The sequence below is a fragment of the Melaminivora sp. genome, assembly GCF_032059615.1.
Taxonomy (GTDB): Bacteria; Pseudomonadota; Gammaproteobacteria; order Burkholderiales; family Burkholderiaceae_C; genus Melaminivora.
The window spans coordinates 1-102,845 of record NZ_DAMCAM010000002.1 but is presented as its reverse complement, the minus strand read 5'-3'; the positions used below and the strand labels follow the sequence as shown (position 1 = coordinate 102,845).

Below are 102,845 nucleotides of genomic sequence, written 5' to 3'. Positions count from 1 at the left end.
TGCTTTCGGCCCATTGCACCAGTTCGTGCAGTTCCCTGACCTTTGGGTGATCGTGCGGCGCATCGTCCACCAACGGCAGACCCGAGGGGTTGAACATCCGTGTCTCACCGCCGAGCGCGCGTAGGATGCGCGCCGATTCTTCGGCAGCCAGGCGGCTGAACGAGCGTTCGCGCAGCGAGCCATAGAGCAGCAGGAAGCGCGGCGCGTGCGTGACGCGCTCGGGCGGCATCAACCGCTGGGCATCGGGTTGATGGAACAGCGCGGTGTCGATATTGGGCAGGTCGATTCTGGATTCAGACACGGCGGCCTTCCGCATTCACGACGGCTTCGCCGTCTTCCTTGCTGAATGCACCGCGCTGCGGCTGGGGCAGGATGCCCAGCACCGCTTCCGAAGGTCTGCACAGCAGTGTGCCCAGCGGCGTGACCACGATGGGGCGGTTGATGAGGATGGGGTGCTGGAGCATGAAGTCGATTAAATGTTCGTCGCTCCATTTGGAGTCATCCAGGCCCAATTCCGCATAAGGTGTGCCTTTCTCGCGCAGCACCGCACGCACTGGCACGCCCATCGCGGCGATCAGCGTTTTCAGCGTCTCGCGGTCGGGCGGTGTTTTCAAGTATTCGATGATGGTCGGCTCTTCGCCGCTGTTGCGAATCAAGCCCAGCACGTTGCGCGACGTACCGCAGTCGGGGTTGTGATAGATGGTGATCTGGCTCATGCCATTGCCTCGGTTCAGGGATTCGTGGGGTTGGCGGAATACATGCTGGCGCCCTTGAGCCGCCACCGGCGGCCCAACCGCAAGGCGACATGCACCAATAGGATGAGCACCGGCACTTCCACCAGCGGCCCGATCACCGTGGTGAAGGCGACAGGCGAAGCCAGGCCGAACGACGCGATAGCCACGGCGATGGCCAGCTCGAAGTTGTTGCCTGCGGCAGTGAAGGCGATGGCGGTGGTGCGTGGGTAGTCGGCCTGGATCAGCCGGCCCATGAAGAAACTGATGAGGAACTGGATCACGAAGTAGAGTGTCAGCGGCACGGCAATCTTTAGCGCGTCCATCGGCAGGCGCACCACGTCGGCACCTTTGAGGCTAAACATGGCCACGATGGTGAACAGTAGCGCCGCCAGCGTGATGGGGCTGATCCGCGGCAGGAATGCACGCTCGTACCAGTCCTGGCCCTTGCGTCGAATCAGCGAGCGCCGGGTCAGGTAGCCGGCCAGGAACGGGATGCCCAGGTAAATCAGTACCGCCTCGGTGATCGTCCAAAAGCCCACGTCGATGACGCTGCCTTGCAGGCCGAACACAGGCGGCAGCACCGACAGGAAGAACCAGGCGTAGGTCGAGAAGAACAGGATCTGGAAGATCGAATTGAAGGCGACCAGGCCCGCGACGTACTGGTTATCACCACGCGCCAACTGGTTCCACACAAGCACCATAGCGATGCAGCGTGCCAGTCCAATCAGGATCAGGCCGGTCATGTATTCCGGCTGGTCGCGTAGGAAAATCACCGCCAGCACGAACATCAGCACCGGCCCGATGATCCAGTTCTGCACCAGTGACAGCAGCAGCACGCGCCGGTCGGCGAAGACCTCGTGTAGCGTCTCGTAGCGCACCTTGGCCAGCGGCGGGTACATCATCAGGATCAGGCCGATGGCGATCGGGACGTTGGTCGTGCCGATCGAGAGCGCATTGAGCGCATCGGGCAAGCCGTCGAAGAACGTGCCCAATGCAACACCCAGCGCCATCGCGGCGAAAATCCAGACGGTGAGATAGCGATCCAGGAAGGACAGGCGCGATGGCGTGTTCAGCATCGAATGCCCGCTTTGGGGACTGTCGTGATTCATGAGGTTTTCCTGTTTGCCAAAGCCCGCAGACGCTCCACTCCCACCGGCTCTTCGGTCAGAAGCGGCACGACAGCATGGCGTCGGGCATGTTGTGTGGCCACGGCGTCGATTTCCCGCAACTCGTTGCGTGCGCGCTGGCGCAGCAGCGGGGAATGCGGATGTGCGGCCGCCACGCTGTTGTTAACGATCCAGGCCCACGGCTCGATGCCCGCGCGGCGCAGGTCGTCTTGCAGGTTGGCCGCTTCCAGCACGGGCGTGGTTTCGGCCAGGGTGACAATGAGCACCTTGGTCTGCTTCGGGTCTTGCAACTGCATCATCGGCGTCGTGAAGTGAACGCCCGTCTCACCCATCTGCCGGGCGATGTCGCGGTGGTATGCGCCGGTGGCGTCGAGCAACAGCAAAGTGTGGCCCGTGGGCGCGGTGTCCATCACCACGAACTTCCTGCCCCCTTCGCGGATGGCGCGGGAGAACGCCTGGAACACCGCGATTTCCTCGGTGCAGGGTGAGCGCAGATCTTCTTCCAACAGCGCGCGGCCTTCGGCATCGAGTTGCGCGCCCTTGGTGTCCATCACATGCTGGCGGTAGCGCGCCGTGGCTTCTTGGGGGTCGATGCGGCTGAGTACCAGATTGGGTAGCGAGCCTTCCAGGGTATCGGCCAGATGCGCAGCCGGGTCAGAGGTGGTCAGGTGGACGGGCAGCCCCCGGCCCGCCAGCTCCACGGCGATGGCGGCGGCCAGCGTGGTCTTGCCCACGCCGCCCTTGCCCATCACCATGACCAGCCCGTGTCCATCGACGGCGATCTCATCGACCAGGGTGGACAAGTCTGGCGCATTGATCCGGGTAGGCAGCTCGATGGCATCGGCGCCATGCGTGGCGTCGGTATCAACCAGCAGGTGGCGCAGGGCATCAAGGCCCACGAGGTTGAACGGCTTGAGCGCGATCTGATCCCGAGGCAACGCCTGGAGGACAGACGGAATGGCGGCCAGCGTAGCCTGCTCTTTTTCGTAGATGGCAGCGGCAAGCGTATCGGTTTCGGCCTCACCGGCAGGGAATACGCCGTTGATGACCAGGTGTTGCTGCGACAGGCCGATAGCGGCCAGTTCTTCATGGGTGCGGGCCGCCTCGCGCAGCGTGGGGCGCTGCGCACGGGCAACCAGCACTAGACGAGTGCGTAAGGGATCGGCCAACGCCTCTACCGCAGCCTTGTACTGACTGCGCTGTTTTTCCAGGCCCGCCAGCGGTCCCAAGCACGACGCATCGCCTTTGCCTGCTTCCAGAAAGCCACTCCATGCGCCCGGCAGTTGCAGCAGGCGGATGGTGTGGCCGGTAGGGGCTGTGTCGAAAATGATGTGCGCGTAATCCTGCGTCAGCGCCGCATCGGTCAGCAGGGCCGTGAACTCATCGAAGGCGGCGATTTCCGTGGTGCAGGCACCCGACAGGGATTCTTCGATGCCATCCACTACCGCATCGGGCAACACGCCTCGCACTGGGCCGACTATGCGGTCACGGTACGCTTGCGCGGCTGCCTGCGGGTCGATTTCCAGTGCCCATAGATTCGGCACGGCGGCAATCGTCGTGATGTGGTTTCCGATGCGTTCGCCGAAAACCTGCCCCACGTTGGAAGCCGGGTCGGTACTGACGAGCAGGACACGCTTGCCCTGGGTCGCCAGTTGCACGGCCGTTGCGCAGGCGATGGAGGTTTTGCCGACGCCCCCTTTGCCGGTGAAAAACAGGAAGCGAGGCGGCTGGGTCAGGAAGTGCATGGGATCTCCTTGTTCAGCAGCAGCGGCCGCCAGAGCAGCAGGCGTTTTGGGCTGGCGAGGCTTCGGGCGCCTCGATGCCTGCCAAGCGGGTCAATTCGCTTCGGCTGGGGTAGCGGCCGGCCAAGGCCACCTCACCATCAACCAGAACCAGGGGCAGCGCCTCTTGGCCCGAGCGTTGTAAAAAGCCTTTCACTGTCGGGTTTTCGGCGAAAGCGAGGGGTTGCTGTGCCAGGTTGAAGCGTTCGACCTGAGCACCGTTTTGCTTGGCCCAATCCACATCGGCGGCGAAGTTCACCAAGTTTTGATCCACTTCAACGCCACATACGCCGGTGCTGCAACATAGCGCCGGGTCGAAAATCTGGATGTTTGGCATGGGGTGTCCTTTCAAATTGGTTGTTGATGAAGTGACGCTCTTCACTCTTGGCCGATGTTTCGCAACTCGCGTTGCAGCGACATGGCGTCCAGGCGTTGCAGTGGCAGCGAGAGAAACAGCTCGATGCGGCGGCGCAAGATCAGCGCGGCATCCTTGAACGCTTTGAGTCGTTGTTCTTCGCTGCCTTCGACGGCTGCCGGATCGGGCACGCCCCAGTGAGCCGATACCGGCTTGCCCGGCCAAAACGGGCACGCCTCGCCGGCGGCGTTGTCGCAGACGGTAAAAATGAAGTCGAACACCGGCGCCCCCGGCGCTACGAACTCATCCCAGCTTTTGCTGCGGTAGCCAGTCGTTGGCATGTGCAGCCTCTCCAGCGTGGCGAGCGCCAGCGGATGCACTTCGCCCTTGGGCTGGCTACCTGCCGAGTACGCCCGAAAGCGCCCTTGGCCCAGTTCGTTGAGGATGCCTTCGGCGAGGATGGAGCGTGCGGAATTGCCCGTGCAGATGAACAGTGCGTTGTATGTGGCCTTTGTGGTCATGGTGTGCTTTCTCAACAGCAGGAAGAACGGGGGCTTGCTGTGCAGCAAGCCGGTGCGGTGATCGGTGTCGTGACTGAGGCCGCCTCATGGAAGACCGGGATGCTGCCTAACGTGTGGAAGTGCTCCCAGGCAATACCCTGCGGATCGGTGACCCAATGCTTCTCGCTGCGTGCGTAGCAGCAGGTGGTCGTGCCTTCGTCGAGCAACTCCATGTCGGCGGCTTGTGCGCGGAGTTTCAAGGCGGCCAGTTCCTCGGCGTCGTCAGTCTGGATGCCCAGGTGGTCGATGCCCGGCTTGTTGCCGCGCGTGGAGATGGCGAAGTTGACCGGCGGGTCTTCGAGCATCCACTTCGCGTAGTCGCCTTCGACGCGCGCAGGCTGCGCCGCGAATAGTTGGGAATAGAAGCCGATGCTGCGGTTCAAGTCATCGACGTGCAGGTGGACGTGGAAGCGCTTCATGGAGAGTTCCTTTCAGCAGGAGGCACAGGTGGAGGGAGATTCAGTGACTTCGCATACGCCGCCCTGGCAGCAGTGCTCGGTCATGTAGCCAAGCAGACTGTTCATCTGCGCGAAGTCGGCGCGATAGATCAGGTTGCGCCCTTGCTGTTCGATGGTGACGAGGCCAGCGTGAGCCAGCTCCTTCAGATGGAAGGACAGAGAGTTGCGGGCCACGTCGAGCTGGTCTGCCAAGACGCTGGGCGTCAGCCCCTCGGGGCCTGCGACGACCAGGGCGCGGAACACGCGCAGGCGTTGGGTGTGGGCCAGGGCACCGAGGGCGGAAACAGCTTGATCTTCGTTCATGGTTCGATAATACAACATTTATTGAATCATTGCGCAAGAAACCAGCAAACAGAACCTCGTGGCGCCCCGGCGTGCCGCCGTCGGGTTCGCGGGCTGTGTCCCGCGCTTCGTGTCGAATCACGGCCATCCGGCTATGCCCCCTGGCGCCTCCGACCTGGGTGCTCTGCTCGCCTAAAACCGACGCATATGGAGGTGCAAGGGAGGCGGTCTTGCTGTTCCCTTCATCGTGCCACGGCGTGCTCGCCGTCAAGGGCTGCGCGCCGATGGCGCTTGCGTCCTGGCGGCCGTCGTTGACCCCTGACTGCTTGCGCTGCGCCGTGCCCCGGAAGGGTCGGGCAATTCCGCCCGGCAACCCTTCAGGAGTTCACCATGAACAACGCACTCATCACTGACGAGCAGCGCATCGTGCTGCTGGCCAACGGCCGCGAATCCTTGGAGAACCCGGACTTCGATCCGGCCCCCGTGGTCAAGCTGTTCACGCCGGACGCAGGCGCGACCTGGCTGCTGACCGAAATTGATCCCGATGACCACGACCACGCCTTTGGTCTTTGCGACCTGGGCCTGGGGACACCGGAAATCGGCTGGGTCAGCATGGCGGAGATTGCGGCCTTGCGCGGCCGACTGGGCCTGCCGATCGAGCGTGACCTGTCTTTCCGGGCCGAAAAGCGGTTGAGCGCCTATGCGCGCGATGCGCGGCTGGCCGGGCGGATCGTTGTCTGACCCGGCCCTGGGAGCGCCGCAAGGCGCTCCTTGCGCTTCTCAACCATCAATGGAGATCAATGCCATGAGCAGCCATCACGACTACATCATCGAAATCACCGCGCAGCACGATGCGCTCAAGCCGTTCGCGCCGGAGAACAGCCAGCCCCTGCGCTTCAAGGTCGGCGACGCGGCGATCTACACCAACGAGTTTGGCGCGCAGTTCCGACGTCGCGTCACCGGGTTCTACCAGCCCACCGAGCCTTCGGGGCTGTATGCGCGTGGCAGGCGCTACTACCTGAACTCGACTTCGCCGTGGATGCCGGTTGCGGAATCCAGCCTGCGCCCTGACGGGGCGCTGCGCGCTACGCTTGCCTCCAGGGGAAAGCCCTGCTGGCTATCCCCGCCGCGCGATGCTTGGCGCCCCTCAAAGACCGCCGAACCGGCTGAGCCGGATCGGCCAGACCGCAGTAGCCACCGGCACAACTGACACTGCTTCCCGATGCTTGGCGAATGAGCTTGTGCATCGAGCCTTGAAGTCCGGGCGTCCCCGGCCAAGAAACATGGCCGGTCGCGCTCTCGTGCTGCGCATCGAGCCTCGCTGCGCGAGTCTCGCCCCATTCGGGCTTCCATCGTTCCCTCGCGCTGCTCGGCTGACGCCTCCGGCCCGGCTTCCAGCTTCGGGCCTGCGCGCTTGCGCTTGCCGTGCGGTCGGCGTTGGAAGTGGCCGTTGCCTGTCCAGCCGTCTTTCCTGACTCCATCACCTTGCTCGCGACTGTAGCCCGCGGCCGTGTGCCGTCAAGGCGCGCAGGGCCGAGTCCTCGGCTGTGCCTGCGGGCCGCACCAACCCTGCGCTTGTCTCCTTGACGGCCCCCGTCCACGGGCTCCCTTTCGTCGCGGGCGATGAACTCAGGAAAGACGGTGGCAACGAGGCCAACCGGGTTCTTCGTGCCGACCGCACCGAACAGCCACAAAGGCTGGGCTTCGAATCTAGGAATCCGGTGTGCGGTTTTCTTCAACAGCCAACTTTGTCAGGAGAAAGATCATGCAACTCGCATCCCGTTTCGCAAACCATTCCCCCGCGCTGCGCAGCGATCACCCGCTGTCCGATGACCAGATTCGCAGGGTGGCCCCGTCCATCTTCGCGGACGCCCCGCACCAAAGCCGTTCCGAGCGGTACGCCTATATCCCCACGGCCACGGTTTTGACCGAGCTTCGGAAAGAAGGATTCCAGCCCTTCATGGTGTGCCAGACCCGTGTGCGCAACGAGGGGCGGCGCGAGCACACGAAACACCTGCTGCGCCTGAGGCACGCCAGCCAGATCAACGGCGCGGAAGCTAACGAAATCGTGTTGCTGAACTCGCACGATGGCACCAGCAGTTACCAGATGCTGGCTGGTCAGTTCCGCTTTATCTGTACCAATGGGCTGGTGTGTGGCGACACCTTTGCAGATGTGCGCGTGCCCCTCAAAGGCAATGTGGCCGGGCACGTCATCGAGGGCGCTTATCAGGTATTGAGCGGCTTCGAGCGGGTCAAGGAATCCCGCGACCTGATGCGCGGCATCACCTTGGACGATGGCGAAGCCGAAGTGTTCGCCCGCGCGGCGCTGGCGTTGAAGTACGACGACCCCGACAAGCCAGCCCCCATCACGGAATCGCAAATCCTGATGCCGCGCCGCTTCGAGGATCGCCGCCCGGACTTGTGGAGCGTGTTCAACCGCGCGCAAGAGAACCTGACCAAGGGTGGATTGCATGGCCGCGCCGCCAATGGCCGCAGGCAGCAAACCCGCCCCGTGCAGGGCATTGATTCCGACATTCGCCTGAACCGCGCCCTGTGGCTGCTGGCCGATGGCATGCGCCAGCTCAAGGTCTGACCCCTTCTCGACATGTTCCCGCCGGAGGGACGGTTTCCCCTCCATTCCCTGTCTGTTTCATTTGATTGGAGATACACCATGAACGCCGTTACCCAAACCGAAGCCCGCGCCGTCAATACCGCCGCCGCTGTCCCGCTGGAAGCCGCCGACCCGAGCAAGAACATGATTCTGGTTCCGCTGTCGCGGTTGGTGCTGCGCCCCACGGGCCGCAACGTGCGCAAGGCCCAGCGCATGTCCATCCCCGAACTGGCCGCTTCCATCCAGCGCGTGGGCCTGCTGCAAAACCTGATCGTGATTCCCGCCGCAGATGGCCTGCATTACGAGGTGGTCGCCGGTGGCCGCAGGCTGGTCGCCCTCAAGCTGCTGGCAAAGAAACACCGCATCGCCAAGGATTGGGAGGTGCCTTGCTTGCGCGTGGTCGATGGCACGGCCCGCACCGCCAGCCTCACCGAGAACGTGCAGCGCGAAGCCATGCACCCGGCAGACCAGTTTGAAGCCTTCGCCGCACTGGTGGCCGAAGGCCGACCGATTGAAGACATTGCAGCGGATTTCAGCGTTACGCCGCTGGTGGTGCAGCGGCGCTTGAAGCTGGCGAATGTTTCGCCCCGGCTGATGGCCGACTACCGGGCCGATACCGTGGCGCTCGATCAGTTGATGGCGCTTTCCATCACCGATGACCACGCCGCGCAGGAAAGCGCGTTCTACGATGCGCTGCAGTGGCAACGCAGTCCGTCCGCATTGCGCGAACGCCTCACCGAGCGCGAGATTGATGCTTACCGGCATCCGCTGGTGCGATTCGTCGGGCTGGACGCCTACGAGGCCGCAGGCGGTGGCGTGCGCCGCGACCTGTTCGCGGAGGGCGATGCGGGCGTGTACCTAACCGATGCCGCGCTGCTGGAACGGCTGGCGCAAGACAAGCTGGTGGGCATCGCCGCCGAGGTGAAAGCCGAAGGATGGGCCTGGGTGGATGCAGCACCCGCCGCCACCTATGCCGACCTGCAAGCCTTCCAGCGTGCCCCGAGGGAACGGCGTGTGCCGGGCAAGCGCGAAGCGCAGCGCATCGAGAAGCTGCAAGCCAAGCTGCACGAACTGGCCGAAGCCATGGATGCCGTGCTGGACGCCGAGGACGAGGACAAGGCCGACGCGTTGCAAGAGGAAGGCGAAGCCCTGGGCGAGCAGTTGCAGGCGCTGGAAGATGGCTTGCAAGATTACAGCCCGAACGTGAAGGCCGCAGCCGGCGCCATCGTCACCATCGACCGCAACGGCGAGGTCGTGATTCATCGCGGGCTGCTGCGCGAGGCCGAAGCGAAGGCACTGCGCACGCTGGAAAAGCTGCGGCAGGGTTTCGGCAGCGTGGAAGGCGGGGCCGAGAACGACGACGAACGCGAGAACGATGAAGCCCCCAAGGCCGCTATCTCCGACCGGCTGGCCCAGCGCTTGAGCGCGCACCGCACCGCCGCGCTGCAAATCGAAGTCGCACGGCATCCGCAAGTGGCGCTGGCCGCGCTGGTGCATGGCATGGTGCAAGCCGTCTTGCAGGAACGCCCCTACGGGCACGACCTGCCGCTGGGCGTGCGCCTGACCGTGCAAGACCGGCTGGAAGGCATGGCCCCGGACTGGCCGGAATCGCCTGCCGCCGTGGCGCTGCGCGAATTGCAACAGGTGACCGGTAAAGCCCTGCCGGAGGACAGCGCCGAACTGCTCGCCGCGCTGCTGGCGAAATCGCAAGACGAACTGGTGCGGCTGCTGGCGGTATGCGTGGCTGTCACGGTGGACGTGGTGACGCCGCGTGCGACGCAGCACCAACCCGGCGCGGAACTGGCGCAGGCCGTGCGGCTGGATATGGCCGCGTGGTGGAAGCCGACCGCCGAGGGGTATTTCCGGCATGTGCCGAAGGCTGCGATTCTCCAAGCCGTGGGCGAGTACGCACCGGAGCACGTCGCCCGGCTGGCGAAACTCAAGAAGGCCGACATTACCAACGCAGCCGAGCGGCTGGCCGATGGTACAGGCTGGATGCCTGCCATCTTCAAGGCGGAAGCGCAGGAGGACGCGCCCGAGGAAGGCCCGCAGGATGCGGAGCAGGACGGCGCTGAAGAAGCCGCCGAGGCGTTGGCCGCTTGATCTGCACCGAAGGCAAGCGCCCCGGCTTCGACCGGGGCGCTTCGCTTTCAAGGAGAACCACCCATGATCCGCACCACCACACCCCGCCCGCGCATGGCGGCGATCTATGCACCTGGAACAGTGCGCGCCCGCCGCTGGGACGGCGATGGCGACGTGCGCAGCTACCGTCCGCCCTCGGGCTGGACGGCCCACGCCGACCTCACGGACATTCACCCCATCACGGGCCGCGCCTTGCCGCGTGCCGTGTGGTGGCTCATCGAAACGAAAGAATAGCCGCGATCCGCACCGGCCCCAGTTCATTCGACCTGGGGCCGGTGGGGTCAAAAATCCGGGCGCGGCGGTGGCCGCGCCCGGTGTTGAAGCCGAACAGCCAGGACATCGCGCCGCCGCCTTCGGTGGCTTAGGCAACGGCGTTAAAGGCATCCCCACATATGCGCTGCGTGGAAAGATCATCGCAGGCGGCACAATCCAGTCATGCCTGCAGAACAGCCAATCCCAATCGACGTTATTCGCGAATCCCTCGAACGCTCGGGATACCTGATGAAGTCTCGTGTTGTGCGCGCGCTCACGGCGGCAGACTTCTTCGTGGAGCCGAACGTCACGCACAAAGACATTCACGGCAAGGCGCGGGGAATCGATCTTACGGCGGAAACCGCTGGTGGACTGAATCGACGCGGCGTTTGCGTCAAGACGACGTTCGTGATCCAAACCATCAACAACGCTTTTCCCATTGTTCTCCTGACGGAGCGGCCCTCGACGCCCAACGCAGACTTCGAGAGCTACATCAAGTTCGGCACAAGCCCGGTTCCTTGCCCCTTCCTCGATCAGATTCAGCCCTACGAGGAGAGGGCAGCGGACTGGCACAACCTGTTCTCGGAGATTTGCGCGTTAAGCAAGCTGCATGGTCAGGACGAGTTCACGGCATGTCAACCCGATGACATCTACTCGTCGCTGCTCAAGGCCAGCCAGTACACGGAAGACGAAGTAGGTGCGTTCAGCGCGTGGATCACAGAGGAGACAGGGCGGTATTGGCGTTTGTTCTTCTGGCACCCGATGGTGGTCGTGAGCGGCCAGCTTCTCACCGCGAAGGTGACCGCAGACGGGGCGGTGCAACTGCAAGAAGTGCCACTTGCCAGACTGGAATTCAATTGGCACGACGGCGAAGATCGGAAAACGACGGTCGTGGAGGTCATTCGCGAGGATTTCCTGCTGGAACGCCTCGACTCAATACGCGTGCAGGACGACGCCATCGAAGCGCGTATTCACGCGATCAAGCTGGGGCACGAACCAGAAGCTGACTGACGGGAAGGCGAAGCAGTACCGACGTCACTTCAGGCCAGCATCTGCATCTGTTTCCTTCCAACATATAGAACGACCCGGGCGTGTCGGCGCAATGCGCCGCCGGGCTTTGCGGGCTTCGCCCCGTGCCGCTTTTGTCGTCACGGCCATTCGGCTCCAATCCCTCACGCCTTCGCGCCTGCGGCGCTGCGCGCTGACGCTTGCCTCCAGGGGATCGGCCTTGCGGCCCATCCCCGCCGCGCGATGCTTGGCGCCCCTGTAACCCGCCGAACCGGCTTGTGCCGGATCGGCCAAGCCAGCGCCCCGCCGCAACGGCCAGGGCGCGGTGCATACGCCGTAGCTTGCTGCTGCAGGTTGTGCGAATGTGTGCCGCCCTCGACGCTGGTGGTTCTCGTCCATCGCATCACGAAGGATGGTTCACGGACACACCGCTCGACCTCGCTATGCAGCTTCCACGCCACGCTTCAAGATCGGCATCGCAAGGTGCGGCAGGGGCGCCCTCGCCTGTCGTCGGAACGTTGCCTTGGCCCGCATCAGGGAGCGAGCCAGTGAAGCCTTCATGCGGGGATGCCGAGCCGGCCATAACTCCTTTCGGGGCGGATCGGCCCAGGGCGTCCTTGTCTTGTTGTGAATCCTGGCGGTGGCGCGGCTGCGCCTCGGGCTTCATGGCTGCAACCAGGAGGCGCAAACAATTTCCCCTGCTTTGTCACTGCGTTCGGCGCATTCCTCGCGGGACAAATTCTTTGCGCCTCCCGGTTCTCCACTGCGTTTCGACCGCAAGCGGTGCAGCCCGCCCGTCCCCCGCCGGCCGGATCACAACAAGGACGCGATGGGCGCGAACCTTGTTCAACCGAAAGGAGAAACACCATGGCCAACATCGGCACCTTCACCGCAGACAAAGACGGCTACACCGGCTCACTTCGCACTCTGACGCTCAGCGTCAAGGCCAAGTTCGTGCCCAATGACAAGAGCGGCAACGAGAACGCCCCCGACTTCCGCATCCAAGCGACGGGTTATGACGTGGGCGCGGGGTGGAAGAAGACCAGCGAGGCCGGACGGGCCTACGTGTCCGTGACCCTCGACGATCCTTCGTTCCCGGCAACGGTCTATGCCCGCCTGATCGAGGAAGAAGACGGCACGCACAACCTGATCTGGTCGCGCAGCAAGCCGCAGGTGGCCTGACGGCCACCCAGCACCCCGTCCATGGCGGCGGGGCGCAGTGCTGCTGTGCCATATCGACAGCCAGGAAGGTGTGACCTTCAAATAGCTGTTTCGGGATGATTCGACCTTTCGGAAAGACCATGGCTTGCGTTCGCAGAGGCAAATGCATGGCGTGTCGGCGCGATGCGCCGTCAGGCTTTCGGGCTGCGCCCCGTGCCGCCTTTGTCGTCACGGCCATTCGGCATCAATCCCTCACGCCTTCGCGCCTGCGGCGCTGCGCGCTGGCGCTTGCCTCCAGGGGAAAGCCCAAGGGGCTATCCCCGCCGCGCAGAGCTTGGCACCCCTGAATGCCCCGAACCGGCTGCGCCGGATCGGCCAGGTCAGCGCCTTGTCACAAGGGCGGGTTCCTATCGCTACGACCGGGCCGCAGCAAGCTGGCCTTCGGTCTTGCTCATCAGCACTGTCGTGCTGCATTCAAGCGCGCCAGCGATCTTGAAGATGATCGCCAACGTGGGCATGTGCTCGCCGCGCTCGACCTTGCCCATGTGCGAACGCTCAATGCCGGCGAGGTGCGCCAGCGATTCTTGCGCGACCCCACGCTCCAACCGCAGCGCACGCACCGCCGCGCCGAAGGCCAGGGCCAACTCGGCGTCGAAGGTGGTGGCGCCGGCCGGTCGGCCACGCTGGACAGTTCGCTTCTGCATAGACAGAAGCGTCAAGTCACAGCACAATTAAAACCACGTTATCTTTAACTCATAAATGAATCTGATCCTTTTCGTGCTTCTGCGTTTTTACGCAAATCCGCGTTTGTAGATTCCGACAGAACCGCAAAACCGCATCCGTGCTTTTTCTCAAATCCATCGATACAGCTTTACGCTTTCACACTTTGGCGGATTTGTGTCAATGATGAAGGGGCCATCCATGAACCGACTCATCACCGAGAACGAGCGCAGGCAGTTGCTGACCCACGGCCAGACCCGCGCCGCTGGCCGGGCCATCGACCCGCTGCCCGTGGTGCGGCTGTTCACTCCCGACGCGCACGCCACCTGGCTGCTGGCCGCGCTTGATCCCGCCGATGGGGACACGGCCTACGGCCTGATCGACCTGGGAATCAGCATGCCCGAGCTGGGCCAGGTGAAGCTGTCCGATCTGGGCTCCATCGTCGGGCCGCGCCAGCAGCCCGTGATGCGCGATCGGTATTTCCAGGCGGCGCGCTCGCTGTCGGAATATCTGCGGCTGGCGCAGGAGAACGGTTCCATCGTCGATTGAACCGTTCGCGCCCCGGCCAAGCCGGGCGCATTGAGACTATTTCAGTCTGGCATCAGACCTGGCCGGTCTGAATCCGAACTCTTGCTTCAAACCTGTGCCTCCGTGACTAAAACAGTCACGATCTTTCATGCGGGCTGCGGCACGGTGTCCTGTAACGCGCGGCAATTTGGAGCCGTGCGGGCGTCGCATTCGGACGAATTTCGCAATTGCCCGGAGCCAATCGGTCTTGACTACCAATGGTTACAGCTTACCCCGATTCCGATGATGTTTTGGTGTTGATACGGTAGCTCCCGGACTTTCGTCATGGCGACGTTCCTGATCTTCGACAGGAGCCTTCGCCATGGCCGAGCATCACACCGAACCCTGGTATCCCACGGCAGCCTATCTCTACACACTGCACCTCGATGGCCTGGCGCTGGCCTGGGAGTACCTGCGCCGCAATCCTGATTACCGGCTCGACTGGCTGCGCCGTCGTCGCCGATCCGATACGGCGCATCGCTGGGGCTTGCGTCTGCTGGAAGACCCAAAACTGGATGCGCGTGACGCGCACCCAGCCTGGTTCCCCGACCACGATGGCGTGCTCCAGCTCTACCCGGACGCTGATCCGCCAATGGACGCCATCGTCTTCTCGTTCTGGAGTCTGCCCGGCAGCAAGTGCCTGATCCATGACGGCAAGCGGCTGATGCTGGTGCTGCGTTGGCCGGGCTACAGCCTGCGGCTGGCCATCGCGCCTGGCCTGGCCGATGGCATGGCCTTCGCCTATGCCATCCGCGCCTGCGCGCAGTTGCAGGGGCTGGCCGCCATGCTGCAACAGCTCGCGACTGCCGCTGATGCCACGCCTGCGGCGGCGGCATCGGTGCGGCCATCGCTGTCGGCGCTACAGGAACTGCACACCTTGCAGGCGCTCGATGCGGCCCTGGCGGGCGCGTCCTTGCGCGAAATCGCCGAAGGACTATTCGGCGAGGACGCGGCCGCCGACTGGTACAGCGACGGCGGCCTGCGCTCCAAGGTGCGCCGCCTGGTGCAGCGCGGCGATGCGTTGATGCGCGGCGGCTATCGCCGCTTAGCACAACTTCCGCCGCTTGAGAAGGGTCGTTCTGCATCCAGCGCAGATCGACCCTGAGCAGAACAGCCGCGTTTTCTGAGACTGCCTCCATCCGGCTGCGCTGTGTGGCCGGAGCTTTGCAACCGATGGAGGTTCTCACCATGCGTCCTGCTCCCTTGCGGCCTGCCGCCGCTCCCGCAACCAACACCACTCCCGCTGCGCAACCCCAGCGCTATCTAACCAACGACGAAGCCGCCGACTACCTGCGCCTGTCGCCGCGCACGCTGGAAAAGCAGCGCGTGATCGGCGGTGGCCCGCGCTTTCGCAAGTTCGGCCGCCGCGTCATGTACGCCGTGGCTGACCTTGATGCCTGGGCCTCCGACCGCAGCTTCGAGACGACTTCCGATCCCGAGTACGCCGAGCAACACTCGGCGGACAGCCGTGCGCGCTGATCGCTGGCGCGCGGGTGGCCTTCGCCATGTCCAGTCCATCGCTGCCACCACGGCAGCGACCGTCGCAGGAGCGAGAACAGCTCGACCTGTTCCGCGCCTTGCCGGGCGAGATGGCGCCGCGCGACAGCCAGGACCTGATGGCCTTTCCTTTCTTCTCGCTGGCGAAGTCGCGGCGCACGGCGCCGATCGACTTCCGCACCAGCGGCGTGACGATCCGCGTGGAAGGCACGGCCGAGCACGGCATTGCCACGATCTGGGATGCGGACGTGCTGATCTGGGCCGCCAGCCAGATCGTGGAGGCGCGCGATGCGGGCTTGCGCCCCTCGCGCCTGATGCAGGCCACGCCCTACGAGATCCTGCGCTTCATCGGGCGCGGTACGTCGCTGCGCGACTACCAGCGCTTCAAAGCGGCCCTGGATCGCTTGCAGTCCACCACGGTGGCCACCTCCATCCGCGAGACGACCGGGCGGCGCCTGCACCGCTTCTCGTGGATCAACGAATGGAAGGAACTGGCCGATGCTCACGGCACACCCTTGGGTATCGAGCTGATCCTGCCGGACTGGTTCTATGCCGGCGTGCTGGATGCGGCCCTGGTGCTGACCATCGACCCGGCGTATTTCCGGCTGACGGGCGGCATCGAGCGGTGGCTGTACCGGCTGGTACGCAAGCATGGCGGACGCCAGCCCGGTGGCTGGCAGTTCGACTTTCGGCACCTGCACCGCAAATCGGGAAGCACGGCCAAACCCTACGACTTCGCCTGCGACCTGCGCGCGCTGGTGGCGCGGCAGTCGCTGCCCGGTTATGTCCTGGGCATCGAGCGGTTGGATGGCATCGAACTGTTGACCTTCCGGCCCGTGCCGTACACGGCACGGGGATAACCGAGGCAAAGCCTGTGGACGGGCTCGTGCTATCAGGCGTGCCAGGTATCGTGCTATCAGGCGTGGGACTATCGTGCTATCAGGCGTGCCAATCCGTCGCAAAGCCAATAACGGCGCGGGTTTTGGCCTCCCTTAACTTTCCTAACTTAAATTCTCTAACTTTTAGTAGAAGCGCGCCGTTTCGGTGGACAACTGCCGAAAGGCAGAGAGCGCAGCAAGCCAGAAGCCCGAAACAACCCCGTTTTGCAAGGCAGGCGCAAGCCAGCTTTCCAGCTTGGAGGGCCGCGCCATGATCGTCGCCTTACTCAACCAGAAAGGCGGCGTGGGCAAGACCACGCTCGCCACCCACATCGCGGGCGAGCTTGCGATGCGGGGGCAATCGGTCATCCTGCTGGATGCCGATCCGCAGGGTTCATCCCTGGACTGGACGCAACGCCGCAGCCAACAAGGTCTTCCAAGGCTGTTCAGCGCAGTGGGCCTCGCACGCGAGACTCTGCATCAGGAGGTGCCAGAACTCGCCAGGCGGGCCGATCACGTCGTCATTGATGGCCCGCCCCGAATCGCCGCCTTGGCGCGCTCCGCGCTGCTGGCGGCTGAGCGGGTGCTGATTCCGGTGCAACCCAGCCCCTACGACCTGTGGGCCAGCGCCGAGATGGTGGCGCTGATCCGTGAAGCGCAGGTGTTCCGGCCGCAACTGCATGCAGCCTTCGTCATTAACCGGCGCGTCAGCACCACCGTGATCGGGCGCGAAGCACGCAGAGCATTGGCTGAACAGCCGTTGCCCGCGCTGCGCTCGGAAGTACGCCAGCGCATCGTGTTCGCCGACAGCGTGGCCGCTGGCCGGCTCGCCCGCGAAACGGCACCCGATAGCGCCGCCGCGCGCGAAATCACCGCACTGGTGGATGAACTGCTGCGGTGGCCGACATGACAGCAAAGCCCGCATCCAACGGCAAACGCTCTGGCAAGCGCGTCGGCATCGGCGCGCGCCCGCCTGCCAATCCGCACGCCGAGGCGTGGATTCGCCAAGGCAGCGCCGAAGACCTCCAGAAAGGCGATCTCTACACCGCTCGCCTGACCCTCGACATCACGCCCGCCATGCGCTCGCGCATCAAGGTGTCGGCCTTCACGCAAGGCGTGACCGTGGCCGACCTGCTGCGCGGCTTGCTGGAGCGGGAGTTTCCAGAACACCGCAGGGAGAACGCACCATGAACCCATCCGCTTTGCCTGCCATCCCACCTGTTGCCATCGCGACCACGGCGGCACCGTTGCCGTCCTTCGCCGCGCTCACTGGCCGGCCTGCCTCCACACCGCTGACGCGCGTTTCGCTGGCCTACGTGGAGCACCGGATCAAGCTCTACCTGCGCTTTGGCGAGCCGGCGCGCACGCTGCGGCTCGACCGCTGGCGCAGCGTTGCGGTGTTCCTACCGAACGCGGTGTTCTGTCGCATCCGCTGGCAGGCCAACGACTACGGCACGATCCGCTGGCAGCTCATGGTGATGCAGGCTTGCACGCCTTTGGATGACGCGCAGCGCATTCCCGGCGTGCAGCCGGGCGCACGCCTGCTGCTGCACGCCGAGGGCGACAACACCGTGCGCGCCGTGCTGGAACGCATCGACGCCATCGAGGCGCTGGGCATCGCGCCCGCCGCCGTGTCGCCCGCGTACTGGCGCACGCTGGGCAACCGGCTCGCGGCGCGCTTGCCGCTGCCCGACTACAGCGCCGAGCGGCACGCCGCCTGGCTGACCGGGAGGACTCTGCCATGACGGCTCATTCCACCGCCGTACATTCCGCCGAAGCCGCACCGCATCCTCGCTCGCGCCTGCGCGCTCGACTCGTGCTGGCTGCACTGTCCGCCTGCGGCCTCGCTGCGCTGGCCTGGGCGGCTTTCGTATCACCGCTGCCGCGCCTGATTTACAACCCGTCCGACAGCGTGGCGGTCGGTTGGTATCGCATCGATCCGCTCGACCATCGCACCGCCTCGCTGCCACGTCCGTTGTCCGTGGGCAGCATCGTGCTGGTTCCGCTGCCGGCCGAGGCCGCCGCGCTGGCTGCGCAGCGCGGCTACCTGCCGACACGCGTGCCGCTTCTCAAACGTGTGGGCGCGGTCGCGCCGCAACACGTCTGCATCGTCGATGCACTGGTCTGGATCGACGGCGTGCCGGTGGCCGTCGCCCTGGCTGCCGACCGGCTGGGCCGGCCGCTGCCATCCTGGCCGCAATGCCGATGGCTTCGGCCTGGCGAATTGTTCCTGCTCAGCGTGACCAACCCGGCCTCGTTCGACAGCCGGTATTTTGGGCCGGTCAGCGCGTCCGCCGTGATCGGTGTGGCTCATCCGGTCTGGCTGGAGCCATGTCCATGATGGCCGCCGATTCGCTTCACGTTGCCACGCATCTTGTCGTGCCATCGGGCGTGTCGTTCCGACTGCTGTTGTTATGTCGTCGCGCGTGCAGTGCGGGTGCGTTCGCACCGCACTTCGCGCTGCATCCGGCGCAGCCGTCCACTGTGCAGGCGTCTTGCCTTGAACACGCCCGGCCTGTGGCCCTGGCCGCGTTCACCGGCGGGCTGGCTGCCAGCAGCGCAGCGCCACCGGGCCGCCGCTGCCGGGAGCGACAGCGAGGGGCAAAGGCGGAAGGCAAGACAAAAGGGGGCGGCACCCAGCCGCCCGCCAAGCCAGTCTGCACGTAGGGGTGGCGCGGCACACAGCGGCTTCGCCGCCGTGCCGATTGGGGCGCGAGGCCCGCGCCGATACAGGCATGTCCGCGTGCTTCGCACGACCGGACACGCCACGACTTCCCAGGGAGACAGCGATGAGCAACCGCCGCGACGACGATTTCCGCATCCGTCCAAACCCTCCAAAGGCCCCGAAGAACCGCGGCCAGAGCTTTGTCTCCAAGGTGCTCAAGCAGGTTGGCAAAACCAGCGGCGGCAAGTCCTCGGTGCGCCGCCCGGCGTCGGCTGGCGGCACCGGAAAGCGCCCCGGCTCGCGCCTGGGGCGTGGGCATACGGCGGCGCGCTTCGCCGGTGCGAAACTCACGCAGCTGTCCCGGCGCGTCACCATCAAGACGCTGCTGGTCAACCAGCGCCAGGCCAGCCCGCAATCGCTTGCCAAGCACCTGCGCTACATCGAGCGCGATGGCGCGGGCCGCGATGGTGAGCCGGGCCGCGCCTATGGGCCGCAGACGGACGAAGCCGATCTGGATGCGTTCAAGGAACGCAGCCAGGATGACCGGCACCACTTCCGCTTCATCATTTCACCCGAGGATGGCGCTGAACTGGACGATCTTCGGACGTACACGCGCCACCTGATGGGCCGCATGGAGGCCGACCTGGGCACGCGGCTGGAATGGGTGGCAGTCAATCACTGGAACACCGACAACCCGCACACCCACCTGATCGTGTGGGGGCGCGACGACACCGGCAAAGACCTCATCATCGCGGGCGACTACATCGCCGATGGCTTCCGCCATCGGGCCGCCGAACTGGCGACCGAATGGCTGGGGCCGCGCACCGAACTGGAGATCCAGCAGAGCCTGCAGCGCGAGGTGGAACAGGAACGGTGGACGAGCCTGGATCGCACACTGAAACGTGAGACTGGCGACGATGGCCGGGTGCAGATCGAACGTTTCAACGAACCCAAATTGCGACGCCAGCGCCTGCTGCTGATCGGCCGCCTGCAACACTTGCAGCGGCTGGGCCTGGCCGACGAGACGCAGCCTGGCACCTGGGTCATCCATGCCGACGCCGAGAAGACCTTGCGCGCCCTGGGCGAGCGCGGCGACATCATCCGCACCATGCAGCGGGCGATGAGCGGGCAGCCGCGCGAACTGGCGGTGTTCGAGCCCGGCGACGATGGGCGCAGCATCATTGGCCGCGTGACCGCCAAGGGGTTGGCCGACGAGTTGCGCGACCGGGGCTATCTGGTCATCGACGGCACGGACGGCAAGGCGCACTACGTCGCGCTCAATGCCCGCGACGAACCCGGCAACTATCCGACCGGCGCGGTGGTGGAAGTACGCGGTTCCGCCGAGGTGCGGGCGGCGGATCGCAACATCGCCGCGCTGGCCAGCGATGGCCTGTACCGCACCGACCATCATCTGGCGATTACGCAAGGCCAGGCGCAGGTCGGCCGCGATCCGCAAGAGGTGGTCGCAGCCCATGTTCGCCGGCTGGAAGCCCTGCGCCGGGCTGGCATCGTGGAGCGCGTGGCCGAAGGGCTATGGAAGGTGCCGAGCGACCTGCCCGAGCGTGGTCACCAGTACGACGCGCAGCGCCTGGGCGGCGTGGCCGTGGAGCTGAAATCGCACCTACCCATTGAGCGGCAGGCCCGCGTGATTGGGGTCACCTGGCTGGATCAGCAGTTGATCGGCGGCGACAAGGGGCTGGGCGATTTGGGCTTTGGCAGCGAGGTCAAGGAGGCACTACAGAAGCGTGCCGACTTCCTGACCGAACAGGGGCTGGCCGAGCGGCGTGGCCAGCGCGTGGTCCTGGCGCGCAACCTGCTGAGCACGCTGCGCAACCGGGAACTGGCGCAAGCCGCCAAGGACATTGCCGCCGAAACCGGGCTGGAGCATCGGCCCCTGGTCGACGGCCAGCGCGTGGCTGGGATCTATCGGCGCTCCGTCATGCTCGTCAGCGGACGCTACGCCATGCTGGACGACGGCAAGGGCTTCAGTCTGGTGCCGTGGAAGCCAGTGATAGAGCAACGGCTGGGACAACAGCTTTCCGCCATCGTGCGCGGCGGCGGGATGTCATGGGAAATTGGACGGCGGCCTGGGCTGTCCCGAGGTTAGTCAGGCCGACGCCAGCGATCCCACAGAATGGATTCAACGTGCTCTGCTGGAGCACCAACTGGGGGCTATCAACCCCGGGAGTAGAGACGCAGACGCGCGGAGCGTTCGGCAGGTGACTCGCTCAGCAGTTCGTTGATTACTTGCTCACGCGTCTTGCCAGAACTTACATCAGGTGTGCGGATGGGGTAGTTGCTCTCGCCATAAGACAGGCGTCCTTGCTGCATAGCAGCCTTGGTTTCCGCGATAACCTGCTCTCGTGTCTTTTCACTCTTGAAGTGTTCCGGGTGAACGATGATGCCCTTTTCATTGTTGGCAGGATGCTCGTATGCTGCCGAAGCCATCCCCGGTAGACCCAGAGTGACCACTGCGGCCACTGCTGCAATCATGGAAGAAAGGGAGAGGCGATGTTGAGTCATGGCTAAGGTCCTTATAGAAGTCAATAAAACTTGCATCTCCCATGCCTTTGCCAGGCGATGAGAAGATGTGTTCATCGTAGAAACCCCGACCCAACAGAACGAGGACAGCACGGTGACTTTTCTGTCATCTTTTGCGGACCTTGACCTTATCGCGGTGACAAGGTCCAACCATGAAGACATGGGCAAATATCCTGCATTGGAGTAAGTGCGATGGAGTCGCTTCGGCCAATTGCAGAAAAGCCAGTCGGAAAACACGAACTCATAAATCAGAAAATCGATCCAGGCCCCCCTAAGAAGCACAGTTCGGGCTCATGGATGCGTAAGTGGGATCACCGGCACCAGAGCCCGTTACAGAGCGCGGATTTCCATCCCGACAATCGTCACCCCGTTCTCTGACCATGCAACCGGCTCACCCTGGTGCATGCGAGCGATCGCGCCAACGATGGCCAAGCCGAGGCCATGGTTGCTTTGCCCATGGCTGCGAGCGGGATCGCCGCGGAAGAATCGATCAAACAGGTGCGGAAGTATCTCTGGATCGATGGTATCTCCGCAGTTAGCGACACTGATCAGCACGCGGTCCTCATCAGAGGGCTTGAAGGTGATCTGGACGATTGAGTCATTTTTTGCGTATCGGGTGGCGTTGCCTAGCAGGTTTGACAGGGCCCGGCGCAACAGCGGCGCGTCAAAGGCGCCATGGGCATCGCCCACCACTTTGGCGGTGAGACCGGCCTCGGCCAGCGCCGCCTCGTGGTAGTCCAGCACGTCTGCAGCCACCGCTGCAAGGCTCGCTACGGGAGCGCGGCGTGCGCTCACGCCCCGATCCGCCTGGGATAGGAACAGCATGTCGTTGACGATGCCGGTCAGGCGATGCAGTTCCTCCAGGTTGGAGGCGAGGACCTCCCGCATGTCCGTCTGTTCAGGGCGCCTTAGCGCCAGTTCATTGTTGGTAATGAGCGTGGCCAGTGGCGTGCACAACTCGTGCGCTACATCTGCATTGAAGCCCTCCATCTGTGAGTAGGCCTTCTCGATGCGTGCCAGGAGTGCATTGAACTGGTCAATCAGCGGCACAAGCTCAAGAGGTTGCTCACCCCCATCGAGCCGGTGATGCAGGTTGTCGGCCGACAGTGCGCGCGTTTGGCTGGCCAGCCTTCGCACGGGCGCAAGCCCGAGGTTGACCAGAGAGAAGCCGCCCAGCGAAACTACGACGGCTCCCCCGATAGCCGCCACCAGCAGGGTGACTGCGAGCCGGTGAAGCAACTGATTGTCGGTTTGGATGTCCAGCGACAGCCGGACGCGCAAACTCTTCGAGGCCGAGCCCGCGACCTGCTCCACCTCGAACTGCCGTTGGCGCCATACCGTCTTCGCATTCTGGTTGCGCGCGTGCGCGTAGAGCACGACCCCATCGGCCTGGGTCACTTCAAGCGATAGATCTCCATGCCCCACCAGGAAATCGTCGAGCTTGTGAGCGAGGTCTTCCGAATCCCTGTGCTCTTTACCATCCGCCAGCAGATGCCGAATGACGTTTTCCTTTTGTGCCAATGTATCTTCTTGCCGATCGCGAAAATTGAACTCGGTCACCAGATACACGGCTAGGCAGACCAGGCCCAAGCCTGCAAAGCTTTGCAACGCCAGCCACCACGACAGCCTCTGGCGCAGTGAGCGATGTTGGGTCAGTGCCTTCATTCGTTGCGCACTTCGATGATGTAACCCATACCCCGAACGGTGTGAAGCAGTGCCTTCTCGAAGGGCGTGTCGATCTTGCTGCGCAAGCGCCGGATGGCGACCTCCACCACGTTGGTGTTGCTGTCGAAATTCATGTCCCACACCTGCTCGGCAATCTCGGTGCGAGACAGCACCTCGCCTTTCCGTCGCAGGAAGAGAGTCAGAAGCAGAAACTCCTTGGCGGTCAGCTCCAGCCGCTGACCACCCCGGGACGCTTTGCGCCGCACTAGGTCCACCTCGAGATCGGCAAGGCGCAGTTGCGAGGGCTCTGCCGCATCCCGTGCGCCATGGGTGCGCCTCAGGAGCACCTGGATGCGTGCGTTCAGTTCGGAAAACGCGAAGGGCTTGACCAGATAGTCGTCAGCACCTGTCTGCAGTCCCAGAACCCGGTCCTCGACGCTTACCCTCGCTGTCAACATCAAAACGGGTGTCTGCCTGGATTTGCGAAAAGCGGTGAGTAGGCTGAAACCGTCGATCCCTGGGAGCATTGCGTCCAGCACCAGCAGGTCGTGCCCGCCTTCGAGGGCCATGTGGAGGCCATCCACGCCGTTGTGGGCCACGTCCACCACGTAGCCGACCTCGCCGAGACCCTTGCGCAGGTACTCGGCAAGCTTGACTTCGTCTTCAATGAGCAAGATTTTCATGACGCCATTCTCGAAGCATGCGGGGCATTCGAATATTACGAATTTGTCATCTGACTGTTGGCTCCTTGTCGTTGGCCGCTTTCTAAAGTTCACCCCGTGTCGCAAGGCATAGCCCAGGCAAGCCGCCAAGGGCTCCCCTGAACCCTGAGACAAAACCATGACTGTTCGCAAACCCCTCACGCTTTCCCTGATCGCCCTTGCCATCGCGGCTCCAGGCCTGGCATCTGCATCTTCGCTGTATCACCCCGCAGGTGGCGAAGTGGGATTTACCACCCATCCCGACCACGTCCTGAGCTCGATGTCCCGTGGCGACGTGCTTGAGTCGGTGGCCGTCGCCCGTAAGGACGGCACGCTGGCGATCCTCGCGCGCGGCGGTGCTCTGCCTGTCAAGGCAACGGGCCCCTCCAAGACCCGTGAGCAGGTGCAACAGGAATACCTGAACATGTCTGCCGCTGAAAAACAGCGTATCCAGGAACTGTACGGCTCGGGCGGCTGATTCTCCAACGCATAGCCTCTATCCAGAGTCCATCCGTACCCCACACGAAGACTTCATGGTCGCGTGCTAGACTCAAATAATGCGCCGCTTGATAGCTGTTTTTATGCTTGCATTGCTACCATTCCAGTTCAGCTGGTCTGCGGTTGCTACCTATTGCATGCATGAACGCGCTACGGCTCAGACACAACACGTGGGGCATCATGAGCACAAGCATGAGGCCAAGAGCGTGATCGACCAAGCAGATAAGAATGGGCAAAACGCCGACCAGTTTGATGTCGATTGCTGGGTTTGCCATGGCGCCGGCATCGGCGCCCTCAACTTTTCCTATGCCAAGCAAGGCGTCTCTCACGACAGTAGTGTGGGTGCCCAGCCGAACGAGCGGTTGGCTGCTGTAACGCCCACTCCTCCTGACCGCCCTCAGTGGTCCGTCCTCGCCTAATCGGCGGGGCATCTCTCCTTCCTTCAGTCATTCGTGTCCGCCCCTCCGGCGGATGTAGTTGCGCGTGTCGCGGCTGTGATGAGTGACGAGTTGCCAGGCAGCTGCACGGTTGCCACTCCGCCGATTCCTTCGTGTTTTGAAATCACTGGAGAATCGGATGTTCAAGGGTATTTACCTTCAAGGAAAGCCGCACGCATGGCGCGGCCACAAGAAAGTCAGGCTCGCAGCTAGCGCGGCGGCCATATTGCTGGCCGCTTCCAGTAGCGCCTTTTCGCAGGGCGTGTCACAGCGGCCCATCAGTGGCGAGGACGCACTTCAGACTGCCGCAACAGCATCCGCTATGCCGCTGTCGCTAACCAAGGCAATTGAATTGGCTTTGGAGGGAAATCCCGAGGTGGCAGCGGCGACGCGCCAGTTGGAGGCAACCGAGGGGCAAGTTCTGCAAGGGCGCGCACGCCCCAATCCAGAGCTCGCCTACTCGCTGGAAGACGCGCGCTCCAAAACGCGCACGCAAAGTTGGCAGCTCAACCTTCCGGTGGAATTGGGAGGGAAGCGTGCCGCGCGCACCAAGGCAGCCGAAAAATCGCGCGAGCAGGCGCAAGCCCAGCTCAACGAGCTGAAGGCAACCTTGCGAGCCAACGTGGCTGCCGCCTATTTCGACGTGTTGACTGCGCAAGAACGCCTGGTGCTCGCCAGGGACAGCGTGGCGCTGGCCAAGTCTTCAACTGACACTGTCGCCAAGCGGGTGGCCGCCGGCAAAGTGTCGCCTGTCGAAGAGTCCAAGGCCCGGGTTGCGGAAGCGGGTATTCGCGTCGAGCTCGCCCAGGCCGCGAGCGAACAGCGCAATGCCCTGTCTCGTCTGTTCGCGCTACTGGGAAAGATCGAAGCGCCTTTCACGGTCCTGGAGGGCAAGGCCGAAAACCTCCCCCCTGTACCGAAACTCGCCGATCTTCAGTCCCTTATTTCTTCTTCGCCAGCGGTTGTCCTGGCAAGGATCGAGGTGGATCGGCGCAAGGCCTTGACTGACTTGGAGCAAAGCAAGCGGGTGCCGGATGTCACCGTCAGCGTTGGCATGCAGCGCAGCAACGAGACGCAGCGAAACGTCCTTCTTTTTGGGGTGTCAGTCCCCATCCCCGTGTTTGACCGCAACCAGGGCAATCTCCTTGAAGCACTGAAGCTGGAGGACAAGGCCCGAGACGAGCTGCAGGGGGCCACCGTGCGCCTGCATAGCGAAGTGGTGCAGGCCCGGGAGCGACTTGCGATGATCGCAGCAGAGATCCAATCTCTGCTGCAGGACGTGCTTCCGGGGGCGAAGTCCGCTTATGACGCAGCCACCATTGGCTTTGAGAACGGCAAGTTCAATTTCCTGGAGGTGCTCGATGCGCAGCGCACCTACTTCACCGCCAAATCCCAATATCTCAAAGCACTTGGCGAGGCACATCGTGCAGCAGCCGATGTTGATCGCCTGCTCGGCGGCCCCCACGACCCCCGCCTGACCGCACCGCAGAACTGAGAATGACCATGAACACCATCAAATCCACCATCAGCAAAAAGCACTTGATCGCCATTGCCGTCGTCCTGGCATTGGGAGTCGGGGCAGGAGCTTTCATCTTGCAGGGCGGAGGCAAGCCGAAAGCGGCGGCCGCCGAGGGCGATGGCCACGGTCACGGAGGCCACACCGAGGCCAAGGGGCATGGTGACGGAGAGCACCATGGCAAAGGCGGTGAAAAAGGCCACGACGATGACAAGGGCCATGCTGACGGTGAACACCACGAAAAGAGCGAAGCCAAGGGCCCCCACGGCGGCACCATGTTCAAGGAAGGCGACTTCAGCCTGGAAGCACTGCTGTCGGAAGATGGTGGCGAGCCTCGGCTGCGGATCTGGCTGTTCGACAAAGACAAGGCGCTACCCCTGAACGCGGCAACGGTCACGGCAACAGTGACCCGCCCGACGGACGAAAAGCAAAAGCTGACATTTGCCGCGGAAAAAGACAACCTGGTCAGTCGCGAGATCGTTGCCGAACCCCATGCGTTCGACATCGAGATCATTGCGCAGACTGCCACTGAGCCCTTCATGTTCGTGATGAGCAAGGAAGAAGGAAAGATCGAACTGACCGATGCCCAGATAAAGGCGGCATCGATCAGTGTGGACACCGCGTCGGCAGCCAACATCAAGACGGCACTGCTTTTGCCCGGCGAGATCCGGCTGAACGAAGACCGCACTTCGCACGTTGTCCCCCGTCTTGCGGGAGTGGTGGAAAGTGTCAGCGCCAACCTTGGCCAAGTCGTCAAGAAAGGGCAGGTGCTGGCCGCCATTGCAAGCCCGACCGCCTCGGAGCAGCGCAGCGAGTTGCAGACCGCTCAAAAGCGATTGGCGCTGGCCAAGACCACTTACGAGCGGGAGAGGAAGCTGTGGGAGCAGAAGGTCTCGGCTGAGCAGGACTATCTGCAGGCCAAGCAGGCCTTAAGCGAAGCGGAGGTAGCTGTGGCCAACGCCAATCAGAAATTGAGTGCGCTGGGCCTGTCCACCTCGTCGATGTCCGGTTTGAATCGCATCGAACTGCGGGCACCCTTTAACGGCATCGTCATCGAGAAGCATCTGAGCCTCGGCGAAGCCGTGAAGGAAGATGCAGCGGTGTTCACCATCTCGGACCTCACCCAGGTGTGGGCGGAGATCAATGTTCCGGCAAAAGACCTGCCGTCGGTGCGGGTGGGCGAGAAGGTCACCATCAAGGCCACGGCGTTTGACGCCTCCGCCACTGGCATCGTCGCATTTGTAGGGGCGCTGATCGGCGAGCAGACCCGCACAGCGAAGGCCCGCGTGGTTCTTGAAAATCCCAAGGGCGCCTGGCGTCCCGGCCTGTTCGTGAACGTTGAAGTTGTGTCCGAAGAAACGGCGGCGCCTGTGACGATCTCGGCTGACGCCGTCCAGAACGTTGGAGAAAAGCCCGTTGTCTTCCTTAAGGTCAACGGTGGTTTCATTGTCCAGCCAGTGAAGCTGGGCCGAAGCGATGGCAAGCGGGTCGAGGTCCTTCAGGGCCTCAAGGCCGGCATGCCCTACGCCTCATCGGGGAGCTTCGTCGTGAAATCCGAGCTCGGCAAGGGATCTGCCGAACACACGCACTGATCACGGAGCCCATACATGTTTGAAAAACTCATTCGATTTTCAATCGAACAACGATGGTTGGTGCTACTTGCGGCCCTTGCCATGGCTGCGCTCGGCGTTTTCAGCTATCAAAAGCTGCCCATAGACGCTGTCCCCGACATCACGAACGTACAGGTTCAGATCAACACGCAGGCATCGGGTTACTCGCCGCTGGAGACGGAGCAGCGGGTCACGTACCCCATCGAGACGGTCATGGCCGGCTTGCCGAACCTGGAACAAACCAGGTCGCTTTCACGGTATGGACTGTCGCAGGTAACCGTAATTTTCAAGGACGGCACCGACATCTATTTCGCACGCCAGCTTGTGAACGAGCGTATCCAGGAGGCTCGGGACAAATTGCCTGCAGGCATCACACCGGCCCTGGGGCCCATCTCGACCGGGCTGGGAGAAATCTATCTCTGGACAGTAGAAACAAAAGACGGCGCGAAGAAACCTGATGGGAGTCCCTACACCGCTACGGACCTGCGAGAGATCCAGGATTGGATCATCAAGCCGCAACTGCGAAATGTTCCTGGCGTGACGGAAATCAACTCCATTGGTGGCTTCGCCAAGGAGTATCAGATAGCGCCAATCCCCGAGCGCCTGGCTTCACTAGGCCTGACGCTGCAGGATGTGGTCACCGCTCTGGACCGCAACAACGGAAACGTGGGCGCGGGCTACATCGAAAAGCGCGGTGAACAGTACCTCATTCGAGCACCAGGACAGGTGAAGTCCTTGGAAGACATTGGCGACGTGATCCTTAGTAGTGCCAACGGCGTGCCCGTGCGCATCCGGGACGTGGCTGAAGTGGGTATTGGCCGGGAGCTGCGAACGGGCGCCGCAACGGACAACGGGCGAGAAGTGGTTCTCGGTACCGTGTTCATGCTGATCGGCGAAAACAGCCGGACCGTCTCGCAGGCCGTGAGCAAGAAGATGGTCGAAGTCAACAAGAGCCTTCCTGAGGGAGTGCATGCGGTGACGGTCTACGACCGTACAGTGCTCGTCGACAAGGCCATCAGTACGGTGAAGAAGAACTTGCTCGAAGGTGCGGTTCTCGTGATCGTCATCCTGTTCCTTTTTCTGGGGAACATCCGTGCAGCGATCATCACGGCAATGGTCATCCCCTTGTCGATGCTCTTCACGTTCACAGGCATGGTCCAGTACAAGGTGAGCGCCAACCTGATGAGCCTAGGGGCCCTGGACTTCGGGATCATCATTGACGGTGCTGTCGTGATCGTGGAGAACTGCGTGCGGCGCCTTGCCCATGCGCAGGCGCATCACGGCCGACCGTTGACGCGCGCAGAGCGCTTCCATGAAGTGTTCCTGGCATCCCAGGAGTCGCGCCGTCCCTTGCTGTTCGGGCAGCTGATCATCATGGTGGTGTACCTGCCCATCTTTGCGCTCACGGGCGTTGAGGGAAAGATGTTTCACCCGATGGCATTCACCGTTGTCGCCGCCCTGGTGGGCGCGATGATTTTGTCCGTGACGTTCATCCCTGCAGCCGTAGCGCTCTTCATCGGCAATCGGGTTAGCGAAAAGGAGAATTTTTTCCTGGGCCATGCCAAGCGCCTCTATGCGCCCATGCTTGATCGCGTAATGTCCGCCAAAGCGCTCGTTCTCACCATCGCCGCCGTCGCGGTGATCTTGTGTGGAGTGATCGCGACCCGCATGGGCAGCGAGTTTGTTCCCAATCTCAATGAAGGTGACTTTGCAATTCAGGCACTGCGCATTCCGGGCACGAGCCTATCCCAGTCGGTTGCGATGCAGCAGCAGATCGAAAAAACCCTGAAAGCGAAGTTCCCCGAGATCGAACGCATCTTCGCCAGAACCGGCACCGCGGAGATCGCGTCCGACCCCATGCCGCCGAACATCTCGGACGGATACATCATGCTCAAGCCAATGGACGAATGGCCCGAGCCTCGCAAAACCCGTGACGAACTGCTCGCGGCGATCCAGGAGGTTCTTGGGAAAATTCCCGGCAACAACTATGAATTTTCTCAACCCATTCAGCTGCGCTTCAACGAGCTGATCTCGGGTGTGCGCAGTGACGTGGCAGTAAAAATCTTCGGTGACGACATGGAAGTGTTGAACAAGTCTGCTGAAGAAGTGTCTGCAATGCTGCAGAAGATCCAGGGCTCATCCGAGGTGAAGGTCGAGCAGACGACGGGCCTGCCGATGCTCACTGTGAACATAGACCGGCAGAAGGCCGCGCGCTATGGATTGAACGTTGCTGACATCCAGGACACCGTGGCTACTGCCATTGGCGGGCGCGAGGCCGGCACCATGTTCGAGGGAGACCGTCGATTTGACATCCTTGTTCGCCTCCCTGAGGCCCTGCGCAATGACCTGGAAGGGATGAAGCGGCTGCCCATACCGCTGCCACGTTCTGCGAGCGGGACGGAAGTCAGGACGAATTTCATCCCACTGGGTGAAGTCGCCACATTCGAACTTGCGCCCGGCCCCAACCAGGTCAGCCGCGAGAACGGCAAACGACGTATCGTGGTGAGCACCAACGTGCGGGGACGCGATGTGGGTTCCTTTGTAGCGGAGGCCGAGCAAGGCTTGGCTCAGATCAAGATTCCTACGGGTTACTGGACGAGCTGGGGCGGAACCTTTGAGAACCTGCAATCGGCCACTAAGCGCCTGCAGATCGTTGTGCCAGTGTCCCTGCTGCTGGTCTTTGTACTGCTGTTCGCGATGTTCGGAAACGCCAAGGACGGATTGCTGGTCTTCACCGGCATCCCATTCGCTTTGACGGGGGGCATCCTGGCGCTTTGGCTTCGCGACATTCCGATGTCCATCTCAGCTGCCGTTGGGTTCATCGCGCTTTCAGGGGTCGCCGTGCTCAACGGGCTGGTGATGATTTCCTACATTCGCAGCTTGAGGGAAGAAGGTGTTGGGCTTGACGATGCAATCCGCGAAGGCGCTCTGACACGATTGCGCCCCGTTCTCATGACGGCGCTCGTGGCCTCCCTGGGCTTCATTCCCATGGCAATCGCTACTGGCACCGGCGCTGAAGTCCAGCGTCCTTTGGCAACCGTCGTGATCGGTGGAATTCTTTCTTCCACACTGCTCACGTTGCTCGTTCTGCCGATTCTTTACCGTCTGGCCCACAGGCCCGATGAGGAAGAGGAGGATGTTTCGGCCGAACCTTCTCACCCGGTCGCTTCCACTCCCGTGTAGCTGTAGAAGGTCCCGCTGATCGCGGGACCTTTCCTTCCCTGAAACCTCTTTCCAAAGGTAATCCCATGAAACTCTCCCAACTCATTCTCACCCTGGCGGTGTCGATCTCGGGCATGGCCTTCGCGGCTGACAATCATGGTCACGATGCAAAGCCCATGCACGGAGGCGCTGTTGCTGAAGCAAAGGATGTCGAATACGAATTTGTCGCCACAGCGGACAAGTTGCAGCTCTATATGCGCGACCACGGCAAGCCCGTTGCCGTCGCGGGGATGACCGCAAAGGTCACGCTTTTGTCTGGTAGCGACAAGCAGGACATCCAACTTCAGGCTGGTGACGGCAAACTGGAAAGCTCGGGCAGTTTCAAAGTCCCAGCGGGTACCAAAGCTGTTATCGCAGTCTCAAAGGCGGGTAAGTCCGTTGCGTCTGTCCGCTTCATCCTGAAGTAGCGCAAAGGAGGCCCGGACTCGCTGCTGCGGGGTGGGCAACGAGCAGGCGTGAGCCGGAACTCCCCAAAATGCTCCGCTCGAGACGCGCCCATGGAGCTCACCTCGTTTTTAGAGTCCACGCCCCCGTCCGAGCAACTCAGGCGCCCCAGACTGGCCAATTCGAGATTGCTGCGTCAACTCGTTGAGAATTCCACATTCGCTGACAACGTGCCCCGCTTGGCAGCGTTGCTGAAGCGATTTGAGTTGGATTTCCAGCAGATGCAGCTCCTTGACGCGCGCAGCCACATGGCCAAGATGTGCGTCAATCAGAGCATTCACCGCAGAGCAGTTCTCGGTGGGGGCGTCCAAGAAACGCAGCAGCACCCGGATCTCGTCCAGCGTCATGTCCAAGGCACGGCAATGGCGAATGAACAAGAGACGATCCAGATGCGTCTGATCGTAGATGCGGTAGTTCCCCGCCGTGCGCTTCGGCTCTGCCAAGAGTCCTTCGCGCTCGTAGAAACGGATTGTCTCGACCTGCGTACGCGCGACTTCCGACAACTGACCAATCTTCATGACAACCTCCGTGGGTGGACCGAGAGCAATAATTTCATTGTAGGGGCTTGACTCTGAAGCAGGTGCAGGGTTTCAAATATCCTCCATGAAACCTAATGCCAAGCCCACACCTGAAATCGCATCGTGCGGCGGATCCGCCTGTTCGCATTGCGCTGACGATGTCGCCGTCGCGGCACCGACACCTCCTGCGGCGCAAGCGGCTGGGGTTACGACTTTTCGGATCGCGACCATGGACTGTGCCTCCGAGGAGGGTGAGATCCGCCGGGCCCTTGAGCCCTTGGGGGGCATCCGCAGCCTGAGCTTCCAACTTGGCGCTCGCACCCTGACTATCGACGCCGATCCGAAAGACTTGCCTCAAGCGCTGGAAGCGATCCGGAAGGCCGGTTTCGATCCCAAGCCTTTGACCTCGACGGCTGAGCACCAGGATGCAAGCGAAGGCGCTCATGACCACGACCATGGATTCGAAGCAGGCATTGGGCGGATGGGCGCAGCGCTGGGAATGGCCATCGCAGCGGAAACTGTGTCTTTCTTCGCGCCGGACCTACTGATCTGGAAACTGGCCGGCATGGCCGTCGCTGCGGTCGCCATCTGGCTGGCGGGGTTGGACACTTACACGAAGGGCCTCAAGGCGTTGCGCCAGGGCCGGCTCAACATCAACGCGCTGATGACCGTGGCTGTCACCGGTGCCTTCGTCATCGGGCAGTGGCCGGAAGCCGCCATGGTGATGGCGCTTTATGCCATCGCGGAGTTGATCGAAGCGCGTGCGGTGGATCGGGCACGTAACGCCATCAAGGGCCTGATGGCGCTTGCACCGGCTGAAGCCGAGGTGAAGCAGCCCGACGGCAGTTGGCAGGCCCAGGCCTCGAAGTCGATTGCGATCGACGCCACCGTACGCATCAAACCGGGCGAGCGGGTGCCCCTGGATGGCTTGGTGACATCAGGCAACAGTGCCGTGGACCAAGCCAGCGTCACTGGCGAGAGCATTCCCGTTGACAAGGCCGTGGGTGACTCGGTGTTCGCTGGCACCATCAACCAGACTGGTGCGTTGGAGATCCGCGTGACCGCCGCAGCGAACGACTCTACGCTGGCTCGCATCATCCACGCGGTGGAGCAGGCTCAAGGGACCCGAGCCCCAACGCAGCGCTTTGTCGACCGTTTCGCGGCAATTTATACGCCGGCCGTGTTCGGGATTGCGTTGGCCGTGGCGGTGCTGATGCCTTTGCTGGCCGATCTGACCTGGATGCAGGCGGTTTACAAGGCCCTGGTGCTGCTGGTCATTGCCTGCCCGTGCGCCTTGGTGATTTCGACGCCGGTCACGGTGGTCAGTGGGCTTGCCGCCGCCGTGCGCAAAGGCATCTTGATCAAGGGCGGCATCTATCTGGAGCAAGCCCGGCAGATCAAGGCCGTGGCGCTGGACAAGACCGGCACGATCACGCAAGGCAAGCCGCGTCTGGTGCACTGGGAAGCCCTGCCTTGGTCCGCCGGGGATCTCGACCCTGCGGTAGTCGGCGCAAGCTTGGCAGCACGCTCCGACCATCCGGTATCGAAAGCCATAGCGGAATCGCTGGCTGGCGAGCGGCTGGATGTGGAAGCCTTCGAGGCCTTGGTCGGCAAAGGCGTGCAAGGCAGCCTGCAAGGCCAGCGTTTCGTGCTGGGCAACCACCGCCTAATTCATGACCAGGGCCTGTGCAGCGCCGAGCTCGAAGCCAAACTGGCAGAGCATGAGGCTCTCGGTCGCACGATCACGCTGCTCGCCGCCGAAGATCGGGTGCTGGCATTGTTCGCCGTGGCGGATACCTTGAAGGACTCTTCAACCCAAGCGGTTGCTGAACTCAACGCGATGGGCGTCAAGACCGTCATGTTGACCGGCGACAACCCTGCAACGGCGAGTGCCATCGCCGCTCAGGCCGGTATTGCCGACGCCCGAGGCGACCTGCTGCCACAGGACAAACAAGCCGCCATCGGCGAATTGCAGCGCGCGCATGGCATGACCGCCATGGTGGGCGACGGCATCAATGACGCGCCGTCATTGGCGCAGGCCGACATCGGATTTGCGATGGGCGGCGCTGGCACCGACATCGCCATGGAGGCTGCCGATGTCATCATCATGAATGACGATCTGCGGCGTCTGGCGAGCACCATTCGCCTCTCGCGCAAGACCCATGCGGTGCTGTGGCAGAACATTGCGCTGGCCTTGGGTATCAAGGCTGTGTTCCTGGTGTTGGCCGTATTCGGCAGCGCGACGATGTGGATGGCGGTGTTTGCCGACATGGGGGCCAGTTTACTGGTGGTCGGCAACGGTTTGAGGCTCCTGCGCCGATGAGCTGGAAGTCGGTTTTCTACGATTGGGGTGGCTTGAATGGCGCCTTGTTTCAGTTCATCAACGAGGCCACGCCGCCGATTTTGATGCCACTGGCCTGGCTTTTCAGCAACGTCCTGGGCAACTACTGGACTGCGCCTTTGATCCTGCTCACACTGTGGGCATGGTCAAGATCAACGGCGGTGACGGGGCGCGCCTTGGCGATTCGGCGGCAGCTTCTTCAATTCGTGATCAGCTTCGGCATCGCATTTGCGATCACTTCCATCTTGAAGCTCTGGCTCGATTTTCCGCGACCGGCTGCGGTATTTAGCCAGTTGGATCACGTCCTTGGCACGCTGGAGGAGCACTACAGCCTACCGAGCGGTCATTCCACCTACGCCGCACTCGTTGCCGGGGCGCTGTGGCCGCTGGCCGGTGTTCGACAGCGGATGGCATTAGTTGCTTATGTCGTTCTGGTTGGCTGGTCGCGCATTGCAGCAGGCATGCACTTTCCCTCTGATGTGCTGGCCGGCTGGGGGATTGCCTCCGGTAGCCTGGTGTTGGCTGGCTCGCTGCTGACGATGCTGCCGGTTGCGGGGAGGTTGACGGATCTGCGAGCGGCCGGCATCTGGTATGGCTTGGCTGCCGCAGTGTTACTTGGCGATCAATTCGCAAAGGCCGTCGTCTCGCTCCTTTTCAGTTATGGCGACCAAGTCGCTGTAACCTCCTTCTTCAATCTCGCCCATTTCAGGAACAACGGTGCAGCTTTCAGCCTGCTGGCTGGTGCAGGCGACTGGGCACGCTTCGGTTTTGCCGCGCTTGCGCTGGGAGTCTTGCTCTGGCTGATCCGCCTGTTGCATCAGGGAGTTTCGAAATGGGAAGGCGTTGGTTACTGCCTGATCTTGGGTGGGGCGTTGGGTAATGCAGTGGACCGACTGTTGCGAGGGGCTGTAGTCGACTTCCTAGACTTCCATTGGCGGGGAGCGCATTGGCCGGCTTTCAATTTGGCTGACGTTGCTATCTCATTTGGCGTGGCCTGCTTGTTTGCTGCTGTGATGCATCAAGGCAAGGTTGTTGCGTCAGACGCTGGATACCAATGAGGGTTGGATTTTTCGGAGGGTATAGTTGTATCGGCGAAAAGTGGGATCGCGGCACGCATGTGTCTGCCTGAATTGATGAAATCGAGGTGACCTATAAACGCCGCACGACCCTTGGTGGTTGCTGAAATACTCCCCGCCGCGCCCAACTGACATCTTGCCCGGACAATCGAGGCAATCTAACCGATCAGATTAGGCACGCGCGGAGCCGACACTTTTACCGAGAGCCGAGGAGCATTGGCCTGCAAGCGTTTGGGAATGAACTGTTTGGTTCTATCAGTCAGGCCGACGCCAGCGATCTCACAGAAGGGATTCAACATGATCCGCTGCAATCCCAACTGAGGGAGATCAACCCGGGTAGTAGAGACGCTGACGCGCGTCGCGTTCTGCAGGTGACTCGTTCAGCATTTCGTTGATCACTTGTTCACGCGTTTTGCCAGGACCTGCATCGGGCGTGCGGATCGGGTAGTTGCTCTCGCCGTAGGAAAGACGGCCTTGCCGCATGGCAGCCTCGGCTTCCGCTTTGACTTGGGCACGGGTTTTTTCGCTCTTGAAGTGTTCCGGGTGAACGATTACGCCCTTTTCATTGTTGACAGGATGCTCATATGCTGCCGAAGCCATCCCTGGAAGGCCCAGAGCAACCACTGCGGTTGCGGCTGCGATCATGGAAGAAAGGGAGAGGCGTTGTTGGGTCATGGTTGAAGCTCCTAAGGAAGGTGGATGAAACTTGCATCTCTCATGCCTTGGTCGGGCGTTGAGGAGATGTGTTCATCGTAGGGAGCGCACCCCAACAGAATCCGGACAGCCAGATGAGATTGTTGTCAGCTTGATGGCTGTGAGCCACGGTGAGGAAACATCAAGGTGAAGCAGGTTCGCCCGTCGCCCGACGTCGCCGTGACGCTACCGCCGTGGGCCTCAGCGATGGCACGTGTGATGGCCAGGCCCAGCCCGGAGCCATCGGAGTCCGGATGGGCCCTGGAAGCATCGGCTCGGTAGAAGCGGTCGAACAGCCGGGGCAGGATCTTGGCATCGATGTCGGTTCCAGTGTTCTCCACGGCCACTGTCGTGGTTTGTGCCGTGCTGGTGATACGGATGGTGATGTCGCCGGCCTCGGGCGTGTAACGCAGGGCATTGGACAGCAGGTTGCTCACCGCACGGCGGAACATCAGGCGATCGCCTTCGACCTCGCCGTCTCCTTTCAACTGGAGCCGGATGCGTTTTTCCTCGGCCACGGCCTCGTAGAACTCCAGCAGCGCCAGCGCGTCCTGGCGGGCGGAAAACCGCTCCTTGTGCGGCAGATCCACGCCGCGCTCGGTCTTGGCCAGGAACAGCATGTCGGACACCATGCGCGCCAGCCGCTCGAATTCTTCGGCGTTCGATGCCAGGATGTCGCGGTACGTTGCGGCATCGCGCTTGGTCGCCAGCGCCACCTGTGTCTGCGTCAGCAGATTGCTAATGGGCGTGCGCAGCTCGTGCGCGAGGTCTGACGCGAAATCGGTCAGGCGCTGGAAGTCCTCCTGCAGCCGATCCAGCATGCGGTTCAGCTCCTGCGCCAGGTCGGCCATTTCCACCGGCACGGCCTGCACGGGCATGCGCTCGCCGAGCTTCTGGCCCGTCACCTTGGCGGCCCGTGACTTCATGTCGCGCAACGGCGCCAGCCCTTGGCGCGCGGCGAGCCACGAGAGCAGGCCGCAGATGGCGATGGCGACGAGCACATAAAGGGCCAAGCTGCGCCGCAGGCCGTCGAGAAACTGCGTGTGGTGATCCGTATCCGCAGCGATCCAGACCATCAGGGGAGTGCTGGAGTAGGCAGGGTAGGCCTTGAAGACCAGTGTATGGAACCGGGCATCACCGTGCCGCCACACCCCAAACACTTTGTTTTCACCGGCGCGCAGGGGCTTATCGCCGCGCATGGCGGGGATGAACCCTTGGGATTGAAAGACCACCGCTCCTTGTCCCTCCTGAACCTGGGCGTAGAGGTCATGGTGATAGCTCAGCGCCTCACCCAATCGTCGGCGAGCATCGTCGGCCGAGATGGCATTACGCAGAATTTCCTCGATCAGGTGTTGCTTGTCTTGCAGCGCCATCCGATCAAGCTCGACGAAATGCCGCTCAGTCTCCACCAGAAACAAAGCGCCCAGCCCCAGCACCACCGAGGCCGCCACCGCGGTGAAGAGCAGGGTCAGGCGATGCGTCAGCGGCAACTGACCCCAACGAACCCGAAACAACACCTACTCCTCCTGCGGAACGTCGAGCACGTAGCCCATGCCGCGCACGGTCTGGATCAGCTTGACCGCGTGGCCCTCGTCGATCTTCACGCGCAGGCGGCGCATCGCCACCTCGATGACGTTGGTGTCGCTGTCGAAGTTCATGTCCCACACCTGTGAAGCGATCAGGGAACGCGGCAGCACCTCGCCGTGCCGGCGCATTAGCAGTTCCAGCAGGCCGAATTCCTTGGCCGTCAGATCGACACGCCTGCCGTTTCGGGATACCCGGCGGCGCAGCAAATCCAGTTCCAGGTCGGCCACTCGCAGCACGGTGCTCTCGTTGCCTGCGTGGCCGCGCCGCAGAATGATCCGAACCCTCGCCAGCAATTCTGCAAAGGAGAATGGCTTGACAAGGTAGTCATCGGCCCCGAGTTCCAGTCCTTTGACACGATCCTCCACTTGATCGCGTGCGGTCAGGAACAGCACTGGCATTTGCAGGCCGCGCTCGCGCAGCGATTGCAACACCTGCCAGCCGTTCAGCCCGGGCAGCATGACGTCCAGGATCACCAAGTCATATTCGCCCTGCAAGGCCAAATGCAGCCCATCTGCGCCATTGGGCACAAGGTCGGAAATGTATCCAGCCTCAGTTAACCCTTGACGTAGGTATTCACCCGTCTTGGGCTCGTCTTCAACGATCAATATTTTCACGTGTGCGCTCCGTTCAATGCCTTGGCGAGAGTTTGCCGAGTTTGAGGCGTCCTGACATGAAGATAACAACAATGTAATGTTCAGAACATCCGGATGAAAGGCTGGCCTCTCCAGAATCTCCCCATCGTGAGATCAAAGATTTTTCTAGAGGAGACCATGGCCACTTCCAATCACCTGCCGCCTTTCAGGGCTCTGTTGCCTTGGACCCTGGCGTTGTTCGCGGGGGCAGCTTTTGCGCAAGCTCCAGCAGATACCGAGGCCCCCAAGCCTGCACCATTGACGAAGCTGCAGTATTCGTCCGCCATCGGTGCCTACCAAGCCTATACGGATCAACAGGTGCAATCCTGGCGCGAGGCGAATGATCGGGTTGGGCAAATCGGCGGCTGGCGCGCCTATGCCAAGGAAATCAAGACGGGCGAGCCCGCATCCGCCAAGGACGTTGCTCCCGGCAGCGATCCGCATGCGGGCCATCATGGGGGAGACAAGCCATGATGCGTTTGCGTGCAACTCACGCCAAATGGGCCCTGTCTGCACTCGGACTGGCGGTGCTGACCGGCTGTGCCAGCGTCAGCCTGGATCAGAACATCAATCGTGTCAACGTCGAAGCGGGCAGCTTTACCGAAGGCAAACTCGCCTTGGCTCGTACCCAGGAGGAAAGCGACCAGCGAGCACAGGCCGCTCAAGCCTTGCTTGCGCAGCCTCTGGGTCAGAAAGAAACCGTTCAGTTAGCTTTGGTTAACAGCCCGTCTTTGCAGGCCCTGCTGGCGCAAGGCTGGGCGGAGTCTGCCGATGCCGCGCAGGTGGGGCGGATTGCCAACCCCATCTTCAGTTTTGAGCGCATGACGGCCGGCACTGAGCTGGACTTGGGGCGTGCGCTCTCCTTTGGCCTGTTGGATCTACTGACCCTGCCGACCCGGTACGGTGTCGCCACCCGGCGTATCGAGCAATCTCAATTGCGCCTGACCGGCAACGTGGTGGACCAGGTCACTGGGGTGCGCCAGGCCTGGGTACGGGCCGTGGCCGCACAGCAGGAGTTCCAGTATGCCAAGCAGGTCTATGACAGCGCCGAAGCGGGCGCCGAATTGGCCCGGCGCATGCAGGGCGTGGGCAACTTCAACCGCATTACCCGCGCACGCGAGCAGGCTTTTTATGCCGATGCCGCCACCCGACTGAGCACGGCCCAGCACCAGGTCACGGCCAGCCGGGAAGAACTGGTACGTTTGCTGGGGCTGGATGAAAGCCAGGCGCAGGCGCTCAAGCTTCCGGAACGTCTACCCGATCTCCCCAAGCAAGCACTGGATCCGCAGGCGGTTGGCTCGCTCGCTACCAAGGCACGCCTGGACATCCGCCTGGCGCAGACCGCGCTGGATGGCGCGGCCAAGGCCCAAGGCCTGAACATGGTGACCAGCTTCACCGATATCGAGCTCACCGGGCGTCGCAACACGACATTTGACAATGCCGAGGGCACCCGCTCCACCGCACGCGGCTGGGAAATCGATGTGCGCCTACCCCTCTTTGACTGGGGCGGAATGCAGCGCGATGCGATGAACGCCCGAACGCTGGCGGCCGCCAACCAGCTTGAAGGCACGGTGCGTTCCGCGGGCTCCAGCCTGCGTGAAAGCTATTCGGCCTATCGGACGGCCTACGACGTGGCGCGGCACTACCGCGACGAAGTGGTTCCGGTGCGCAAGGTGATCGCGGAGGAGAACCAGCTTCGCTACAACGGCATGCTGATCAGCGCCTTCGAACTGCTGGCCGACGCGCGCGACCAGGTCGGTGCCGTCACGGCGGCCCTGGACGCGCAGCAGCAATTCTGGCTGGCCGACGCCGCCCTCCAGGCATCCGTGATCGGACGCCCCACCAACACTACCTTGTCGGTCACCACCAGCGCCCCCAGCGACGCGGGTGCTGGTCACTGATGCAGAGACGATTGCCATGACATCCAGAAGAGATTTTTTCAAGTTCGCCGGTATTGCTGGCGGCGCCGTTGCGGCCGGCGCGGTCAGCCGTGTCGCCATGGCGGCCTTGCCCGAGCCCGTCATTCAGACCAGCCCGAACACCATGGCCCCGCTGATGCCCAATTCGGGACGGCCGTACAACCCAGTGGTGACGCTCAACGGCTGGACCCTGCCGTGGCGCATGAACCAGGGCATCAAGGAGTTCCACCTGGTGGCCGAACCGGTGGTGCGCGAAGTGGCCCCAGGTATGAAGGCCCACCTGTGGGGTTACAACGGACAGAGCCCCGGCCCGACCATCGAGGTCGTCGAGGGCGACCGTGTGCGCATCTTCGTGACCAATAGGCTGCCCGAGCACACCAGTGTTCACTGGCACGGCCAGCGCCTGCCCAACGGCATGGATGGCGTGACCGGTCTGACGCAGCCGGCCATTCCGTCCGGCAAGACCTTTGTCTACGAGTTCGTGGCGCGCCGCCCGGGCACCTTCATGTACCACCCGCACGGCGACGAGATGGTGCAGATGGCCATGGGCATGATGGGCTTCTGGGTCACGCACCCGAAAGCCAGGCACCCGTTGATCGATGAGGTGCAACGGGACTTTTGCTTCCTGCTCAGTGCATATGACATTGAACCAGGCGCCGCAACGCCGAAGGTCGCGGAGATGACGGACTTCAACCTGTGGACATGGAACAGCCGTGTCTTTCCCGGCATCGACTCTCTGAACGTGCGTCTCAACGACAAGGTGCGCATCCGCATGGGCAACCTCACCATGACCAATCACCCGATGCACTTGCATGGCCACGAATTCGTGGTCACGGGCACCGATGGCGGCCCGACGCCCAAAAGCACGCGCTGGCATGAAGTAACCACCGACGTAGCCGTGGGGCAGATGCGCCAGATCGAGTTCGTGGCTGACGAGGAAGGCGACTGGGCCTTCCACTGCCACAAGAGCCACCACACCATGAACGCAATGGGTCACGACATTCCCACCATGATTGGCGTAGACCACCGGGGCGTGGCCAAGAAGATCAACAACCTGATTCCCGACTACATGGTCATGGGCGAACGGGGCATGGCGGACATGACCGAGATGGAGATGCCCATTCCGGACAACACCGTCCCCATGATGACCGGGGAAGGCCCCTTCGGCTCGGTGGAGATGGGTGGCATGTTCAGCGTGCTCAAGGTGCGCCGCGACCAGAAGCCGGGCGACTACAAGGATCCGGGCTGGTACAAGCATCCCGCAGGCACGGTGGCGCATGAGTACACCGGCCCCATGGCTGAGCCCGCGCGCTTCAGCGCCGAGGGCGGCCAGTCCATGCCGCGCGCTCGCAAGCCTGCAACGCCGACCGAAGTCAAGGTGCGCAAGCCCACTTCGCATGGCGAGCATTGAGTTTTCCCTGCAATCTTCAATATTCAACTGGAAACTACCCATGAAATTCACGCGATCCACTATTTCTCAACTCTTCGCCATGGTTGTGCTGGCCGCATCGGGGGCAGCCTTCGCCAGCGGCAACCATGCAGGTGGTCACGGCCATGATGAGGGTGGCGAGACGGCCATTGGCAAGCCCGGCATCGCCGCCAAGGCTAGCCGCACCATCACCATCGAAATGAGCGACAACATGCGGTACACGCCGTCGAACATTCAGGTCAAACAAGGCGAGACCGTGCGCTTCATCGTCAAGAACACAGGACAGGTCAAGCACGAACTCAGCCTGGGCACCGAGAAGGAATTGCTGGAGCACCTGGAACAGATGAAGAAATTCCCCGACATGGAGCACGACGAGCCCAGCAAGATCACCTTGGGGCCGGGCAAGCAAGGCGACATCGTCTGGCAGTTCACCAAGGCGGGAGCCGTGAACTTCGCCTGCCTGATGCCTGGCCACTATGAGGCTGGCATGAAGGGCGCCATCAAGGTGGGCCGCAAATGATGGCCTGAAACGCACACCACAGCTGGCCCGGCCATGGTCTGGTCAGCCTATAGATCCATCCATTCACCCAGAGGTCACCATGAACACCATCCAACGTCTGCTCACCATTTCCGCCCTGGCCATGGGCGTTGCCCTGCCGATGGCGGGCCATGCCCAGGTCAGTCCCAATTCAGGCCAGACTGCGGCGACCGCACCCGCATCCATGACCGACGGCGAGGTCAAGAAGGTCGATTCGGACAACGGCAAGATCACCCTCAAGCATGGGGACATCAAGAACCTGGACATGCCCGGAATGACCATGGTCTTCACCGTCCGCGACAAGGGGCAGCTCACCAACCTCAAGCCCGGCGACAAGGTGCAATTCATGGTCATCCAGGAAGGCGGGAAGATGATCGTCACCGACATCCAGCCCGCGCGCTGAGCAGAGTCACAACCGCGCCATGCCACCGGACGCGGCATTCCGGGCCCCCTCCACCGCAAGAAGGAAGCATCATGATTCACATTCGCCATCCCCTGATCGGTCTCTGTGTCGCCGCCGCCTCCATGGGTGCGCTGGCGCAAGGTTCCGACGAGCACAAGGAACATCATCCAGCGGAAACGACCGCGCCCGCGGCCGCTTCGGCGCAGACTGCAGTACCACCAGCGCAGGCCATGAACCCGGACATGATGGCTGCGATGGAACAACACATGCGCGCCATGCACGAGAAGATGGCTGCAGCCAAGACGCCCCAGGAGCGCCAGGCATTGATGGCCGAGCATATGAAGACCATGCAAGACGGCATGCGCATGATGGAGTCGATGCGCGGGCAGATGGCATCGGGCAACCCGTCCGCCGGCATGGCTGGCATGCAGCACGACCCGCAGATGATGGAAAGGCGCATGGCCATGATGGAGTCGATGATGCAGATGATGATGGACCGTCTGCCCATGCCGCCGGCCTCCACTCCTTCCAAGCCCTCCGCAAAGTGAGGAGTCCATCATGACCCATGACCATGCATCTCATCCGCAGGGTGTGCAGACCGGCGGGTTCTGGCGCTCGCGCTATGCCCTTGGCCTGCTCGTGTTCGGCGCCGTCGTCGGGTACTTCCTATGGACCGAACACCGTGCCCACCTGGAGCAATGGTGGCCTTATGCCCTGCTGCTGGTTTGCCCGCTGATGCATGTTTTTATGCACAAGGGCCATGGTGGTCATGGCGGGCACGGTGGTGGTTCCGGAGCCACTGGCCAGGGCACTGGACAAAACTCCGACAGGAGCTGAGGCCATGGAGCACACGGGATCGTCGTATGGCCCCTGGGGATCCTGGTGGGACTCGGGAGCATGCGCACCGTGTGTCGCGCTGTATTCCGCGGTGAGGCGGCAAGGCACAGCCTTGGGCGATGCATCCGATGACCAGAACGTGGCCGCAAGAACGAGAACAGGGTGCATGCTATGGCATTGAAACCGCTGGTCCTGGGGGCCGCAGGATTGTTGGCCTTGCTGTTGGTCGCAGGGGCGGGTTACTTTTCCCTGCGCGCCGGTGGCCGGCAGGCGACGCCGCCGCTGCACAGCCTGCGCCCCGATGATCCCCAGGTCCTGCGTGTCGGCGCCCGCATCTACGCGCAACAGTGTGCGGCCTGCCACGGCGCCAAGGGCGAGGGCCAGGCCCACTGGCGTGATCGCGGGCCCGACGGCCTGCTGCCGGCGCCGCCGCACGACGCGAGCGGCCACACCTGGCACCACCCGGACGAGCAGTTGTTCGCCATCACCAAGCAGGGACTGGCCAAGCTGATCAATCAGCCCGACTACCGCACGGCCATGCCCATTTACGGCGGCGTGCTGAGCGACGACGAGATCGTTGCCGTGCTGTCATGGATCAAGGCGCAATGGCCGTCCGAGATACGGCGCCGCCATGATGAAATCAACGACCAGTACCGCAAGTCGTTGGCGCGATAGCCATCCGGGCATGGGCCGGTGCGGGCCGGATGCGTCCACCAGGAAAAGGGCTTGACCTTGCCGCCATGGCAAGGTCAAGAATCGAGTCAACTCCACAAAGGCATGGGCATGAACCATCACCTGCATCACCACGGCCATTCCGGGGGCGAACAGGCTCCGGCGGGCACCATCTATACCTGCCCCATGCACCCCGAGGTGCGGCAAGACCATCCAGGCAACTGCCCCAAGTGCCAGATGCATCTGATTCCTGAGGGACAAGCGGCTTCAGGCCATCATCACCACGGCCATTCTGCGGACGAACAGGCCCCGGCGGCTTTTGCCGCGGCGCCCAAGGAGGCTCCGGCGGGCACCATCTACACCTGCCCCATGCACCCCGAGGTGCGGCAGGACCATCCGGGCAATTGCCCCAAGTGCGGCATGACGCTGGAGCCCCTGATCCCCTTGGACGAGGAGGACAACAGCGAGCTGATCGACTTTCAGCGCCGCTTCTGGTGGACGCTGCCGCTGACCATTGTCGTCACGGTGCTGGCCATGTTCGGCCATCGCCTGGGCTGGTTCGCCATGGCGACCCAGAGCTGGATCGAACTGGTGCTGTCGCTGCCCGTGGTGCTGTGGGCCGGCTGGCCCTTCTTCGTGCGCGGCTGGCAGTCCGTCGTGCAGCGCAGCCCGAACATGTGGACGCTGATCGGTCTCGGCACGGCGGCGGGCTTTGTCTACAGCGTGGTCGCGACCGTGGCGCCGGGCGTGTTCCCAGCCTCGTTCGTGGCCATGGGACGCGTGGCCGTGTACTTCGAGGCGGCCGTGGTCATCATCTCCCTGACCATGCTCGGCCAGATCCTGGAGCTGAAGGCGCGCTCGCAGACCTCGGCTGCCATCAAGTCCCTGCTGGGCCTGGCACCCAAGACGGCGCGGCGCATCAACGCCGATGGCAGCGAGGAGGACGTGCCGCTGAACCATGTCCATGTCGGCGACCTGCTGCGCGTGCGCCCCGGCGAGAAGGTGCCCGTCGACGGCGTGGTGACGGAAGGCCGCAGCGCGGTCGATGAATCCATGCTGACCGGCGAGCCCATTCCCGTGACCAAGCGCGCGGGCGACAAGCTGATCGGTGCCACGCTCAACACCAGCGGCGCGCTGGTCATGCGTTCCGAGAAGGTCGGAGCGGCCACCATGCTGGCGCAGATCGTGCAGATGGTGGCCAATGCCCAGCGCTCCAAGGCGCCCATGCAACGCATGGCCGACGTGGTAGCGGGCAAGTTCGTCATGGTCGTCGTGGCGATCGCCATCGCCACCTTCTTCGTCTGGGGCCTGTTCGGCCCCGAGCCCAGCTGGGTGTTCGGACTGATCAATGCCGTCGCCGTGCTGATCATCGCCTGCCCTTGCGCGCTGGGGCTGGCCACACCCATGTCGGTGATGGTGGCCACGGGCCGCGCAGCCACGCAGGGCGTGCTGTTCCGCGATGCCGGCGCGATCGAGAAAATGCGCGAGGTGGACACCCTGATCGTGGACAAGACCGGCACGCTCACGGAAGGCAGGCCCGCGTTCGACACGGCGATTGCAGTCCCGGGCTTCACACCTGATGAAGTGCTGCGGCTGGCGGCCAGCCTGGACCAGGGCAGCGAGCACCCGCTGGCCGATGCCATCGTCGGCGCGGCGCGCGCGCAGGGCCTGGTGCTGGCCAAGCCGGTCGACTTCGAGTCGGGCAGCGGCATCGGAGTGCGCGGCAGCGTCGAGGGTCGGCGCCTGGCGCTGGGCAACACCGCGCTCATGGAGCAGGAGGGCATAGACGTGGCCGCCTTGAAGACCGATGGCGAGCGCCTGCGCGGCGAAGGGGCCAGCGTCATGCACCTGGCCGTCGATGGCCGCCTGGCCGGCCTGCTGGCCGTGACCGACCCCATCAAGTCCAGCACGCCCGAGGCCATCCGCACCCTGCACGCCGGCGGCCTGCGCATCGTCATGGCCACAGGCGATGGCCTCACCACGGCCAGGGCCGTAGGCACCCGACTGGCCATCGATGAGGTTCACGGCGAGGTTAAGCCCGCCGACAAGCTGGCCCTGGTGGAAAAATTGCAGAGTGAGGGCCATGTGGTCGCCATGGCCGGCGACGGCATCAACGATGCGCCGGCGCTGGCCAAGGCCGACGTGGGCGTGGCCATGGGGACGGGCACCGACGTGGCAATGAACAGTGGCCAGATCACCCTGGTCAAGGGGGATCTGCGGGGCATCGTGGCAGCGCGCGAGATCTCGATCGATACGGTGCACAACATGCGGCAGAACCTGCTGTTCGCCTTCGTCTACAACGGTATCGGCGTGCCGATCGCCGCTGGCGTGCTCTATCCACTCACCGGCTGGCTGCTGTCACCCATGATTGCGGCCCTGGCCATGAGCCTGAGTTCGGCGTCGGTGATCTTCAATGCGCTGCGGCTGCGGCGCGCGCGAGCCTAACCCGCATCGAGATAATCAAAGAGAGGTTGCCGATCATGATGAACGGAATGTATATGAACGACATGGCGTGGTGGTTTGGCGTCCACTGGCTGACGATGCTGCTGGGTGCGGTGGTGATCGTGCTGCCGTTCTGGAAGATCTTTGCCAAGGCGGGTTTTTCCGGCTGGCTTGGCCTGCTGATGATCGTCCCCATGGTCAACCTGATCGCGCTGTACGTGCTTGCGTTCTCGGACTGGCCGAGATCGAGACGCGCCGATAAGTTGGATTCCGGTGAAATTAATCCAGGGTCTCGGTGACCGCTCCATACGCGGTGGCTGGGCAGTTGCGGGTAGATGCTACGGCACTCCTTTCCCTTGACTGTGCTTTGATCCGCGTCAAGTTGCTACACATCCAGCGCAGCGAACATCCCACCATGGTTTCCATCCGACGCATCGTCACGCAATGGGGCCGCCGGATTGTCGGCGGCCTCATCGTGGCCTTGCTGTTCTCGCAGATGGCGCTGGCGATGTATGCCTGCCCCAGGCTGGATGCACAAGCGCACGTGGCATCGATGCAAATGGCGGGCATGGCCATGGAGGAAGCCTCCGGCATGTCCTCCATGCCGGATTGCCACGCCATGCCAGGGACGATGGACGACGAAGCACCCCAGTTGTGCCGCGCCCATTGCAGCAGCGATGGCCAGCCCGCGCCTTCGCTTCATGGACTGGATATCCAATCCCTTGCAACCCATGCGATCTGGATCTCCTACCTACTTCCGGTAGTGCTCGATACCCAGCCAACGGCTGGACCTAGGGCTGCCTATGCGCAGCTCGACCATCGAGCGGGCACCCCACCCATTTATCTCACGCTTCAAGTCCTGCGGAATTGATACGCCAATCCGTGCACGCCGTGCATTGACACGCGGCGGATCACGTGATTTCGTAAGTATCAATTTTAAGGACCACCATGTTTGCTTCCTCCTCTGGCGCTCCACGCGGGCGCCATCCCGCGCTTGGCCGTAGCGTATTGCGCGCGAGCGCATGCTGTGCGCGCGCTCATCGGTTGAGCATTTTGAGCATCGCCTTGGCTGGCAGCGCTCTTATTTCTAACCAAGCTCACGCGCTCGACTTCGCTGAAGCACGAGAAATCGCTGAACAGCAAAGCCCGCGCGTTTCCGCGCAGCGATTGCAGATCGATGCGGTCGAGTCCGCGCAGAAGGCCGCAGGCACGCTGCCCGACCCCAAGCTCTCGGTCGGCATGGAAAACTTTCCCATCAGCGGCATGGACCGCTGGAGCCTGACGCGCGAGCCCATGACCATGCAGCGCCTGGCCCTCATGCAGGAGGTGCCGAACCAGGCCAAGCGCGATGCCAAAGTGGCCAGCGCGCAGGCCCGCGTGGAACGCGAACGCGCGGCGCTGGTTTTGCAGCGCCTGCAGATACGGCAGGAGCTCGGTCTGGCCTGGATTGCCGCGCAGGCCGTGGAGCAACGGGATCAAATGCTTGCGGAATTGCTGGCGGAGAACCGGCGCTTGCAGGACAGCCTGCCCGCAAGGGTGGCGGGCGGGTCGGCCCAGGCGGGCGATCTGCTGGCCGCGCAGCAGGAGGCGCTGGCGCTGGCGGATCGGCGTGACGACCTGCAGCGCGACCGTGCCAAGGCCCGGGCCATGTTGCGGCGCTGGGTAGGGCCGCGTGCCGACGAGGCGCTGCAGGGCGATACCGGCACGCTCATCCGTCCCGTGGCACAACTGCGCACCGAGCTCTCCAGCCACGCGGAGTTGGCGCTGTACCCGGCCATGCAAAGCATGGCCCGTGCAGAGTCCCACGAGGCCCAGTCGGAGTCGCGCGGCGATTGGTCCTGGGAGGTCGCCTACAGCCGACGTGATCGCCGATGGGGCGACATGGTGTCATTCCAGGTGACCTTCGATCTGCCATGGCAAAAGAATCGACGCCAGACGCCGATGATCCAGGCCAAGCAGCGCGAGCTGGAGCGTCTCGAAGCTGAGCAGGAAGACGTGGCGCGGCGGCACCTGCAGGAGTTGGATGACAGCGCGGCCGAACTGAAGGCGCTGGACAGCCAGATCGAGCGCCTCAAGTCCGCAGGCCTGCAGCTGGCGCAGGGGCGCGCCGAGCTTGCGCTGAGCAACTACCGGGCCGCCAAGGGCGACCTGGGCGCCGTGCTTAGCGCGCGCGCCCAGGTGCTGGAGACGCGCCTGCGCCTGATCGACCTGCAAGCCCAGCGCGACGGCGTGACGACGCGCCTGAACAGCCTGATCGCCGATTAACGGATCTCACAACCATGAACAACTCTCTGAAAAAAACCCTCGCTGGCCTGACGCTAATTGCCATGGGCATCGCCGCGGGCTGGGGCCTTTCCCAATGGCGCGCTAGCAGCACGCACGCTGCGGACGGTGCAGTTCCCCAACCCGGTGCGGCCGCCGAGCGCAAGGTGCTGTATTGGTACGACCCCATGTCGCCGATGCAGAAATTCGACAAGCCTGGCAAGTCCCCCTTTATGGACATGGATCTGGTGCCCAAGTACGCGGACGAGGACGCCCAGGACAGCACAGGCATCAGCGTATCCGCTCAGACCGTGCAAGCGCTGGGCCTGCGCACGGCCGAGGTGGTGCAGCGCGCCATCGGTACCGACGTGGACGTCGTGGGCGCGGTGCTGCTCAACGACCGCGATGTCAGCATCGTGCAGGCGCGCTCCGCGGGTTTCGTGGAGCGGGTCTATGCGCATGCGCCGGGCGACGTGATTGCGCCAGGGGCGCCACTGGCGGACCTCCTGCTGCCCGAGTGGGTGGCGGCGCAGCGTGAATTCCTGGCGGTGCGTGCGCTTAAGGACGAATCGCTGACGACGGCCGCCCGGCAAAGGCTGCTGCTGCTGGGCATGCCGCAGGCCCTGGTGGCTCAGGTGGAGCGCACGGGCGAACCCAGGGGCATCTACACCGTGACCACGCCCCAGGGCGGGCTGGTGGCCGAGCTCATGGTGCGCCAGGGCATGACTGTCTCTGCGGGCGCCAGCCTGGCGCGCGTGAATGGCCTGGCCACCGTCTGGATCGAGGCCGCCGTGCCCGAGGCGCAAAGCGGCCCGCTGCAACTGGGGCATGAAGCCCAGGTGCGCCTGGCGGCGTTTCCCGGCGAGGTTCTGAAGGCGCGCATCGTGAGCATCCTGCCGCAGGCCAACAGCGACACCCGCACGGTGCGCGTGCGGCTGGAGCTGGCCAATCCCGGCCAGCGCCTGAAGGCCGGCATGTCCGGCCAGATCACGCTCAAGGGCCGCGAGCAGCCCGCGCTGCTGGTTCCCAGCGAGGCCATCATCCGCACCGGCAAGCGCGCACTGGCCTATGTGGTTGAGGGCCCGGGCAAGTTCCACCCCGTGGAGGTGCAGCTGGGGGCGGAGATCGGCGACCAACTGGTGGTGCAAAGCGGGCTGGAGACGGGGCAGCAGGTGGTGGCCTCGGCGCAGTTCCTGATCGACTCGGAGGCCAGCCTGCGCGGGGTGCTGCCCGCACCGTCCGGCGCTTCTAGCCCGGTGCAGGGACATGACGAGCATGGCGCTTCCGCGCCCCCGGCCGCTGCGGCCAACACCTTCACGGTACGCGGCGTGATCGAGGAGATTTCTCCCACTGAGCTGACGCTGGCACACGACGCCGTGCCGGCCCTCAAGTGGCCCGCCATGACCATGGGCTTCAAGCTGGCCGATCCCCGCCTCGCCGCGGGCCTGGCGCCCAAGCAACAGGTGCGCTTCACCTTCTCCAAGCAGGGCGAGGACTACGTGATCACCGCCGTCGAAGGAACCAAGCCATGATTGCCAAACTGATCCGCTGGTCGGTGGCGAACCGCTTTCTGGTACTGCTGGCCACGGCCATGCTCACCGCCTGGGGGGTGTGGGGCGTGCGTAGCACGCCCGTGGACGCCCTGCCGGACCTGTCCGACGTGCAGGTCATCATCCGCACCAGCTACCCCGGCCAGGCACCGCAGATCGTCGAAAACCAGGTGACCTATCCACTGGCCACCACCATGCTGTCGGTGCCGGGGGCCAAGACGGTGCGCGCTTTCTCGTTCTTTGGGGACTCGTTCGTCTATGTGCTGTTCGAGGACGGCACCGACCTGTACTGGGCGCGTTCGCGCGTGCTGGAGTACCTGAACCAGGTCCAGGGCCGCCTGCCGGCCACGGCAAAGCCGGCCCTGGGACCAGATGCCACTGGGGTGGGGTGGATCTTTCAGTACGCGCTGGTGGATCGCACGGGCAAGAACGACCTGGCGCAGCTGCGCGCACTGCAGGACTGGTTCCTGAAGTTCGAGCTCAAGAGCCTGCCCAATGTTGCGGAGGTGGCCTCGGTGGGCGGCATGGTCAAGCAGTACCAGGTCGTGCTCGATCCGATCAAGCTGGCATCCCATGGGCTCAGCCAGGAGCAGGTGCGCGCGGCGCTGGTGGCCGCCAATCAGGAAACCGGCGGCTCAGTGCTGGAGCTGTCGGGGGCCGAATACATGGTGCGCGCCAGCGGCTACCTGAAAAGCCTGGACGATTTCCGCGCCGTGCCGCTGGTGGCGCGCGGCGGCGTGCCGGTGCGCCTGGGCGACGTGGCCACGCTGCAGATCGGACCGGAGATGCGGCGCGGCATCGCCGAACTCGATGGCGAGGGCGAGGTCGCCGGCGGCGTGGTCATCCTGCGTTCGGGCAAGAATGCCCAGGAGACGATTGCCGCCGTCAAGGCCAAGCTGAGTGAGCTGCAATCCAGCCTGCCCCAGGGGGTCGAGATCGTCACCACCTACGACCGGAGCGCACTGATCGAGCGCGCCATCCGCAACCTCACGACCAAGCTGGGCGAGGAGTTCCTCGTGGTGGCGCTGGTCTGCGTGCTGTTCCTGTGGCATCTGCGCTCCGCGCTGGTGGCCATCATTTCCCTGCCGCTGGGCGTGATGACGGCGTTCCTCGTCATGCGCTACCAGGGGATCAATGCCAACATCATGTCGCTGGGCGGCATTGCCATCGCCGTGGGCGCGATGGTGGATGCGGCCGTGGTGATGATAGAGAACGCGCACAAGAAGCTGGAGGCCTGGCAACACGCGCATCCCGACAAGCGACTACAAGGCAAGGAGCGCTGGGAGGTGATCACGCAGGCCGCGGAAGAAGTCGGCCCAGCGCTGTTCTTCTCGCTGCTCATCATCACGCTGTCCTTCATTCCCGTCTTTACCCTCGAAGCCCAGGAGGGGCGTCTGTTCGGACCGCTGGCGTTCACCAAGACCTATGCCATGGCGGCGGCGGCGGGCCTGTCCGTGACGCTGATTCCGGTGCTCATGGGCTACTGGATTCGCGGCCGCATTCCCGACGAGCAGAAGAACCCCATCACCCGCATGCTGATCGCGGTGTACCGCCCCAGCCTGGAATGGGTGCTGCGCTGGCCCAAAGCGACCTTGCTGATCGCGGTGCTGGCCCTGGCGACCACGGCTTGGCCACTGGCCCGGCTTGGAGGCGAATTCCTGCCCCGGCTGGATGAGGGCGATTTGCTCTACATGCCATCGGCCTTGCCGGGGCTGTCGGCGCAACGCGCCACGGAGTTGCTGCAGATCAGCAACCGCATGATCAAGACCGTGCCTGAGGTCGAACGTGTGTTCGGCAAGGCGGGACGCGCGGAAACGGCCACCGATCCCGCGCCGCTGGAAATGTTCGAGACCACGGTGAAACTCAAGCCCAGGGAGCAATGGCGTGCCGGCATGACGCCCGAGAAGCTCGTCGAGGAACTGGATCGGGCCGTGAAGATTCCCGGACTGTCGAACATCTGGATTCCGCCCATCCGCAACCGCATCGACATGCTGGCCACGGGCATCAAGAGTCCGATAGGGGTCAAGGTGACGGGCAACGACCTGCACGTGATCGATCGCATCGCGGCAGAGGTGGAGCAGGTCGCCAAGGGCATTCCAGGCGTATCGTCATCGTTGGCGGAACGGCTGACCGGCGGCCGCTATGTGGACGTGCAGATCGACCGCGTGGCGGCGGGCCGCTATGGGCTGAACGTGGCCGATGTCCAGGCAGTCGTCGCCAGTGCCGTTGGTGGCGAAAACGTGTCGGAAACCGTCGAAGGTCTGGCGCGCTTCCCAATCAATCTGCGATATGCGCGTGAATGGAGGGATTCACCGGAAAGGCTGAAGCAACTGCCTATTTTCACTCCCATGGGGCAGCAGATCACGCTGGGCACGGTGGCACGCATCGCCATCACCGATGGCCCGCCCATGCTCAAGAGCGAGAACGCTCGCCCGTCCGGATGGGTATATGTCGATGTGCGTGGGCGTGATCTCGCTTCAGTAGCCAACGAGTTGCGCGATGCGGTCGGGAAACAGGTCAAGCTGGAGCCGGGGGTGAGCATTGCCTACTCAGGGCAGTTCGAGTACATGGAGAGGGCCAATGCGCGCCTGAAGGTCGTGGTTCCAGCCACCTTGTTGATCATCTTCGTGCTGCTGTACCTGACCTTTGGGCGCGTCGACGAGGCCGGCCTGATCATGGCCACCTTGCCGTTCGCCCTCACGGGCGGTATCTGGTTCCTGTATCTGATGAACTACAACCTCTCCATCGCGACGGGGGTGGGCTTTATTGCCCTGGCGGGCGTTGCGGCAGAATTCGGCGTGGTCATGCTCATCTATCTGAAGCAAGCCCTGGGTGAGCGCTGCCCAGGCGGACGCAGGCCGACGCGGGAAGAACTGCTGGATGCGATCCGGGAAGGCGCCGTGCTGCGCGTGCGACCCAAGGCCATGACGGTAGCGGTCATCTTGGCCGGCTTGGTGCCCATCGTCTGGAGCAGTGGCACGGGTTCGGAGGTCATGAGCCGCATCGCGGCGCCGATGCTCGGGGGCATGGTGACGGCGCCGTTGTTGTCGCTATTTGTGATTCCGGCTGCCTATGTATTGATGCGAAAGCCGCGCTAGCCTAAATGATCGGCAAGGTTTTTTTTATGAAACCCTGCTCCATTTCGAAATTTAAGGAAGGTCTGCAAAGCCCTGTTCGCAGCACCCTCTGGTTCTCCGTGCGGGTTTGTCATTTCGTGATGCAGGTTTGATCGGTGGCTGCGGGCCAGTTGGACGCCAGATCGACTCAATTCCGAACCAAGCAGCCCCGCTGGTGCCTTGCAGGCGCACTAATCCCTGATGCTCCTAGCAGGCTGTGAATGAGAGTACTTCAGTAGCCTGCTAGATGACGCTGCGTCTACTATTGGAAACCATGCTTCATGGACTGCAGGTGGCGCGAGCGCTATGGATAACTGACTGATTGGGATCAATTTTTTTGTGCTGACTTCCTTACGAAGGGTTTCTGACAAAAATGTAACCGACTGCTCATCACTTGGTCAGGAATGAACTGAATAATGAATACGCAATTCATGCAATCGACTTTCTACAGAGGCATCGCCCCATGGAATTGCGTCATCTCCGCTGCTTTTTGGCGGTCGCGGAAGAACTTCATTTTGCACGCGCGGCCGAAAAACTTCATATAGAACAGTCGCCTCTTTCACGTACCGTCAAGGAACTGGAGGAAGAGTTGGGGGTGCAGTTGTTCATCCGCACCAGTCGCAGCACGCGGCTGACACTTGCGGGTAGGCTATTCCTGAAGCATGTACCGCGTGTCTTTACCGCGTTGGAGCAAGCCCGCGAAAGCGTGAAATCGGCCGCCAATGGTTTCCATGGGCAGTTGCGCCTTGCCTTGTCCGATGGCATTACGCCGTCGCGCCTGCCTGCTCTGCTGGCGCACTGCCGCGAGGAAGACCCGGAAATAGAAATACGGCTGTTCGAGGTTCCGTTAGCCCAACAACTCAAGGGCTTGCATGATGACCTGTATGACGCGGGTTTCTCGATGGCCGACGAAGTGGGCGACGGCATCATCGTCGAGTCGGCCTGGGAAGACGAGTTGATGGTGGCCGTGCCCGCACGCCATCCGGCTCTGGCCTATAAGCGAATCCCTCTGGAGGAAGTGCTACGTTACCCCCTTGTGCTGGGCGATCCCGCCGTCTGCGAAGGCCATGCCCGCCAAATCGACCGAATCCTGCGCAAGCAGGAAAAGGAGCCATTGGTGGTTCAGCACGTCGCCACATTTGATGTAATGATGGCGCTTGTGTCGGCCGGTTTGGCGTTAGGGCTTGCGGGCGCAGCGCATATTGCTGCCAGCCGCGAACACGGCGTAGTGGGCCGCCCGCTCGCAGGGCACTCCCCTATGCTGACCACCTATCTGCTGCGCCGGGATACCGAACCGTCGCAGGCACTGGCTCGTTTTATTGAGCGGCTGGCATCCCAGGGATCGGATGACGCCTAGCGTCCAAACCAACCTCTCAAGTGCCACACTTTCGAGGAATCATGTCATGAGCCCCTTCAACATATTCGCCTCATTGTCGTTAGCCACGCTATTAGCTTCTTGCGGCCAGTCTTCTGCTCCAGGCGAGACGGTGGAATCCTTGGCAGCAGATCCCGAGCGGCTGAAAGAATTGCGCCAGCAGTGCAAGCTGGACCGTGCCAAGTTGGGCGACGAACTGTGCAATCGCGTGGCTGAAGCGACGAATCGCCGCTTCTTCGGCGATGGCAAGGTGCCTTATACACCGCCCAAGGAGCCGCCGAAATTCTAACTGTGGCCGGATAGGCCATCCATCGCTCGTTTTTTGCTTGCCACGCCGCAACGCGCCTTTGCTTGCGGCGTTTTTACTGTCTTCGTCCTTGCCTGAATCGATGCTTTTTTGCATCATCTTCGTTCTGATAACGGTCTTTGACCGTTACTCCCCACGGCACTGATCCTGATGCCTGCGGCACGTCTGTGTGCCGTGATCGGAGGCTGGGAATGCAAGGGACGAACGTGCTGTTCGGTCAGATCGCCGTGGTGTTCGGCATCGTGATCGCCGGAGTGTGGAGCGCCACACAATGGACAGCAGCGGCCCTGGGCTACCAGCTACGCTTGGGCTCGCCTTGGTTTGATCTGCTGGGCACGCCGATCTACCACCCGTGGCGGCTGTTCGAGTGGTGGTTCTTCTTCGATGCCTACGCGCCACGCATCTTCGACACGGGCGGCGTCATCGCCGGCGGCAGCGGCCTGGTGGCCGTGGTGGTTGCCATCGGCATGTCTATCTGGCGTTCGCGCCAATCGCGCCTGGTTACGACCTACGGTTCGGCCCGCTGGGCCGACGCCAGCGACATTCGCAAGGCCGGCCTGACCCAGCCCGCTGGTGTGTTCCTCGGTCGGCATGGCGATGAGTACCTGCGCCACGAAGGGCCGGAACATGTCCTGACCTTCGCGCCCACGCGCTCGGGCAAGGGTGTCGGCCTGGTGGTGCCTACGTTGCTGTCATGGCCCGCATCCACCGTCGTTCATGACATCAAAGGTGAGAACTGGCAGATCACCGCAGGCTGGCGTAGTCGTTTCAGTCACTGCCTGCTGTTCAACCCCACTGATGCCAAGTCGGCGGCCTACAACCCGTTGCTGGAAGTGCGGCGCGGCGCGCATGAGGTGCGCGACGTGCAGAACATCGCGGACATTCTGGTCGATCCCGAAGGTGCGCTGGAGAAGCGCAACCACTGGGAGAAGACTTCGCACGCGCTGCTGGTGGGAGCCATCCTGCATGTGCTCTATGCAGGCAAGGACAAGACGCTGCGGGGCGTTGCCAATTTTCTCAGTGATCCGGCGTGCCCCTTCGAGCTGACGCTGCACCGAATGATGACCACGCCGCACCTGGGTGACGGACCTCATCCGGTGGTGGCATCAGCAGCGCGCGAGGTCCTAAACAAGTCAGACAACGAACGCTCGGGCGTGCTGTCCACGGCCATGTCGTTCCTCGGCCTGTACCGCGATCCCACGGTGGCCGAAGTCACTTCGCGTTGCGACTGGCGCATCGCCGATCTGATTGCTGCCGAGCATCCCGTCTCGCTGTACCTCGTGGTGCCGCCTTCGGACATCAGCCGCACCAAGCCGCTGATCCGGTTGATCCTCAACCAAATTGGGCGGAGGCTTACCGAATCGCTCGATGGCTCCGATGGCATCGCGCGCCGCCACAAGCTGCTGCTGATGCTCGATGAGTTCCCGGCGCTCGGGCGCCTGGACTTCTTCGAGACGGCGTTGGCCTTCATGGCGGGCTATGGCATCCGCAGTTTCCTGATCGCGCAGAGTCTGAACCAGATCGACAAGGCGTATGGACAGAACCATTCTATTCTCGACAACTGCCACGTCCGAGTGACGTTCGCCACCAACGACGAACGCACGGCCAAGCGCATCTCCGAAACCCTGGGCACGGCCACCGAGCTGAAGTCTCAGCGCAACTACGCGGGCCACCGGCTCGCGCCGTGGCTGGGCCATCTGATGGTGTCGCGCCAGGAAACGGCCCGCCCGCTGCTCACGCCCGGAGAGGTGATGCAGCTCCCGCCCGACGAGGCGGTGGTGATGGTCTCCAGCCTCGCACCGATCAAAGCCAAGAAGCTGCGCTACTACGCAGACAGCAATTTCAAGTACCGCGTGCTGCCGCCGCCCGTGCTTGCTGCGGGGCGCTATGCCGACGTGCCACCAGCCCGTGCTGATGACTGGAGCGGGCTGGCGATTCCTGCTGTATCAGCGGCATCGACCTTCGAAGCCGTCAATGGCCTGGGCAGTGCCGACGATGGCGGCCCGCGCCGCCAGCCCGAGCTGTCCGAAGTCTCCGAGTACCAACCCGAACAGGCATTCGCAGCCAACGACCTTGCGCTGCTCGATGACGACGACACGCCGCTTCCCCTCCCGCGCCAGCTTGACCCGGCGCTGCAGCGCACGGCCCGGCTGGCATCCCTCAACCCAGATGACGGAATTGACCTATGACCCAGCACCGCCTCAATGTATTCATCCAGCCCGAGCACAGCAAACGGCTGGATGAGCTGGCCGCCAAGAAAGGCGTATCCAAGTCCTCCATCGTCGCTGCCGCTTTGGCATCCTGGCTGTCGCCGGATGCGGCCGACCAGCGCGAGGCGGCGATTGCCAAGCGGCTCGATCGCCTGTCGCGCCAGGCCGAACGCATGGAGCGTGACCAGAACATCCAGATCGAGACGCTGGCGCTGTTCATCCGCTATTTTCTGACCGTGAGCACTCCCGTGCCCGAGGCCCATCAGGACGCAGCCCGCGCGCAGGGCAAGGTGCGCTTCGAGCAGTTTGTGGAGCAGTTGGGCCGCCACCTGTTGCGCGGGCGCAGCCTGGTGCGCGACGTGGTGGAGGAACTGCATCCCGATCCAGTGCGAATGGAGGCCGTGGCGGCCACGGCCGCTACGGCCGAAGCGCAGGAGCGTGCCTCATGAGCGCGGTTCCCCAACCCATGCCAGAACCACGTTCATCGGCCGCTAAGTCACTGGATCGCCGCATCCAGATGCTGCGTACTGCGATGGGGCCGCTGATCGCCGCCGCGCTTGAAGACCCTGACGTGGTCGAGATCATGCTCAACCCGGATCGCACCTTGTGGATCGACCGGCTTTCATCGGGGCGCGCGCCGATGGGTACGGAGCTGTCCGAAACGGACGGCGAACGCATCATCCGGCTGGTGGCCGCTCACGTCGGCGCGGAAGTCCATCGCGGCCAGCCGCTCCTGTCGGCCGAGCTGCCGGAGACTGGCGAGCGCTTCGAGGGCATCCTGCCGCCCGCCGCGCCGGGGCCGGCCTTCGCGCTGCGCAAGCGCGCCATCGGCGTGATTCCGCTGGAGCGGTACGTCATCGACGGAATGATGACCAGCGACCAGGCGGACTTTCTCATCCGCGCGGTGCACGAGCGGCAGAACCTCCTGATCGCGGGGGCCACGAGCAGCGGCAAGACGACGCTGGCCAATGCGTTGCTGGCGGAGATCGCCGCCACGGGCGACCGCGTGCTGGTGCTCGAAGACACGGTGGAGCTGCAATGCGCGGCCCGTGACCACGTGCCGCTGCGCACGCGCCAAGGCGTGGTGTCCATGCAGGAGCTGGTGCGCTCGTCCATGCGACTGCGGCCTGACCGCGTGGTGGTCGGCGAGGTGCGCGGCGCCGAGGCGCTGGATCTCATCAAGGTGTGGGGCACCGGCCATCCGGGCGGCATCGCCACGATCCATGCCGGCTCTGCCCTGGGCGCGCTGCTGCGCCTGGAGCAACTGATCCTCGAAGTGGCGGTAAATCCGCCCCGTGCGCTGATCGCCGAGGCGGTCAACGTGGTGATCTACATCGCCGGACGCGGGCGCAAGCGCCGCATCGAGAGCATCGCCCGCATCGTCGGCTTCGACGGTGTGGGTTACCAACTGGCGGATGCGATGGAGACGCCGTTTCCCGAACTGCCGCCTGTTTCCTCCGCAGCGCCTGCCGCTGCACCTTCCCTGTCCCTTGACCCACCTGGAGAATTTCCATGACGCACGTTGCTGCTTTCCGTTTTTCTGTAGATCCGGCTTTGCGCCTTGCGCGGCTGCACAGCCTGTCCCGCTCTGCGGGGCAAGGGCTGCTGCTGGCGGCGCTACTGCTGTTCCTTGCCGGCACAGCGCAGGCCGCCGGTTCCTCCATGCCCTGGGAAGGGCCGCTGCAATCCATCCTCGAATCCATCCAGGGGCCGGTGGCGCGCATCGTCGCCGTCATCATCATCATCGCCACGGGCCTCGCACTCGCCTTCGGCGATACCTCGGGAGGCTTTCGCAAGCTGATTCAGATCGTTTTCGGCCTGTCCATCGCGTTCGCCGCGTCCTCGTTCTTCCTGTCGTTCTTCAGCTTCTCGGGCGGAGCCATCGTATGAGCGCCCCGGACACCTTCGCAGTCGGCTTCGAGGTGCCGCTGCATCGCTCGCTCACCGAGCCGATCCTGCTAGGCGGTGCGCCACGTACCGTGGCCATTGCCAACGGTACGCTGGCCGCCGCCGTGGGGCTGGGCCTGCAACTGTGGATTCCAGGCGTGGTGCTGTGGATCGCCGGCCACTCGCTGGCCGTCTGGGGTGCCCGCGTCGATCCACAGTTCATGCAGGTGTTCGCGCGGCACATCAAGCACCGGCCGATGCTGGACGTGTGAGGGGAATGCCATGCTGAACCTTGCCGAATACCGTCAACGGCCCGCGCTGCTGGCCGACTGGCTGCCTTGGGCCGGGCTGGTCGCACCGGGCGTGGTGCTGAACAAGGACGGCTCCTTCCAGCGCACGGCGCGGTTCCGTGGGCCGGATCTCGACAGCGCCACGCAGGGTGAGCTGATCGCCACCTCGGCGCGTTTGAACAACGCGCTGCGCCGGCTGGGTTCTGGCTGGGCCTTATTCATCGAGGCCGAGCGCCAGTCGGCGGCGGATTACCCACACTCGGATTTCCCGGAGCCGCTGTCGTGGCTGGTGGACGAGGAACGCCGCGCTGCCTTCGAGGAATCGGGCAACCACTTCGAGAGCGGCTACCACCTGACACTGGTGTACCTGCCGCCCGAGGAATCCCGTGCCCGCGCGGCCGGGCTGCTGTACGAGAACCGGCCCGCCGAAGGCGTGGACTGGCGCGAACGGCTGCAAGCCTTCATCGCGGAAACGGATCGCATCTTCGACCTGCTCGATGGCGTGATGCCGGAGATCGCGTGGCTGGACGACGCGCAGATGCTGACCTATCTGCATTCGACCATTTCCACACGGTGCTACCGCGTGGCCGTTCCGGAAGTGCCATTCCACCTTGATGCGCTACTGGCCGATTCCGCGCTCATTGGTGGGCTGGCTCCGATGCTGGGCGACCAGCACCTGCGCGTGGCGACGGTGCGCGGCTTTCCGACCTCGACCTGGCCGGGGATTCTGGACGACCTCAACCGCCTCGGCTTTGCCTACCGCTGGTCAACGCGATTCCTCTGCATGGATAAAGCCGACGCGGAAAAAGAACTCACCCGCCTGCGCCGCCAATGGTTTGCCAAGCGCAAGAACGTGGTGGCTCTGCTGCGTGAAACCATCTTCCAGCAGGAATCGCTGCTGGTCGATACCGACGCCAGCAACAAGGCGGCGGACGCCGATGCCGCCTTGCAGGAGCTGGGCGCCGATCAAGTGGCCTTTGGCTACGTCACCGCCACGGTGACGGTGCTCGATGCCGATCCCGCCGTGGCCGATGAGAAGCTGCGTAGGGTGGAGCGTGTCATTCAGGGCCGAGGCTTCGTCACCATCCCCGAAACCTTGAACGCGGTCGATGCGTGGCTGTCCTCGATTCCTGGCCACGCCTACGCGAACGTGCGCCAGCCCATCGTCTCGACGCTGAACCTGGCACACATGATGCCGGTGTCCGCCGTCTGGGCTGGACCGGAGAAGAACACGCACCTCGATGGGCCGCCGCTGATCGTCACGCGCACCGAAGGGGCGACGCCGTTCCGGCTGGTCACGCACATCGGCGACGTGGGGCACACACTGGTGGCCGGGCCGACTGGCATGGGCAAGTCCGTTCTACTCGCCACGCTGGCGATGCAGTTCCGCCGTTACCCCGGCTCGCGCATCTTCGCTTTCGACATGGGGCGCTCAATGCGCGCCACCATCCTGGGCCTGGGCGGCGAGCATTACGACCTGGGCATGGATGGCGAGATCGCGTTCCAGCCCTTGGCCCGCATCGACCGCGAGGGCTACCGCACCTGGGCCGCCGAATGGATCGAAGGCCGGTTGCTGCACGAAGGCGTAGCAGTCGGCCCCGACGAGAAGGCGGCCATCTGGTCGGCGCTGGGAAGCCTCGCCGGTGCGCCGGTGGAGCAGCGCACCATGACCGGCCTGTCAGTGCTGCTGCAATCGAACGCACTGCGCCAAGCGCTCGCACCCTATGTGCTGGGCGGCGCGCACGGCAAGCTGCTGGATGCAGATTCGGATCGCCTGGGTTTCGACTCCGTGCAGTGCTTCGAGATGGAAGAGCTGATGCACAGCAAGGCCGCCGTCATGGCCGTGCTGCATTACCTCTTTGCGCGCTTTGATGACCGCTTTGACGGTGCGCCCACGCTGCTGATCCTCGATGAAGCCTGGCTGTTCCTCGACGACCCGGTGTTTGCGGCTCGCATCCGCCAGTGGCTCAAGACGCTGCGCAAGAAGAACGTCAGCGTCATCTTCGCCACGCAGTCGCTCGCGGACATCAAGGATTCGAGCATCGCGCCCGCGATCATCGAAAGCTGCGCCAGCCGCATCTTTCTGCCGAATCCGCAGGCGACCGAGCCGCAGATCAAGACGATCTACCAGAGCTTCGGCCTCAACAACCGGCAGATCGAGATCGTCGCTACCGCGCAGCCTAAGCGCGACTACTACTACCAGTCCCGTCTCGGCAACCGTCTGTTCGACCTCGACCTGGGGCCGGCCACACTGGCCTTCGCGGGCGCTTCCACGCCGCAAGACCAGCGTGACATGGATGTGGTGCTCATTGCGGCTTCGTCCGCGTCCCCTCCGTTCGCAGCCGCGTGGCTGCGCCATCGAGGCCTGCATTGGGCTGCAGACCTGCTGTCCTCGTTCCAGTCCACCCACCTCCAGGAGAACCCATCATGAAAAAGCGTCTTCTCGCCGCCGCCGTCGCGGCCATGCTTTGCACCGCCACTGCCCATGCGCAATGGGTCGTAATCGACCCCACGAACCTGGTGCAGAACACGCTGACCGCGATCCGCACGCTGGAGCAGATCAACAACCAGATCCAGCAACTTCAGAACGAGGCGCGGATGCTGACGAACCAGGCGCGCAACTTGGCCAGCCTGCCGTTCAACGTGGTGAGCCGGCTGCGGGCCAACCTGGCGCTGACCCAGCGGCTGATCGCTCAGGCCAAGGGCCTGGCCTATGACGTGACGAATCTGGATCGGGAGTTTCAGCGTCTATACCCCGAGCAATACGCCGCCACGGTGAGCGGCGACCAGATGTACCGCGATACGCAGGAACGCTGGAAGAACGCGCTCAACGGCCTACAGACCACCATGCAGATGCAGGCCCAGGCATCGCAGAACCTGAGCGACGACGAAGGGGTGCTGGCCGACCTCGTGGGCAAGAGCCAGTCGGCGGTTGGGGCTCTGCAGGCGATGCAGGCCATGAATCAGCTGCTGGCCCTGCAGGCCAAGCAGTCGATCCAGACGCAGCGGCTGCAGATCACCCAAGACCGGGCGGCCTCGCTGGAACTGGCACGGCAGGCGGCAGCGGTGGAGCGCGGGCGTGAGGTGACGCGGCGTTTCCTGGGTACCGGCACGCCGTACACGCCGCAGACCGTCCATTTCTATGGCAATTGACGGGGCGGCCATGAACGACGTTTCGGTCATCGACCGTTTCCTCGATGTTTTCTCGCGCTACATCGACTCAGGGTTCGGGCTGCTGCACGGCGAGGTCGCATTCCTCACGGCTACGCTGATCGTCATCGACATGACGCTCGCCGGGCTCTTCTGGGCGATGGGCCACGCCACAGGCCAGGGCGAGGACGTGATCGCCAAGCTGATCCGCAAGGTGCTGTACGTGGGCGCCTTCGCCTACATCATCGGCAACTTCAACACACTGGCCAGCGTGGTGTTCCGCTCGTTCGCGGGTCTGGGCCTGACCGCCAGCGGCTCCAGCCTGAGCATGGCGAACTTCTTGCAGCCGGGGCGGCTTGCCAAGGTGGGCATCGACGCGGGGGCGCCCATCCTGGATCAGATCAAGCAGATGGCGGGCTTCCCGGAGGTGTTCATCAACATCATGCCCATCGTCGTGCTGTTTTTCGCATGGCTGGTGGTCATCGTCAGCTTCTTCGTGCTGGCGGTGCAGCTCTTCGTCACGCTGATCGAGTTCAAGCTGACCACGCTGGCGGGCTTCGTGCTGGTGCCGTTCGCCCTCTGGAACAAGACGGCGTTCTTGGCCGAGAAGGTGTTGGGCAACGTGGTGTCCTCGGGCATCAAGGTGCTGGTGCTGGCCGTCATCGTGGGCATCGGCTCGGGCTTGTTCTCCGAGTTCAACATACCGGCTGGCTCGGAGCCGTCGATTGACCGGGCACTGGTCATCATGCTGGCCTCGCTGTCCATGCTGGCTTTGGGCATCTTCGGGCCGGGCATTGCGGCGGGGCTGGTATCCGGCGGACCGCAGCTCGGCGCGGGCGCGATGGCGGGTGCAGCCATCGGCGCGGCCGGAACCGCTGTCGCGGTTGGCGCTGCGGCCACAGGCGTCGGCAGCGCCGTGGCGGCTGGAGCACACATGGCGCCCGCAGCCGCCAAGATGGCCGGAGACGGTGCCCGCTCGATGGCATCGACCGCCAGCAGTGCCAGGTCGGCGTACCAGGCGGGCTCCGCTTCGGCAGGCGGTGGCCTCAAGGGTGCTGCCGCTGGCGTGGGCAATGTCGCCAAGACTGGCGCGCAGGCGGCTGGGCAGAAAGTGGCCGATGGCGCGCGCTCGATGACAAAGCATGCCGCAGCCGCGTTCCGGGAAGGCGGTGACCCCAGCTCTGGAGTGGGAGCGGCTGGAGCCGGCAATGCCACCGCTTCATCACCACCCGCCGAACAACCCGCTTGGGCCAAGCGTCTGCATCGCAGGCAGCAACTCAGCCATGCAGCAACCACGGCCGCCCACACGCTACGCGGTGGCGATGGCGGCAGCTCCAGCCAAGGCCCGAGCCTTCGTGATTCTGATTCATAAGGAGAGCTCCCATGCGATTCAAACGACCGCAGGTGCGCTACGCCGATACGCCGCAGCCTGCCACCCCGTACCAATCCGCGGCCCAAGTCTGGGACGAGCGTATCGGCTCGGCCCGCGTGCAGGCCAGGAACTGGCGCTTCATGGCTTTTGGCTGCCTCACGCTGGCCGTGCTGATGGCGGGCGGCCTGGTCTGGCGCTCGGCGCAGTCCATCGTCACGCCCTATGTCATCGAGGTGGACAACGCGGGCCAAGTGCGTGCTGTCGGCGAAGCCGCCACCCCGTACCAGCCCAGCGATGCGCAGGTGGCTTACCACTTGGGCCGCTTCATCTCTCTGGTGCGCGCACTGTCCATCGACCCCATCGTGGTGCGGCAGAACTGGCTGGATGCCTACGACTACACCACCGACAAGGGGGCCGTGGTGCTCAACGAGTACGCCCGAACCCATGACCCGTTCTCGCGCATTGGCAAGGAATCCGTGACGGTACAGATCAGCAGTGTCACTCGCGCCAGTGACCAGTCTTTCAACGTGCGCTGGACGGAAACGCGCTTCGTCAACGGCGCACTGGATCGTACCGAACGCTGGAACGCGGTGGTTTCCACCGTGCTGCAAACCCCACGCACCGAGCAGCGTGTGCGCAAGAACCCTCTGGGCATCTACGTCAACGGCCTGTCGTGGAGCCGTGAACTGGAAGCGAACGAAGGAGCAAAACCATGAATGCACTTTTCTGTAAATCTGCCTTGTCGGCGATCCTGTTGGCCCTCACGGGCTGTGCCACGCAGGGCAAGCCGCCGCCGTCCATTTCGCTCGACGAGCCAGTGCAGGCCCAGCGTTTGCCCGAGGCACCGAAGCAGATTGAAATCGTCACGATGCCCGAACCGTTGGCACTGCCATCACAGTTGAAGTCTCTGCCCGAAGCCGAGGAAGCCAAACCGTCGCCGGAATCAGCCGACGAAAAGGTGCGGGTATCGCGTGCCAATGCCGAGGCGCGTATCGCGCCCACACGCGAGGGCTATGTCAACGCAATCCAGGTCTGGCCATTCACCGATGGTGCGCTGTACCAGGTCTATGCGGCTGTGGGCCGCGTGACGGTGGTTGCCTTGCAACCCGGCGAAGAACTGGTGACAGTGGCTGCGGGCGATACCGTTCGCTGGATCGTGGGCGACACGTCCAGCGGTTCCGGTGCGAACTTGCGGGTGAGCGTGATGGTCAAGCCGATCCGCTCGGGCCTGAAAACCAATCTTGTCGTCACCACCAGCCGCCGCACCTACCTGCTGGAGCTGACTTCGACCGAGAAGACGTGGATGGCGTCGGTGTCCTGGGAGTACCCGAAGGACAAGATGCTGGCCTTGCAGCGCCAGGCGCAGGCGGCGAGCGCCGCCGCGCCGGTCGATAGCGGCTTATCGCTGGAGAAGATCCGCTTCCGCTACGCGGTCAGCGGCAGCAATCCGCCGTGGAAGCCGCTGCGCGCCTTTGACGATGGCGAGAAGGTCTACATCCAGTTCCCACCGGGCATCGCCCAGGGCGAGCTTCCGCCGCTGTTCGTCATTGGCGCGCAGGGCGACGGGCAACTGGTGAACTACCGCTTTCGTTCGCCGTACTACATCGTGGATCGTTTGTTCGGTGCGGCCGAGCTGCGGCTGGGCGGTGGAAACGGAAGTGGTGGGGGCGAGGTGGTGCGGATCGAGCGCACGGATGGCGTTGCGCGGAGGAACTGACCATGAACCAAGATGACACTCCCGACCTCGCCACGCCACAGGCGGGCAAGGTGGCGCCCGAGGCGGTGGCGCTGCGCGCTCAACCGCGCCCGGTCACGCGCCTGAACCGGCGCACCTTGGCCATCCTCACTGGCGGCCTGTCGGTCGCCGTGCTCGGCGCCACGATCTGGTCGCTGCAACCGCACCGACGCGGTGCCAACGACCAGACAGAGCTTTACAACGTCGATCGCGTGTCCAAGTCCGAAGGGCTGGATGGCTTGCCTTCGGACTACTCCAAGCTGCCGAAGGTACCGGAGTTGGGGCCGCCGCTGCCGGGCGATCTCGGCCCGGCGATCGTGGCCTCGCAGCAGCCGATGACGCCCACCTATGCGCCGCCGGGCCATGATCCCGAAGATGCCTTGCGCAAGGAGGCGGAAGCAGCGGCGGCTTCGTCGGTGTTCTTCCGCTCGGGCAAGCCGGGACAAACCGCTGGCGCTGCCGCGCAAGAGGCACCCGGTGCACCCAGCGCCATGGCGGCCTTCGACCCGCTGGCCGCCGGGCCAGCCTCGACCGCGACCCAGCCAGCCGATCCGACCACGGTGCAGAACCGGCAGGAGCAAAAAGAAGCCTTCCTGAAAGGCGGTACTACGGAAACCCGCAATTCCGGCAATCTCCAGATGCCGGCCTCGCCGTACCAGGTCATGGCGGGGACGGTGATTGCGGCAGCGCTGGTGACGGGCATCAAGTCCGACCTGCCGGGCGATGTGATCGCCACGGTGACGGAGCCGGTTTATGACACGGCCACCGGCAAGTTCCTGCTGATCCCACAGGGCTCGCGCATCCTGGGCCGATACAACAGCCAGGTCAGCTACGGCCAGAGCCGGGTGCAGATGGTGTGGAACCGGATCATCCTGCCAGATACGTCTTCCCTAACGCTGGACAACCTCGTGGGCACTGATCCGGCAGGCTATGCCGGCGTGGAAGACGAGATTGACCGGCACTGGGGCCGCATCCTTGCCGGCGCGGCGCTGACCACGTTGCTGGGCGTGGGCGCCGAGCTGGCCGCGCCGGAGAACCGGCAGGATGGCAACCGCATCATCATCGCTGGGCGCGATGGCTTGCAGGACAGCGTGAACCAGGTGGGCCAGGAGCTGACCCGGCGCAACATGAACATCCAGCCGACGCTGACGGCGCGGCCGGGGTTGTCGGTGCGGATCGTCGCCAACCGCGATTTGCAGCTCCGTCCTTACCAGCCCTTGTTCTACCAGAGGGGGACTACGCGATGAGTACGACGAAAAAGCTCCGCCTCGGGCCGTTGCCGAAACTTGAATCCACCAAGCTGACCTTTGCATGCCCGGTCAGCTTGAAAGCCGACCTCGACCAGTACGCTGCGCTTCACGCACAAGCGTATGGCGAGGCTGTGGATGCGGCGACGCTGATTCCGCACATGCTGGAAGCGTTCATGGCGGGGGATCGGGGATTCCGGAAGGGAGCGATGACCAGGGCCTCACCACCGAAACCGAAACAGCTCTGACGACGCGGATACCCTTGTCATCGCGCCACCAACGAAAGCGCAGCCCACGGGCTGCGCTTCGCTTTGGGAGCTGGGCGGCGACAAGCCGAGGCTATGATGGCAATGCGACCTTGCCCGCTGCGATGCCCCTGCGCTCACCACCACGAAGCGCCTATGCGGCACCTAGCTCGAAAAGCGGCGAGCGCACGCGAAAGGTCGAATCTGGCCTAACCCATTGCCCCGTAAGACCTTTCGCACCGCTGCATATCCGCATTAGAGACTTGACAGCGGACATTTTTTATTTGCAAGTCTCTCGATCAGCTCAGATCGCGGCAGATCGTGTAGACGTTATCTTCGTTGTAGCCATTGGCTACCACGGCTGCTGTCGGGGCCGTATTGGCACCAGCCACCGCCTGGGTGGCCCGGAGGGTGCCAGTGTCAGGCTTTCCATCGTCCAGCTGCGAGTCCAGGGCGGCAGCGGCCTTTCCAGGAACCCTGGACATGCAAACCAGATTCTTGATGGCCGGACGCCCCTGCACTGCCGTGCCACCCATCACACCGGTCAGGCCGCCCCAGGGATTGGTAGGCAAAGCAGCCGCTCCCACACCGCTCGCATCACCGGTGAGAAAGCCGGCTGCGCGCAGATGGCGAAAAAACAGATCATTCTCGGCTGCCCCGGTGAACACCTGAGCGTTTGTGGCATTGATACGGCCATTGCCATCACCAAGAGGCATGCCAGTCCAAGCGCTGCCTCGCTGGGCCAAGGTGGGCGTGTTGTCATCACCAGGGGACTTGCGGTAACGATCAAGATAGCTCGTGGATGCGGCGGTAACGCCATTGAACTCAGCCGCCGCGCTCTTGACCCGCCCGTTCTCAATCAGCTCCTGCCCCTTGAGCACACCGCCCAGCAGCAGGCCGATGATGACCAGAACGATGGCGATTTCCACCAGCGTGAAACCCGACTGCGTCTTGCGGCCCAGGCGGTGGATGGACATCTTTTTCATAAAAAACCCTCCTTGGTTGATCAACCTTGTGGGCTGCCCCCATGGCAACCCCTGCAGACCATTCTGCCCCTGCCCGCAGGGCCGCAAAAGTCAAATTTCCTGACACCGTCCGTCCGACAGCGGCACGCGTAGCGTAAAAGTCACGCCCTGCGGGCTGGCGCTGGCCTGCAGGTCGCCCCCCGCGTCGCGCAGGCCGCGCCGTGCCTGGTACAGCCCCATGCCCGAGCCGCTGGGCGACTGCAGCGGCTCGAAAGGCCGCTCGGGCCAGGGCGTGGACAGGCGCGGCGTGCGCAGCCGGACCTGCAGCTGCCCGCCGTCCACGACTTCACATGCGCAGTCCAACGCCCCCGCCCCCCGGCGCACGCTGCCATCGCGCGCGACGTTGGAGAACACGTTGTCCAGCGCCCGCTCCAGCGCTTCGACCTGCGCTGGCGCCAGCGGAAAGGGCGGCAGGTCGCCCTCTTGCGCCACGCCCTGCATCACGATGCCCAGGCCCGCCAGCTCGGCGGCATTGGTGATCACGCGGTGGGCGTCGTGCAGGCCGTCCGGCGGGGCACCGCGCCCGGCCGGGGCCTGCGTCGCGGCCAGCAGTTTTTGCGCCCGGGCCTGCAGCAGCGGGGCCTGGCGCTGCAGGCGCTGGGCCAGTCGGGGCAGCTGCTCGGGCGTGGCGCCGGAAAACTCTTCGGCCAGCAGCCCCACCCACTGCGCCAAATTGCGCATGTCGTGCTGCCAGTACAGCTGCACCTGCGCGCGCTGCGCCAGCGCCACGGCGACTGCCTGCGTGCGCTCGCGCATGCTGGCCAGCCAGGCCTGGGCAAAAACGTCCACCACCGCCAGCGCCAGGGCGCGCGCCTCGTTGGTGTGGCCCACGTCGGCCCAGTACAGGGTGATCTCGCAGTCGGGGCCGGCCACCAGCGTCTGGCGCGGCCAGTGCGCCGCCCGGGGACGGCCCTGGCTGCCGCCGACGTCGTCGCCAAACCACTGCCCCTGCCAGTGGATGCCGGCAATGCCCGAGCGCTCCAGCGCCGGCCAGGCGTGCGCGGGCCACTGCAGCGGGTGCATGCCTGCGGGCAGGGCCAGCAGCTCGGCCATGCTGCGGCGCAGACGCCGGCCGCGGTGCCACACGGCCCAGGCCGCCAGCAGCAACACCAGGCCCAGGGCCACCAGCAGCCAGGGCAGCAGGTCCACCAGTCAGCCCTCGCCCGGCCCGCCGGCCAGCGGCGCTTGGCGCTGAATGCCGAATTTCTTCATGTGATAGTAGAGCTGCTCGCGCTCCAGCCCCAGGCTGCGCGCGGCGGCCGCCACGTTGAAGCCATTGCAGCCCAGCACGTGGCGAATGATCTGCTCGGCCACCTGATCGCTGGCCTCGCGCAGGCCCTCGGACAGCTGGGCCGCTACGGTCAACTGCAGATGCCCCTGCGCCAGCAGCTCCTGCTGGCGCAGCGCGAACCAGGCCGCGCGCTGCAGCGCCTGGCGCAGCACGCCCGAGGCTACAGGCTTGGTAAGAAAGTCGAAGGCCCCCGCCTGCACCGCCTGCTGGCCCACCGCCGCCTCGCCCTGCCCGGTGAGCACGACGGCATGCAGAAGCGGCCACTGGCGCACCAGCTGCGCCAGCAGCTGCAGGCCTTCGTCGGGGCGGCCCGGGTGCGGGGGCAGACCCATGTCGAGCAGCGCCACGCAGGGCTGCGCCTTGGGCACTTCGCGCTCGATCAGCGCCAGCGCCCCGGGCCGGTCGTGCGCCACAAGCACCTGCCAGCCCGCATCCTGCAGCGCCTCGGCCACCCAGTCGGACAGCACCGGGTCGTCCTCAACCCACAGCACGGGGCAGGCGGGCGCGGACGCTGGTTCAGTCATGGTCCCCGAGCAGGGCGGAGATGGTCGGGCCGATGGCGACGCCAAAGCCGGCAAAGATGAGCAAAAAGCCCCCCGCCACCCTCAGCAGCAGCCACTGGCTGCTGGTGTCCGCCGAAACCGCCAGGCAGACGTAACCCGCCAGCAGCAGCAACACGCCCACCACCTGCTGCGTGCGCCGGCGCTGCTTGCGCAGGCGCAGCACGCGGCGCATGTGCGCCTGGGTGTTGAGGGGGTCGTCGAAGTCCATGGCAGTCGGTCAGGTGCAGGATTCGTTTTCGCGGCAGAAACGGATGGCGGAGATGAAGAAGCGGGAGCTGCCTGTGGGCTGGATGGTGACCTCGCTGAATTCCTGAGGCGGGTGGGCAAACGTGGGCTTTATTTCCCCCTTCCCTGCAAAATCGGGGAATTTCGGAATTGGCAAATTGAGAGAAACCTTTGAATCAAGCGTCTGCGCATCCTGCGGACGCTTGAAAGTCAACACCATCTCCGCCCTTGGTTCCAGACTGAAAATCCGCAAACCAAAACCAGCTGCCATCTTCCCCGCGGGCAAGGAGAATTTCAAAAACTTGTTTTTATCCAGCACGGAGGCCGTATCGGAACCACAATTTCTCGCGCTTGCGCAGACACCGAGGGCGCTGCCCTCGCCGTTGGTCGCCAGGAGCGCGCCAGGATGGGCGGAAACTGCAACATTTCCCCAGTGCAGCCCGCCGTCGAAGATGATCTTGTTTTTATCGGAAACACGGCCGTTGAACACAACTTCGTCGCCTTTCGGGTTGCCGCTTTGCAGCCTGCCTTTGGTCAAGTCAATGATATTCAAAAAGCCACTCCCCACTGGAAAACCGCTTATTTTCTGCAACTCGTCAACCGACTCGAAAAGCAGCATGTCATCAAAATGACTGGGAGACTGCGCCGGATCGAGGTCCAGAACCTCTTCCGCTCTTCTGACGAATTTTGTCGTACCCGGTACATTCAAATTTGCCTGCTCATCGGGGCTTGCCGGCGAAGGCTGGGGTCGGCAGTTTCCCGGAAGACACTCTGCCGGCCAGGCGCCCACTCCGCTGGGCCCATGGCTGATGAGCACCCACGCAACCTGCTTTTTTTCAGTGCCGAAATTTTTCACCGAGAAGCCGAAGCAGCTGTTCCTGGGGTCATAGGGATCGATATGGCGATCAGCATTACTTACGGTAGCTCCAGGCCCGGAAATGTCCCCGCACACCTGGTAGGAAATTTTTCTACCCCAACCATCGAGGGATTCCTCGAAGGGGATTCCCAGTGTGCGCCAAGGCAGAGCGGCGTGCTGGCTCGTAATGGAACAAGCGCCTGTGCCAACCGGCTGCCGCAGCTCCAGCGCAAAATTAACCCCATCTTTTTTCGTTGCGCCATCTGCTGGGCACGGCAGGCGGTCATGCGTAGCGGCAAAAGAATGCAACGCTTTTTGAATACGCTCCATGCGCTTTTGCGTGACTGCATACAGTTCCTGCTGACCCCCCGTCTGCTGCGCCATCCGAACGCCCAACGTCACTCCTGCGACAACCAAGAGTGTTGTCATGACGGTCAGCAAGGCGCCGCCTCCTTGGAAGGCAACGCTATATGCACGTAGAGGACGGGGCAACATCGCTCACCTGCCAAAATTTAAGGCTGCGGGCGCGGGCCGAGGCCAGCAGCGATGGCGATGGAAATCACGGTTGGGCGGACGACAATGTCATCAAAATAATCATTTTTGTTCTCTTCGTAGGGCGCGTCGACATAGAAGGTACTATCTACGTCTGCAGCACGAATAGCATTTCCATTGGAATTAATAATTTCTCTGAAATTACCCATAACCGCTATTTTCGACTCACCCACATATCTTCCATCCCTTTTATAAGCACCGAATTCGTTCTCGCCATGGCTTATGAGAAAAAAGGCAGCTCCATTTCCATCCACCCGCCTGGATAGTTCTCCAGGGGAAAACGGCTGACCCCCCCCCGAAGCAACACATGACGCTTTGTCGCACACACGAAAACCCCTGGTTTGGCTCCCATCTGTCTTAACCAGATAATCCATTGCGCTGGGCCCAGCATTTAATGAACTCATGTCCAACTCATTGTTCTTTACCAAAGATGTTGTTATTGAGTTTCCCACGCCTGTATTTGTTTTTCCCCATACTCTGTAAGTAACCAAATTTCCCCAGGAATCGATTGCCTGATCGACAGGTACACCTAATGTCCTCCACGGCACCACTCCACGAGTCATGGCTGTGCAGGCCTCAGTGGTGTCATTCCTAGCCTCCACTCCAGAGCCCGGCTTGTCGGTTCCCAAACTTCCATCCGCCGGGCAAGGCAGTCGCCGGTTCACCATCACATACCGCACAAACGCCTGCTCCAGCGCCTCCAGCTTGGCGCGGGTTTCCTTGCGGCGGCTCTGGTCGATCATCGTGTTGGTGGCAGGCAGAAACATGACAGCCACCGCAGCGGCAGCGGCCATGACCAGGGCCAGCTCCACCAGCGAGAACCCCCGCACCGCGCGCTGCGGCCCACACCCCCGGCGCCGCATGCTCGGGCCGCCCACCCGTCTTGCTTCATTTTTCATAGCTATCTCCCATTGCCAGGCAACGCTTTACGGGCGTTTTGACCCCTGTCCCGCACCCGCACCGCATCCGGTGGCACGACGTCCCCTTCCAGCGCGCCCTCCGCGTCCACCTGCTGGCCCGGTCGCAGCACGATGTCCGCATGCCCCGCCTGGCGCAGGCGCACCACGCCATTGTCGATATGAACCCGGCGCTGGCCATAGGTTTCTCCCTCCTGCAGCATCTGGCCATTGATCCAGGCGGTGGCGCCCTTGCGGCCCTCGGCCAGCCCTTCCAGCAGGTAGTGCGAGATGACCGGCACGGGCAGGGCGGGGGCCAATCCGTCCCCGCCCGCTCCGCCCTGCCCTTCCTCGTCTGGCCTGCGGCGCGCCTCCTCGATTTCGGCGCGCTGGGCGGGGCTGTAGAAAACGCGCGGCCAGGCGCCGGCCTCTTCGGGCGACGGCGTGGGCAGGGGTTGCAACGGCAGTGGCGCGGCGCCGGCCGCGCTGGCGTGCGGGGCGGGCAGCAGCGCCGCCAGCGCCAGCCACAGCGCGCTGCCCAGGCCGGCAAAGGCGGCCGCGCGGGGGTTACTGCAGCGCTTGGCCATCGGCGGGCGCTCCCTCGTCGCGGCGGATGTGCAGAAAGCCGATACGGCAGCGCGCCGACAGGCCCTCGGGCTTGGGGTCTTCGAACACGCAGCCTTCCACGCGCTGCACGGCGCCATGCTGGGCGCGCAGGGCGTCCAGCAGGCGCAGCACCTCCAATTCATGGACCCGCACCATTTGCAGGTCGAGCACGTGGCGCTCGACCTGGGCGTGCGCGTCGGCTGCTTCCGGCAGGGCCAGCACCTCGGGCGCGGCCAGGGTGAAGCTGGTGTGCTCCTGCAGCCCCAGGGACTGCGCCGCGCGCAGCAGGTCTTCCACCCAGGCCGCGCGGGGCTCGCCGCCGATCAGGCCGGCAGCCTCGAGCTGGCGGTAGCGCGGCAGCCACGACTGTACGTCCGCCCGGTCGGCGCGGGCCTGCTCCAGCTGGGCCTGCGCGGCTTGGGCGGCCTGCTCGGCCGGCGCGGCCCGCAGCCAGTCGGGCTGCACGAAGCGGTGCGTGCCCCACAGCACGGCGGCGGCCAGCAGCAGCGCCAGCAGCACGCCGGCAAAGAGCCGCAGCGCCGGGCGCACCAGCGGCAGGAGGATGTTCCATTCGCCCAGCCGGTTTGTCATGAAGGCTGCCCTCCCCCCGGAGCCGCCGCGCCGCCCTCGGCCGCGCGGGGCGCCAGGCACCAGCGCCAGGTCGGCGGGCCCTGCTCGGCGTTGTTGCTCAGCCCGCCGCTCACGGCGGCGGTGCTTTCCTGGCGCACCGGGTCCAGCTCGACCTGCCAGTGGTCCCAGCGCGCGACGTCCTGCGCCAGCTCCTGCAGCAGGGCCTGGCGCTGGCGCGGCAGCAGGCTGGTGACGGGGCGGATCTCGATGCGCCACTCGGGGCTTTGCCGGGTCTCACCCGCTGTCGCCTCGTCCGGCACGCTGACCGCGTTGGCCTGCGCGTCGGCGCAGGGCTGCGCCCGCAAGGCCTGCTCGGAGCGCAGCAGTTGCGCCTGGGGCCGCCCACGCAGCAGCTGGCCCAGCTGCCACAGCGGGCGCGCCGGGTCCACGCCGCCTTGCAGCGGCCCGTCCTGCACGGCGCGCGCCAGACGCAACAGCGGCACGTCGATGTGGCGCCGCTCCAGCTCGGCCCGGATGGCCTGGCTGTCCTGCTCCATCTGTTCGGCCTGGGCGTACCACTCGCGGCTGTGCCGGGCGCTCTGGAGCATGTCAAGCGTCTGCCAGCCCAGCACGCCCAGGCCGGCGACCAGCAGCGCCGCGGTGGCCCAGCGCAGTTGGCGGCTCACACGCCGCGCCAGGTGGTGGCGGCGCAGCCCGGGCCCGGCCAGCTGCCCGGGCGAGCCCGGGCCGGCCAGCGCCAGCACCTCGGCCAGCACACCGCCCGGGTAGCGCGCGGCGGGCGGTGGCAGCAGCGTGATCGACTGCTCGCGCAGCGACTTCAGCAGCGCCGGCGAGGGCTCCAACATCAGCACGGCCGGCTGCTCGCCCTGGGCGATGAAGCGGTTATCGGCCAAGTACTTGATGGTGAGGGCGGTCTCGCGCGCCTGCCAGCCGGGCTCGGTCTCCAGCAACAGGCGCGAGAACACGGGCACGCGGTCGGCCAGCAGCACCATGCGCATGCCGTGCTCCAGCGGCAGGCACACCAGCACCGAGCCGCTGCGGGGCACGTCCGGCTGGCGCGCGGCCCACTGCGCCAGCAGGTAGCTCAGCGGCCACACGCCCTCGATGGGCTGGCCGGCCTCAGCCAGCTCCTGCAGCCGCTCGGCCAGCAGGGGCGACGACACACCCACGGCATGCAGCACGAACGGCCGCGGCAGCACCGGCTGGGCGGCCGGGCCCTGCCAGGTCGCGCGCAGGGGCACGTCGGGCAGCAGGTTCTGCAGCTGCAGCTGGATGAAGCTGCGCCGGTCCTCGCCCACGATGCCCGGCACGTCGATGCGCACATGGGTTTCTTCCACCAGATCGACCACCACGCGCACCGGCGACCGGCGCGGCGGCGGCGCGGGCAGGGCGTGGGCGGCCGCGTCCAGCCACAGGGGCTGCAGCGGCTGCAGCAGCAGCACGCTGCTGCGGGGGGAACGGCGCACCCTGCGGCTCATGTGCGGATCTTGGAGATGGTGTCGTAGATGGGGCCCAGCACGGCCAGCATGATCCAGCCCAGCACCAGCCCCAGGGTGACGGTGAGCACCGGCTCGATCAGCGCCTGCACGCGGCCGATGGCCTCGTCGATGTCGCGCGTGAAGAAATAGCTGACGTTGGCCAGGGCCTCGTCCAGCCGGCCCGTGGCCTCGCCCACGCGCAGCATGCGCACCACCAGCGACGGGAACAGGTCCTCGGTGGCAAAGGCGTCGCTGATGGGTGTGCCGTTGGCGATGCGTGCGCGCGCGCGCTCCAGCGCCTGCTGGATGGGCAGGTTGCCGGTGATGCGCTCGCAGTAGCCCAGTGCGTCGATGACCGGGATGCCGGTGCGGTACATGAGGGCGAAGCTGTCGGTGATGCGCGCCAGGATGATCTTCTTGATGACCGGCCCGACCAGCGGCAGGCGCAGGAGCGCCTGGTGCAGCGCAAAGCGCACCTGCTCGCTCGCGCGCGCGGCCACGGCCAAGCCCATGACCAGCGCCACGGGCGCGGGCAGGATCAGCCACCAGAAGTTCACGAAGGCCTCGGACAGCCAGATCAGCAGGCGGGTCTGCAGCGGGATGGTCTCGCCCATGTTGCGGATGAAGGCCACCAGCTGCGGCACCAGATAGACCATCAGGAAGACCACCACGCCACTGATGGTGACCAGCACGAACGATGGGTACATCAGCAGCTTCTTGGTCTGCGCGGCAAGCTCCGACTGCCACTTGAGCGAACGCACCAGCTCTTCGAGTACCTCGGCCAGCTGGCCGGTGAGCTCGCCCGAGCGCACCAGGTGCACCATCACTTCGCTGAAGATGCCGGGGTCGGCGGCCATGGCGTCGGCCAGCGTGCTGCCGCTGTGGATGCGGTCGATCAGCGCGGCGGCCACCTGGCGCAGGTCGGTGCTGTCGGCGCCGTCGCGCAGGTCGGCCAGTGCGTCGATGATGGGCACGCCCGCGCGCAGCAGCACCTGCATGTGGAACAGCAGGTTGATGAGCTCGCGCTGCGGCAGCTTGCCGCTGCGCCAGACCAGGCTGCGCACCACCGAGTAGCGGATGGGCGTCAGGCCCGAGGCGCGCAGCTGCGCCTGCAGGTCCGCCTCGTGCAGGGCCGTGGCCTCGCCCTTGACGACGGAGCCGGCCTCGTTGAGGGCGCGGTAGCGGTAGCGCGGCATGGTGGTGCGGTGGCCTTTTTTATTCGCGCATCAGAGGCGGGCGGTGAGATCCACCACCCGGCCCACCTCCTCGATGGTGGTCACGCCTTCGAGCACGCGGCGCAGGCCGTCCTCGGCCATGGGCACGAACCCGTGCGCCAGGGCGTGCGTGGTCAGCTCGCCCATGGTGGCGCCGCGGGTGAGCAGCTCGTCGAGGTCGCCGTCCATGCGCAGCAGCTCCATGATGGCCAGGCGCCCGTGATAGCCCTGGTAGCCGCAGCCCTCGCAGCCGCCCGTGCGCGCACGGTAGATGGTGCGGCCCACGGCGTGCGCGCCCATCAGGCGCGCCTCGACGCCGTCCTCGCTCACCTGCACCGCCTCGCGGCACTGCGGGCATACGCGGCGCACCAGGCGCTGGGCGATGAGGCCGATGATGTTGCCGGCCATCACCTCGGGCGACACGCCCAGGTCCTTGATGCGCTGGAAGCTGCGCAGCGCCGAATTGGTGTGCAGCGTGGAGAACACCTGGTGGCCGGTCATGGCGGCGCGAAACGCCATCTCGGCCGTGTCCTTGTCGCGCACCTCGCCCACCAGGATGATGTCCGGGTCCTGGCGCATCAGCGAGCGCACGCCCTCGGAGAAATCGATCTTGCTGCCGTCGGAGATCGAGGTCTGGCGGATGCGGGTGATGGGGTACTCGACCGGGTCCTCCAGCGTCATGATGTTGACGCTCTCGTCGTTGAGGTGGCTCAGGATGGAGTACAGCGTGGTGGTCTTGCCCGAGCCGGTCGGGCCGGTGACCAGGATGATGCCCTCGGGGCGCGCCAGCATCAGGTCCAGCAGATAGAACTGCTCGTCGGTCAGGCCCAGGTTGCGGTAGTCCACGATGCCGCGCTTGGCGTCGAGCACGCGCAGCACAAAGTTCTCGCCGTGGATGGTGGGCTGCACGGCGGCGCGGAAGTCCACCGTGCGCCCGCCGATCGACAGCGACACGCGCCCGTCCTGCGGCGCGCGGCTCTCGGCGATGTTCATGGCCGAGATCAGCTTCAGGCGCACCAGCATGGCCGCCCAGTAGCGGCCGTGCAGCGCGCGCACCTGGCGCAGCACGCCGTCGATGCGGTAGCGGATGCGCAGGAACTGCCCCTCGGGCTCGAAGTGGATGTCGGAGGCCAGCTTGTGCACCGCGTCCGACAGCAGCGCATCGACCAGGCGCACCACCGGGTGGCTGTAGCCGCCCTGCCCCTGCGAGAGCGAAGCCATGTCGATCTGGCCAGTCTCGATCTCGTGGATGATGCCGTCGATCGACAGCTCGTAGCCGTAGAACTGGTCGATGGCGGCCAGCACGTCGGCCACGCTGGCCAGTCGCCAGGACAGGGTGACGGAGATGCCCACGTGGGCGCGGATCTGGTCACCGGCGATGATGTCGTTGGGCTTGGGGCTGGCCAGCACCAGTTGCTGCGTCTCGGCGTCGAACGAGACCGGAAACACCTGAAAGCGCAACGCCATGGCCTTGGGCACGCGCGCCAGGGCCCGGGGGTCGGCCAGCACCGACTGCAGCTCGATGGTCTGCTGGCCCAGCGTCTGCCCGAGCGCCTCGCGCATGGCGTGCTCGGTGACGAAGCCCAGCGCGATCAGCGCGTCGCCCAGGGGTTTGCCGGTTTTTCTCTGCTCCAGCAGCGCGATCTGGATCTGGTCGTTCGAGACCAGGCCCATCTGCTGCAGCCGCTCGCCCAGGCGCAGGGGCGCGCGTTCGGTGGTGGTAGGGGGTGCGGCGCTCACTGCTGCCACAGCTCCTGCAGCTCGGCCATGCGCCGCTGCGCGGCCCGGGCAGTCGTGCCGGCCGCGCCCAGCTGCAGCGCCTGGCGGTACATGCGCAGGGCGTCGTCGTAGCGGCGCACCTGGTCCAGCCCCACGGCCAGGTTGTAGGCGTGGGCGGCACTGGCGGGCGCCAGCGACTGCGCCAGCGTGAGCGCGCCCAGGGCCTCGGACCAGCGGCCCTGCCGCCCCAGCAGCGCGCCCAGCGCCGCCTGCGCGGCGGCATCGCGCGGGCGCTCCTGCACCCATTCCTGCAGGCGGCTTTCGGCCGTGGCGGGCTCGGACTCCGACAGGATGGCCAGCATGCCGTTGCGCGCGGTCTCGTTGTCGGGCCACAGCTGCAGGCTGCGCTGGTAGGCGGCCCAGGCGGGCTCGAACTGGCGTTGGCGGTGCAGCGCGACGGCCAGGCCCAGCGTGGCGTCGGGGTCGTCCGGCCGCTCGGCCAGGACCTGCTGGTACAGCGCCTGGGCGCGGGGCGCATCGCCCTGGCGCAAGGCGCTCCAGCCTTCCTGCAGGCGCTGCGCGGCGTGCGAGCGCACGAGGGCGGCGGGTTGCCCGGGTGCCGCGACGCGGCCGGTGTGCGCCGGGCCGGTGACCTGGGAAGGGGGGGACGCGCTCGTGCCTGTCGCCGGAGCCGGAGCGGCAGCGGCGGCAGCGGCCAGGGCGGCAGTGTGCGCGGCCCGCTCCGCCTGGAGCTTGGCATTCTCACCGCGGCGCTCGCGTGGACGGGCAGCGGGCGCCTCGGCGGCAGGGGCCGTTGCCGCCGGGGCGGTCGGGCCGACGGAGGGAAGGGGCGCGGCCCCGGGCATGACCGGTGCCTGCTCCCCTCCCCCGGGTGCCGCGGCCGGGTCGGCGGGGGTCTCCGCCAGCAGGGGCGCGGGCTCGTCAGGCTCCGCATCATTGAGCAAGGCCTCGTCTGCGGGAGGGGGCAGCTCGGCCAGGGGCGCGGGCTGCGCGGGCAGCAGGGAGCTGCCCGGATGCAGCGATTGCCAGTACTGCCAGCCCAGCCAGGCCGCAGCGCCCAGAACGAGCCCTGCGACCAATGACCAGACCAGGCGCCGGGTGCGTGCCCCGGGCGGCAGGGCCGGCGCGCGCGCGGCGACCATGGCCTGGGCGGCGTCGCGCGCGGCCTGCGTGGAAGCCGCGGGTGGTGTACCCGCCCGGGGGGGTGCGCCGTCCGCCGGGGCGGCATTGGTGCTGGGGCTGGAAGCCTGCCGGCCGGAGGGCTGGCCCGCGGTGCCCGACAGCGGCGCCGCGGAGGAGACGGGTGCAGGCGGCTCCTGCGGCGTGGGCAGAGGCCGCTGCAGGGACGGCGACGGCTCGGGAGCATGGCGCTGCGCCACCGGGGGTGCGGGCTGCCCTGCAGACATGGGCTGCGGTGCGGAGGGAACGGGCGCGGCCGGCGGGGCGGTCACCTCGGAGCCGGGGGCTGCCGTGCTGGCAGGCACGGGCGCAGCCGCAGGCGCCGACGGAGGGAGCGGCGCCGGCTCCAGCGGTGGCAGCTCCAGCTCCAGGGGCGCGGCGGACGAGGGCGTCCAGGCGGGGCCTGGCTCCGGGGCGGCCAGGCGCTCCTGGGCGCCGGCGCCCTGCCCGCTGCCTGCGTCGCCAGCGGCTGGAGCCGGGGGGGCGGGCGGCTGCCCGGCCGGCTCCATCGGCTCCAGCTCCAGGGGTTTGCCCGCGTTGCCCGGGTTGCGCTGCAGCGCCTGAAGCAGCAGGCTCATGGGCGGTCTCCGGGCTGGGCGGGCTGCGCCGGCGCCGGCGGCATGCGCTCGGGCAGCGGCTGCAGGGCCTGGCTCAGGTGGGGCTCGAACTTCTGGTAGTCGCCACCCAGGCTGGCGCTGGTGACCACGGTGGGCCGCAGGAAGATGACCAGCTCGCTCTTGCTGCTGCTCTTGCGCTTGTACTTGAACAGCTCGCCCAGGCCGGGCACGCTGCCCACGCCCGGCGTCTGGTCGGTGGTGCCGGCGACATCGTCGCGCATCAGGCCACCCAGCACCGCCGTGTCGCCCGAGCGCACCTTGATGACCGACTCCATCTCGCGCGTCTCGATCTGCGGAATGCGGCTGACCACCTCGTCCAGCCTCAGGTTGTCCTGGCGCGCCATGGCCAGGTAGATGGGCACGGCCGGGTCGTCCACATAGCTTTTGACGCGCGACAGCGAGGGCCGCAGGATGAGGGTGACCTCGTCGCTGTCGTTGATCAGCGGCATCACGCTCATGACCAGGCCGACCGACACGCTGTTGGGCGTGGAGGTGAGGTTGAAGACGGCGGCGCTGCCACCCGAGCCCGCAGTGAAGTTGGCGTTGAGCGTGAAATACACCAGGTCGTCGGTGACCTTGAGCATGGCCGCCTGGTTGTTGAGCGCACTGATCTTGGGGCTGGAGAGCACCTTGGTGTTGCCAAACGACTCCAGCAGACGCAGCGCCACCGACAGCTGGATGGCGCTGTTGTTGCCCACGCGCGTGAGCGTGGGCGTGAAATTGGCCATGCTCGGGATGATGCCGCTGACCGGCACCCCGGAAGGCAGGGTGGAACCTGCCGGGCCTATCTGCAGCAGCGGCAGGCCGTTGCGCAGCAGACTCCAGTTGATGCCCTGCTGGTAGTCATCGGACAGGTTGACCTCGACGATGGTCGCCTCGATCAGCACCTGGCGCGTGGCGCTCTTCATGATGCGGTCGATGAACTCGCGCACGCGCATGTGCTGGCGATAGGTGGCGCGCACCGAGACCACGCCCGTCTCGGGGTTGGCGATGACCGAGGCCGCCTCGCGAAAGCGGACGGCAGGGGCGCCGGCCGGCGCCGCCGTGGCGATCGGCGCGGCGGCGGCAGCAGCGCCAGCGGGCGCGCCCGGGGCACCCGGCGCGGACGGAAGCGTCGGGGCGGCGATCACCGGCTGCGGCGCGGGCGCTGCCACACCGGGGGCCGCGGCGCCCTGCCCGTCCTCGGGAATGAGCTTGTCGGTCTCGCGCAGCAGGTCGCGCAGGTTCTGCGTGAGGGTTTCCCAGAAGCGGTTCTGCGAGCTGTTGCTGAGCGTGCTGCTGGAGCGGTTGCCCTCGTTGCCGCCCCCGCCGCCCGTGCGCGAGATGCTGGAGCTGGCGGCGATCTCGCTCTTGGCCTCGCGCGCGACGTTGATGTAGTCCACCCGGTAGTGGCGCAGCACGGGCGAGTCGGGCATGACGAACAGGTTGCGCCCCTCCATCTCGTAGCGCATGTTCACCTGCAGGGCGGCGCGGTCGAGGATCTCCACCAGCGTCTGGTCCACCGCGTTGATGCTCACCGTGCCGACCAGGTCGGGGTGCACGTCCAGGTTCAGCCGCGCATCGCGGGCAATGGCAAACAGCAGGTTGCGCACGTCCACGTTGTGCACGCTGATCGAGAACAGCTCGGGCCGCGCGCGGCTGGCCCCTGCCGGCGCGGGCGGCAGCAGGGGCGCGTCCACCAGCGCCGGCGGCTGGCCCGGCGCGACCGGCGCAGGGCGCAGGTGGCCGCTGCTGGGGGCGGGCGGGTTGGGAGCGCAGGCGGCCAGCGCCAGGGCCAGCGCCAGGGCCAGCGCCAGGGCCAGCAGCAGGGCCAGCGGCCGCAGGGCGCGAGCCGGGCCGGGCAGTCCCGCCAGCGGGGGTTGTGGCAGCGGCATCGGGGAGGCACTCATCATGAAGGAAGCCGCTCTGGATAGGGCTGGGCGCGCAAGCCGGACAGCGAGTACGCCAGGGGTTTATAGGCTTTCAGGGGGGCAGGCCATTGTTCCAGGCTCTGCCCGGCCTGGGCGCGGTCGGTGTGGCGCCCGACATACACCGCCCACACGGGCGGGGCGTCGGCGTTGCCGCTGGGGTGTGCGCGCTCGTGCACCCAGACCGGCTCCTGCGACTGGCGTGCCAGCACCAGCAGGCGCTGCGCGCCTTCGGCGTTGGAGGCGATGCCGATGCGCAGCGTCCAGAACTCCTGGGTCGGATCGTCGAACACGGCGCGCGTGCGCAGCACGGCCTCGCGCAGGGCCGGGGCCAGCGCGGCGTAGCGCTGCGAAACGGCACCGGGGGCGGCCCCCGGGGCGCCGGACGGGGGAGGCACCGCAACTGAGGCGGACACGCGCTCCGGGAGGGGGCCCGGCGCCTGCGCCGGGGGTGTCGCGGCGGGCGGCTCGGCAGGCAGGGCCACGGGCGCCGGTTCGGCGCGCCGCCCCAGGCCATAACCCAGGGCGCCGGCCGCGCCAGCGCCAGCCAGCGCCAGGGCCAGCCAGGCCAGCGGCCTGCGCCAGCGCGCCGCGGCCGGGCGGGCCGGTCGTCGGGCGCCGCCGCGGATGTCCTCGCCCGCCAGGCGCACGTGCTCGGCGCTCACCTGGCGCGCCCCCTGCGCGAAGGCCGCCAGCAGGGCCTTGTCGGCCAGCTGGTGGATGGCGCGGATGCGCCCGCCCGAAGCATCGATGAGCCGGCGCAGCGCCCGGGGCTCGAACAGCGCCCCGCCCTGCCAGCCGGCGCGGCGCAGGCGGTGCTCGATATAGGCGGCCGCGTCCGGGCCGGCCAGCGGTTGCAGCTCGAAGCGGTGCACCACCCGGTCGCGCACCTGGCGCAGGCGCGGCTGGGCCAGCAGGTCGTCAAGCTCGGGCTGGCCGAACAGCACGATCTGCAGCAATTTCTGCTGCGCCGTCTCCAGGTTGGACAGCAGCTTGATCTCTTCGAGCGACTCGGGCTGCATGGCCTGCGCCTCGTCGATCAGGGCCACGGCGCGGCGGCCCTGGGCATGGCGCTCGAGCAGCGCCTCCTGGATGGTGAGCACGGGCGACTGCCCCTCGCTCGGCGCCTTCAGACCCCAGTCGGCGATCAGCGACAGCAGGATCTCGCGCGGACCGAAGGACGGGTTGGCCAGATAGACCAGATCCACCTGCTCGCGCGGCAGGCGCTCGGCCAGCATGCGGCTGAGCATGGTCTTGCCGCTGCCGACCTCGCCCACCACGACGATGATGCCGTCCTCGTCGAGCACGGCGTGTTGCAGCGCATCGAGAATCGCCCCGCGCTCCTGGCCCTCGAAGAAAAAGCGGCCATTGGGCGTGATGCCGAACGGGGGTTCGGCCAGCCGGAAATGCTCCAGGTACAAAGAGGACAAGGCGGTGCCTTTACGAGACGGACAGGCCCGGACTGCGCCGGCGCAAACGCGTAGTTTACGGAAGTCTGCCGCCGCGCCAGGACCAGTATCAGAGTGCTTTGCCGCGGTGGGGGCGCCGGCCGGGGCGCGGCGCCGTGCCCGCGATTTTTATAGCAATATCTCGTTCACTGGCGCGGTCCGAGGGCGTTTTTTGCCAATGGATGGCCGCTTCAACCGCGCGAGCGAAGCGGCAGGCGCAGCCGGGCTTTTTTCGGCAGGGCGCCTTGCCCCTGGCGCACAGGAGCCAGTGCACCCCCGACCTGAGTCATTCCTTGCGCGTCCACGCGGCGGCGAAGAACCCGTCGGTGCCGTGCACGTGCGGCCACAGCCGCAGGTAGCGCGCCCCGCCCTCGCCGCCGCTGGCCAGCTGCGCGGCCTGCTCCACCTTCAGCCGCGCCAGCTCCTCGCCCACCTCCAGCGGCACGAAGTCGGGGTGCGCCGCGGCGAAGGCCTCGGCGATGGCCTCGTTCTCCTCGGGCAGCACGCTGCAGGTGGCATAGACCAGGCGCCCGCCCGGCTTGACCAGGCGCGCGGCGCTGGCCAGGATGGCGTGCTGCTTTTGCACCAGCTCGGCCACGCTCTTGGGGTTCTGGCGCCATTTCAGGTCGGGGTTGCGCCGCAGCGTGCCCAGGCCGGAGCACGGCGCATCGACCAGCACCCGGTCCATCTTGCCGGCCAGGCGCTTGATGCGCTCGTCGCGCTCGTGAGCGATGGCCACCGGATGCACGTTGGACAGGCCGCTGCGCGCCAGCCGCGGCTTCAGGCGCTCGAGCCGGTGCGCCGAGACATCGAAGGCATAGAGCCGCCCGGTGCTGCGCATGGTGGCGCCGATGGCCAGAGTCTTGCCGCCGGCGCCGGCGCAAAAATCGGCCACCATCTCGCCGCGCCGGGCATCGAGCAGCAGGGCCAACAGCTGCGAGCCCTCGTCCTGCACCTCGATGGCGCCGCTGGTGAACACCGGCAGCCGCGCCAGCGCCGGCTTGCCGTGCACGCGCAGGCCCCAGGGCGAGTGCGGCGTCACCTCGGATTTGATAGCAGCCTCTCCAAGATCGGCGCGGGCCTGCTCGCGTTTTGCCTTCAGGGCGTTGACACGCAGGTCGAGCGGCGCGCTGCGCGCCATGGCCTCGGCCAGGGCCTGCAGGCCGGCCTCGCCCAGTTGGGCCTTGAGCGGCGCGACCAGCCAGTCGGGCAGGTTGTGGCGGTGCGGGGCCAGCAGGTCCTCGTCGCGCACGGCGTCGCACTGGTCCAGCCACAGGCGCTCAGACTCGGTCAGGGCGCCTTTCAGGAAGTCGCGCGAGCCGCGGGCGTCGGGGCGGCCGGTGCGCTCGCGCTCCTGCTCGTCCAGCGCCTGGGCAAAACCCAGGATGGCCAGGCGCCGCTCGCGCGGGCCCGAGCCCGAACGCGCCAGGTATTCCAGCAGCGGCTTCCTGCGCAGCACGGCGTACGCCGTCTCGGCCAGGGTGGCGCGCTCGCGCGGGCCGAGCTGGCGGTGCTCGCGAAAGTAGCGCGAGACCACCGCGTCGGCCGGATGCTCGAAGGTCAGCACCTGCGCGACCAGTTCGGCGCAGGCGTCCAGAAGGGCTTTGGGATGCATGGGGCGATTGTCCCACCTGCGGCAGAGCCTGTGCCGTGGGCTTCTTGATTCAAGTCAAATATGCCACCAGCCCTTTAACAACAACGGCTTTTAGCTATTGAAAAATGAGTGACTGCACGATGCAGAACATCTGCCGGCAGCGCCGCGCTGCACCGTCCTACGCCGCCCTCGCAGGCCGCCCGCTACGTTAGGCCCCATCCACAGCCACAAGCGGGCACACCGCCCGCCACCAACAAGGAAGGAGCCCCCCATGGACTATCTGTTGCAAGGCATGTTTGGTGAAAAATCGCTCACCAAGGTGGTGGCCCTGTTCGACGACAAGGCCGGCGCCGAGGCCATGATCGGTCGCGTGCTGAGTCTGCCCGGCATGGAGCCAGGGCAGGTGCGCCTGCTGAGCCAGGCCGACCTGAAGACCCACCGCGCTGACCTGTTCGGCCGCAAGATGGAGCCCGAGCAGCGCGGCATTTTCAAGACGGCCTTTCGCGCCCACCTGGTCGCCGGCTTTGGCGGCTTCGCGCTGGGCTTGTTGCTGTACGCCTACTGGATGTCCACCGGGCACCCGATGCTGACCAGCAGCCCGCTGCTGGCCTTCATCGCCATCGTGGGCTTTGCCACCACCTTTGGCCTGCTGCTGGGCGGGCTCTTCACCCTGCGCCCGGACCACGTGCGCGTCATCACCCAGGTGCGCTCGGCGCTGCGCGCAGGCCGCTGGGCCCTGGTGGTGCACCCCACCGATTCCGACCAGACGCAGCGCGCCCAGGAGCTGCTGGAAGGCAGCGGCGCCAAGGTGCTGCGCACCTTGTGAGTGTCGGCCGGGCAGCCCTGCCCGGCCCCGCCCGGTGTTTCAGGAAGCGCTCGTGCAGAGCGCTTTTTCGCCTCCAGCCCCATCCCGCAGGTGCGCCAGGATGGCGCGCGGGTAGATCACGTGCTCCTGCTCGAGTACGCGGGCGGCCAGCGTCGCCGCCGTGTCGCAGGGCAGCACCGGCACCACCGCCTGCTCCAGGATGGGGCCCACGTCCAGCTCGGCCGTCACCTCGTGCACGGTGCAGCCGGCTACCTTGCAGCCCGCGTCGATGGCGCGCTGGTGCGTGTTCAGGCCCGTGAAGGCCGGCAGCAGCGAGGGGTGGATGTTCAGCAGCCGCCCGGCAAAGCGCTCGACGAAGGCCGGCGTGAGGATGCGCATGAAGCCGGCCAGCACCACCAGCGCCGGATCGTGCGCCTGAACGGCCTCGGCCAGCGCCGTGTCGAAGGCCTCGCGCGAGGGGTAGGCCTTGTGGTCGAGCACCTGCGTGGGGATGCCGCGCTCGCGCGCGAACTGCAGGCCCCCGGCATCGGCCCGGTTGCTCAGCACCGCGGCGATGCGGATGCCGTGGCGCCCGGCCCAGTCCTGCTGCTCGGCCGCGCGCACGATGGCCGCCATGTTGGAGCCGCCGCCGGAGATCAGAATCACGATGTTTTTCATTTGCCGCAAATTATCCCGCCATGTCCGCACCCTTTCCCGCACCCTTTGACGGCCGCAGCCAACCCCTGGATGGCGTCCAGGCCCGCGTGCTCGCCACGCTGATGGAAAAGTCGCGCACCGTGCCCGACAGCTACCCCCTCACCCTCAACAGCCTGGTGGCCGGCTGCAACCAGAAGTCCAGCCGCGAACCGGTCCTGCAGCTGAGCGAGGGCGAGGTGCAGGAGGCGCTCGACGGCCTGCGCCGGCGCGCGCTGGTGGTGGAGATTGGCGGCGCGCGCGTGGCGCGCTGGGAGCACAACTTCCCGCGCGGCGTGGGTGTGCCCGACCAGTCGGCGGTGCTGCTGTCGCTGCTGATGCTGCGCGGCCCGCAGACGGCGGGCGAGCTGCGCATCAACGCCGAGCGCTGGCACCGCTTTGCCGACATCTCCTCGGTCGAGGCCTTTTTGGACGAGCTGGCCGAGCGCAGCGACGAGCGCGGCGGCCCGCTGGTGGCGCTGCTGCCGCGCGCCCCCGGCGCGCGCGAGAGCCGCTGGGCCCACCTGCTGTGCGGCGCGCCGCAGCTGCCCGAGGCGGCGCCCGCATCCGCCCCGGCACCGGCAGGCGGCGCTCTGCCCGACCGCGTGCAGGCCCTGGAGGCGGAGGTGGCGGCGCTGCGCGCCACCGTGCACAGGCTGTGCGAGCAGCTCGGCCTGGATGCGGCAGGCGCCTGAACCTTCTCTGTCGCCGCGTGGACAGGAGCGGCACGAACGGTCGTGCTACAACCGGCGCCTCACAAGGAGACATGACGCATGGATCTCGCATTCACCCCTGAAGAGCAGGCCTTCCGCGCCGAGGTGCGCGAGTGGGTCCGCGGCCACCTGCCCCCCGACATCGCGCACAAGGTGCACAACGCCCTGCGCCTGACGCGCGAGGACATGCAGGGCTGGGCCAAGATTTTGGGCAAGAAGGGCTGGCTGGGCTACGCATGGCCCCAGGAGTTCGGCGGCCCGGGCTGGAACGCGGTGCAAAAGCACCTGTTCGAGGAGGAATGCGCCCTGGCCGGCGCGCCGCGCATCATCCCCTTCGGGCCGGTGATGGTGGCGCCGGTGATCATGGCGTTTGGCACGCCCGAGCAGCAAAAGCGCTTTTTGCCCGGCATCGCCAGCGGCGAGGTCTGGTGGAGCCAGGGCTACAGCGAGCCGGGCGCCGGCTCGGACCTGGCCAGCCTCAAGACCCGCGCCGAGCGCGTGGGCGACAAATACATCGTCAACGGCCAGAAGACCTGGACCACGCTGGGCCAGTACGGCGACTGGATGTTCAACCTGGTGCGCACCAGTACCGAGGGCAAGCCGCAGACCGGCATCTCTTTCCTGCTGCTGGACATGAAGTCGCCCGGCGTCACCGTGCGGCCCATCAAGCTGCTCGATGGCGAGTGCGAGGTCAACGAGGTTTTCTTCGACAACGTCGAGGTGCCCGCCGACCAGCTGATCGGCGAGGAGAACAAGGGCTGGACCTACGCCAAGCACCTGCTGGCGCACGAGCGCACCAACATCGCCGACGTGAACCGCGCCAAGCGCGAGCTGGAGCGCTTGAAGCGCATCGCAAAGACCGAGGGCGTCTGGGACGACCCGCGCTTTCGCGACCAGATCGCGCGGCTGGAGGTGGACGTGGTGGCGCTGGAGATGCTGGTGCTGCGCGTGCTGTCGGCGCAAAAGAGCGGCAAGAACCCGCTGGACATCGCGGGCCTTCTGAAGATTCGCGGCAGCGAGATCCAGCAGCGCTACACCGAGCTGATGATGCTGGCGGCCGGGCCCTTCTCGCTGCCCTTCATCGAGGAGGCCATGGACGCGGGCTGGCAGGGCGACTTCCCAGGCGGTGTGGTGGCCAACGCGCCGCTGGCCGCCAGCTACTTCAACATGCGCAAGACCACCATCTACGGCGGCAGCAACGAAGTGCAGCGCAACATCGTCGCGCAGACCGTGCTCGGCTGAACTTTCTGGAGACAACCCATGGATTTCGATTTCTCCGAAGACCAGCAGCAACTGCGCGATGCCGTGCGCCGCTGGGTGGACAAGGGCTACGGCTTCGAGCGCCGCCGCGCCATCGTGGCCGCCGGGGGCTTTGACCGCGCCGCCTGGAGCGAGCTGGCCGAGCTGGGCCTGACGGCCCTGATGGTGCCCGAGGTACACGGCGGCCTGGCCCAGGGCGCGGTGGACGCCATGGTGGCACTGGAGGAGCTGGGCCGGGGCATCGTGCTCGAGCCGCTGGCGCAGGCCTTCATCGCCGCGCGCCTGCTGGCCGACCACGCCCCGCAGGACATGCAAGCCCGCTGGCTGCCGGCAATCGCCAGCGGCGAAGCGCTGGTGGTGCTGGCCCACCAGGAGCGCAAGGCCCGCTACCGGCTCGACGTTTGCGAGGCAAAAGCAGCACAAGACGGCGACAGTCATAGGGTGACAGCTCTCAAAAGCATAGTCCCCGCAGGTGACCGGGCCGATGCCTTCATCGTGCCGGCGCAGCTGGACGGGCGCATCGCGCTGTTCCTGGTCGAGCGCCAGGCCGACGGCGTGCGCGCCGAGGGCTACCTGACCCAGAACGGCAGCCGCGCGGCCGAGCTGCGGCTGGACGATGCCCCCGCCCGGCTGCTCGCCGCCGACGGCCTGGCCGCGCTGGAGCTGGCGGCCGACATCGGCATCGCCAGCACCTGCGCCTACGCCGTGGGCACCATGGACGAGACCGTGCGCCTCACGGCCGACTACCTCAACCAGCGCCGGCAGTTCGGCGTGCCCATCGCCAGCTTCCAGGCGCTGCGCCACCGCATGGCCGACATGAAAATGAAGCTGGAGCTGGCGCGCTCCATGAGCTACTACGCCAGCCTCAAGCTGGCCGAGCCCGCCGCCGAGCGGCGCCAGGCCCTGGCCCGTGCCAAGGTGCAGCTGGGCCAGTCCATCCGTTTCGTCGGCCAGCAGTCGGTGCAGCTGCACGGCGGCATCGGCGTGACCGACGAATACATCGGCAGCCACTACTTCAAGACGCTGACCCAGCTGGAGATGACCTGGGGCGACACGCTGCACCACCTGGGCGAAGTGTCGGCGCGCATGCAGGAGACGGCCGGCGTGTTTGCCTGACGCGCCTGGCCGCATCTCTCCCCGCCCCGGCGCGCGCCTCAGCTCAGCAGCCGCGACGAACGGGGCACGTGCGCCATCAGAAACTCCATCTGGTCGGCCAGGATGCGCCGGTTGCGCAGGATGAAGTCCTCCCACAGGCTGGGCACGTAGGGCGTGTACAGGAGCGGCATGCGTGCCTGCTCGGGCGTGCGCGGGCCCTTTCTGTGGTTGCATGAGCGGCAGGCCGTCACCACGTTCATCCAGTGGTTCTGCCCGCCTCGGGCCACGGGGGCGATGTGCTCGCGCGTGAGGTCGGCCTCCGGGAAGTGCCCGCCGCAGTAGGCGCACAGGTTGCGGTCGCGCGCGAACAGTTTGCTGTTGGTGAGGCTGGGCGTGAGCTCGAAGGGGTTGATGCCCGGCGCGCCGCGTGTGCCGATGATGCTGCTCACGCCGATCTGCGACTGCAGCCCGGTGGCAGCGTTGTGCCCGCCGCGAAACACCGCGATCTGCGAGCCGAGCTCCCAGCGCACGTCGCCCGCGGCGTAGTGCGTCACCGCGTCCTCCAGCGTGATCCACGATTGCGGCAGCCCCTGGGCCGACAGCTTCAAGACCTTCACGAGAACCTCCCGATGCCTGGGCGCGCCGGGCAAAATGCGCGCCCCTGTCAGACAATATACTCCGCTCAGGTAAAACATGCGCAAGCCCTTGCCGGGATTGGGCATTCAGCTATCAAAACAAAAGCACCCAATGAAGATTTTTCGAGGCTTGCACCACCCTGGCGTGGCCCCGGCGTGCGCCCTGACCATCGGCAACTTCGACGGCGTGCACCGCGGCCATCAGGCCATGGTGGCACTGCTGATGGGCGAGGCGCAGCAGCGCGGCCTGCCCGGCTGCGCGCTGACCTTCGAGCCGCACCCGCGCGACTATTTCGCCCGCGTCCACCAGCGTCCCGAGCTGGCGCCGGCGCGCATCGGCACGCTGCGCGACAAGCTGGCGCAGCTGGCCGCCTGCGGTGTGGATCAGACCGTGGTGCTGCCCTTCAACGAGCGCCTGGCGCGCCTGACGGCGCAGGAGTTCATCGACCAGGTGCTGGTGGCCGGCCTGGGTGCGCGCTACGTGCTGGTGGGCGACGACTTTCGCTTCGGCAGCCAGCGCGCGGGCGACTACGCGCTGCTCGATGCGGCCGGGCGGCAGCAGGGCTTCGAGGTGGCGCGCATGAACAGCTACGAGCTGCACGGCGAGCGCGTCTCCAGCACCGCCGTGCGGCAAGCCCTGGCCGCGGGCGACATGGACGAGGCGGCGCGCCTGCTGGGCCGGCCCTACGCCATCTCCGGCCACGTGGTGCATGGGCGCAAGCTTGGCCGGGCACTGGGCCAGTCGGCCGCCAGCGGCCCGCACCAGGACGGCTTTCGCACGCTGAACCTGCGCTTTTCGCACTGGAAGAGCGCGGCCAGCGGCATCTTCGCCGTGCTGGTGCATGGGCTGGACGACGAGCCCCTGCCGGGCGTGGCCAACCTGGGCGTGCGTCCGTCCCTCGATCCGGGCGACGTGAACGGCGGGCGCGTGCTGCTGGAGACGCACTGCCTCACCTGGCCCGCCCACCTGGGGCCGGAAGGGGCCTACGGTAAAATCATCCGGGTGGAACTGCTGCACAAACTGCACGACGAGCGCAAGTACGAGAGCCTCGACGCCCTCACCGCCGGCATCGCCCGCGACTGTGCCGAGGCGCGCGCCTTCTTTGCCGCCGCCCCCTCGGCCACCCACGCCGAAACCCGCCGCCAGACCACGCGCGACCGAATTTGACGGGCGCGCCCCGTCCTCGCGCGGGCCGGCGCCCGCTGCACCTTCCCTCTTTCCTGCTCCCACCGCCCCGACCCGCGCGGGCCGGAGCACACCCCTGAAGGCCCGAGACCCCGATGTCCGATCAGAAGAACGCCAAGAACGCCCCCGCGAGCGGCTACCGCAGCACGCTCAACATGCCCGACACGCCCTTCCCCATGCGCGGCGACCTGGCCCGCCGCGAGCCGCAGTGGGTGCGCGAGTGGGACGAAAAGGGCATCTACCAGCGCCTGCGCGACGCCCGCCGCGGCGCGCCCAAGTTCATCCTGCACGACGGCCCGCCCTATGCCAATGGCCAGCTGCACATCGGCCACGCGGTGAACAAGATCCTCAAGGACATGATCGTCAAGGAGCGCCAGCTTGAAGGCTTCGATGCGCTCTACACCCCGGGCTGGGACTGCCACGGCCTGCCGATCGAGAACGCCATCGAGAAGCTGCACGGCCGCAAGCTGCCGCGCGACGAGATGCAGGCCAGCGGCCGGGCGTTTGCCGCCGAGCAGATCGACCAGCAGCGCCGCGACTTCAAGCGCCTGGGCGTGCTGGGCGAGTGGGACAACCCCTACCAGACCATGGCCTATGCCAGCGAGGCCGGTGAACTGCGCGCGCTGAAAAAGGTCATGCAGCGCGGCTTCGTCTATCGCGGCTTGAAGCCCGTGCACTGGTGCTTCGACTGCGCCTCGTCGCTGGCCGAGTTCGAGATCGAGTACCAGGACAAGCAGAGCCAGACGCTGGACGTCATGTTCCCGGCCGCCGAGCCAGACCAGCTCGCCGCCGCCTTCGGCCTGGCTGCGCTGGGCAAGCCGGCATTTGCCGTCATCTGGACCACCACCTCCTGGACTATTCCCGCCAACCAGGCGCTGAACGTGAACCCCGAGCTGGAGTACAGCTTGGTGGACACCGGGCGCGGCCTGCTGATGGTGGCCTCGGCCCTGGTGGACCAGTGCCTGGAGCGCTGGGGCCTCGCCGGCACCGTGGTCGCCACCACCCTGGGCGAAAAACTCGACCACATCAGGTTCAAGCACCCGCTGGCACATGTGGATGCGGCATTCGACCGCTTCTCGCCCATTTATCTCGCCGAATACGCGACGGCCGAGGACGGCACCGGCATCGTGCATTCCTCGCCCGCCTATGGCGTGGACGACTTCAACTCCTGCGTGGCCAACGGCATGCGCTACGAGGACATCCTGAATCCCGTCCAGGGCAACGGCGTCTATGCGCCCGACCTGGGGCTGTTCGGCGGCCAGCACATCTGGAAGGCGGTGCCGGTCATCATCGACGCGCTGCGCGTGGCCGACCGGCTGCTGAACACGAAAACCATCACCCACAGCTACCCGCACTGCTGGCGCCACAAGACCCCGGTCATCTACCGCGCCGCCGCGCAGTGGTTCATCCGCATGGACGAGGGCGAGGGCGTGTTCACCGACCCGGCGCAAAAGCCCGCCAAGACCCTGCGCCAGATCGCCCTGGAGGCCATCGAGCACACCAGCTTCTACCCGGAAAACGGCCGTGCCCGCCTGCGCGACATGATTGCTGGCCGGCCCGACTGGTGCATCTCGCGCCAGCGCAGCTGGGGCGTGCCGCTGCCCTTCTTCCTGCACCAGGACTCGGGCGAGCTGCACCCGCGCACCATGGAGATCATCGACCAGGCGGCCGCCATCGTCGAGCAGGGCGGCATCGAGGCCTGGAGCCGCGCCACGGCCGAGGAGATCCTGGGCGCTGAGGACGCGCAGCACTACACCAAGAGCACCGACATCCTGGAGGTCTGGTTCGACTCCGGCTCCACCTTCTGGCACGTGCTGCGCGGCACGCACGCCGGCATGCACCACGACTCTGGCCCCGAGGCCGACCTGTACCTGGAAGGCCACGACCAGCACCGCGGCTGGTTCCACAGCTCGCTGCTGCTGGCGTCGGCCATCTTCGGGCGCGCGCCCTACCGCGGCCTGCTCACGCACGGCTTCACGGTGGACGGCCAGGGCAAGAAGATGAGCAAGTCGCTGGGCAACACCGTCTCGCCGCAGGAGGTGAGCGGCAAGCTGGGCGCGGAGATCATCCGCCTGTGGTGCGCCTCCACCGACTACTCCGGCGACCTGGCCATCGATGACAAGATCCTGGCCCGCGTGGTGGACGCCTACCGGCGCATCCGCAACACGCTGCGCTTCCTGCTGGCCAACGTGAGCGACTTCGACCCGGCAGCAGACGCCGTGGCCCCCGCCGACCTGCTGGAGATCGACCGCTGGGCGCTGGCGCACGCGGCGCGCGTGCAGCAGGAGATCCTGGCGCACTACAGGGTCTATGAGTTCCACCCGGTGGTGGCGCGCCTGCAGCTGTTTTGCTCAGAGGACCTGGGCGGCTTCTACCTGGACGTGCTCAAGGACCGGCTCTACACGACGGCGCCGAAGTCGCTGGCGCGGCGCAGCGCGCAGACCGCCCTGCACCAGATCACCCACGCCATGCTGCGCTGGATGGCGCCCTTCCTGTCCTTCACCGCGGAGGAATCCTGGAAGGTCTTCGGCCATTCGGAATCCATCTTCCTGGAGACTTTCACCGACCTGCCGCAGGGCGACGAGGCGCTGCTGGCCAAGTGGCAGCGCCTGCGCGCCATCCGCGACGCCGTGAACAAGGAGATCGAGGCGGTACGCGAATCCGGCGCCGTGGGCTCGTCCCTGCAGGCCGTGGTGCGCCTGGGCACGGGCCCTGAGGACCACGCGCTGCTGGCCAGCCTGGGGGATGACCTGAAGTTCATCTTCATCGTCTCCGCCGTCGAACTTGTGGCCGCGCAGCAGCTCGAGATCGCGGTGCAGCCCAGCCCAGACCCCAAGTGCGAGCGCTGCTGGCACTGGCGTGCCGACGTGGGCCACGACGCCGCGCACCCTGCGCTGTGCGGCCGCTGCACCAGCAACCTGGACGGCGCGGGCGAAGCCCGGCTGCACGCGTGATGGCGCGCGCGGCAGGCGGCGGCAAGGGCCGGGGCATGGTGATCTGGCTGGCCTGGGCGCTGTTCATCTTTCTGGCCGACCAGTTCACCAAGACGCTGATCCTGGGCTACTACCAGCTGGGCGACGCGACGCCGGTGACGTCGTTCTTCAACATCGTGCGCGCGCACAACACGGGTGCCGCGTTCTCCATGCTGGCCGACGCTGGCGGCTGGCAGCGCTGGCTGTTCACCGGCATCGGCGCGGTGGCGGCCGTCTTCATCCTGTGGCAGCTGTACCGCCACCCGGGGCAGAAACTCTACGCCTTTGCCCTTTCGAGCATCCTGGGCGGCGCCGTGGGCAACGTGGTGGACCGCCTGATGCACGGCTACGTGGTGGACTTCCTCGACTTCCACTGGCCGTTCCTCTCGGGCGTCTTCCACGGCGGGCACTTTCCCGCCTTCAACCTGGCCGACGCGGGCATCACCCTGGGCGCGGCCTGCCTGATCCTGGACGAGCTGCTGCGCGTGCGCCGCGCCGGGTGAGCGCGCGCCGCGGTTGCGGCGCGCGCTCCCGCCAGGCTCTCAGAGCCTGCTCACGGGCTCTCAGTGCGTGAGGGCCGGCGCCCGGGGCGCCGCGGCCCGGCTGGCGGCGGCCCCGGCCGGGCGCTGCTCCAGCTTGAAGGTGGTGGCCAGCTGCGCCAGCTGGCGGGCCTGGGACTGCAGCGAGTCCGAGGCGGCCGAAGTCTCTTCCACCAGCGCGGCGTTCTGCTGCGTCACGCCGTCGAGGTGGGCCACGGCCTGGTTGATCTGCGTGAGGCCCAGCGACTGCTCGCGGCTGGCCGCGGCAATCTCATCGACCAGGCGCGCCACGCGCTCGATCACGCCGACGATCTCCTGCATGGTCGCGCCCGCCTCGCCCACCTGCGAGCTGCCGGCGTTGACCTTGGCGGTGGAGTCGGTGATGAGGTCCTTGATCTCGCGCGCCGCCGCCGCCGAGCGCTGTGCCAGCATGCGCACCTCGCCCGCCACCACGGCAAAGCCCCGGCCCTGCTCGCCCGCGCGCGCGGCCTCCACGGCGGCGTTCAGCGCCAGGATGTTGGTCTGGAAGGCGATGCCGTCGATCACGCTGATGATGTCGGCCACGCGCGCCGAGGCGGTGTTGATGCCCTGCATGGTCTGCACCACCTGCTCCATGGTGGCGCCGCCGCGCTGCGCCACGCCGGTGGCGGTGGCGGCCAGCTGGCTGGCCTGGGCGGCGCTGTCGGCGTTGTGCTGGACGGTGCTCGACAGCTCCTCGGTGGCCGAGGCGGTCTCTTCCAGAGCGCTGGCCTGCTGCTCGGTGCGCGAGGCCAGGTCGCGCGTGCCCGCCGCCACCTGTGTGGAGGCGCCGGCGATGGCGCTGGCGCCGCCGCTGACCTGGCCGATGATGTGGCTCAGGTTGCCGCGCATGGTCTCCATCTGCGTGAGCATGGCGCCGATCTCGTCGCGGCCACCGTCCGACTGCTCGATGCGGTGAGTGAGGTCGCTCGACGCAATGGCCGACGCCGCGGCGTTGGCCGAGCGAAAGCCCCGAGCCAGCCGCGCCAGCAGGGCCAGTCCCATGAGCGAGGCCGGCAGGCCCAGCAGGAAGGTCGAGAGGGCGAAGATCCACAGGGCCAGCTCATAGCGCTGCTGCGCGCCCTGGTAGGCGGCATCGGCCTGCGCGACCTGGTGGGTGCGAAACCGCTGGGCGGCCGTGACCATGGCCTCGCCATGGGTGCGCCCGGCCTGCAGGAAGCGCTCCATGCGATCGGGAGCGTAGTCTCCCTGACGCACGGCCTGGGTGGCCGCATCCAGTTCTGCTACCCAGGCGGCACGTGCGGCCTGCAGGGCGGCGAACAGCTCTTTTTCCTCGGGGCTCTGCAGGGCCTCCTCCATCGCCTTGAGGGTCTGGGTGATCCTGCCGCGCATGCCGGTGAGCGAGGTCAGGTGCTCCTCCACCGGATGCTGGTGGATGGCCGCCAGCAACCCTTCCGGGGCGTGCTGAAAAGCCAGCAGCAGCTGCACGCGGTTCTGCACCGCCAGCGCGGCCACGTCGTCGGCCTGCAGCGCCAGCGCCATGGCGTGGTCGTGCACGGACTTCAGGCTGTCACGCGCCGAGGACAGGCCCCACAGGCTCACGCCGATGACGGCGGCGCCCGAGAGCCAGAAAGCGCTCAGGATCAGGAGAAAACGATGGGTGATGCGCAGCCGATTCCACATGCCTGGGAGACCCGAGAAAGTGCAAAGCGGCGATGTTACGCGGGCCGCCCTCCTTTTGCGCATGTTTACCGGGCGTGCGTGCCTTCTTTCCCTTCCGAAGGGCCGCGGCCGGCATTTTTTTCGCGTCCGGTCAAGTGCCGGCGACATGTAACGAAGCCGCCGGGGGTACTGCGGCGCGACCGCTCCCGCGGGGCGCGGCAGCGCTATGCTGCAAGGTTCGGCGCAGCGCGCGCCGGCCGCGTTTTTCCGTCGTCTCCCGTTCCTTCATGAAGCATCTGCTCAATCTGCTGGCCGCCGTCGCCCTGCTCGTCTGGGGCACGCATCTCGTTCGCACGGGGGTGCTGCGCGTGTTCGGCGCCAACCTGCGCACGATGCTGGCGCGCAGCCTGGGCAACCGCTTCACGGCCGCGCTCTCGGGCATCGGCGTCACCGCCCTGGTGCAGTCGAGCACCGCCACTTCGCTCATGACGGCGTCCTTCGTCGGCCAGGGCCTGATCACGCTGCCGGCGGCACTGGCCGTCATGCGCGGCGCCGACATCGGCACGGCCCTCATGGCCATGGTCTTCTCGCTGGACCTGTCGTGGCTGTCGCCGGTCTTCATCTTCGTCGGCGTGGTGCTGTTCATCACGCGCCAGGCCAGCACCGCCGGGCGCGTGGGGCGGGTGTTCATCGGCCTGGGGCTGATGCTGCTGGCGCTCGAGCGCGTGGTGCAGGCCACCGAGCCCATGCTGACCTCGCCCATCACGCCGCTGGTGCTGGAGGCCATCGCCAGCGACCTGCTGACCGAGATCCTGATCGGCGCGGTGCTGGCCATCGTCTCCTATTCCAGCCTGGCCGTGGTGCTGCTGATCGCCGCCATGGCCGACACCCAGGTCGTGCCGCTGGGCATGGCGCTCGGCATGGTGCTCGGGGCCAACCTGGGCAATGGCCTGGCGGCCGTGCTGACCATGGCGCGCTCGAGCGTGGAGGTGCGCCAGGTCACGGTGGGCAACATGGTCTTCAAGATCCTGGGCGTGGCGCTGATGGCGCCCTTCATCGGCCTGTGGATACGCCATGTCGAGCCCATCCTGCCCGGCACCTCGCACAGCGTGGTGCTGTTCCACCTGATCTACAACATCATCATCAGCGTGGGCTTCATCGGCTTCACGCAGTGGGTGGCCAAGTGGGTGGCGCGCCTGCTGCCCAAGCCCGCGCAGGCGCAGGGCGAGCGCCCGCACCACCTGGACCCTTCGGCTCTGGGCACTCCGTCGCTGGCGATTTCCTGCGCGGTGCGCGAGGCGCTCTACCAGGCCGATGTGGTCGAGAGCATGCTCGTGGGCGTGATGGAGGTGATCCGCAACAACGACGAGGCGCAGGCGCAGCGCCTGCGCAAGATGGACGACGAGGTGGACAGCCTGTACTCGTCCATCAAGTACTACCTGACCAAGGTCTCACGCGACGACCTGGGCGAGGAGGAGAGCCGCCGCTGGGCCGACATCCTGAGCTTCACCATCAACATGGAGCAGATCGGCGACATCATCGAGCGCATCGTCCAGGACATCGAGGACAAGAAGATCAAGAAGGGCGTGCACTTTTCCGAGGCCGGCATGGCCGAGATCACCGAGCTGCACCAGCACCTGCTGAGCAACCTGCGCCTGGGCATGAGCGTGTTCCTCAACGGCAACCTGCGCGATGCGCAGCGCCTGCTGGAGGAGAAGGTGCACTTTCGCAACCTGGAGCGCGCCTACGCCACCAGCCACCTGATGCGCTTGACGGACCGCACGGTGCGCAGCATGGAGACGAGCTCGCTGCACATCGACCTGATCAGCGACCTGAAACGCATCAACTCGCACATCAGCTCGATCGCCTACCCCATCCTGGAGTCCGCCGGCGCGCTCTCGCCCAGCCGCCTGCGCCCCGAGCGCGCGAGCGAAGCCGACCTGGCCCCGCAGCCTCAGGGCGACGCGTCCTGAGCCAGATTCAGGGGGCGACTGCTGCCCCTGCCCGCATGCGCCCCTGGCGGGCGTAGCGCTGCGCCAGCACCGCGCTGACCATGAGCTGCATCTGGTGGAACACCATTAGCGGCAGCACGATGGCGCCGGCCGCCTGCGAATCGAACAGCACCTTGGCCATGGGCACGCCGCTGACCAGGCTCTTCTTGGAGCCGCAAAAGACGATGGTGATCTCGTCCTCGCGCGAAAACCCGAGCCGCCGCGACAGCCAGGTGGTGAAGCCCAGCGCCAGCCCCAGCAGCACGGCGCACACCACCAGCAGGCCGGCCAGCGCCGGCAGCGGCAGCAGCTGCCACAGCCCGCCCGCCACCGCGGCGCTGAAGGCGGTATAGACGACCAGCAGCACCGAGCCCTGGTCGACGTATTTCAGCGCCGCCGCGCGCCGCGCCATGAAGCCGGCGATCCACGGCCGCAACAGGTGGCCGCAGGCAAAGGGCAGCATGAGCTGCAGCATGATGCGGCCGATGCCGCCGAGCACGTCCTGCCCGGCGCTGGCGGCCTGGGGCAGCACCAGGCTGACCAGCACCGGCGTGATGAAGATGCCCAGCAGCGTCGAGGCCGAGGCGCTGCACACGGCGGCGGCCATGTTGCCCCCGGCCACGGCCGTGAAGGCGATGGCCGACTGCACGGTGGCCGGCAGCACGCACAGGAACAGCACGCCGGTGTAGAGCTCGGGCGTCACCAGCGGCGTGAGCACGGGCTTGAGCAACAGGCCCAGCACCGGAAACAGCGCGAAGGTGCACAGCACCACCAGCAGGTGCAGCCGCCAGTGGCCGATGCCGGCCAGCACCGCCTGGCGCGACAGCTTGGCGCCGTGCATGAAGAACAGCAGCGCCACCACGGCGGTGGTCGCGTGTTCGAGCCTCCCGGCCAGCGCGCCGGTGGCCGGCAGCAGGCTGGCCAGCAGCACGGTGCCCAGCAGCGCGAGGGTGAAGTTGTCGGGAAGAAGACGGGAGCGCGGCATGGGCCAAAAACCGATGTTTCTTATTTTTGATAGCGAAAAGTCTTTGCCAGGCTTGGGTTTCAGGAGTATTTGAGCTGGACTGCGCAAATACCCCGGCCCTCACGGCAGCGTCAGGATGGTCGAGCCCGTGGTGCGGCGCGCCTCCAGGTCGCGGTGCGCCTGCTGCACGTCATCGAGCGCGTAGCGTTGCGCGATATGGATCTTCACCTGGCCGCTGGCCACCACGGCGAACAGCTCGTCGGCCATGGCCTGCGTGGCCTCGCGCGTGCGGATGTGGGTGAACAGCGTCTGGCGCGTGACGTAGAGCGAGCCCAGCGCGCCGAGCTGCGCCGGCGCAAACGGCGACACCGGCCCGGACGCGTTGCCGAAGCTGGCCATCAGGCCGAAGGGGCGCAGGCACTGCAGGGACTGCTCCCAGGTGTCCTTGCCCACCGAGTCATAGACCACCTTGACGCCGCGCCCCCCGGTGATCTCGCGCACGCGCGCGGCAAAGTCCTCGGTGCGGTAGTTGATGGCGTGCGCCGCGCCGTTGTCCAGCGCCAGGCGGCACTTCTCGTCGCTGCCGGCGGTGGCGATCAGCTGCAGGCCCAGTGCGCGTGCCCACTGGCAGGCGATCAGGCCCACGCCGCCGGCGGCGGCGTGAAACAGCACGTGGTCGCCCGGCTGCAGGCCCTCCACCGGCAGGGTCTTCTTGAGCAGGTACTGCGCGGTGAGGCCCTTGAGCATCATGGCCGCGCCGGTCTCGAAGTCGATGGCGTCGGTCAGGCGGCACACGCACTGCGCCGGCATGACGCGCGCCTCGCAGTAGCTGCCCGGCGGCATGCTGGCATAGGCCGCGCGGTCCCCCACGGCCAGGTGCGTGACACCCTCACCCACCGCCTCGATCACGCCCGAGGCCTCCATGCCGATGGTCGCAGGCAGGGCGAGCGGGTACAGGCCCGTGCGGTGATAGACGTCGATGAAGTTCAGCCCGATGGCGCGGTGGCGGATGCGCACCTCGCCCGGGCCGGGCTCGCCCACCGGCACATCGACGAGCTGCAGCTCCTCGGGGCCGCCGTGCTGGCGGATCTGTACGGCACGGGTCATGTTCTGGTCTCTCCTGGGCAAAAAAGGGGTTGGTGTGGATGCGGGCCGGCCTGCCGGCCACGCGCAGCCCGCCATGGTGCCATGCACGCAGCAGCCGCGCAGTCGCTGCGGCGCAGCGGTTACAGTCGCACCCCGCCATGCCCTCTTCCCAACCCGAGACCGACCGGCTCACGCCCGGCACCGCCCTGCTGCTGGCCACCGCGCCGCTGATGTGGGCCGGCAATGCCGTGGTCGGCCGCCTGGCCGCGCCGCTGATCGCGCCCGTGGCGCTGAACTTCCTGCGCTGGCTGCTGGCCCTGGCGCTGCTCCTGCCGCTGGCCTGGCCGGTGCTGCGCCCGGGCAGCGGCCTGTGGCCGCACTGGCGGCGCTACGCGCTGCTGGGCCTGCTGGGCATCGGCAGCTACAACGCACTGCAGTACATGGCGCTGACCACCTCCACGCCGCTGAACGTGACGCTGGTGGGCGCGGGCGCGCCGATCTGGATGCTGGCCATCGGCGCGCTGTTCTTCAAGGCGCCGGTCTCGCGCCAGCAGGTGCTGGGGGCGCTGGCCTCCATCGCCGGGGTGCTCACGGTGCTCAGCCGCGGCAGCTGGCAGGAGCTGCTGGCGCTGCGCCTGGTGGCGGGCGACCTCTACATGGTGCTGGCCACGCTGTCCTGGGCGCTCTACAGCTGGCTGCTGGTGCGCACCGACCAGCCGGCCTCCATCCGCGGCGACTGGGCCGCCTTTCTGATGGCGCAGATGGTCTTCGGCCTGGCCTGGTCGGGGCTGTTCACGGGGGTGGAATGGTCGCTCGGGCGCTGGCACGCCAGCTGGGGCTGGCCCCTGGCGGCCATGCTGGTGTTCATCGCCATCGGCCCCGCCCTGCTGGCCTACCGCTGCTGGGGCCTGGGCGTGCAGCGCGCCGGGCCGGTGATGGGCGCGTTCTTCATCAACCTGACGCCGCTGTTTGCGGCGCTGCTGTCGGCGGCCTTCCTCGGCGAGGTGCCGCACGGCTACCACGGGCTGGCGTTCGCGCTGATCGTGGGCGGCATCGTCATCTCGTCGCGCCGCAGCTGAAGACGAAAATTCGCATCAAAAAGGCCGGAAGCCCGCGCCAGTCATTGGCTTGCAGCTATATAAATTGAAGCCGGCTCAAAACGCCCCCGGGTAGGCCCCGCCATCGGCCAGGAGGTTCTGCCCGGTGATGTAGCCCGCGTGCACGCTGCACAGGAAGGCGCAGATGGCGCCGAACTCGGCCGGCGTGCCAAAGCGCCGCGCCGGCACCTGGGCCTGCTGCGCTGCGCGCACGTCCTCTTCGCTGCGGCCCGTCTGCGCGGCGGCGGCGCGGAAGGTGGTGGCCAGCCGGTCGGTGTCGAACTTGCCCGGCAGCAGGTTGTTCACGGTGACGCCGCGTGCGGCCAGGGGGCTGCGCGCCAGGCCGGCGACGAACCCCGTCAGGCCGCTGCGCGCGCCGTTGGACAGGCCCAGGATGTCGATGGGTGCCTTGACGGCGCTCGACGTGATGTTGACGACCCGCCCGAAGCCCCGCGCCGCCATGCCATCGACCGTGGCGCGCATCAGCTCGATGGGCGTCAGCATGTTGGCGTCCAGCGCACGCAGCCAGGCCTCCCGGTCCCAGTCGCGAAAGTCCCCCGGCGGCGGGCCGCCGGCATTGGTCACGACGATATCGAAATCGGTGCCCGGGCCGCCGGCCAGGGCGAACACCGCGGCGCGCCCCTCGGCCGTGGTGATGTCGGCGGCGGCGGCGAGCACCCGCGGTGCGGTGCCGTTGTCGCTGGCAGCGCCCAGGGCCTGCAGCTCGGCTGCGGCCTGCTGCAACCCCTCGGCGCCGCGCGCATTGACGACCACGTTGACGCCCTCGCGCACCAGCGCCTCGGCGCAGCCGCGCCCCAGTCCTCTGCTTGCGCCGCACACCAGCGCCCACTTGCCCGCCAGGCCCAGATTCATCGCTTGACTCCTTTGCGTTGTCCGTCCCGGCCGACGCCGGGAAAAAGGCGATGGTAGCCCTGGCAAGGGCTTGCCGCGTCAGGCGATCAGAAGCTCTCCCACTCGTCGTCCGCGCCGGCGCCGGCCGATGCGGGGGTGCGGGTGGGCGCTGGAGCAGGTGCGGCGATGGCCGGCCGGCTCTGCGGCCGCGCCGGTGTGGCGCCGGCGGCAGGGGCTGCCGCCCGGGCAAGCACCGGCCGGGCGGGCGC

Annotated in this window: 97 protein-coding genes and 1 pseudogene; 61 read left to right on the top strand and 37 right to left on the bottom strand. The window is 65.6% G+C overall.

All coding sequences use genetic code 11. The annotated features are described in order from the left end of the window. The 8 genes from RT051_RS01085 to RT051_RS01050 all read right to left on the bottom strand — a co-directional run. Positions 1-301: NAD(P)H-dependent oxidoreductase (locus tag RT051_RS01085; RefSeq protein WP_313070099.1), on the bottom strand; the 301-nt coding region annotated here is incomplete at its 3' end. Next, positions 294-716: an arsenate reductase (glutaredoxin) gene (arsC, locus tag RT051_RS01080; protein ID WP_023083125.1), complete on the bottom strand. Its 423-nt coding sequence runs from the start codon at positions 714-716 to the stop codon at positions 294-296. The genes arsC and RT051_RS01085, both read right to left, overlap by 8 nt. Positions 717-730: 14 nt before the next feature. After that, on the bottom strand, positions 731-1,810 hold the full coding sequence (arsB, locus tag RT051_RS01075; RefSeq protein WP_021204056.1) for an ACR3 family arsenite efflux transporter: 1,080 nt from the start codon (positions 1,808-1,810) through the stop codon (positions 731-733). A 29-nt stretch (positions 1,811-1,839) separates the two neighbouring features. Next, the gene (gene arsA, locus RT051_RS01070) at positions 1,840-3,606 is read right to left on the bottom strand and encodes an arsenical pump-driving ATPase (RefSeq protein WP_313070095.1); all 1,767 of its coding nucleotides are present in this window, start codon (positions 3,604-3,606) and stop codon (positions 1,840-1,842) included. 13 nt (positions 3,607-3,619) lie between these two features. Beyond that, complete coding sequence (gene arsD / locus RT051_RS01065; RefSeq protein ID WP_041106939.1) at positions 3,620-3,979, bottom strand: arsenite efflux transporter metallochaperone ArsD; 360 nt, start codon at positions 3,977-3,979, stop codon at positions 3,620-3,622. 41 nt (positions 3,980-4,020) lie between these two features. Beyond that, entirely contained in the window at positions 4,021-4,518 is a 498-nt protein-coding gene (locus RT051_RS01060) for an arsenate reductase ArsC (RefSeq protein WP_023094599.1), read from the bottom strand. 11 nt (positions 4,519-4,529) lie between these two features. Continuing rightward, on the bottom strand, positions 4,530-4,976 hold the full coding sequence (locus RT051_RS01055) for an ArsI/CadI family heavy metal resistance metalloenzyme (RefSeq protein ID WP_041106942.1): 447 nt from the start codon (positions 4,974-4,976) through the stop codon (positions 4,530-4,532). A 12-nt stretch (positions 4,977-4,988) separates the two neighbouring features. Further along, positions 4,989-5,318, bottom strand: a complete 330-nt coding sequence (locus tag RT051_RS01050) for an ArsR/SmtB family transcription factor (protein ID WP_008643211.1) — start codon at positions 5,316-5,318, stop codon at positions 4,989-4,991. Positions 5,319-5,687: 369 nt separating this feature from the next. On the opposite strand from RT051_RS01050, the gene RT051_RS01045 reads away from it, so the two are divergent. The 7 genes and pseudogenes from RT051_RS01045 (at position 5,688) to RT051_RS01015 (ending at position 12,492) form a co-directional block, all read left to right on the top strand. After that, the gene (locus RT051_RS01045; RefSeq protein ID WP_313070089.1) at positions 5,688-6,038 is read left to right on the top strand and encodes a DUF2958 domain-containing protein; all 351 of its coding nucleotides are present in this window, start codon (positions 5,688-5,690) and stop codon (positions 6,036-6,038) included. Between the two features lie 64 nt (positions 6,039-6,102). After that, a pseudogene (locus RT051_RS01040) lies at positions 6,103-6,369 on the top strand (hypothetical protein); the annotation flags it as partial. A gap of 693 nt (positions 6,370-7,062) precedes the next feature. Further along, on the top strand, positions 7,063-7,890 hold the full coding sequence (locus tag RT051_RS01035; RefSeq protein ID WP_313070087.1) for a DUF932 domain-containing protein: 828 nt from the start codon (positions 7,063-7,065) through the stop codon (positions 7,888-7,890). A gap of 78 nt (positions 7,891-7,968) precedes the next feature. Continuing rightward, the gene (locus tag RT051_RS01030) at positions 7,969-10,011 is read left to right on the top strand and encodes a ParB/RepB/Spo0J family partition protein (RefSeq protein ID WP_106683294.1); all 2,043 of its coding nucleotides are present in this window, start codon (positions 7,969-7,971) and stop codon (positions 10,009-10,011) included. A 63-nt stretch (positions 10,012-10,074) separates the two neighbouring features. Beyond that, complete coding sequence (locus RT051_RS01025) at positions 10,075-10,284, top strand: hypothetical protein (RefSeq protein ID WP_106683293.1); 210 nt, start codon at positions 10,075-10,077, stop codon at positions 10,282-10,284. Between the two features lie 201 nt (positions 10,285-10,485). Continuing rightward, a complete protein-coding gene (locus RT051_RS01020) occupies positions 10,486-11,313 on the top strand; it encodes a hypothetical protein (protein WP_158702851.1) in 828 nt (275 codons plus the stop codon). Positions 11,314-12,177: 864 nt separating this feature from the next. After that, a complete protein-coding gene (locus RT051_RS01015; RefSeq protein ID WP_106683291.1) occupies positions 12,178-12,492 on the top strand; it encodes a DUF736 domain-containing protein in 315 nt (104 codons plus the stop codon). 392 nt (positions 12,493-12,884) lie between these two features. On the opposite strand, the gene RT051_RS01010 is transcribed toward RT051_RS01015, so the two are convergent. Then, complete coding sequence (locus RT051_RS01010; RefSeq protein WP_106683290.1) at positions 12,885-13,175, bottom strand: helix-turn-helix domain-containing protein; 291 nt, start codon at positions 13,173-13,175, stop codon at positions 12,885-12,887. 217 nt (positions 13,176-13,392) lie between these two features. Between RT051_RS01010 and RT051_RS01005 the strand changes: the two genes are divergently transcribed. From RT051_RS01005 to RT051_RS00965, 9 genes are all read left to right on the top strand, one after another. Then, positions 13,393-13,740, top strand: coding sequence for a DUF2958 domain-containing protein (locus RT051_RS01005; RefSeq protein ID WP_106685370.1), 348 nt, complete (start codon positions 13,393-13,395; stop codon positions 13,738-13,740). Between the two features lie 340 nt (positions 13,741-14,080). Next, on the top strand, positions 14,081-14,863 hold the full coding sequence (locus tag RT051_RS01000; RefSeq protein WP_106683289.1) for a DUF2285 domain-containing protein: 783 nt from the start codon (positions 14,081-14,083) through the stop codon (positions 14,861-14,863). Positions 14,864-14,946: 83 nt separating this feature from the next. Then, positions 14,947-15,237, top strand: coding sequence for a helix-turn-helix transcriptional regulator (locus RT051_RS00995; protein WP_106685369.1), 291 nt, complete (start codon positions 14,947-14,949; stop codon positions 15,235-15,237). Positions 15,238-15,263: 26 nt separating this feature from the next. Beyond that, on the top strand, positions 15,264-16,115 hold the full coding sequence (locus RT051_RS00990; RefSeq protein WP_106683288.1) for a replication initiator protein A: 852 nt from the start codon (positions 15,264-15,266) through the stop codon (positions 16,113-16,115). Positions 16,116-16,404: 289 nt separating this feature from the next. Further along, positions 16,405-17,043 carry a ParA family partition ATPase gene (parA, locus tag RT051_RS00985; protein ID WP_106685366.1) on the top strand — a complete coding sequence of 213 codons (639 nt, stop codon included), beginning with the start codon at positions 16,405-16,407 and terminating at the stop codon, positions 17,041-17,043. Beyond that, positions 17,040-17,324 (top strand): chromosome partitioning protein ParB, encoded by a 285-nt coding sequence (locus tag RT051_RS00980; protein WP_106685368.1) that lies wholly within the window; start codon positions 17,040-17,042, stop codon positions 17,322-17,324. Before parA ends, RT051_RS00980 begins: the two co-directional genes overlap by 4 nt. After that, positions 17,321-17,878, top strand: coding sequence for a DUF2840 domain-containing protein (locus RT051_RS00975; protein WP_199792800.1), 558 nt, complete (start codon positions 17,321-17,323; stop codon positions 17,876-17,878). The genes RT051_RS00980 and RT051_RS00975 overlap by 4 nt, the downstream gene beginning before the upstream one ends. Then, a complete protein-coding gene (locus RT051_RS00970; RefSeq protein ID WP_106683286.1) occupies positions 17,875-18,474 on the top strand; it encodes a S26 family signal peptidase in 600 nt (199 codons plus the stop codon). Before RT051_RS00975 ends, RT051_RS00970 begins: the two co-directional genes overlap by 4 nt. Positions 18,475-18,922: 448 nt before the next feature. After that, positions 18,923-20,905 (top strand): relaxase/mobilization nuclease and DUF3363 domain-containing protein, encoded by a 1,983-nt coding sequence (locus tag RT051_RS00965; RefSeq protein WP_313070056.1) that lies wholly within the window; start codon positions 18,923-18,925, stop codon positions 20,903-20,905. Positions 20,906-20,973: 68 nt separating this feature from the next. On the opposite strand, the gene RT051_RS00960 is transcribed toward RT051_RS00965, so the two are convergent. The 3 genes from RT051_RS00960 to RT051_RS00950 form a co-directional block, all read right to left on the bottom strand. After that, positions 20,974-21,321 (bottom strand): DUF4148 domain-containing protein, encoded by a 348-nt coding sequence (locus RT051_RS00960; protein ID WP_313070054.1) that lies wholly within the window; start codon positions 21,319-21,321, stop codon positions 20,974-20,976. A 348-nt stretch (positions 21,322-21,669) separates the two neighbouring features. Continuing rightward, the gene (locus RT051_RS00955; protein ID WP_106683283.1) at positions 21,670-23,004 is read right to left on the bottom strand and encodes a heavy metal sensor histidine kinase; all 1,335 of its coding nucleotides are present in this window, start codon (positions 23,002-23,004) and stop codon (positions 21,670-21,672) included. After that, complete coding sequence (locus RT051_RS00950) at positions 23,001-23,687, bottom strand: heavy metal response regulator transcription factor (RefSeq protein ID WP_106683282.1); 687 nt, start codon at positions 23,685-23,687, stop codon at positions 23,001-23,003. The genes RT051_RS00955 and RT051_RS00950 overlap by 4 nt, the downstream gene beginning before the upstream one ends. A 157-nt stretch (positions 23,688-23,844) precedes the next feature. Here RT051_RS00950 and RT051_RS00945 point away from each other — a divergent pair, with 157 nt between their 5' ends. From RT051_RS00945 to RT051_RS00925, 6 genes are all read left to right on the top strand, one after another. Further along, the gene (locus RT051_RS00945; protein WP_106683281.1) at positions 23,845-24,183 is read left to right on the top strand and encodes a DUF4148 domain-containing protein; all 339 of its coding nucleotides are present in this window, start codon (positions 23,845-23,847) and stop codon (positions 24,181-24,183) included. 79 nt (positions 24,184-24,262) lie between these two features. After that, complete coding sequence (gene czcI / locus RT051_RS14660) at positions 24,263-24,622, top strand: cation efflux protein, CzcI family (protein ID WP_106683280.1); 360 nt, start codon at positions 24,263-24,265, stop codon at positions 24,620-24,622. A 157-nt stretch (positions 24,623-24,779) separates the two neighbouring features. After that, positions 24,780-26,135, top strand: a complete 1,356-nt coding sequence (locus RT051_RS00940) for a TolC family protein (RefSeq protein WP_106683279.1) — start codon at positions 24,780-24,782, stop codon at positions 26,133-26,135. 2 nt (positions 26,136-26,137) lie between these two features. Beyond that, positions 26,138-27,748: an efflux RND transporter periplasmic adaptor subunit gene (locus RT051_RS00935; RefSeq protein WP_106683278.1), complete on the top strand. Its 1,611-nt coding sequence runs from the start codon at positions 26,138-26,140 to the stop codon at positions 27,746-27,748. Positions 27,749-27,763: 15 nt separating this feature from the next. Further along, positions 27,764-30,949 (top strand): CusA/CzcA family heavy metal efflux RND transporter, encoded by a 3,186-nt coding sequence (locus RT051_RS00930; protein WP_106683277.1) that lies wholly within the window; start codon positions 27,764-27,766, stop codon positions 30,947-30,949. A 65-nt stretch (positions 30,950-31,014) separates the two neighbouring features. Next, on the top strand, positions 31,015-31,395 hold the full coding sequence (locus RT051_RS00925) for a hypothetical protein (protein WP_106683276.1): 381 nt from the start codon (positions 31,015-31,017) through the stop codon (positions 31,393-31,395). Positions 31,396-31,503: 108 nt separating this feature from the next. Here the strand turns inward: RT051_RS00925 and cadR are convergent, their stop codons facing one another. Then, entirely contained in the window at positions 31,504-31,950 is a 447-nt protein-coding gene (gene cadR / locus RT051_RS00920) for a Cd(II)/Pb(II)-responsive transcriptional regulator (protein ID WP_106683275.1), read from the bottom strand. 85 nt (positions 31,951-32,035) lie between these two features. On the opposite strand from cadR, the gene RT051_RS00915 reads away from it, so the two are divergent. Continuing rightward, entirely contained in the window at positions 32,036-34,273 is a 2,238-nt protein-coding gene (locus tag RT051_RS00915) for a heavy metal translocating P-type ATPase (RefSeq protein ID WP_106683274.1), read from the top strand. After that, positions 34,270-35,349: a signal peptidase II gene (lspA, locus tag RT051_RS00910; protein ID WP_106683273.1), complete on the top strand. Its 1,080-nt coding sequence runs from the start codon at positions 34,270-34,272 to the stop codon at positions 35,347-35,349. Before RT051_RS00915 ends, lspA (RT051_RS00910) begins: the two co-directional genes overlap by 4 nt. Positions 35,350-35,694: 345 nt before the next feature. On the opposite strand, the gene RT051_RS00905 is transcribed toward lspA (RT051_RS00910), so the two are convergent. From RT051_RS00905 to RT051_RS00895, 3 genes are all read right to left on the bottom strand, one after another. Beyond that, entirely contained in the window at positions 35,695-36,042 is a 348-nt protein-coding gene (locus tag RT051_RS00905) for a DUF4148 domain-containing protein (RefSeq protein ID WP_313070038.1), read from the bottom strand. Between the two features lie 125 nt (positions 36,043-36,167). Then, a complete protein-coding gene (locus RT051_RS00900; RefSeq protein WP_313070034.1) occupies positions 36,168-37,577 on the bottom strand; it encodes a heavy metal sensor histidine kinase in 1,410 nt (469 codons plus the stop codon). Beyond that, a complete protein-coding gene (locus tag RT051_RS00895) occupies positions 37,578-38,261 on the bottom strand; it encodes a heavy metal response regulator transcription factor (protein WP_106683270.1) in 684 nt (227 codons plus the stop codon). A 156-nt stretch (positions 38,262-38,417) separates the two neighbouring features. Between RT051_RS00895 and RT051_RS00890 the strand changes: the two genes are divergently transcribed. The 28 genes from RT051_RS00890 to RT051_RS00755 all read left to right on the top strand — a co-directional run bounded on the left by RT051_RS00890 (position 38,418) and on the right by RT051_RS00755 (position 67,268). Beyond that, entirely contained in the window at positions 38,418-38,753 is a 336-nt protein-coding gene (locus RT051_RS00890; protein ID WP_234026757.1) for a hypothetical protein, read from the top strand. After that, a complete protein-coding gene (locus tag RT051_RS00885; protein WP_313070028.1) occupies positions 38,750-40,180 on the top strand; it encodes a TolC family protein in 1,431 nt (476 codons plus the stop codon). The genes RT051_RS00890 and RT051_RS00885 overlap by 4 nt, the downstream gene beginning before the upstream one ends. Positions 40,181-40,196: 16 nt before the next feature. Then, a complete protein-coding gene (locus RT051_RS00880) occupies positions 40,197-41,609 on the top strand; it encodes a copper oxidase (RefSeq protein ID WP_312302516.1) in 1,413 nt (470 codons plus the stop codon). Between the two features lie 40 nt (positions 41,610-41,649). Further along, positions 41,650-42,147, top strand: coding sequence for a plastocyanin/azurin family copper-binding protein (locus RT051_RS00875; RefSeq protein WP_106683267.1), 498 nt, complete (start codon positions 41,650-41,652; stop codon positions 42,145-42,147). A 79-nt stretch (positions 42,148-42,226) separates the two neighbouring features. Continuing rightward, positions 42,227-42,568, top strand: a complete 342-nt coding sequence (locus RT051_RS00870; RefSeq protein WP_106683266.1) for a copper-binding protein — start codon at positions 42,227-42,229, stop codon at positions 42,566-42,568. Between the two features lie 71 nt (positions 42,569-42,639). Continuing rightward, positions 42,640-43,116: a hypothetical protein gene (locus RT051_RS00865; RefSeq protein ID WP_106683265.1), complete on the top strand. Its 477-nt coding sequence runs from the start codon at positions 42,640-42,642 to the stop codon at positions 43,114-43,116. A 10-nt stretch (positions 43,117-43,126) separates the two neighbouring features. Beyond that, the gene (locus tag RT051_RS00860; RefSeq protein WP_106683264.1) at positions 43,127-43,405 is read left to right on the top strand and encodes a DUF2933 domain-containing protein; all 279 of its coding nucleotides are present in this window, start codon (positions 43,127-43,129) and stop codon (positions 43,403-43,405) included. Positions 43,406-43,576: 171 nt separating this feature from the next. Then, entirely contained in the window at positions 43,577-44,080 is a 504-nt protein-coding gene (locus RT051_RS00855) for a c-type cytochrome (RefSeq protein WP_106683263.1), read from the top strand. A gap of 108 nt (positions 44,081-44,188) precedes the next feature. Further along, the gene (locus tag RT051_RS00850; protein WP_106685364.1) at positions 44,189-46,522 is read left to right on the top strand and encodes a copper-transporting P-type ATPase; all 2,334 of its coding nucleotides are present in this window, start codon (positions 44,189-44,191) and stop codon (positions 46,520-46,522) included. Between the two features lie 53 nt (positions 46,523-46,575). Further along, entirely contained in the window at positions 46,576-46,818 is a 243-nt protein-coding gene (locus RT051_RS00845) for a hypothetical protein (RefSeq protein WP_234026756.1), read from the top strand. 68 nt (positions 46,819-46,886) lie between these two features. Continuing rightward, complete coding sequence (locus RT051_RS00840; protein ID WP_313070014.1) at positions 46,887-47,390, top strand: hypothetical protein; 504 nt, start codon at positions 46,887-46,889, stop codon at positions 47,388-47,390. 77 nt (positions 47,391-47,467) lie between these two features. Further along, a complete protein-coding gene (locus RT051_RS00835; RefSeq protein WP_106683262.1) occupies positions 47,468-48,784 on the top strand; it encodes a TolC family protein in 1,317 nt (438 codons plus the stop codon). A gap of 14 nt (positions 48,785-48,798) precedes the next feature. Continuing rightward, on the top strand, positions 48,799-50,313 hold the full coding sequence (locus RT051_RS00830) for an efflux RND transporter periplasmic adaptor subunit (protein WP_106683261.1): 1,515 nt from the start codon (positions 48,799-48,801) through the stop codon (positions 50,311-50,313). Beyond that, positions 50,310-53,429 (top strand): efflux RND transporter permease subunit, encoded by a 3,120-nt coding sequence (locus tag RT051_RS00825; protein ID WP_106683260.1) that lies wholly within the window; start codon positions 50,310-50,312, stop codon positions 53,427-53,429. Before RT051_RS00830 ends, RT051_RS00825 begins: the two co-directional genes overlap by 4 nt. Positions 53,430-53,910: 481 nt before the next feature. Further along, a complete protein-coding gene (locus RT051_RS00820) occupies positions 53,911-54,804 on the top strand; it encodes a LysR family transcriptional regulator (RefSeq protein WP_106683259.1) in 894 nt (297 codons plus the stop codon). Between the two features lie 46 nt (positions 54,805-54,850). Beyond that, complete coding sequence (locus tag RT051_RS00815) at positions 54,851-55,111, top strand: EexN family lipoprotein (protein WP_106683258.1); 261 nt, start codon at positions 54,851-54,853, stop codon at positions 55,109-55,111. A gap of 209 nt (positions 55,112-55,320) precedes the next feature. Next, positions 55,321-57,318, top strand: coding sequence for a conjugal transfer protein TraG (locus RT051_RS00810; protein ID WP_106683257.1), 1,998 nt, complete (start codon positions 55,321-55,323; stop codon positions 57,316-57,318). Next, a complete protein-coding gene (locus tag RT051_RS00805) occupies positions 57,315-57,788 on the top strand; it encodes a CopG family transcriptional regulator (RefSeq protein WP_106683256.1) in 474 nt (157 codons plus the stop codon). The genes RT051_RS00810 and RT051_RS00805 overlap by 4 nt, the downstream gene beginning before the upstream one ends. After that, entirely contained in the window at positions 57,785-58,855 is a 1,071-nt protein-coding gene (trbB, locus tag RT051_RS00800; RefSeq protein ID WP_313070003.1) for a P-type conjugative transfer ATPase TrbB, read from the top strand. The genes RT051_RS00805 and trbB overlap by 4 nt, the downstream gene beginning before the upstream one ends. Then, positions 58,852-59,229, top strand: coding sequence for a TrbC/VirB2 family protein (locus tag RT051_RS00795; protein WP_106683254.1), 378 nt, complete (start codon positions 58,852-58,854; stop codon positions 59,227-59,229). Before trbB ends, RT051_RS00795 begins: the two co-directional genes overlap by 4 nt. Next, positions 59,226-59,498 (top strand): VirB3 family type IV secretion system protein, encoded by a 273-nt coding sequence (locus tag RT051_RS00790; RefSeq protein ID WP_106683253.1) that lies wholly within the window; start codon positions 59,226-59,228, stop codon positions 59,496-59,498. The genes RT051_RS00795 and RT051_RS00790 overlap by 4 nt, the downstream gene beginning before the upstream one ends. Positions 59,499-59,508: 10 nt before the next feature. Further along, positions 59,509-61,947 carry a conjugal transfer protein TrbE gene (trbE, locus tag RT051_RS00785; protein ID WP_106683252.1) on the top strand — a complete coding sequence of 813 codons (2,439 nt, stop codon included), beginning with the start codon at positions 59,509-59,511 and terminating at the stop codon, positions 61,945-61,947. Next, positions 61,944-62,669, top strand: a complete 726-nt coding sequence (trbJ, locus tag RT051_RS00780) for a P-type conjugative transfer protein TrbJ (RefSeq protein WP_106683251.1) — start codon at positions 61,944-61,946, stop codon at positions 62,667-62,669. Before trbE ends, trbJ begins: the two co-directional genes overlap by 4 nt. A 10-nt stretch (positions 62,670-62,679) precedes the next feature. After that, complete coding sequence (gene trbL / locus RT051_RS00775; RefSeq protein ID WP_106683250.1) at positions 62,680-64,038, top strand: P-type conjugative transfer protein TrbL; 1,359 nt, start codon at positions 62,680-62,682, stop codon at positions 64,036-64,038. 11 nt (positions 64,039-64,049) lie between these two features. Then, a complete protein-coding gene (gene trbF, locus RT051_RS00770; RefSeq protein ID WP_106683249.1) occupies positions 64,050-64,754 on the top strand; it encodes a conjugal transfer protein TrbF in 705 nt (234 codons plus the stop codon). Next, complete coding sequence (gene trbG / locus RT051_RS00765; RefSeq protein ID WP_106683248.1) at positions 64,751-65,755, top strand: P-type conjugative transfer protein TrbG; 1,005 nt, start codon at positions 64,751-64,753, stop codon at positions 65,753-65,755. Before trbF ends, trbG begins: the two co-directional genes overlap by 4 nt. Before the next feature lie 2 nt (positions 65,756-65,757). Further along, positions 65,758-67,020: a TrbI/VirB10 family protein gene (locus RT051_RS00760; RefSeq protein ID WP_106683247.1), complete on the top strand. Its 1,263-nt coding sequence runs from the start codon at positions 65,758-65,760 to the stop codon at positions 67,018-67,020. Next, positions 67,017-67,268 (top strand): DUF2274 domain-containing protein, encoded by a 252-nt coding sequence (locus RT051_RS00755; protein ID WP_106683246.1) that lies wholly within the window; start codon positions 67,017-67,019, stop codon positions 67,266-67,268. The genes RT051_RS00760 and RT051_RS00755 overlap by 4 nt, the downstream gene beginning before the upstream one ends. A 296-nt stretch (positions 67,269-67,564) precedes the next feature. Here the strand turns inward: RT051_RS00755 and RT051_RS00750 are convergent, their stop codons facing one another. The 15 genes from RT051_RS00750 to RT051_RS00680 all read right to left on the bottom strand — a co-directional run bounded on the left by RT051_RS00750 (position 67,565) and on the right by RT051_RS00680 (position 85,068). Further along, positions 67,565-68,251, bottom strand: coding sequence for a prepilin-type N-terminal cleavage/methylation domain-containing protein (locus tag RT051_RS00750; RefSeq protein WP_313069985.1), 687 nt, complete (start codon positions 68,249-68,251; stop codon positions 67,565-67,567). Between the two features lie 90 nt (positions 68,252-68,341). Further along, positions 68,342-69,439, bottom strand: a complete 1,098-nt coding sequence (locus RT051_RS00745; protein WP_313069984.1) for an ATP-binding protein — start codon at positions 69,437-69,439, stop codon at positions 68,342-68,344. 3 nt (positions 69,440-69,442) lie between these two features. Continuing rightward, the gene (locus RT051_RS00740) at positions 69,443-70,105 is read right to left on the bottom strand and encodes a response regulator (protein WP_313069981.1); all 663 of its coding nucleotides are present in this window, start codon (positions 70,103-70,105) and stop codon (positions 69,443-69,445) included. Then, entirely contained in the window at positions 70,098-70,352 is a 255-nt protein-coding gene (locus tag RT051_RS00735) for a hypothetical protein (RefSeq protein ID WP_313069979.1), read from the bottom strand. Before RT051_RS00735 ends, RT051_RS00740 begins: the two co-directional genes overlap by 8 nt. Before the next feature lie 9 nt (positions 70,353-70,361). After that, positions 70,362-71,666: a hypothetical protein gene (locus RT051_RS00730; protein ID WP_313069975.1), complete on the bottom strand. Its 1,305-nt coding sequence runs from the start codon at positions 71,664-71,666 to the stop codon at positions 70,362-70,364. 71 nt (positions 71,667-71,737) lie between these two features. Further along, on the bottom strand, positions 71,738-72,676 hold the full coding sequence (locus RT051_RS00725; protein WP_313069973.1) for a hypothetical protein: 939 nt from the start codon (positions 72,674-72,676) through the stop codon (positions 71,738-71,740). Positions 72,677-72,678: 2 nt separating this feature from the next. Beyond that, complete coding sequence (locus RT051_RS00720) at positions 72,679-73,260, bottom strand: hypothetical protein (protein WP_313069971.1); 582 nt, start codon at positions 73,258-73,260, stop codon at positions 72,679-72,681. Beyond that, complete coding sequence (locus RT051_RS00715) at positions 73,241-73,870, bottom strand: hypothetical protein (protein ID WP_313069970.1); 630 nt, start codon at positions 73,868-73,870, stop codon at positions 73,241-73,243. Before RT051_RS00715 ends, RT051_RS00720 begins: the two co-directional genes overlap by 20 nt. Continuing rightward, on the bottom strand, positions 73,867-75,336 hold the full coding sequence (locus RT051_RS00710) for a hypothetical protein (RefSeq protein ID WP_313069966.1): 1,470 nt from the start codon (positions 75,334-75,336) through the stop codon (positions 73,867-73,869). Before RT051_RS00710 ends, RT051_RS00715 begins: the two co-directional genes overlap by 4 nt. Positions 75,337-75,344: 8 nt before the next feature. Continuing rightward, positions 75,345-76,544: a type II secretion system F family protein gene (locus tag RT051_RS00705; protein ID WP_313069962.1), complete on the bottom strand. Its 1,200-nt coding sequence runs from the start codon at positions 76,542-76,544 to the stop codon at positions 75,345-75,347. Between the two features lie 30 nt (positions 76,545-76,574). Continuing rightward, the gene (locus RT051_RS00700) at positions 76,575-78,302 is read right to left on the bottom strand and encodes an ATPase, T2SS/T4P/T4SS family (protein ID WP_313069955.1); all 1,728 of its coding nucleotides are present in this window, start codon (positions 78,300-78,302) and stop codon (positions 76,575-76,577) included. Next, positions 78,299-80,059: a tetratricopeptide repeat protein gene (locus tag RT051_RS00695; RefSeq protein ID WP_313069950.1), complete on the bottom strand. Its 1,761-nt coding sequence runs from the start codon at positions 80,057-80,059 to the stop codon at positions 78,299-78,301. Before RT051_RS00695 ends, RT051_RS00700 begins: the two co-directional genes overlap by 4 nt. Further along, positions 80,056-81,972: a pilus (MSHA type) biogenesis protein MshL gene (gene mshL, locus RT051_RS00690; RefSeq protein WP_313069947.1), complete on the bottom strand. Its 1,917-nt coding sequence runs from the start codon at positions 81,970-81,972 to the stop codon at positions 80,056-80,058. The genes RT051_RS00695 and mshL overlap by 4 nt, the downstream gene beginning before the upstream one ends. A 14-nt stretch (positions 81,973-81,986) precedes the next feature. Next, positions 81,987-83,435: an AAA family ATPase gene (locus RT051_RS00685; protein WP_313069944.1), complete on the bottom strand. Its 1,449-nt coding sequence runs from the start codon at positions 83,433-83,435 to the stop codon at positions 81,987-81,989. A 304-nt stretch (positions 83,436-83,739) separates the two neighbouring features. Beyond that, complete coding sequence (locus RT051_RS00680) at positions 83,740-85,068, bottom strand: RsmB/NOP family class I SAM-dependent RNA methyltransferase (protein ID WP_313069940.1); 1,329 nt, start codon at positions 85,066-85,068, stop codon at positions 83,740-83,742. 250 nt (positions 85,069-85,318) lie between these two features. On the opposite strand from RT051_RS00680, the gene RT051_RS00675 reads away from it, so the two are divergent. Further along, positions 85,319-85,873 carry a hypothetical protein gene (locus RT051_RS00675; RefSeq protein WP_313069936.1) on the top strand — a complete coding sequence of 185 codons (555 nt, stop codon included), beginning with the start codon at positions 85,319-85,321 and terminating at the stop codon, positions 85,871-85,873. A gap of 39 nt (positions 85,874-85,912) precedes the next feature. Here RT051_RS00675 and purN read toward each other — a convergent pair whose 3' ends face one another. Next, on the bottom strand, positions 85,913-86,530 hold the full coding sequence (gene purN / locus RT051_RS00670; protein ID WP_313069933.1) for a phosphoribosylglycinamide formyltransferase: 618 nt from the start codon (positions 86,528-86,530) through the stop codon (positions 85,913-85,915). 20 nt (positions 86,531-86,550) lie between these two features. Between purN and RT051_RS00665 the strand changes: the two genes are divergently transcribed. The 3 genes from RT051_RS00665 to RT051_RS00655 all read left to right on the top strand — a co-directional run bounded on the left by RT051_RS00665 (position 86,551) and on the right by RT051_RS00655 (position 89,634). Further along, a complete protein-coding gene (locus RT051_RS00665; protein WP_313069930.1) occupies positions 86,551-87,240 on the top strand; it encodes a YceH family protein in 690 nt (229 codons plus the stop codon). Positions 87,241-87,318: 78 nt separating this feature from the next. Next, on the top strand, positions 87,319-88,500 hold the full coding sequence (locus tag RT051_RS00660) for an acyl-CoA dehydrogenase family protein (protein ID WP_313069927.1): 1,182 nt from the start codon (positions 87,319-87,321) through the stop codon (positions 88,498-88,500). An 18-nt stretch (positions 88,501-88,518) separates the two neighbouring features. Then, entirely contained in the window at positions 88,519-89,634 is a 1,116-nt protein-coding gene (locus RT051_RS00655) for an acyl-CoA dehydrogenase family protein (RefSeq protein ID WP_313069924.1), read from the top strand. 38 nt (positions 89,635-89,672) lie between these two features. Here the strand turns inward: RT051_RS00655 and RT051_RS00650 are convergent, their stop codons facing one another. Continuing rightward, positions 89,673-90,230 (bottom strand): HNH endonuclease, encoded by a 558-nt coding sequence (locus RT051_RS00650; protein WP_313069921.1) that lies wholly within the window; start codon positions 90,228-90,230, stop codon positions 89,673-89,675. A 130-nt stretch (positions 90,231-90,360) separates the two neighbouring features. Here RT051_RS00650 and RT051_RS00645 point away from each other — a divergent pair, with 130 nt between their 5' ends. The 3 genes from RT051_RS00645 (at position 90,361) to lspA (RT051_RS00635) (ending at position 94,909) form a co-directional block, all read left to right on the top strand. Next, on the top strand, positions 90,361-91,416 hold the full coding sequence (locus RT051_RS00645; RefSeq protein ID WP_313069918.1) for a bifunctional riboflavin kinase/FAD synthetase: 1,056 nt from the start codon (positions 90,361-90,363) through the stop codon (positions 91,414-91,416). A 113-nt stretch (positions 91,417-91,529) separates the two neighbouring features. Next, a complete protein-coding gene (gene ileS / locus RT051_RS00640) occupies positions 91,530-94,388 on the top strand; it encodes an isoleucine--tRNA ligase (RefSeq protein ID WP_313069915.1) in 2,859 nt (952 codons plus the stop codon). After that, positions 94,388-94,909 (top strand): signal peptidase II, encoded by a 522-nt coding sequence (gene lspA, locus RT051_RS00635; protein WP_313069912.1) that lies wholly within the window; start codon positions 94,388-94,390, stop codon positions 94,907-94,909. The genes ileS and lspA (RT051_RS00635) overlap by 1 nt, the downstream gene beginning before the upstream one ends. Positions 94,910-94,969: 60 nt before the next feature. On the opposite strand, the gene RT051_RS00630 is transcribed toward lspA (RT051_RS00635), so the two are convergent. Next, positions 94,970-96,607 (bottom strand): methyl-accepting chemotaxis protein, encoded by a 1,638-nt coding sequence (locus RT051_RS00630; protein WP_313069909.1) that lies wholly within the window; start codon positions 96,605-96,607, stop codon positions 94,970-94,972. Between the two features lie 266 nt (positions 96,608-96,873). Between RT051_RS00630 and RT051_RS00625 the strand changes: the two genes are divergently transcribed. Then, on the top strand, positions 96,874-98,559 hold the full coding sequence (locus RT051_RS00625; RefSeq protein WP_313069906.1) for a Na/Pi cotransporter family protein: 1,686 nt from the start codon (positions 96,874-96,876) through the stop codon (positions 98,557-98,559). Positions 98,560-98,566: 7 nt separating this feature from the next. On the opposite strand, the gene RT051_RS00620 is transcribed toward RT051_RS00625, so the two are convergent. Further along, complete coding sequence (locus RT051_RS00620; protein ID WP_313069902.1) at positions 98,567-99,562, bottom strand: bile acid:sodium symporter family protein; 996 nt, start codon at positions 99,560-99,562, stop codon at positions 98,567-98,569. Between the two features lie 99 nt (positions 99,563-99,661). Further along, a complete protein-coding gene (locus RT051_RS00615) occupies positions 99,662-100,648 on the bottom strand; it encodes a quinone oxidoreductase (RefSeq protein WP_313069899.1) in 987 nt (328 codons plus the stop codon). A gap of 137 nt (positions 100,649-100,785) precedes the next feature. Here RT051_RS00615 and RT051_RS00610 point away from each other — a divergent pair, with 137 nt between their 5' ends. After that, entirely contained in the window at positions 100,786-101,706 is a 921-nt protein-coding gene (locus tag RT051_RS00610) for a DMT family transporter (protein ID WP_313069897.1), read from the top strand. Between the two features lie 75 nt (positions 101,707-101,781). Here RT051_RS00610 and RT051_RS00605 read toward each other — a convergent pair whose 3' ends face one another. Continuing rightward, positions 101,782-102,597 (bottom strand): SDR family oxidoreductase, encoded by an 816-nt coding sequence (locus tag RT051_RS00605; protein ID WP_313069894.1) that lies wholly within the window; start codon positions 102,595-102,597, stop codon positions 101,782-101,784. Between the last annotated feature and the right edge of the window lie 248 nt (positions 102,598-102,845).

What these genes read in the sequence shown, in the direction of transcription:
- RT051_RS00720 (WP_313069971.1), bottom strand. Translation starts at nt 73,260, where the DNA reads ATGGCCAAGCGCTGCAGTAACCCCCGCGCGGCCGCCTTTGCCGGCCTG.
- RT051_RS00885 (WP_313070028.1), top strand. Translation starts at nt 38,750, where the DNA reads ATGATGCGTTTGCGTGCAACTCACGCCAAATGGGCCCTGTCTGCACTC.
- RT051_RS00620 (WP_313069902.1), bottom strand. Translation starts at nt 99,562, where the DNA reads ATGCCGCGCTCCCGTCTTCTTCCCGACAACTTCACCCTCGCGCTGCTG.
- ileS (WP_313069915.1), top strand. Translation starts at nt 91,530, where the DNA reads ATGTCCGATCAGAAGAACGCCAAGAACGCCCCCGCGAGCGGCTACCGC.
- arsD (WP_041106939.1), bottom strand. Translation starts at nt 3,979, where the DNA reads ATGCCAAACATCCAGATTTTCGACCCGGCGCTATGTTGCAGCACCGGC.
- RT051_RS00975 (WP_199792800.1), top strand. Translation starts at nt 17,321, where the DNA reads ATGAACCCATCCGCTTTGCCTGCCATCCCACCTGTTGCCATCGCGACC.
- RT051_RS00995 (WP_106685369.1), top strand. Translation starts at nt 14,947, where the DNA reads ATGCGTCCTGCTCCCTTGCGGCCTGCCGCCGCTCCCGCAACCAACACC.
- RT051_RS00725 (WP_313069973.1), bottom strand. Translation starts at nt 72,676, where the DNA reads ATGAAAAATGAAGCAAGACGGGTGGGCGGCCCGAGCATGCGGCGCCGG.
- RT051_RS00865 (WP_106683265.1), top strand. Translation starts at nt 42,640, where the DNA reads ATGATTCACATTCGCCATCCCCTGATCGGTCTCTGTGTCGCCGCCGCC.
- trbL (WP_106683250.1), top strand. Translation starts at nt 62,680, where the DNA reads ATGAACGACGTTTCGGTCATCGACCGTTTCCTCGATGTTTTCTCGCGC.
- RT051_RS00750 (WP_313069985.1), bottom strand. Translation starts at nt 68,251, where the DNA reads ATGAAAAAGATGTCCATCCACCGCCTGGGCCGCAAGACGCAGTCGGGT.
- RT051_RS00860 (WP_106683264.1), top strand. Translation starts at nt 43,127, where the DNA reads ATGACCCATGACCATGCATCTCATCCGCAGGGTGTGCAGACCGGCGGG.
- mshL (WP_313069947.1), bottom strand. Translation starts at nt 81,972, where the DNA reads ATGCCGCTGCCACAACCCCCGCTGGCGGGACTGCCCGGCCCGGCTCGC.
- RT051_RS01055 (WP_041106942.1), bottom strand. Translation starts at nt 4,976, where the DNA reads ATGAAGCGCTTCCACGTCCACCTGCACGTCGATGACTTGAACCGCAGC.
- RT051_RS00660 (WP_313069927.1), top strand. Translation starts at nt 87,319, where the DNA reads ATGGATCTCGCATTCACCCCTGAAGAGCAGGCCTTCCGCGCCGAGGTG.
- RT051_RS00845 (WP_234026756.1), top strand. Translation starts at nt 46,576, where the DNA reads ATGAACGACATGGCGTGGTGGTTTGGCGTCCACTGGCTGACGATGCTG.
- parA (WP_106685366.1), top strand. Translation starts at nt 16,405, where the DNA reads ATGATCGTCGCCTTACTCAACCAGAAAGGCGGCGTGGGCAAGACCACG.
- RT051_RS01030 (WP_106683294.1), top strand. Translation starts at nt 7,969, where the DNA reads ATGAACGCCGTTACCCAAACCGAAGCCCGCGCCGTCAATACCGCCGCC.
- RT051_RS00795 (WP_106683254.1), top strand. Translation starts at nt 58,852, where the DNA reads ATGACGCACGTTGCTGCTTTCCGTTTTTCTGTAGATCCGGCTTTGCGC.
- RT051_RS00675 (WP_313069936.1), top strand. Translation starts at nt 85,319, where the DNA reads ATGGACTATCTGTTGCAAGGCATGTTTGGTGAAAAATCGCTCACCAAG.
- RT051_RS00850 (WP_106685364.1), top strand. Translation starts at nt 44,189, where the DNA reads ATGAACCATCACCTGCATCACCACGGCCATTCCGGGGGCGAACAGGCT.
- RT051_RS00615 (WP_313069899.1), bottom strand. Translation starts at nt 100,648, where the DNA reads ATGACCCGTGCCGTACAGATCCGCCAGCACGGCGGCCCCGAGGAGCTG.
- RT051_RS00940 (WP_106683279.1), top strand. Translation starts at nt 24,780, where the DNA reads ATGTTCAAGGGTATTTACCTTCAAGGAAAGCCGCACGCATGGCGCGGC.
- RT051_RS00755 (WP_106683246.1), top strand. Translation starts at nt 67,017, where the DNA reads ATGAGTACGACGAAAAAGCTCCGCCTCGGGCCGTTGCCGAAACTTGAA.
- lspA (WP_313069912.1), top strand. Translation starts at nt 94,388, where the DNA reads ATGGCGCGCGCGGCAGGCGGCGGCAAGGGCCGGGGCATGGTGATCTGG.
- RT051_RS00740 (WP_313069981.1), bottom strand. Translation starts at nt 70,105, where the DNA reads ATGACTGAACCAGCGTCCGCGCCCGCCTGCCCCGTGCTGTGGGTTGAG.
- RT051_RS00735 (WP_313069979.1), bottom strand. Translation starts at nt 70,352, where the DNA reads ATGGACTTCGACGACCCCCTCAACACCCAGGCGCACATGCGCCGCGTG.
- czcI (WP_106683280.1), top strand. Translation starts at nt 24,263, where the DNA reads ATGCGCCGCTTGATAGCTGTTTTTATGCTTGCATTGCTACCATTCCAG.
- RT051_RS00875 (WP_106683267.1), top strand. Translation starts at nt 41,650, where the DNA reads ATGAAATTCACGCGATCCACTATTTCTCAACTCTTCGCCATGGTTGTG.
- trbJ (WP_106683251.1), top strand. Translation starts at nt 61,944, where the DNA reads ATGAAAAAGCGTCTTCTCGCCGCCGCCGTCGCGGCCATGCTTTGCACC.
- RT051_RS00680 (WP_313069940.1), bottom strand. Translation starts at nt 85,068, where the DNA reads ATGCATCCCAAAGCCCTTCTGGACGCCTGCGCCGAACTGGTCGCGCAG.
- RT051_RS00955 (WP_106683283.1), bottom strand. Translation starts at nt 23,004, where the DNA reads ATGAAGGCACTGACCCAACATCGCTCACTGCGCCAGAGGCTGTCGTGG.
- RT051_RS00695 (WP_313069950.1), bottom strand. Translation starts at nt 80,059, where the DNA reads ATGAGCCTGCTGCTTCAGGCGCTGCAGCGCAACCCGGGCAACGCGGGC.
- purN (WP_313069933.1), bottom strand. Translation starts at nt 86,530, where the DNA reads ATGAAAAACATCGTGATTCTGATCTCCGGCGGCGGCTCCAACATGGCG.
- trbB (WP_313070003.1), top strand. Translation starts at nt 57,785, where the DNA reads ATGAGCGCGGTTCCCCAACCCATGCCAGAACCACGTTCATCGGCCGCT.
- RT051_RS00705 (WP_313069962.1), bottom strand. Translation starts at nt 76,544, where the DNA reads ATGCCGCGCTACCGCTACCGCGCCCTCAACGAGGCCGGCTCCGTCGTC.
- arsA (WP_313070095.1), bottom strand. Translation starts at nt 3,606, where the DNA reads ATGCACTTCCTGACCCAGCCGCCTCGCTTCCTGTTTTTCACCGGCAAA.
- RT051_RS00950 (WP_106683282.1), bottom strand. Translation starts at nt 23,687, where the DNA reads ATGAAAATCTTGCTCATTGAAGACGAAGTCAAGCTTGCCGAGTACCTG.
- RT051_RS00610 (WP_313069897.1), top strand. Translation starts at nt 100,786, where the DNA reads ATGCCCTCTTCCCAACCCGAGACCGACCGGCTCACGCCCGGCACCGCC.
- RT051_RS00970 (WP_106683286.1), top strand. Translation starts at nt 17,875, where the DNA reads ATGACGGCTCATTCCACCGCCGTACATTCCGCCGAAGCCGCACCGCAT.
- RT051_RS01060 (WP_023094599.1), bottom strand. Translation starts at nt 4,518, where the DNA reads ATGACCACAAAGGCCACATACAACGCACTGTTCATCTGCACGGGCAAT.
- RT051_RS00835 (WP_106683262.1), top strand. Translation starts at nt 47,468, where the DNA reads ATGTTTGCTTCCTCCTCTGGCGCTCCACGCGGGCGCCATCCCGCGCTT.
- RT051_RS00805 (WP_106683256.1), top strand. Translation starts at nt 57,315, where the DNA reads ATGACCCAGCACCGCCTCAATGTATTCATCCAGCCCGAGCACAGCAAA.
- RT051_RS00625 (WP_313069906.1), top strand. Translation starts at nt 96,874, where the DNA reads ATGAAGCATCTGCTCAATCTGCTGGCCGCCGTCGCCCTGCTCGTCTGG.
- RT051_RS00815 (WP_106683258.1), top strand. Translation starts at nt 54,851, where the DNA reads ATGAGCCCCTTCAACATATTCGCCTCATTGTCGTTAGCCACGCTATTA.
- RT051_RS00645 (WP_313069918.1), top strand. Translation starts at nt 90,361, where the DNA reads ATGAAGATTTTTCGAGGCTTGCACCACCCTGGCGTGGCCCCGGCGTGC.
- RT051_RS00890 (WP_234026757.1), top strand. Translation starts at nt 38,418, where the DNA reads ATGGCCACTTCCAATCACCTGCCGCCTTTCAGGGCTCTGTTGCCTTGG.
- RT051_RS00990 (WP_106683288.1), top strand. Translation starts at nt 15,264, where the DNA reads ATGTCCAGTCCATCGCTGCCACCACGGCAGCGACCGTCGCAGGAGCGA.
- RT051_RS00820 (WP_106683259.1), top strand. Translation starts at nt 53,911, where the DNA reads ATGGAATTGCGTCATCTCCGCTGCTTTTTGGCGGTCGCGGAAGAACTT.
- RT051_RS00810 (WP_106683257.1), top strand. Translation starts at nt 55,321, where the DNA reads ATGCAAGGGACGAACGTGCTGTTCGGTCAGATCGCCGTGGTGTTCGGC.
- RT051_RS00965 (WP_313070056.1), top strand. Translation starts at nt 18,923, where the DNA reads ATGAGCAACCGCCGCGACGACGATTTCCGCATCCGTCCAAACCCTCCA.
- RT051_RS00945 (WP_106683281.1), top strand. Translation starts at nt 23,845, where the DNA reads ATGACTGTTCGCAAACCCCTCACGCTTTCCCTGATCGCCCTTGCCATC.
- RT051_RS01015 (WP_106683291.1), top strand. Translation starts at nt 12,178, where the DNA reads ATGGCCAACATCGGCACCTTCACCGCAGACAAAGACGGCTACACCGGC.
- RT051_RS01045 (WP_313070089.1), top strand. Translation starts at nt 5,688, where the DNA reads ATGAACAACGCACTCATCACTGACGAGCAGCGCATCGTGCTGCTGGCC.
- RT051_RS00915 (WP_106683274.1), top strand. Translation starts at nt 32,036, where the DNA reads ATGAAACCTAATGCCAAGCCCACACCTGAAATCGCATCGTGCGGCGGA.
- RT051_RS00980 (WP_106685368.1), top strand. Translation starts at nt 17,040, where the DNA reads ATGACAGCAAAGCCCGCATCCAACGGCAAACGCTCTGGCAAGCGCGTC.
- trbF (WP_106683249.1), top strand. Translation starts at nt 64,050, where the DNA reads ATGCGATTCAAACGACCGCAGGTGCGCTACGCCGATACGCCGCAGCCT.
- RT051_RS00930 (WP_106683277.1), top strand. Translation starts at nt 27,764, where the DNA reads ATGTTTGAAAAACTCATTCGATTTTCAATCGAACAACGATGGTTGGTG.
- RT051_RS00925 (WP_106683276.1), top strand. Translation starts at nt 31,015, where the DNA reads ATGAAACTCTCCCAACTCATTCTCACCCTGGCGGTGTCGATCTCGGGC.
- RT051_RS01005 (WP_106685370.1), top strand. Translation starts at nt 13,393, where the DNA reads ATGAACCGACTCATCACCGAGAACGAGCGCAGGCAGTTGCTGACCCAC.
- RT051_RS01020 (WP_158702851.1), top strand. Translation starts at nt 10,486, where the DNA reads ATGCCTGCAGAACAGCCAATCCCAATCGACGTTATTCGCGAATCCCTC.
- RT051_RS00960 (WP_313070054.1), bottom strand. Translation starts at nt 21,321, where the DNA reads ATGACTCAACATCGCCTCTCCCTTTCTTCCATGATTGCAGCAGTGGCC.
- arsB (WP_021204056.1), bottom strand. Translation starts at nt 1,810, where the DNA reads ATGCTGAACACGCCATCGCGCCTGTCCTTCCTGGATCGCTATCTCACC.
- lspA (WP_106683273.1), top strand. Translation starts at nt 34,270, where the DNA reads ATGAGCTGGAAGTCGGTTTTCTACGATTGGGGTGGCTTGAATGGCGCC.
- RT051_RS00790 (WP_106683253.1), top strand. Translation starts at nt 59,226, where the DNA reads ATGAGCGCCCCGGACACCTTCGCAGTCGGCTTCGAGGTGCCGCTGCAT.
- cadR (WP_106683275.1), bottom strand. Translation starts at nt 31,950, where the DNA reads ATGAAGATTGGTCAGTTGTCGGAAGTCGCGCGTACGCAGGTCGAGACA.
- RT051_RS00830 (WP_106683261.1), top strand. Translation starts at nt 48,799, where the DNA reads ATGAACAACTCTCTGAAAAAAACCCTCGCTGGCCTGACGCTAATTGCC.
- RT051_RS00760 (WP_106683247.1), top strand. Translation starts at nt 65,758, where the DNA reads ATGAACCAAGATGACACTCCCGACCTCGCCACGCCACAGGCGGGCAAG.
- RT051_RS00665 (WP_313069930.1), top strand. Translation starts at nt 86,551, where the DNA reads ATGTCCGCACCCTTTCCCGCACCCTTTGACGGCCGCAGCCAACCCCTG.
- trbG (WP_106683248.1), top strand. Translation starts at nt 64,751, where the DNA reads ATGAATGCACTTTTCTGTAAATCTGCCTTGTCGGCGATCCTGTTGGCC.
- RT051_RS01000 (WP_106683289.1), top strand. Translation starts at nt 14,081, where the DNA reads ATGGCCGAGCATCACACCGAACCCTGGTATCCCACGGCAGCCTATCTC.
- RT051_RS00630 (WP_313069909.1), bottom strand. Translation starts at nt 96,607, where the DNA reads ATGTGGAATCGGCTGCGCATCACCCATCGTTTTCTCCTGATCCTGAGC.
- RT051_RS01035 (WP_313070087.1), top strand. Translation starts at nt 7,063, where the DNA reads ATGCAACTCGCATCCCGTTTCGCAAACCATTCCCCCGCGCTGCGCAGC.
- RT051_RS00855 (WP_106683263.1), top strand. Translation starts at nt 43,577, where the DNA reads ATGGCATTGAAACCGCTGGTCCTGGGGGCCGCAGGATTGTTGGCCTTG.
- RT051_RS00715 (WP_313069970.1), bottom strand. Translation starts at nt 73,870, where the DNA reads ATGACAAACCGGCTGGGCGAATGGAACATCCTCCTGCCGCTGGTGCGC.
- RT051_RS01025 (WP_106683293.1), top strand. Translation starts at nt 10,075, where the DNA reads ATGATCCGCACCACCACACCCCGCCCGCGCATGGCGGCGATCTATGCA.
- RT051_RS00905 (WP_313070038.1), bottom strand. Translation starts at nt 36,042, where the DNA reads ATGACCCAACAACGCCTCTCCCTTTCTTCCATGATCGCAGCCGCAACC.
- RT051_RS00825 (WP_106683260.1), top strand. Translation starts at nt 50,310, where the DNA reads ATGATTGCCAAACTGATCCGCTGGTCGGTGGCGAACCGCTTTCTGGTA.
- RT051_RS00935 (WP_106683278.1), top strand. Translation starts at nt 26,138, where the DNA reads ATGACCATGAACACCATCAAATCCACCATCAGCAAAAAGCACTTGATC.
- RT051_RS01010 (WP_106683290.1), bottom strand. Translation starts at nt 13,175, where the DNA reads ATGCAGAAGCGAACTGTCCAGCGTGGCCGACCGGCCGGCGCCACCACC.
- trbE (WP_106683252.1), top strand. Translation starts at nt 59,509, where the DNA reads ATGCTGAACCTTGCCGAATACCGTCAACGGCCCGCGCTGCTGGCCGAC.
- arsC (WP_023083125.1), bottom strand. Translation starts at nt 716, where the DNA reads ATGAGCCAGATCACCATCTATCACAACCCCGACTGCGGTACGTCGCGC.
- RT051_RS01050 (WP_008643211.1), bottom strand. Translation starts at nt 5,318, where the DNA reads ATGAACGAAGATCAAGCTGTTTCCGCCCTCGGTGCCCTGGCCCACACC.
- RT051_RS00655 (WP_313069924.1), top strand. Translation starts at nt 88,519, where the DNA reads ATGGATTTCGATTTCTCCGAAGACCAGCAGCAACTGCGCGATGCCGTG.
- RT051_RS00880 (WP_312302516.1), top strand. Translation starts at nt 40,197, where the DNA reads ATGACATCCAGAAGAGATTTTTTCAAGTTCGCCGGTATTGCTGGCGGC.
- RT051_RS00870 (WP_106683266.1), top strand. Translation starts at nt 42,227, where the DNA reads ATGAACACCATCCAACGTCTGCTCACCATTTCCGCCCTGGCCATGGGC.
- RT051_RS00605 (WP_313069894.1), bottom strand. Translation starts at nt 102,597, where the DNA reads ATGAATCTGGGCCTGGCGGGCAAGTGGGCGCTGGTGTGCGGCGCAAGC.